Origin of the sequence: Micromonospora sp. WMMA1998 (assembly GCF_027497375.1) — a bacterium.
In the GTDB taxonomy this organism is placed as follows: domain Bacteria; phylum Actinomycetota; class Actinomycetes; order Mycobacteriales; family Micromonosporaceae; genus Micromonospora; species Micromonospora sediminicola.
The window spans coordinates 2,595,083-2,707,144 of record NZ_CP114911.1 but is presented as its reverse complement, the minus strand read 5'-3'; the positions used below and the strand labels follow the sequence as shown (position 1 = coordinate 2,707,144).

The window sequence follows — 112,062 nt, the reverse complement described above, 5'->3', positions numbered from 1 at the left end:
GCCAAGCAGGCCGGCTCCGCGGCGGTGCAGACGTACGTGTTCAAGCTGGCGGAGATGCTGCGCGCGGGCGGCACCGGGGACCGGAGCCGGGCGGACGCCGCCGAACGGGACGCGGAGGCCGCGCTGGCGGGTTGGCGGGACGTCCTGCGGGAGCAGTCGGGGCGGGCCACCGACGCGCGGCTGCGGACCCTGCTGGCGGACCTGGCCACCGAGGTGGGCGGGCTCGGCACGGACGTGCGGGCGATCGACGAGACGGAGTTCGACCGACTCCAGGGGCGCCTCGACCAGCTCTGCCCGGCCTGATCGGCGGGCCCGGTTTGGGCGGCGGGCCGGGTATGGCGTACCCTTGCCTGCGGCGCACTTTGGTGTGCCGAGTTCCCGCGTGCCCGCGCCGCCGGTGTCACGGCTCCCGGCGAGACGCCGTGGGAACGACCGGCCGGTGACGGTCGGTGAAGACGCCAGCAGCCTCAACGACAGGGAGTCCGCCTCCGATGTACGCGATCGTCAAGACCGGCGGCAAGCAGTACAAGGTCGCCGAGGGCGACGTGATCGAGGTCGAGAAGCTCGCCGGTGCCCCCGGCGACGCGGTGAAGCTCACCGCGGTGCTCCTCGTCGACGGTGACGACCTGGTGACCGACGCGGCAAAGCTCGCCAAGGTCGCGGTGTCCGGCGAGATCGCCGCGCACACCAAGGGCCCGAAGATCCGGATCCACAAGTTCAAGAACAAGACCGGCTACCACAAGCGTCAGGGTCACCGGCAGCCGCTGACCCAGATCAAGGTGACCGGCATCTCCAACAGCGGGAAGTAGGTCGTCCTCCAATGGCTCACAAAAAGGGTGCGTCCAGCTCGCGTAACGGCCGTGACTCCGCGGCCCAGCGGCTCGGCGTGAAGCGCTTCGGTGGTCAGGTCGTCAGCGCGGGTGAGATCCTCATCCGTCAGCGTGGCACCAAGTTCCACCCCGGTGACCTGGTCGGCCGTGGCGGCGACGACACGCTGTTCGCCCTCGCCGCAGGTTCCGTGCAGTTCGGCTCCAAGCGCGGTCGCAAGACCGTCAGCATCGTGCCGCAGCAGTAGTTCGAAGGCGAAGCGGGCCGCGGACCTCGGGTCCCGGCCCGCTTCGCTTTTCCACGTGCGGGGCGGACCCCGCTGGAAGGATTGGCGTCGTGACGACGTTCGTTGACCGGGTCGTCCTGCACATGCAGGCCGGCGACGGCGGGCACGGCTGTGTCTCGATCCACCGGGAGAAGTTCAAGCCCTTCGGCGGCCCGGACGGCGGCAACGGCGGCCACGGCGGCAGCGTGTCGCTGGTGGTCGACGCGCAGGTCACCACGCTGCTCGACTTCCACTTCCGGCCGCACCTGAAGGCCGACAACGGCAAGGGCGGTGCCGGCTCGAACCGGGACGGCGCCAACGGCCGCGACCTGGTCATCAAGGTGCCCAACGGCACCGTGGTGCAGAGCCTCGACGGCGAGGTGCTGGCCGACCTGGTCGGGGTGGGCACCACCTTCGAGGCGGCCCGCGGCGGTCGGGGCGGCCGGGGCAACGCCTCGCTGGCCAACGCCCGCCGCAAGGCCCCCGGCTTCGCCGAGCTGGGTGAGCCCGGCGACAAGCTCGACGTGGTGCTGGAGCTGAAGAGCGTCGCCGACGTCGGCCTGGTCGGCTTCCCGTCGGCCGGCAAGTCCTCGCTGATCTCGGTGATCTCGGCGGCCAAGCCGAAGATCGCCGACTACCCGTTCACCACGCTGGTGCCGAACCTGGGCGTGGTGCGGGTGGACAACCACACGTTCACCGTCGCCGACGTGCCCGGCCTGATCCCGGGCGCGGCCACCGGCAAGGGCCTGGGCCTGGAGTTCCTCCGCCACGTCGAGCGTTGCGCGGTGCTGGTGCACGTGGTCGACACCGCGACGCTGGAGCCGGGCCGCGACCCGCTCGCCGACATCGACGCCATCGAGTCGGAGCTGTCCCAGTACGGCGGGCTCGCCGACCGGCCCCGGCTGGTCGCGCTGAACAAGGTCGACGTGCCGGACGGCAAGGACCTCGCCGACATCGTCCGCCCCGACCTGGAGGCCCGCGGCTTCCGCGTCTTCGACGTCTCCACCGCGACCCGTGAGGGGCTGCGCGAGCTGACCTACGCGATGGCCGAGCTGGTGGAGGAGGGCCGCCGCGCCGCCCCGCCGGCCGAGCCGACCCGGATCGTGATCCGGCCGAAGGCGGTCGACGACGCCGGCTTCACCATCGAGGTCGAGGCGGACGGCTCCTACACCGTCCGGGGCAGCCGGCCGGAGCGCTGGGTCAAGCAGACCAACTTCGACAACGACGAGGCCGTGGGCTACCTGGCCGACCGGCTGGCCCGCCTCGGCGTGGAGGAGAAGCTGGCCAAGGCCGGCGCGCAGGCCGGTGACCTGGTGCGCATCGGCGAGCGCGAGTTCGACTGGCAGCCGACGCTCTACGCCGGCGTCGACTTCGTCCCCGGCAACCGGGGCACCGACGTGCGCCTGGAGGAGAAGTCGAACCGCCCCTCGGCCTCCGACCGGCTGGCCGCGCGCAAGGCCCGCCGGGTACGGCCGGAGGACGAGATCGAGGCGGCCCCCGCGCCGGCGGAACCGGACTCCGAGTAGCCGTTTCGGGGTCGGTGCCCGGAAACCTCAGCGAAATCCGGTCGCCCTACCGTGGCCGGATGCTGATCGAATCCCGACCCGCCACCGATCCGGAGATCGCCACGCTCGTCGTCGCCCAGCAGCGTGAGCTGCGCGATGCCGACGGCGGGCTGGACGGGCAGGTCACCGTCGTGCACGGCGACATCCGCTACCTCGCCGCGGTGGTGGGTGGCCGGGCGGTCGGCTGCGGCGGCCTGCAGGCGCTCGACGCGGACACCGGCGAGCTGAAGCGGATGTACGTGCGGCCGGCGTACCGGGGGCGGGGCATCGCCCGGCAGTTGCTGGGCGCGCTGGAGGAGTTGGCGTTCCGGCAGGGGCACCGCACGGTGTGCCTGGAGACGGGCACCTACCTGCCGGCCGCGATCGCGCTCTACCGCTCCAGCGGCTACCAGCCCGTGCCGGTCTACGGCGAGTACGTCGACAACCCGTACAGCGTCTGCTTCGCCAAGCAGCTTCCGGTCGCCGCCTGACCCGCGCGTTTCCACCGGGCGTGTCGCCCCTGGTCAGGGGCGGTCGATCGGGGTGTCCAACCGGCTCCCGGTGCCCATCTCGTTGTTCAGCAGCAGACCGGAGGCGAGCATGCCGAAGCCGAGGAACAGGTGCAGCCAGTTGTCGGCGTCGTTGAGCGGGATGACGTTCGCGGAGGTCTCCCGGTCGATGAGGAAGCCGTAGAGCCACAGCACCAGGTAGAGCGCGCCGCCGCCGGCCAGGAACACCCGCGCCCCGGCCAGCCGCCGCGCCATCACCAGGCCGACCAGCCCGAACAGCAGGTGCAGCAGGTTGTGCAGCACCGACACCTGGAACAGACCGAACAGTTTCGCCTCCGAGTGGTGCCCGGCGAACGCCAGGTCCCCGTAGTGGGTGGTGACGCCGGGCACGAAGCCGAGCACGCCGATCAGCGTGAAGACGGCCGCCGCCGCGAGCGCCACCTTCTGCACCGCCGGCCGGGCCGACGGACGTCCGCGCACGTCACGTGCCATCCCTGTCACCCCCGTGAGCCCACGCCGCCCGGGCGGGCAGGCACCCCATTCTGTGACGGGGGCGGGTCGGTTCCGCAGAGAAATGACGAATCAGGCATGGACCCGACGACCGGGGGTAGGGCCCTTGTCACGCGGAAAGCAATTCGCGTGACCCCCCGAAGACAACCGCGAGGAACGCACGAGCGGAAGGGACACCATGACTCACGATCTTTCCCCCACGTCCGCCACGTACGAGTCGACGAACGGCGGCGGCGTGCGCGACCAGGCCCGGCAGGTCGGCTCCGACGCCGCAGGCGCCGGTGGCGCGGTCGCCCAGACCGCCAAGCAGCAGGGCCAGGAGGTGGTGGGCGAGGCCAAGCGGCAGGCCCGCGACCTCTACGGCGAGGCCCGCAACCAGGTCACCTCCCAGGCCGGTCAGCAGCAGCAGCGCGCTGCCAGCGGCCTGCGGTCGTTGGCCGACGAGATGCGCTCGATGGCGCAGCAGGGCGGCGGCTCCGGCCCGGTCACCGAACTGGCCCACCAGGCGGCCGAGCGGGTGCACGGCGTCGCCGGCTGGCTGGAGCAGCGCGAGCCGGGCGACCTGCTCCACGAGGTGAAGAGCTACGCCCGCCGCAACCCGGGCACGTTCCTGGTCGGCGCCGCGCTGCTCGGCGTGGTCGCGGGCCGGCTCACCCGGAACATCGCCGCCGTGGGCGACGACGACGGTGGCGTGCGGCCGGCGTACGACCCGGAGCGCACCGCGGTCCTCCCGACCACGCCGACCGTGCCCGCCCAGACCCCGCCGGGCGGCTACCTCGACCCGACGCCGGGCAGCTACGCCGAGCCGGACCCCGGCTACTCGGCGCCCGGCGCGGCCTACCCGGGTGGCGGCGCCCCGAACACCTGGGCCGACCCGGCCGGCGGCACCGGCCAGCCGCTGCCGCCGCCGAGCCAGACCGACCCGCTGCCGGGCGTGCCGTCGACCGGCGCTCCCCGCCCGTGAGCGGCCGGACCGGCGGAAGGGAGACCACGGCATGACCGTGCCGACGCAGGACCCCGGCTACCAGGCGACGGGCGCGCCGCACCACGCCGACGAGGTGCGGAGCAGCTCGATCGGTGAGCTGATGAGCCAGGTCACCGGCGACCTCTCCACGCTGATGCGCCAGGAGGTCGAGCTGGCCAAGGCCGAGATCCGCCAGGAGGGCAAGAAGGCGGGCAAGGCCGCCGGCTTCTACGGCGGCGCCGGCTTCGGCGGCTACATGGTGGCGCTCTTCGTCTCCATCGCGGTGTGGCAGTTCCTCGACAACGTCATGGACTCCGGCCTGGCCGCGCTGATCGTGGCCGTGATCTGGGCCGTCGTCGCCGCCGTCCTCTACTCGAAGGCGAAGCGGAACGCCGAGCAGATCCGTGGCCTGAAGCAGACCAACGACAGCGTGCAGCGCATCCCCGACGCACTCAAGCCGCACCCGGAGGGAGTCACCCGATGAGCACCGATCCCGACCAGATCCGCCGGGAGATCGAAGCCACCCGCAACAACCTCAGCTCGGACGTGGACGCCCTGGCGTACAAGGTCAGCCCGGGCCGCATCGTCGACGACCGCAAGCAGCGCGTGCGCAGCGCGCTGACGAACGTGAAGGACAAGGTGATGGGAACCGCTTCCGACCTCGGCCACAGCACCGGCCACGCCGCCCACTCGGTGGGCAATCACGCCTCCTCGACGGCGTCGACGGTGGGCGACAAGGCCCACTCCGCCGCCTCCGCGGTGAGCGACGCCGCGCACCGCGCGCCCCACGTGGTGCGGCAGAAGTCCGAGGGCAACCCGATCGCCGCCGGCGTGATCGCCTTCGGTGTGGGCATGCTGGTCTCCTCGCTCATCCCGGCCACCCGGCGGGAGCAGCAGCTCGCCGCGCAGGTCAAGGAGAAGGCGACCGAGCACGGCGGCGTGGTCAAGGAGAAGCTCGGCGAGGTCGCCGGGGAGCTCAGGGAGGAGCTGCGCGAGCCGGCGCAGCACGCCGCCGAGTCGGTGCGGTCCACCGCGCAGGAGGCCGCCCAGGCGGTCAAGGACGACGGCCGCAGCGCCGCGCAGGACGTGCGGGAGAGCGCCCACCAGGCGCGCTCCTGACGGAAGCTTCCGCGTCAGGCGGGGCTCCTTCTTGTCGCCCAGGCGATTGGAAGGGGCCCCGCCTCACCCGGTCAGCCGGTCTCCACCCAGAGCACCAGGTCGTCCGGGCGCCGCCCCGCCGATCGCCGGCGCAGCGTCCGGGTGGAGTGGGCCGCCATCCGCACCCGGCCGCCCGCGTAGGGCAACCCACCGCTTAGCCGCCGGCCGACCGCGAGCCACGCGCACACGCCCCGTTCCAGCAGCCAGACCGGCGCGGCGAGCGTCGTGTGCGCCGGGAAGACCTGGGCGCCGCCGGCCCGGCGCCGGCCGACCTCCGCCACCGCCACGGTGACCAGCCCGGCCCGCAGCAGCAGCCCCGGCCGCCGGGCGGCGAGCGCGACCGCCGTCGCCGGCAGCACAGCCAGCGCGGCCAGCAGCCACGCCGGTCGGGCCATCTCGTCGTACGCCTGGCGCACGCGCTGCCCGAGGAAGTGCCCGGCGGCGGGCGGAAGTCGCCGCACGTACAGCCAGGCGGGCGCGGCCTCGCTGCCCCCGTACGCCCGGACCGTCCGGACCAGCTCCAGGTTCTCGAAGAGCACGTCCGGGTCGTAGCCGCCCATGGCCAGGAACGTGCTCCGGCGCACCGCCAGGGTGCCCGGCCAGTCCCCGCCGAAGGCCCGGGCCAGCAGCGTCCGGCCGGTGTCCCACCAGGCGTGCCAGGGCAGCGGGTCGAAGTGGTTCTGCGGCCGGACCAGGTCCACCTGGTCGAGCAGGTCGTGCACGGCGCGCAGCGCCGGCAGGTCGTAGCGGACGTCGTCGTCGGCGACCACCACGTGCTCGTGCCGGGCCAGCGCCACCCCGGTGAGCACCCCGAGCACCTTGCCGTTGCGCCCGCGCAGCGCCGGATCCGGCGGAACGTGCCGGACCAGGCCCCTCCAGGCGGCGGCGTGGCGGGCGAACAGCGCCGGCGCGGATCCGTCGACCACCACCACGTCGACGGACCGGCTCAGCTCGCGCAGGTAGCCGGTCAGCTCGTCGAGACCCCGGTCGTCGTGGGCGCGCACCGGCAGGACGTACGCCATCGGCAGCCGGACCGGCGCGGACCGCAACGCGGTCCGGTCCGGGCGGCGCGGGTGCGCAGCGGTGTCCGTCACGTCGTCTCCCGTCCGCTGGGGGATCAGCCGGGTGCCCGGAATGCGGCTCCTGAAACCGTTTCGGCCGCCCTGAGCCGGGTAGCGCAGCCGGATACGGGCGTGCGGGTCGTCCGAGGTGGAGGAGACGTGATGAGCAGCAACGGAACGAGGTGGGCGCTGGCCGGCGCCGCCGCGCTGACGGCGCTCGGGATCACCCGGACGGTGGCCCGGCGCCGGCACCGACACCAGCCCGACCGGGAGGACGGCTGGTACGTGGTGCGCCGGGGCGTCACCGTCGACCGGCCGGTCGACGCGGTGATCGGCTTCTGGACCGACCGGGAACGGCTCGACCGGGGCCTGGCCGAGTGGGCCACCCTGGAGCAGCTCGACGACAACCGGTGGCGCTGCGTGGCCGCGGACCCGGCCGGCGGCGGCACCGAGTGGCGGGCCGAGATCACCGTCGAGGGCCCGGGCCGGTTCAGCTGGCGGGTGACCGACGGGCCGGTGGCCCAGCGGGGCCGGGTCGAGCTGGTCGCCGCGCCGCAGGACCGGGGCACCGAGATCCGCGCCGAGCTGCGGTGGCGCTCCGGCCCGCTGCGCCGGGCCGTCGGCCTGGTCGGCGGGAACGAGCCGGACCTGGCGCTGCGCACCGCGCTGCGCCGGATCAAGTCGCTCGTCGAGACCGGTCAGGTGCTGGACACCCGGCACGACCCGTCGGGGCGCAGCCCGCGCCAGGAGCGGGCGACGGACAAGGTACGCGAGAAGCTGATCGTGGGAGGACGGCCGTGAGGGCGCTGTGCTGGGAGGGCGTCGGCAAGCTCGCCGTGCGCGACGTGCCGGAGCCGACCGTCCGGTCGGCCGGCGACATCATCGTCAAGGTCCGGGCCAGCAGCGTCTGCGGCTCCGACCTGCACCTGATCAACGGCTACCTGCCGGCGATGCGCGAGGGGGACGTGCTCGGCCACGAGTTCATGGGTGAGGTCGTGGAAACCGGCCCCGACGTCCGGCGGATCTCCGTCGGCGACCGGGTGGTGGTCGGCTCCGTGGTGGCCTGCGGCAGCTGCTGGTACTGCCGCACCGAGCAGTACTCGCTGTGCGACAACTCCAACCCCCAGCCGGTCTTCACCGAGAAGTTGTGGGGCCACTCGCCGGCCGGCATCCTCGGCTACTCGCACGCGGCCGGTGGCTACTCCGGCAGCCACGCCGAGTACATCCGGGTGCCGTTCGGCGACGTCGGCGCCTTCACCGTGCCGGACGGCGTGCCGGACGACTCGGTGGTGTTCGCCTCCGACGCCATGCCGACCGGCTGGATGGCGGCCGACTTCTGCGCCCTCAAGGGCGGCGAGGTGGTGGCGGTCTGGGGCGCCGGCGGCGTCGGCCAGATGGCCGCCCGGTCCGCGCAGATCCTCGGCGCCGAGCGGGTCGTGGTCATCGACCGGCTGCCGGAGCGGCTCGACACCGCGGCCCGGCGCCTCGGCGTGGAGACGATCAACTACGCGGAGACCGACGTGCTGGAGGCGCTGCGCGAGCTGACCGCCGGCCGCGGCCCGGACGCCTGCATCGAGGCGGTCGGCATGGAGTCGCACGACGTCGGCCCGGCCTACGCGTACGACAGGGCCAAGCAGACGGTACGGCTGCAGAGCGACCGTCCGACGTCGGTCCGGCAGGCGATCATGGCGTGCCGCAAGGGCGGCACGGTCAGCATCGTCGGGGTGTACGGCGGGCTGGTGGACAAGTTCCCGCTCGGCGCGGCCATGAACAAGGCGCTGGTGCTGCGGATGGGGCAGATGCACGCGCAGCGCTACATCCCGATGCTGCTGGACCGGGTCGCGGCCGGCGAGATCGACCCCGGCTACCTGGCCACCCACCCGATGTCGCTGGAGGAGGGGGCACGGGGCTACGAGATCTTCGAGAAGAAGGAGGACGGCTGCCTGCGCACCGTCCTGCACCCGCAGGCCGCCTGAGCGTGGACGAGGGTGCGGACGCGCCGCTCAAGCGGCCGGACGCACCCCGTCCACCAGCAGCCCGCTGGGCGGCAGCGTCGGCATCCGGCCGAGGTCGAGCGCGAGGTCCTGCGGCGGGACGCGGTAGCTCATCGTGCCGGTCAGCTGAGCCACCGCCCGCTTCATCAGCTCGATGGTGATCCACTCGCCGGCGCAGCGGTGCCCGGTGAGGTGGTCGCCGCCGCCCTGCGGGACCAGCCCGAACGGGTCGTCCCGCCAGCCGGCGAAGCGCTCCGGGCGGAACCGCTCCGGCTCCGGCCAGATCCGTGGGTGGTGGTTCGTGCCGTACAGGTCGAGCAGCACGCGGCGGCCCTGCGGGAACGCGTACCCCCGCCACTCGAAGGAGCGACGCACCCGGGCGGCGGCGAGCGGGAAGAACGGGTAGTAGCGGCGTACCTCCTGCACGAACTGCTCGGTCGCGGTGTCGTCACCGACCAACCGGTCCCGCCAGTGCGGGTGGTCGTGCAACGCCAGCGCGGCGAAGACCACGTACCGGTCCACGGCGACGGTGGGGCGCAGCACGTTGAGCAACTCCACCGCCGCGATCCGGCGGGGCAGCGGCGCGCCCCGCTCGTCCCGGTGCTCGGCGACGACCCGCAGCGCGCTGCCCTCGGGCGCCGGCAGCGCGCCGGCGCGGACCCGGTCGACCTGCTCGCCGGCCCAGCGTTCGGCCCGGCGCCGGCCGAGCAGCCCGCGCCAGTGCTGCGGACCCAGGACGGCGGGAGCCTCGATCATCGCGTGCATCTCGGCGGTCCGGCGGGCCACGTCGACCTCGGCCAGGGGCACGCCGGCCCAGGCCCAGACCGCCCGGGTGAGGATCCGGCCCACCTCGTCGTAGAGCACGACCGGGCCGTCCTGCGCCCAGGCCGGGATCCGGGCCCGCCACTCGTCGTCGAAGAGCTGCCCGAGCCGGCGGATCGCGGCCGGTGTCATGATCGACATGAACATCGCCTTGCGGGCCCGGTGCGCCTCGCCGTCGAGACCCTGGACGCCGCCCACACCGGTCAGCGTGCGTTGCGCGCGCATCGGCATGGCGCCGCGCCGGACGAACCGCTCCTCGTCGTAGAACAGCTCGGCAGCCTCCCGGCCGCGCAGGCAGATCGTCGGCTCCAGCAGCAGCCGGGTCTGGAAGACGTCGGTGCCGAACCGGTCGCAGCGGGCGCCCACGAAGCGGTAGCCCTCGCGGAGGAAGGCCAGCGTGCTGTCCGGGCTCCGGTCGCTCGGCATGGTGCTCATCTCGGCGGCTCCTGACCCGGCTCGGTGGCCCTGCTCGACGTTGCGCTACCTACCCGGGCCGACACGGCCGAATCCTCCATTACCGCAGGTCCGGCCGGTCGGGGGAGGGGCCGGCCACGCGACCGGCCGCTGGCCCCTCCCCGGGTGCGGAAAAGCTGGTTGGCTCGGAAAGCGGGTCGGCGGTCGCCGGTCCGGCGCCCGCCGGCACGGCGTCCGGTGGGCGGTCACCGACGACGGGGGAGGACCCGGATGCGCGACGAGAGGGCGGCGGAGCGGCGACGGCCGGGAGCCGTGGCCGGGCTGCGGGGCGGCGGTCGGGAGGAGCCGCTGATCGGCGGTCCCCGCCGGGCCGCGCCCCGCCCGCCGCGGTTCTTCACCGTGCACCTCGGATTCGCGGCCGCCGAGCCCGCCGTCGCGCGGGAGCTGGCCGTCGCGTACGCCGAGGCGCTAAGCCTGCTCCGCCCGGAGCTGGCACTCGGCGCGGCGGCGCTGTCCCCGGCCGACGCCTGGCACCGGGCCGAGCGGTTGTTCTGCGGGGCGGTCGGGCCCGACGGCGAGCGCTGCGCCGACGTGGCCGACCACCCCGGTTTCCACCACGCGCCCGGGCCGGGCGGGCTCGGCTGGGGTGACGGTGACTGACCGCGCGGGTTCAGTCCAGGTCGAACTCGCCGTCCTGGGCGCCCGCCACGAAGGCGTCCCACTCGGCCTGGGTGAAGACCAGGACGGGCCCCTCCGGCTCCGCCGAGTTGCGCATCCCGATCAGATCGTCGACGAAGGCCACCTCGACCGCACCCTCGGAGGTGTCTCCCTCCGCGCGCTGCCACACCGCCCGAGAGAGGTCGAAATCGCCCTTGGGGTGCTGACCCATCGTTGTTCCTCCATCGCGACGCGTAACGAGAAGGTCCGTGCGGACCTCATCGGGCAGGATAAGCGGATGCCGAGCCTCACCCGTGCAGAGGCGACCGCGCGCCGCGCGTCGATCACTGTCGAGTCCTACCAGGTGGACCTCGACCTGACCGGCGACGCCGAGCGGTTCCGCTCCGCCGTCACCATCCGGTTCCGGGCCAACCCCGGCGCCGAGACCTTCGTCGACGTCAAGCCTCGCCGACTCCTGCGGGCCCGTCTCAACGACCGCGACCTCGACCCGGCCCTGCTGTCCGACGAGCGGTTGCCGCTCACCGGCCTGGCCGCGAGCAACACGCTCACCGTCGAGGCCGAGATGGCCTACTCCAACACCGGCGAGGGGTTGCACCGCTTCGTCGACCCGGCCGACGGCGAGACCTACCTCTACGCCATGTCCTTCCTGGACGACGCGCCGCGCATCTTCGCGGCGTTCGACCAGCCCGACCTGAAGGCGCCGGTGACGCTCGCCGTCACCGCGCCGCCGGAGTGGACGGTGGCGGCCAACGGGCAGCTCGCCGACCGGCCCGCGCCGGGGCGTTGGGAGTTCGCCCCCACCGCGCCGCTGGCCACCTACTTCGTCACGCTGGTCGCCGGGCCCTGGCACGTGCTGCGGTCCGAGCACGACGGCATCCCGCTCGGCCTCTACTGCCGGCGCTCGCTCGCCGCGCACCTCGACGCCGACGCCGACGAGATCTTCACCGTCACCCGGCAGTGCCTCGACCGCTTCCACCAGCTCTTCGCCGAGCGCTACCCGTTCGGCAAGTACGACCAGGCGTTCGTGCCCGAGTTCAACGCCGGCGCCATGGAGAACCCGGGCCTGGTCACGTTGCGCGACGACTACGTCTTCCGGTCCGCCGTCACCGACACCCAGCGCGAGCTGCGTGCCACCACCATCGCCCACGAGATGGCGCACATGTGGTTCGGCGACCTGGTCACCATGCGCTGGTGGGACGACCTCTGGCTGAACGAGTCCTTCGCGGAGTACCTGGGCACCCGGGTCACCGCCGAGGCGACTCGGTTCGACCGGGCGTGGACCACGTTCGCGAGCCGTCGCAAGGCCTGGGGCTACACCGCCGACCAGCGTCCGTCCACCCACCCGGTGGCGCCGCAGGAGGTGGCCGACGCCGCCCAGGCGCTGCTCAACTTCGACGGCATCTCGTACGCCAAGGGCGCCAGCGTGCTGCGCCAGCTCGTCGCCTGGCTCGGCGACGACGCCTTCCTGGCCGGGCTGAACGCGCACTTCGCCGCGCACCGGTTCGGCAACGCCACGCTCGCCGACCTGCTGGCCGGCCTCGGCGCCGCGAGCGGACGCGACCTGACCGCCTGGGCCGAGCGCTGGCTGCGTCGCGCGCAGGTGAACACGCTGCGCATCGAGACCGCGGTGGACGGCGACGGCCGGTGGACCGAGGTGGCGGTGGTGCAGACCGCCCCGCCGAGCCACCCGGTGCTGCGGCCGCACCGCATCGGCGTGGCCCACCTGACCGCCGGCGCCCCGGCCGTCCGGTTCGAGGTCGACCTCGACCCGGACGCCGACGGCGGCCGTACGCCCGTGCCCGAACTGGTGGGACAGCCGGCCACCGGCCTGCTGCTGCCGAACGCCGGTGACCTGACCTTCGCCAAGATCCGACTGGACCCGGCCTCGTCGGACGCGGTGCCGATGCTGCTGCCCGGCCTCGACGACCCGCTGGCCCGGGCCCTGCTCTGGGGCGAGGCGCTGGACGCGGTCACGGACGGGGAGCGGCCCGCCGCCGCGCTGGTCGGTCTGATCGCCGCGGCGCTGCCGGCCGAGACCGAGGTGACCATCATCGAGGACGTGCTGCTGCTGACCCGGCGGCTCGTCGACCGCTACCTCGACCCGCTGGCCCGCGACGCCGCGTTGCTGCGGGTGTCCGGCGCCTGCGCGGCGTTGCTCGCCGCCGCGCCGGCGGGCGGCTCGCGTCAGCTCGCCGCGGCGCGAGGGCTGATCGCCGCCACCACCGACACCGCGCTCCTCGCCGACTGGTTGGCCGGCAAGGAGGTGCCGTCGGGGCTCGCCGTCGACACCGACCTGCGCTGGGCGGTGCTGCGCCGGCTGGTCGTGCTCGGCGCCGCGGGCACGGCAGAGATCGACGCCGAGGCGGCCGCCGACCGCAGCGCCACCGGCGCCGAGCAGGCCGCGGCCTGCCGGGCGGCGCTGCCGGACCCGGACGCGAAGCGGGCGACCTGGGAGATCGTCACGAGCAGCACTGAGCTGTCCAACCGGCTGGTCGAGGCGACCGCCGAGGGCTTCTGGCAGCCCGAACAGGCCGAGTTGACCGCCGGGTACGTCGAGCGCTACTTCACCGACATGCCGGCGGCGGCGCGCCTGCGTACCGCCTGGGTGGCCGACGCGGTCACGGTCGCCGCGTTCCCGCGCTACGCGGTGGCGCAACCCACCCGGGAGCTAGCCGCGGCGCTGCTGGCCCGGGACGACCTCACGCCGGGTCTGCGTCGCTGGGTCACCGACCTGGACGACGACCTGCGGCGGGCACTGGTGGCCCGCACGGCGGTGGCCGCCGCGTCCGCCTGACCGACGACCGTTCCGGGCGGGCCACCGGTGCCCGCCCGGCACGGGCCCCGGTGACCCCGCCCGGCGGTCGCCGTCGCGCGGCCTACGATCGCGGGGTGGAGGAAGACATCCGGCGGATCGGCATCATGGGCGGCACGTTCGACCCGATCCACCACGGTCACCTGGTGGCGGCGAGCGAGGTGGCCGACCGGTTCGGGTTGGACGAGGTCGTTTTCGTGCCGACCGGACAGCCGTGGCAGAAGGCGGACGAACCGGTCAGCCCGGCCGAGGACCGCTACCTGATGACGGTGATCGCCACCGCCTCCAACCCCCGCTTCCAGGTGAGCCGGGTCGACATCGACCGCGGTGGTCCCACCTACACCGTCGACACGCTGCGGGACCTGCACGCCGAGTACGGCCCGAAATCGCAGCTGTTCTTCATCACCGGCGCGGACGCCCTGGAGCGGATCCTGTCCTGGAAGGACCTCGACGACGTCCTCGAACTGGCCCACTTCATCGGGGTGACCCGCCCCGGTTTCGAGTTGTCCGACCAGCACCTCCCCGCCGACACGGTCAGCCTGGTGCAGGTGCCCGCCATGGCCATCTCCTCGACCGACTGCCGCGCCCGGGTGGGTCGGGGGGAGCCGGTCTGGTACCTGGTGCCCGACGGTGTGGTGCAGTACATCGCCAAACGGCGGCTCTATCAGCGGTAACCCCGCCCGTTATGCGCCCGTGTGCCCCGGTAACCGGCCAGAACTGCCAGGTCGCCGCGTCGACGGGTGTGAGAGGCTTGGAGGGTCGCACGGTTGATCGAAGGAGAACGGTGACAGTTTCCGAACGCGCGCACGAGCTGGCGATGGCCGCCGCCCAGGCGGCGGCCGACAAGAAGGCACAGGACATCGTCATCATCGACGTGGGCGACCAGCTCGCGATCACCGACGCGTTCCTGGTGGCCTCGGCGCCCAACGAGCGTCAGGTGCTCGCCATCGTCGACGCCGTCGAGGAGCGCCTGCTGGAGCTGCCGGAGAAGGCCAAGCCGATCCGCCGCGAGGGCGAGCGGGGCGGTCGTTGGGTGCTGCTCGACTACGTCGACATCGTGGTGCACGTGCAGCACACCGAGGAGCGCGAGTTCTACGCGCTCGACCGGCTCTGGAAGGACTGCCCGCAGATCCCGTTCGTGGATCGCGACCTGGCCGACTCGGCCGCCGGCACCGCCACCGCGGAATGACCCGCCTGATCATCTGGCGGCACGGCAACACGGACTGGAACGCCGCCGGCCGGGTCCAGGGCCAGACCGACGTGCCGCTCAACGACCTGGGCCGGGAGCAGGCCCGCGCCGCCGCACCCGTGCTGGCCGCGCTGCGCCCCGACGCCATCGTCGCCAGTGACCTGCGCCGGGCCGCCGACACCGCCGCCGCGCTGGCGGCGGTGACCGGGCTGCCGGTCCGCGCCGACGCCCGGCTGCGCGAGCGGCACTTCGGCCAGTGGCAGGGTCTGGCCCTCACCGAGGTCGCCGAGCGCTTCGGAGACGAGTACGCCCGCTGGCGGGCCGGCGATCCCGACCCCGGCGCCGGCATCGAGAACCTGGACGACCTCGGCAAGCGGCTCGGCGCCGCGTTCCGCGACGCGGCCGATGTGGCCGCCGGCGGCACCGTGGTGGTGACCACCCACGGTGGCGGGGCCCGGCAGGGCGTCGGTCACCTGCTCGGCTGGGACCACGCGGTGCTGCGCAGCGTCGGCTCGCTGGCCAACTGCCACTGGACCGAGCTGCGCCACGACGAGGTTAGGGGCTGGCACCTGCGGGCGCACAATGTCGGGCTGATCACCCAGCCGGCGCTCACCGACGCGGTCTGAGCCGTCCGGCCCCGGCGCGGCACCGCCACATCGGCTAGCGTGCCGGTCATGCCCGTAGCGGTCGTCACCGACTCCACCGCCTACCTGCCCCCCGAGCTGGTCCGCGCGCACCGGCTCACCGTCGTTCCGCTGACCGTCGTGCTCAACGGCGCCGAAGGGCTGGAGGGCGTCGAGACCTCGCCGGGCGACGCCACCCGCGCGCTGAGCGCCCGCCGGGTCTCGGTGAGCACCTCCCGCCCCGCCCCGGAGCAGTTCGCGCAGGTCTACCGCAGGCTGCTGGCCGAGGGCGCCGACGGCATCGTCTCGGTGCACCTCTCCGCCGAGCTCTCCGGCACCGTCGAGGCGGCCCGGCTGGCCGCCGCCGAGATCGGTGACCGCGTCGCCGTGGTCGACAGCCGCTCCACCGGCATGGGCCTCGGCTTCCCGGTGCTCGCCGCCGCCACGGCCGCCGCCGGGGGCGCCGACCTGACCGGGGTACGCGCGGCGGCGCTGGACGCGGTCGGCCGGACCACCATCTTCTTCTACGTCGACACGCTGGAGTTCCTGCGCCGGGGCGGCCGGATCAACGCGGCCGAGGCGCTGCTCGGTACCGCCCTCTCGGTCAAGCCGATCATGCACATGCCGGACGGCGCGATCGTGGTGAAGGACAAGGTCCGGACGGCCAGCCGGGGCGTCGCGCGCCTGGTCGACCTGGCGGTCGAGGCGGCGGGGGACGCCGAGGTCGACCTCGGGGTGCACCACCTCGCCGCCCCGCAGCGCGCCGACCAGTTGCTGGCCGCGTTGACCGAGCGGTTGGGCGACCGGCTGCACGACACGTACGTCAGCGAGGCCGGCGCGGTGGTCGCCGCGCACGCCGGACCCGGACTGGCCTGCGTGGTCGTCCATCGCCGCCGGTGAGCCGGTGTCCGGGCCTCGTGCCCGCGACCCGGTGCGTCTCATGAACGCCCGGTCGTACGTCGTCACCGGGGGCGGCCGGGGCGTGGGGCGGGCCGTCGTGGAACGGCTGGTCGACGACGGCGGCACGGTGGTCGTCGTCGAGCGGGACGCGGGCGCACTGGACTGGCTGGCCGGACACCCCGCCGCCGAGCGGTTGCACGCCGTGACCGGGGACGCCGCCGACGAGGCGGTCACCGAACGGGCCGCCGACCGGGCCGAGGCGGCGGCCCCGCTCGCCGGTTGGGTCAACAACGCCGCCGTCTTCCGCGACGCCGCGCTGCACACTGCCCCGGCGGGCGAGGTGTTCGACCTGATCGCGGTCAACCTGCGTCCCGCCGTGGTCGGCGCCGGCACGGCCGTACGCCGGTTCCTGGCCGCCGGCAGCGGCGGCGCGATCGTCAACGTCTCCTCCCACCAGGCCCGCCGGGCGGTCCCCGGCGCGTTGCCGTACGCCACCGCCAAGGCCGCGGTGGAGGGGCTGACCCGGGCGCTGGCGGTCGACTACGGCTCGCACGGCATCCGGGCCAACGCGGTCGCGCTCGGCTCGATCCACACCGAGCGGCACACGGCCTACCTCGCCGGGCTGGACCCGGCCGGGGTGGAGCACGTCGAGGCGGAGCTGGCCCGGCTGCACCCGGTGGGCCGGATGGGACGCACCGGGGAGGTGGCCGACGTGGTCGCGTTCCTGCTGTCGACGCGGGCCTCCTTCGTCAACGGCGCGACACTGCCGGTCGACGGGGGTCGGGCCGCGCTCGGCCTCGACCCGGAGGCACGCTGACCCGCACCCCGGCGGCCGGTAGCACATCGACGGCATGATCGGGTAGCTGTCCACAAGGCGCCGTTGTCCACAGACGAGGGTCCGTGGGCCGGCCCTCGGCGCGCCCTCGCCGCTAGCGTCCCGAGCCGTGTCAGACGACGAGGAGGCGACGGTGCGGCGGCGGCTCGCCCGGTTGTTCACGCCGGCGGGTCGCCCGACCGCCGTTCCGGCGCCCGCCGGCGGTGTGCCGCCCGCCGTCAGAGCGGCGGCCCCCGGTCCGCCGGCGGCGCACCCGATCCCGGCGCCGGAGCACGGCGGACCGCGAAGCGGCCGCCCGGAGCCCGGCCTGACGCCGCTGTCCGGGGTGGACCCGGCGTCGGGTGAGCCCGATCCCGACAGCTCCGAGGGAAGGTCCTCCGGCGAGCGCATGCGCGGTCCGGCGTCCCGGTTGCCGGGGCCGGGCGCGTTCGACCCGGGCCGTCGTGGTGTCCGCGCCCTCGCCGCCGTGGCCGCGCTCGTCGTCCTGGCGGCCGCCGTCTGGGCGTGGCGCTCTCGCCCGACCGCCGAACCGGTGGGTCCGGTCGCGCCGGCCGGTGTGGCGCCGGCCGGGGAGGCGACCCGGGAAGCGGCCGGCGCGACGACCGAGTCGGCGGCTCCGGCCGGCCCGTCCGGGCAGGTGGTCGTGGCGGTGGCCGGCAAGGTCCGCCGCCCGGGGCTGGTGCGGCTGCCGGCCGGCGCCCGGCTGGCCGACGCGGTGGAGGCGGCTGGCGGCGCGCTGCCCGGGGTGGACGTGGCGCTGCTCAACCCCGCCCGCAAGGTCACCGACGGCGAGCTGATCCTGGTCGGCGTCACCGCCGCGCCGGGGCAACCCGCACCCGGGCCGGCGGTCGGTGCCGGCCCACCCGCAGGTCCGGCCCCGGGTCCGGTCAACCTGAACACCGCCACCCTGGCCCAGCTCGACGCGCTCCCCGGCGTCGGCCCGGTGCTCGCCCAGCGGATCCTCGACCACCGGGAGCAGCACGGCGGGTTCCGGTCCGTCTCGGACCTGCGCCAGGTCGAGGGCATCGGGGACGCCCGCTACGAGCAGCTCAAGGACCTGGTGACGGTGTGAGCGTCGACGGTGCGGACGCGGCGCCGGACCTGCGGCTGGCCGGGTTCGCGGTGGCCGCGTGGCTCGCCGCGCTGGCCGGGCTGCACCTCGGCGTCCGGGCCCTCGCGGGGCTGGCCGCCGTCGCCGCGGCGCTCGCCCTCGTCGTGGCCCTGGGCCTGCGCGCCGGGCGGCGTCACCCCGTCCAGCCGCTCCGCCGGTACGGCTGGATCGCCGTCGCCGTGCTGCTGGGCGCGCTCTGCGGGGCGGCGGCCACCGGGGCCCGGCTCGCGGTCCGAGACGCCGCCCCGGTGCGGGCGCTGGTCGCCGAACGCGCCCTGGTCACCGCCGAGCTGGTGGTGCGGGACGACCCCCGACCGGTCCGCGGCGCACCCGGCCGCTCGACCATGCTGCTGGTCCGCGTCGACCTGCTGCGCCTCACCGGCCCCGACGGCGGTCGGCTCGTCGGTCCGGTACGCGGCCTGGTGCTCGCCACCGATCCGGGCTGGCGAGGGCTGCTGCCGGGGCAGCGGGTCACCACCCGGGGGCGGCTGGCCGAGCCGCGCGGCGGCGACCTCACCGCGGCGGTACTCTCGGTGACCGGGCCGCCGACCCGGCAGGGGCGCGCGTCGTGGCCGCAGCGGGCGGCGGGCACGTTGCGCTCCGGGCTGCAACGTGCCTGCGAACCGCTGCCGGACGCGCCGGGCGGACTGCTTCCCGGCCTGGTGGTGGGTGACACCAGCCGGCTGCCACCCGAGGTGGAGGAGGACTTCCGGGCCACCGGGATGACCCATCTCAACGCGGTCTCGGGGTCCAACGTGGCCATCGTCGTCGGCGCGGTGCTGCTGCTGGCCCGCTGGGCGCGCGCCGGCCCGCGTACCGCCGCCGGGTTCTGCGTGCTCGCGCTCGTCGGTTTCGTCATCCTGGTGCGGCCCTCGCCGAGCGTCGTGCGGGCCGCGGCCATGGGCGCGATCGGGCTCGCCGCGCTGGCCGCCGGGCGGTCCCGGGCGGCGTTGCCCGCGCTGGCCGCCGCGATCGCCGCGCTGGTGCTGCTCGACCCGGAGCTGGCCGGGGACCCGGGCTTCGCGTTGTCGGTCTGCGCCACCGGCGGGCTGCTGCTGCTCGCCCCCGGCTGGCGGGACGCGCTGCGTCGCCGAGGCGTGCCGGTGGGGCTGGCCGAGGCGCTGGCGGTGCCGGCGGCCGCGCAGCTCGCCTGCGGTCCGGTGATCGCCGGGATGTCCGCGACGGTCAGCCTGGTGGCGGTGCCGGCGAACCTGCTGGCGGTGCCGGCCGTCGCGCCGGCCACGGTGCTCGGCGTGCTCGCCGCGGTGCTGTCGCCGGTGTGGCCCGGCGGCGCCGAGTTCCTCGCCTGGCTGGCGAGTTGGCCGGCCCGCTGGCTGGTGACCGTGGCCGCCCACGGGGCGGTGCTGCCGGCCGGGACCCTGCCGTGGGTGGGCGGGGTGGTCGGTGCGCTGCTGCTGGCGGTCGTGAGCGTGGCGCTGCTGCTCGCCGCCCGCAGGCGTCGGGCCCGGCGGCTGGTCGCGGCCGTCGTGGTGGCGGTGGTGCTGGGCGCGCTGCCGGTCCGACTGCTCGCCTCCGGATGGCCGCCGCGCGGCTGGGTGGTGGTCGCGTGCGCGGTGGGGCAGGGTGACGCGCTGGTGCTGCCGGTGGCGACCGGTCGGGCAGTGGTGGTCGACGCGGGCCCGGAACCGTCCGGCGTGGACGCCTGCCTGCGTCGTCTCGGCATCCGTGAGGTGTCGTTGCTGGTGGTCAGTCACTTCCACGTGGATCACGTGGGCGGGGTGGCCGGCGTGTTCCGGGGCCGGCGGGTGGACGCGGTGGTGAGCCCACCCTGGCCCGAGCCGGCCTACGGCGTCGCCCAGGTGCGCGAGGCGGCCCGCCGGGGCGGCGCCTCGCTGGCCCCGGCGCCGGCGGGATGGCGATGGGGGCAGGGCGCGGTGCGGCTGGTCGCGGTCGGGCCGCCGTACCCGCTGCGCGGGAGCCGCTCCGACCCGAACAACAACTCCCTGGTCCTGACCGCCACCGTGGCCGGGGTGCGGATCCTGCTGGCCGGGGACGCCGAGACCGAGGAGCAGCGGGCGGTGCGGGAGACGTTGCCGGCCGACGCGATCCGCGCCGACGTGCTGAAGGTGGCGCATCACGGTTCGGCGTGATGTCTCATGTTACCTTACTTCGTCCCCTCGGTCGACCTACCGGAGAGCACCATGAGAGCGGCACTCTACCTGCGGATATCCAAGGACAAGACGGGTGAGGCCGAGGGGGTAGAGCGCCAAGCGGAGGACTGCCGGGCCCTGATCGATGCCAAGGGCTGGACGCTCGTTGAGACGTTCACCGACAACGACACGTCTGCCACCTCTGGTCGTCGCCGCCCAGGGTTCGAGGCGTTGATGGCTGCCGTCGACCGGCGAGCCGTTGACGTGATCGTGCCGTGGAACGCCGACCGGCTGTATCGCACTCCCGCCGACCGGCTGCGGGTGGTCGAGGCATGCCGTCAGAACGGCGTGTCGCTGCATCCCGTGCGCGGAACCGGCATCGACATGACTACCCCGAACGGTCGCATGGTGGCCGGGATGCTCGGTGAGATGGCGTGGGCAGAGGTCGAGAACAAGAGCGAGCGTCAGAGGCGAGCCAACCGACAGGCGGCGGAGAAGGGGAAGCCGTGGCTGACCGGGCCGCGCCCGTTCGGATACGACCGAACTAGCGGCACGTTGGTCGAGCACCCAACCGAAGGGGAGTTGGTGCGCCAGGCGTTCAGCCTCATCACCTCAGGTGCATCGCTGAAGTCGGTAACCCGCATGCTCAACGAAGCGGGTGCCCACACCAGCCTCGGCAACGAGTGGCGGCACAACAACGTGCGAGTCATGCTGCTCAACCCTCTCTATGCCGGACTCCGGGCGTACGCGGAGATGCCCCCGCTCGGATCGAAGGAGACCGCTCGCTCTCGTCCGCCGGCTGAGGAGCGGCAGTTGGTGCCGGGTAGATGGAAGGGGCTGGTTCCCGAAGACGTCTGGCGAGCATCGGTAGCCATACTGCGCGACCCTTCCAGGGCAACCAACGTCGGCAACTTCTCAGCCGTCCGGCACCTCGGCAGTAACTTGTTCCGATGTGGCCGCTGCGCCGACATGGCGGCGGCGGAGAAGCGGAGCGGCGAGCCGGTGATGGGGGTCAACTACACCAACCCGCGGCGGTCCGGCGAGCGAGGTCATCGGATCTACAAGTGCAAGCGTTGCCACATGAGCAGGCGTGCGGATCCGGTCGATGCCTTCGTCTCAACCGTGATCGCAGCCAGGCTCGACCGAGACGATGTCGCCGACTTGGTCCCGACCAACCGAATCAGCAGTACCGAGGTTGCCGCCCTTACTCACGAGGCCGAGGAGTTGCGTGGGCGAATCAGCGTGCTTCCCGACATGCTCGCCGACGGAGACATGACGCGAGACCAGTTCACCCGGGCTAACCGGCGTGCCCTTGATCGCCTCACCGAAGTAGAGGCCGCACTAACTCGGGCCGGCGGCAGTCACGTGCTGGCAGGGATGGGCGGTCCGGGTACCGGGGAGCGATGGCTTACATCGGAAGACTTGGGATGGAGGCGTGCTGTGCTCGCTGCACTGGCTGAGGTAGTCCTGCACCCGGTTTCGACCGGTCGGCCGAAGAAGGGAGAAGGGATCAACCCCGACTCCATCTCGTTCCGCTGGCGCGGCGATAGTTGATCAGGGAAGTGGGCTGCACCACGGTCTGTTGACCGAGCAGAAGTTGATCATCATAGTTGGTGGTCCGTCCGCACCTCGCGGCGGACCACACAGCGCCATCGACCAGCCGAGAGGCGATGGCAGACGACAGCAGAGGGGAGCACTTGAGGAGCCCGACCGGCGGGCTCAGCCGCAGAGAGGGGATCACTCCCCGTGTACTACAGCACCACCCTTAACGCCTCGGCTGATGCCGGGGTTTCTGTGTCTTCGCTTGACGAGATCGCACAGCGAATCGCCAACGCTGCACCCCCGCTCACTCCTCTACAGCGCGCCAAGCTGCGCGGCCTGCTGTCGGGCCAGCGGTGATGGCGCCGATGTGCCGCAGCTTGTACCCGGCCGACATGGTGTGCCTTCCGCCCGCGCAGGATCACCTACAGGATCGCTACGCCTGGCGGACCAACCTGGTACGCCGGCTGTGGGTCGATGACCTTGACGGGACGGCCGGCAGCCTCGCTGACCTTCGCTCGCATCGGGGCTCGCACTGGTTCTGGCTCGGTGCCCACAACTCCGATGGGCGAGCCATCGTGCGATTGATGGGCAAGCGCCAAGGCGTCACGCGCGTGCTCTGGAGCCTGCTCCGGGGCGGTAGCCCGGACACCCGCCGAGTGGCCAAGCGAGTCTGCGAGCACGCCGAGTGCGTCAACCCGTTCCATCACGAGCTGATGAAGCGCGGCGCGTGGCAGTCGGCAGCCGCATAACCGCAGATCAGGCGTTCGTGAACACATACGTATATGGAGGGTGCTTCGGCCCGGTTGCCGTGGCGCTTCTTCTTGGCCCTGAGTAGTGACGCTCGGGCATCGCTTACGAGATCAGCAGGGCAGCGTGGCTGCCCCTTCAGTATGCCCAGACTGGGCGGGATGCGGAGGCATCAACCAGTGGAGACGATCGACGGTCGGACGTACCTGACCGCTACCGAGGCGGCGGAACGCCTTGGTGTGAGTGTCGGGACGCTGCGGAACCAGCGCAGCGACAGGCGCTCTCCGATGCGCTACATCAAGTACCTCGGTCGGGTGCTGTACCCGCTGACCGAGGTGGAGGCATACGCCCGGACGGCATGCCGGTGAGTGACGCCAGGATCAACCGGGCCGTTGCCCTCGCTGAGGCGCTGGAGGCGGAGCGGGGCGAGCATGCGGAGGCCGTACGGGTCGCACGCGAATCACAGCGCACCGAGCGCAACCGGCAGCCTATCGCGCCGCTTGACCTGTCAGGAGGGCTCGACCCGTTGGGCATCGGCGACGACGGACCGTCAGAGCTTGCCGCTTGGTACCGCAGCATCAGCGACGCAGCGAGCAGGCCAACGAGAGCAGCGGGCATCGCCTACTTCCCATCATCGAAGCGAGACCAGGAGGTGACCAACGAGTGAGGTCCAGGCGTAAGCGGAGCCGGCAGCCAGCGACGGCAAGGGTCAGCGCACCCTTCCGCATGACGCTGGGAAGGTGGGCGCAGGCCACGGGCATGACCGTGGACCAGGTGCGCGAGGACGTAGACGCGCTCATGAGCAAGGGTTGGCTGATCCCGGTCGCTCCTGACGTGTGGATCATGAAGACTCCCGAGGGGGTGAAGGCACCCTGAGCAAGCAGGCAGGAGAACACCGCTTCCGTCCCCTGGACTTCATCCGTGACGTCATGGCTGACGGCAGCCTTGACACTCGGGAGAAGGCGGTGTTGGTCGCGGCGGCGGTCGGGGCCGACAACGCAACCTTCAAGGTGAGGCGCAGCCTCTCGCGGCTCGCTGAGTCCGCCGGGTGTGATCGCGGCAGCATATCGAAGATGGTCGAGAGCGCGCAGGTCGTTCGGTACTTCGCCAAGGTCGACCGACCGAACCGGCGACGAGTAGACATCTGGCTACGGCAAGAGCCGGCCGAGCATGTCGACCCCGTCGACACTCAGCATGTCGATCCGGTCGACATGTCGGGACTGCGGTTGTCGATGCCGTCGCCTCGACATGTCGACCCCATCGACATCACATGTCGACCGGATCGACAAGGCATGTCGACCCCGTCGACACCATCTGCTCTCTATCTGCCCCCATCTGCTTCTACTCTGCCCATCGGCATCCTTACCAAGCCAAGCCAGTTCCCCGATAACGTCGAGGACTTCTCCCCCGCCGAGGATGAAGATCCTTGGGCGCTGGCTCGTCAGATGATGCCGTAGGCCCTCACCGCCCGGCACCCGCTTCGCGCTGCGCCACTGCGGTGCGTACCGCTGCGCAGGCTTGCCCGGCAGCGGCGAGGAGATGAGGCCCCGGAGGGGCCATCACCAGCAGAGCCAGTAGACGCCGGTCAAGGCCGGCACTCACAGCACCCCAACACCGAAGGACGCCGGCCGGAGGCCGGCACCTCTCGCATGCCCTCAGGGCTTGCAACTCCCTCATGGGCGGCCGACTGGCCGCTCTTCATCGCACGGAAGAAGGTCCACCAACCGTGGCTACTACTGCCAAGAACAAGAACACCATCCCCACCCTCGCCGACGCTCTCGCCGACGCCCGAACCCGCCTCGCCGAAGCCCGGGAGCTGCTTGCCCGGCGGGAGGGAGAGCACGCCCAGGCCGAAGAAGCGGCGGAGGAACTTCGCGACCGACTCGACATCGGCGACGAGACCGTCTCTGTCTCCGACATGGCGACCGCTGATCTCGCCGCCGACCGAGCGAAGCGCCTGATCCCTTCCGCCCGCAAGGCCCTTGCCGAAGCTGAGCGCGCCGTCGACCTCGCCGACGCGCAGGCCAACCCGACGTTGGCGGAGTGGCTGCGGGAGATCATCGAGAAGAACGTCTTCGACTTCGGTCTGTATGGGTTCCCGATCTCCGTTGTGCCGCAGCCGCCCGTAGAGCCGGAGGTGCCGGCCGTCTACCTCTGGCAGTCCGAGCCGACGCGGGCGGACCGCTCGACGGGCATCCTCGCCGGAACCGTCCACATGTCCATCGTCGTGCCGATGGGTGCGCCGTTCACCGGTGACCAGGTGCGTAAGGCGCTCGCCGAACTCATCGACCAGAAGGGCATGGCCGACGTAACGGTCATGTTCAACAACCGCCCCGATGGCTGCGGCATCCGACTCATGCTCAGCGATGTCCGGCCGCAGCTCCCCACCATCACGCCGGAGGAGCCGAGCACCAGCACGGTCGCCGAGGTGGCGTTCAACGTCGCGAAGGCGATGGTGCGAGCCGGCGGCCAGCGCACGATCCGCGACAAGTGGGTTGGCGACATGATCACGGGGATGAACCCGGGTACGGGGACGGCTGTCAACAGCGTCAACGTCTATGTCGCCTCGCACGATCTGGCCAGCCAGACCCGTGACGGTGACCTGATCACGCGCACCGTGCAGGCAACCTTCGAGGTGAGCGGACACGACGGTCTCGACGCGCTCGCGGACCGCACCCGGGAAACGGTCGCCAACCAGGTCGACGCCTTCGTTCCCGGCGTGGGCCGCGTGAAGAGCGCGGAGGTTACCGGTGTCGAGCTGGCTCCGGGAGACAGGGCCAAGCGGATCGCGCCGCACGCCAAGGTCAAGGCGACCTTCGTCCTGATCAGCAAGGCCGCTGCCTGATCTTCGCAACCGCCGAAGGCCCACCGCGTACGGCGTGAGCCTTCCGCCCGCTCAGCCACGCTCAGGCGAGCGCCCAGAGCGACACCGACCAAGGACATGGGCACGGATCTCGGTCCCTCTCAGAGCTTCTGAGCGGGTGAATCGAGCCCGTGCCCATGTCCCTCTATCAACCAACCGAACACACGCGAGGTGACCACCGTGCGCGTACGCACGACCGAGACGAACACAACCGCCGTCTTCATCGGGGTGGCGTGATGGACAGCCACGACTACAGCCGAGAGCGCGACCAGATCAGAGCAGAGCGGAACGCCGCACCCATGGTCATCCTCCGGGGTGAGACGCAGGTACTCATCCCGCCGGCCGATCCCGAGTGGCACTCGACGGCGGGGGAGATGTGGGCGGCGCTGATGACGTCGCCGCAGGCCGGCATCATGACCGGCGTTGACTGGGCCTACGCCAAGTTCTGCTTCGGCGAGTTGAGCGCCTACCTGAACGGCGACTACGCGAGCCGAGGTCGGACCAAGGGCAAGAGCGCTGTAGCCCTGGACACGGTAGATCGGCTACTGCGCGGCGTGATCATCCCGCCGGCTGACCGGCTGCGCTTGCGCGTGGCCATCGAGCCGCCGCCCCCGCCGGCACCGCGTGAGCTGACCCTTGATGAGCTTGACGCCGCCATCGCCGAGGCGCAGCGGGAGACGATGCAGTGACCCCGGTCGACCGGTGCAAGGTGCTCCGCGACCACGCGGAAGGCTGGTTCAAGGCAGCACGGCAGCCGAACATCAGCGCCGAGCTGAGAGCCGGGTATCTGGACATGGCTCGGAGGTTCCTGGACTGGGCCCGGCAAGAGCAGAGACAGCGGAGCTGACGCGGCCTCTCGGCGGGCCCCTGAGCGGATGTCGTCCAGGGCCCGCCCAACGGGGTTGAGTTCTAAAGTTCCCTGGGGCTGCGCGCGATCTCGGCTGCTATCACTGGGCGGTGGGGGAGATCCGGTCGAGAGGGTCATGCCCCCACCCACCCCCCGCGCTCGACGCCCACGACTCGACCTCCTGAGCAACGAGCGGGCGCGCACCTGCCCGATCCGCGCGGTACGTTGACGCGCGTCGACCGGCGGGAGGCGTGGGCATGACCGAGCACAGCGAGCCGTATCCGGTGATCTCGCAGCGAGCCAACGGCGACAAGCTGATCGGGATCGCTGGCCCGTTGGCTCAGGACTTGTACGACGCAGGCACGCCACCGGTACATGGTCTCGCCGCGAAGCCTCACCGGTCGCCTCGGGTCGGCGATGTGCGGATCGGTGACCGGCTACGTGTCGAGCGGATCGGCGACCGGTGGACGGTGAGCAACGGTCAGGAACAGCTCGGCGTGCTGCGATGGGGGCCGAAGGACGACGGCAAGCGGCACGCGGTAACCGGCAAGGTGATCCGGCTACCTCGCTCGGGAACGCTGCATGTGCAACGGCTGGTCATCGACCAGCGAGGCACGGTCAAGGATGTCGGCGGCTACGTCGAGCCGGACCGGTAGCCGCGCTCGGGCGAGGTGAGCGAGTGGGCGGCTCGCTTCTTCGACAACTTCATCGCCGACTGCATCTTCAGTACGTGTTGCTGCGAGCGGCATCCCCTTGCATGCACCCATCGCCAGTGGTCATCCATCCACTCATATCGCCGACTTCAAGCACGCGCCGCTGCTTGTTGGCACCCGAGGCCAGCAGGGGAGCCCAACGTCGGTGACCTGCCGATTCCGACGTCAGCGGCACTTCGGTCGGACAGCTTGTGTGCCCCGAGGAGACCCGCTGCCCTCTACTTGGGCTACTGCAAGCAGCCAGTGAGCTGGGGATATCGACCGGGGCGAGCGGCGTGATCTGTGTGGAACACCTGTGCGAAGAAGTAGCGCGACACGCAGGTTGCCCGTATCGGTCGCTATGGTGTTCCAAGCGCTACGGAAGCTGCGGCACCTTCAAGTTGGTTGAGCTTGGGTTGAAGCGGGATCGGGTCGTCCCGACGGCCGGGGGACGACCGTCCTCCTCTTCAACTACAACCCGGAGGACGCAGTTGACCACGCGCCGCAAGGGGCCGCCTCGGCCCAGTAGGAACCGGCGAACCAACGCCAACCGGTGGCGGGACGTCGGGGAGTGGGTGGCACTGATACTCAAGGTGCTTGCCTACGCCGCAGGGCTGGCGGTCACGCTGGCCGGAAACGGATGCGGGCCCAACTGACTGACCGTCAGTTGAGCCCACATCGGTGGGGAAGGGCCTCCGCCTTGGGCCTGCGAAGCTGGGGCGGGGGTCTTCCTGCTGGTGCTGGAACATAAAATTCCAGCACACTAACAGGCCGAACCTTACAACCCTAAGCTTGGTGCGCGACAGCCTGCCGGCGATTCGGGTCCACGCAAGCGCCCTCACCACGCTGCGCGAAGCGCTCCCCGCCAAGGCCGGAGCCAGGTATGTGACAGTCGATCACGATGGGTTGCGTCCTGTGCGAGCTGTGCGGCACCCTGGCTGCTACGGATAGCAACCGCCCGATATCGCCGGGCGATCGACGGGGGAACAGTGGAGCAACCTTCGCTCGCGCGCAGACAGCAGACGGGCCGGACCCTCTTGCTGCTCTGGGCCGCAGGTCCAGTCTTCGAGTTGCCCGTTGTGGCGCTTGTGATCTCGTCCTTCCCTGAGGTGGCGTCTGCGGCCGTGTTCGGCTCGGCGGGTTCGCAGGCCGTGGCGTTCATCGCGTTGCTGCTTGTGCTTGTGGGCGTTGTGCTCGCCTGGGTGGGATTCTCTAGGGCCGGCGTTCGGCGGTCTCTCGCGGTCCTGCTGTGGATCGCTGCTGGCCTCCTGGCCGTGCTTATGCTCGGCTTCTTGGTGGACGGCTCATGGGCTGGCGCGGCCGTCCTGGTCGCGCACTCTGCCGTCGCGACGGCGGCTATCGGGTGGCTCCTGCTGCGGCGGCCGGCGCGATGACAGAGAACATGCTTGCTCGCTTGGCTGCTATACAGCGGCAGGCCGCGGAGCTTCAGTCTGCGGTGAGTGCGGTCCAGTCGCAGCCGCAGCCTCAGGAGGGGCGCGGTACCGACCCCGGTGGTTGGGTCTCGGTCACCGTGGATGCCCGCGGTCTGCCGTCCCGCATCGAGGTGCGGACTGGCTGGCAACGGCGGGTGGCGCCGGAGGAGCTTGGGGCGTTGGTGATGGTCGCTTCTGCCGAAGCGCTCTCCGATCTGACGCGCGCTTGGTCCGAGTCGGTCGACGTTGACCCTCTGCGCTCGGATGTCGGGGCCGCGTACCCGGATGGGCAGGAGCCGCCCGCGTCGACGTTGCAGCGAGCCGAGGTCTACGGCCACGCACGTGATCCGCTCACCTTGACCGAGGAAGTGCTGGTTGCGCTGAAGGCTGCCCAGACCTCACCTGAGGATGCTGCGCCGACCGGTCGGGGCTCAGCGGGCAACGGCGCTGTCACCGTCGCTCTCGGGCCGGGCGGCCTCAGCTCTTGCGCCATCGATGCGCGTTGGGCTGCTCAGCATGGTGCCTCTGGCTTGAACCGTGCCCTGGTCGAGGCGTTGAGCGATGCGCGCCAGGCGCTCGACGAACGGGCGGAACGGCGGAGAGCGGACGCGCAGAATCTCACCGACTTGATGAACGATGCTCTGGCCACCCTCGTCCGGCTTGAAGACCGTCAGCCGAAGGAGCGATGACATGCCGCCCCCTAGCCGTCAGCAAGTGACCGTTGCGACCGGTGCCCTGCGCACCGAAGCGGTCGAGTGGGAGCACCAGAGCACGGCTATCGCCGTGGTTGCCAACAAGGTTGCCGGCATGCAACTGGGCCGCGTCGAGGCGGGACTCTTCCAACTCATCGTCAGTCCGTATAACGACATCGTCGAGCACGTGAGTCAGCGCTGTCGTGAGGGCCAGGCGGCGATGAACGAAGTAGCCGCGACGCTGAGGAAGGTCGCGGACACCTACGACGAGGAAGACCGCGCCAACGAGCACAAGATCCGCAACATCTACTGATTAGGGCTTGTCGTGGAATTCAGCAAGGCGCAGTACGAGGGCTTGTTGGCCGACATCAGCTCTGGCCTGAACACCTTGACCGTCCGCCTGGACCAGATCCCGCAAGCGGCGGCCATCGGAGCCGGCCGCTGGTTCGTCACACCCGCCGTGGCGGACGCCATCCTGAACCTCGGGAGGCAGATCGTCGACATCGGTAAGAAGGTGCTCGACTTCCTCGTTGACCTCTTGAAGGGTGCGACTGCTCCCATCTTCATGTTCCTGGATGCCTGGGACTGGATGGACATGCGAGGCTCCGCCTCCGGCGTGGCGAGCGCTCTCACGCAGCAGCATCTTGTCGTCGACAACTCCGACTGGTCGGGCAAGGCTCGCGACGCCTACGTAAGCAGCGTCGCCGCGCACTCGGTTGCGGCTACCCGCATCAGCTCGATCGCCTCCAGCACGTCCGGGCATCTCCTCTTCTGCGCAGGCGCGGGGACTGCCTTCTACGTCACCCTCGCGGTCGTTCTGGCGAAACTCATCGCTGCGGCCACCGTGGCGATCCCGGCGATGGGGTCGGGCGTCTTCTCCGCGCCAGGGGCGGCGCTGTTCCTCGAAGAGGCAGGGTTCACCGCTGCCGTGGTTGGTACTGCCATCGTCACGTTGACGGCCTTCCTTACCTCACAGGCCACGGCGATGGTGAACCTGCACGGCGAGGCGGTGGATAACAGCTCCTTCCCTGCCGGGAAGTGGCCGTCACCCAACACCTCGACGTACAGCGATGCGACGGTCAGGGACGGGGACGCTGACTGGTCGCTCGCTCCCGACTAACCCTTGCCTGCCCAGGCGTCGAGATCGCGCCGCGCGTACAGGTCGGCGTTCCCTTCCTTGCCGCGCGCCGTGGGCACCTCGCCCACGCGCCGCTGTAGCCGCTTCTTGGCGGCCTCGTAGGACCAGGGGAGGACCCTGGCGTCTACCGCTTGGCGCAGTGTCAGGAAGTCCCCGGCAGGGCTTGATGGGGCGTTGACCTGGGATGTCTCCGGGGACCGGGGACATGCAAGCTGTCGAGCCTCGGTCGCGTTGAGGTAGGCAACCTGAGTCTCGGTGGCCTGGCCGCCGATGACGATCTGCCAGCGGCCGAGGGTGCGGGATGCCCGGGGCATGGCCGCTTCGGGGACGAGCATCTTCCAGTTGTTGGCGGTGTAGCGGGCGAGGCAGCGGATGCCGAAGTTCTCCCGTGCCTCGGGTCCGCCGATGGCGCGGGCGGTGAGCATCTGCGCGATGGCCAGTACGTTGACCTTGGCGGACCGGCCCATGAAGAGCAGGTCAGCCAGGGCGGAGACGGCGGGGGAGCGCTTGGGGTCTCCCTTGCCGCGTGCCTCGGTCCAGAAGTTGACGAGCTGCCCGATGGTGGCGTTCAACTCCTCGCAGATGACCAGCACCCGGGGGCCAGGGTCCCAGTCTTCGGCCTCGTGCATGGCCAGGGTGTTCCGCTCGTCGGCGAGCGCGGCCAGGCGCACGAGCGCGTCATGCATCTGCGCTGGGCGGGTGCAGTAGTCGACGCCGGCTAGGCCGAGGGCCCAGCGGTGCGAGCCCTTGCGGTCGAGGATGACCACCCGTCCGCCTCGGTTGAGCACCTGCACGGCGACCAGCTCGGCGAGCACGCTCTTGCCCGCGCCCGTGCCGGCAGACACGGCGATGTGCGGGGAGTCGTCGCGCAGCGAGAGCGTGACGGGTCGGTCGCCTGCACCCTGCCCGATGTAGAACTCCCACTCCGCCAGCCGGGGCAGGTGCGCGGCCACCTGGTCGATGCCGACGCGGGCCGGCGGACGCTTACGCACGGTCCACGTGGCAGTGACCCGCGGACCGACCTGGCGCCAGGTCTCGACCAGGTCCGCAACGGGGATCTTGCTGCCGATGATGGAGGAGACGAGCTGTCGTTGCTCCTTGGTCAAGTAGGGGGTGTCCGCCTCTAGCTCGATACGCGGGCCCTGGTCGCCGTCGACCGGCCGGCGGAACACGGCCAGCCGGGACGTGACCGGTTCCGCCTTGCGCTGCACCGCCCATGCGGCTCGCTGTGCCCGCTCGGGGAGCCACCGGATGACCGGCTCGACGTGTTCGCCGTACCAGGCGCGTGCTGCCTTCTCTGCCGGGCTCAGGGGCTTGGCGAGCCGGGGCGTGAGGTTGCCCAACGTCGGGTCGACGTGCAGGCGCACGCCGGTCTGCAAGCCCATCGCCGGGGCGAGCGCGGCCAGGGTCGGGGCGATGTATTCGCGGTGGAAGCGGCGGCGCACCAGCCGTTGCCGGCCGCGCCACGCCGCTGCCAGTGCCGCGCCGCTGGCCGCAGTGAGCGAGGGATCGGGGAAGGCCACGGCCAGGCCGGCGGCGGCCGGCACGCCGAGGCGGTACGCCTGACGCTGCCAGCCGGCCAGCCGGCCCGGACCCCGGTGGCGGTACGGGTAGCCGGGCTTGCCGCTGAGCGGCCTGCCGGAGACGTACCGGTAGGCCACCCGCGAGACCGTGTGGTTGCGCCGCAGCTTGCGGATAGCGCGCTCCAGCTCGGTCACTGGTCGCTCCCCTCGTGCATCAGGTGAGCCAGTGCGGCGGCCATGCCGAGCACCGCCACCGGCAGGCAGGCAACGGCGGTGGTGATCTGCCACGGAGCCGACGTGATGCCGGCGGCGACCAGGAGGTGATAGGCCACCTGGCCGAGCGCGCCGATGATCAGCGACCCGATGCCGGACCACTTAGCGAACCGGCGAGCCCGAGGCGGAACCTGCCCGGAGAGCCAGGCTCGCAGCGAGTACGCGGCGTATACCTCCACCCCGATCGGCAACGTGATGGCGGTGTTGATGCTGAACCCGTCCGCGATGCCGGGCAGCGGGTGCACCACCCCGAACCCGGTGAGTCCGCCGAGCCCGACCCACCCGGACCAGATGGCGACGAACGCGGGCAGCGCGATCAGCACCACCGGCCACGCGGACAGCCGGCGGACCGGCGCAGCCTGAGCCTTGGCCGGAGCGGGCTCGGTCGGGGCCGGCGGGTGTCCGGCCGGCTCGACCAGCGGCGACGGCTCGGCGACCTTGGTAGTCGGCAGGATGAGCGGAACCGGGGTGGTGTCGACCGGCGCGGGCGGCGGGACCGGTGCGGGCTCGGCGTACTCCCACGGGTCCGAGGTGAGCTCGGTCTCGGTCTCGTCGGGCAGAGTGATGGGCTCGGCGACCAGGGCCAGGCGTGCGGCCTGAGCCTTGGGCGCACCCACCTTGAACTCACGCATAATCCGGTTGCGCGACGGGATCTCACCGAGCCGGTCGGCCAGGTCCCGCACAGCGGGGAGCAGGTCAGCGACGGCGCGCGGGTAGGCGCTGGGAGCGGTGGCGGTGCTCATCGGGCGATCCCCCCAACCCACTGCGCGATCTCGTCGGTGCTGGCCTGCGGCAGCGTGGCCCGGATCAGCCGGGCGGCAGCCTCGCGGGTGAGGTCAGGGTCAACGACGATGACGCGACGGCTCGGGACGACCGTGCACGGCGCTCCGGTACGCGCCTGGATGATCTGCACTGCTTCTCCTGCGGCGAGGGTGGAGGGGACGTCAGGGGTGGGAACGGCGGCGCGGTCGGCGTGCCGCTCGACCAGCCGGCGGGCGATGGCGAACGGGGCGAGCATCGAGGCCGGTCCGCCGATGAGGACCAGGCCGAGCGCGTAGGCGGCGGTGGTGTTCATCGGTCACCCGCCAGCGCCTCAGAGCGGCAGGGGATGCACCCGCCGGCAGGCTGGCCAACGTGCCCCGGCTTGCCGCATCGGTCGCCACCGGCAGTCATCGGAAGGGCAGCGCCTCGCCGCTCGGGGTACGGGTAGCCGTTGGTGCCGGGGTTGTTGCTCTTGTTCTTGGGAAGGAATCGACGCCAGTCACGGGCGCTTGCGCCCGTCTTCAACTTCCCTTGGTCTTCAACACTTCGGGTGTCACCCTGGCTGTCACCCCCGGCGGCGCGATTCGTCACCCCCTTCGGCCGATCCGTCACCCCCGGACCGTTGTTCGTCACCCCCTGGCCGGTCACCAGGCGGTAGACGCGGGTGGCGATGCCGGCAACCTTGGTGACGACCAGGCGGCCGAGCTGAACCAGCTTGGCGAGCGCCCGCTGTACGGTCCGCTCGGAGCAACCGGCGTAGTCGGCGAGGGTGGCGACAGACGGCCAGGCGTTGCCCTCGTTGTTGGCGTGAGCAGCGATGGCGATAGCCACGGCACGCTCGTTCTTGCCGAGATCCTTCGTCGCAAGCAGGGCTTGCTTCACAGCTACACTCATGGCCGGGCGGACCTCCGGTGTCCGTCAAGGGCCCGGAGATCAGGTGTTCCAGCACCTGCCGGGCCCGCTTGCTATGTCGGTATCCGCCGCGCTCATGCGTCGGCATACCAGGATCCGGAGTTCCTCGCCGCGGTCCGCCCGGCGGTCGCGCTGGTCTGCGTGGGTGTCGACAACGACTACGGGCACCCCCACCCGGCTCTGCTGGGCCGGTTGAGCCGGGCGGGTGCGCGGGTGGTGCGGACCGACACCGACGGGGACGTGGCGGCGGTCCGGACCGCGGCCGGCCTGGCGGTGGCGGTTCGCGGCGCCGCCCCCGGACGGCCCCGCTGACCCGATGACGGACAGGAGGGAATCTTGGTGGGATAGGCGAGGATCAAGGCAAATGTCTGGATTTGCGTTGAGTGCGGGCTGCGCCGTCACAGTCCCCGATGAGCAGGCACGATCGGGTCGGAGGGCGTGCGAGTATGGGCGACGTGACCCCCGCCAGCCTGCCTCCTATTCTGCTCGTCCTCGGCGACGAGGAGCTGCTCGCCACGCGAGCGGTCACCGAAGCCGTGGCGCGGGCCCGCGAGGTGGACGCCGACGTGGACGTCCGGGAATACCAGGCCGGCTCGCTGACGGTCGGCGAGATCGACGAGATGTTGAGCCCGTCGCTGTTCGGCGGCCGGCGCGTGCTGGTGCTCCGCTCCGGCCAGGACGCCCGCAAGGACCTGTCGGCCGCGCTGCTGGCGTACGCGAAGAATCCCGACCCGGACGTGCAGCTGGTGGTGCTGCACCTCGGTGGGGCCAAGGGCCGGGCGTTCGCCGACGGGCTGCGGTCCGCGGGCGCCACCGTGGTGCCGGCGGCCAAGCTCAAGGGGCACCGTGACCGGGTGGCCTTCGTGCGGGAGGAGATCCGCCGCAACGGTGGCACGTGCACCGAGGACGCCGCCGAGGCCCTGATCGCGGCGGTCGGCGCCGATCTGCGCGAGCTGGCCGCCGCCTGCTCGCAGCTCGTCGCCGACACCGACGGGCGGATCGGGGCCGACACGGTCTCCCGCTACTACCGGGGTCGGGTCGAGGTGACCGGCTTCACCGTGGCCGACGCGACGATGGTCGGCGACGTTCCCGGCGCACTGGAGGCGCTGCGGTGGGCGCTGCACGTCGGGGTGGACCCGGTGCCGATCGCCGACGCGCTCGCCGACGGCGTACGGACCGTGGCCCGGGTCGCCTCGGCCGGCCGGGGCAGCGCCTACCAGCTCGCCAGCAGCCTCGGCATGCCGGCGTGGAAGATCGAGCGGGCTCAGCGCCAGGGTCGGGGCTGGACGCCGGAGGGCCTGGTCGAGGCGATGCGCGCGGCCGCCGAGTGCAACGCGGCGGTCAAGGGCGGCGCCGACGACCGGGCGTACGCGCTGGAACGGGCCGTCTTCTCGGTGGCCGCGGCCCGGCGGGGCGGCGCCCGGTGACCCGAGCGTGGTCGACCGTGCCGACGGACGAGGAGCGGTTCCGGCCGCTCTACGCCCGGGTGCTCGGCCTGCGCTTCGTCAACCCGGGCGGAGTGCTCTGCTTCCTCTTCTTCGAGGGGGCGGCGGCGCTGGCCGTGCTGCTCGCCCTCGCCGAGCTGGTGAGCTGGTGGGCGGTGCTGGTCCTGCCGACCGCGGTGGCGGTGATGGTCAAACTCAACGACGTCGTGGCCGAGATGGTCGTCCGCACCGCCGCCCAGGTCCCCGAACAGGAGCGGGACCGGTTCCGCCGGCAGATGGAGCCCGCCGTCGGGCGGGCCCCGGTGCCGAGCACGGCCCGGGCGCTGCCCGGCGGCCCGAGCCTGGCCGAACCGGGGGCGCCGCGCCCGGCCGTTCCCTACCACCAGCCGGGACGATCCACACTGCCGTTCGACCGGGCCGGCGAGCGGAGACGCGGGACCGAGCCCGGCGTGACCTGGCCGGACTCCTTCCGTTGAGGACGGCCCGTGGCCCGTGGCCGGTGCCGGATGCTCAGATGATCGGCTGCCGGTAGCGGTAGGACAGGAGGCGAAGATCGGGCTCGCCGAACCTCTCCACCAGCGCCGCGAACCGGGCCACCTTGTCCGCACCGAACCGCCGCACCCCGACGGCGTAGGACGCCGCGGTCACGAACGTGGGCGGTGCCGTCTTGCTGTGGAACTTGTCCGCGTACAGCACCAGCTGCTCTTCCGGCGTGTCGGCCGTGTAGTCGGCCACCGGCAGCGGCAGGCACTGCCGCAGCACGTCCTCGCGAGTGAGACCGACCCCGGTGTGGTGGGAACAGAACCTGCTCACTCGCTCGGAGAACCCGAGGTCACGCAGGAGCGCGTGCCCGAGCACCCCATGGCGGACGTAGTTCTCGTGATCGAGTTCTCCGGTCGCCCCGTACAGGCGGTAGACACCGATGTCGTGCAGGAGGCTGCCCGCCCGGACCAGCTCGACGTTCAGATCCGGGGGACACCTGTCGAGCAGTTGCTCGGCCACGGCGCACACGATCCGGCAGTGGGTGTAGACGAGCGTGAAGGCTTCCTCGTGCGGTGCGATCCGTTCGTGCAGCGCCCGAATCTGCTCGTCCGTCGGGACGGCCAGCGCATGATCGACGGTCACGTGTCGACACCTTCCTCGCAGGGCCACTCTCCTGGCAGCCGTCGATGCCCGGCCCAGGCCGCCAACTCCAACGGCAGTGCGCCGTGTCGACGGTCCCGCCCGGTCCGTCCCGGGCGGAGGACTCCGTGGAACGCCGACAGCCGGAAGCCCCGGGGCGTTGCCCCGGGGCTTCCGGTCGGGTCTACGGCGTTGGTCAGGCCGAGAACGACGCGACGCGCTTGGCGATCGCCGACTTCCGGTTGGCCGCCTGGTTGGCGTGGATGACGCCCTTGCTGGCGGCCTTGTCCAGCTTCCGGGTGGCCTCGCGCATGAGAACGCTGGCCTTCTCGGTGTCGCCGGCCTCGGCAGCCTCGTTGAACTTCCGGATGGCGGTCTTCAGCGACGACTTGACCGACTTGTTACGCAGCCGGCGCTTCTCGTTCTGCCGGTTGCGCTTGATCTGGGACTTGATGTTCGCCACGCGACAGCCTCGTCTTGATAGCTCGGGTTGGTCTGCATTCGCGCACGACGAGCATGCGTCATCGCCGCGCGAATGGCCAGGCTACCAGGTCGGTCCCGGACGAGCCAAAACGCCTCCGGCGGCCCGCCTCACGCGCGGGCCCAGCCCTGGCGGGCCGCCAGCCAGCCGAGCGCCTGCTCGCCGCTCCACAGCTGGTGGACCCGCAGGTGGGGGGAGGCCGTCGACGGTCCGGCGGCGGCGCCGGTGAGGAAGTAGCCGGCGAGCGCGGCGAGGCTCACGTCCAGCGCGTCGACGGGAGCGCCGGCGGTGGCCGGGTGGCGGGCGAAGGCGGCGTCCGCGTCGAGGCCGCTGGCGTACGCGGTGAGCAGCAGGCCGGCCAGGTCGAACCAGGCGGGCCCGTGGCAGAGCCAGGTCCAGTCGCACAGCCAGGCGCGGCCGGCGGGGTCGAGCAGGAGGTTGTCCACCCGCACGTCACCGTGGGCCAGCCCGGGGGCGGCGTCGGCGTAGCCGGGCAGGCGGGACTCCAGCGCGACCAGCTCGGCCAGCGGGGCCCCGGCCGCCCCGTCGGGCAGCGGTTCGCGGCCGGCGGCCACCTCGCCCCACCAGAGGATGTCGTCCCGGGCCAGGTCGGCGAGGCGGGGCAGCCCGAGCGCGGCGAGGTCCCCGGGCGGGTCGGCGAGCGCGGCGGCCACCTCGGCGTACGTGGTGAGGGCGGCGTCCAGCTCGGCCGGGTCCCAGGGCAGCCGGGGGACGCGCCCGTCGATCGCGTCGAGGGCCAGGGCGTACCAGCCGGCCGCGGTCAGCGCCCAGCGTGGCCGGGGCACCGGCAGGCCGGCGGGGAGCCGGGCCAGGACCGCGGCCTCGTGGGCGTACCAGTCGACCAGGTGCCGCTGCCCGTCCAGCGCCGCCGCCTTGACGAACACCGGGTCGCCGCCGGGGCCGGTCAGCACGGCGGCGAAGCCGCGGGTGAAGCCGCCGCCGGCCACCCGGACCGCCGCCGGCGGGCCGCCGAGCCGGGCGGCCAACGCGTCGCGCAGCCCCGGCGGCAGGTCGACCCAGTCGGGCCGCTCGGCCGTGGCCCCGTAGGCGACGGGGGGTAGCGAGATCGCACGCACCGCACCATGCTGCCGCACCGACGGCGCCCGGTGTGGGCCGCGGCGTCGGTGGGCTCTGCCAGACTGCCTGACCATGAGGACCGACGAGTTCTGGCAGTTGATCGACGACGCCCGGAGCGGGGCCGGGGGAGAGCCCGACGCGGTCGCCGCCCGGGCGGTCGCGCTGCTGGCCGAGCGCGACCCGGAGGAGATCGTCGGGTACGCCCACCACCAGCGGCGGGTGCTGGCCGCCTCCTACCGGGTCGACCTCTGGGGCGCGGCCTACCTGATCAACGGCGGCGCGTCGGACGACGGCTTCGAACACTTCCGGGGCTGGTTGATGACCCAGGGCCGGGCGGTCTTCGCCCGGGCGGTCGCCGAACCGGATTCGCTGGCCGAGTTGCCCCGGGTGCGGTCGGCCGCGCTCAGCGGCGAGGAGTTCGAGTGCGAGCCGATGCTGGCGGTGCCGTGGGAGGCCCACCGGAAGGCCACGGCGAGCGAGTTGCCGGCCGACCGCGACCCGGTGCCGGAGCCCGACCTGAACGACTTTTGGGACTTCGACGACGAGGAGGAGGCCCGACGTCGGTTGCCGAGGCTCGCCGCGCTCTTCGTCGAGCCGCCCCAGGAGTGACGGGGGAGCCCGGGCGAGCGCCGGGCGACGTGGGAGCATAGAGGGGGCCGGCGACGCGCCGGCCCGCTCACGTCAGCCGACCAGAACGGACCGCTGTGCCACCGACGCTCGATCCCGGCGCGAACGCTCCTGGTGCCACCGACCCGGCGCGCATCCGGAACTTCTGCATCATCGCCCACATCGACCACGGGAAGTCGACCCTGGCCGACCGGATGCTGCAGCTCACCGGCGTGGTCGATCCCCGGCAGATGCGCGCGCAGTACCTGGACCGGATGGACATCGAGCGCGAGCGCGGCATCACCATCAAGAGCCAGGCCGTCCGGATGCCGTGGACGATCCGGGAGGGCGACCGGACCGGCGAGACCGCCGTGCTCAACATGATCGACACCCCCGGCCACGTCGACTTCACCTACGAGGTGTCCCGCTCGCTGGCCGCCTGCGAGGGCGCGATCCTGCTGGTCGACGCCGCGCAGGGCATCGAGGCGCAGACGCTGGCCAACCTCTACCTGGCGCTCGAGAACGACCTGCGCATCATCCCCGTGCTCAACAAGATCGACCTGCCGGCCGCCCAGCCGGAGAAGTACGCCGAGGAGTTGGCCCACCTGATCGGCGGAGACCCGGCGGACTGCATCCGGGTCTCCGGCAAGACCGGTGAGGGCGTGCCCTACCTGCTCGACGAGATCGTCCGGCAGTTCGTGCCGCCGGTCGGCGCGGCCGAGGCCCCGGCCCGCGCGATGATCTTCGACTCGGTGTACGACGTCTACCGCGGCGTGGTCACCTACGTCCGGGTGGTCGACGGCCGGATCTCGGCGCGGGACCGGATCAAGATGATGTCCACCGGCGCCGTCCACGAGCTGCTGGAGATCGGCGTCATCTCGCCGGAGATGGTGAAGGCCGACGCGCTCGGCGTCGGCGAGGTGGGCTACCTGATCACCGGTGTGAAGGACGTCCGCCAGTCCCGGGTCGGTGACACGGTCACCATCAACGGCAACCCGGCCAAGGAGGCACTCGGGGGCTACAAGGACCCGAAGCCGATGGTCTACTCGGGTCTCTATCCGATCGACGGCTCCGACTACCCGAACCTGCGGGAGGCGTTGGACAAGCTCAAGCTCAACGACGCCGCGTTGGTCTACGAGCCGGAGACGTCCGGGGCGCTCGGCTTCGGTTTCCGCTGCGGCTTCCTCGGCCTGCTCCACCTGGAGATCATCCGGGAGCGGCTGGAGCGGGAGTTCAACCTGGATCTGATCTCCACCGCGCCGAACGTGGTCTACCGGGCCCTCACCGAGGACGGCCAGGAGATCGTGGTGACCAACCCGAGCGAGTACCCGACCGGGAAGATCGCCGAGGTGTACGAGCCGACGGTGCGGGCCACCGTGCTGACGCCCAACGACTACGTCGGCGCCGTGATGGAGCTGTGCCAGGGCCGGCGGGGCAACCTGCTCGGCATGGACTACCTCTCCGCCGACCGGGTGGAGCTGCGCTACACCCTGCCGCTGGCCGAGATCATCTACGACTTCTTCGACCAGCTCAAGAGCCGCACCAAGGGCTACGCCTCGCTCGACTACGAGACCTCCGGCGAGCAGGCCTCCGACCTGGTCAAGGTCGACATCCTGCTGCACGGCGAGCCGGTGGACGCGTTCAGCGCGATCGTGCACAAGGACAAGGCGTACAACTACGGCACCACGATCGCGGCGAAGCTGCGTTCGCTGATCCCGCGCCAGCAGTTCGAGGTGCCGATCCAGGCGGCCATCGGCAGTCGGGTGATCGCCCGGGAGACGATCCGCGCGATCCGCAAGGACGTGCTCGCCAAGTGCTACGGCGGTGACATCAGCCGTAAGCGCAAGCTGCTGGAGAAGCAGAAGGAGGGCAAGAAGCGGATGAAGATGGTGGGCCGGGTGGAGGTCCCCCAGGAGGCGTTCATCGCCGCGCTCTCGTCCGACTCCGGTGACGCCAAGCCCGCCGGCAAGAAGTAGCCGCAGAGCCGTACCGCCGGCCGGTGTCCTCGTCCGAGGGCACCGGCCGGTGCGCGTACTCAGGAAATTTTCAGCTGCGGACGGCGCTCCTACCTGCGGTTTCGGGTCTCGGTGGCGGTCGGAGGGGCTCGGACGGCGCGGAGGTCGGTTTCGGTTTTCGGCGGGTCGGGAACTTAGCGGTCACGACAGGAACCGCACAGAACGTGCGAAACCGCTTATAGGAGGACCGACCGTGGAGTTCACCGTCTGGGGCATCATCACCGCGCTGATCGTCGGCCTGATCGTCGGCGCGCTGGGCCGACTGGTCGTGCCGGGTCGTCAGAACATGCCGATGTGGCTGCACATGCTGATCGGCGTCGGCGCCGCGCTGCTGGGCACGATCGTCGCCCGGGCCTCCGGCTTCGCCGAGACCGCCGGCATCGACTGGCGCGAGCTGCTGCTGCAGGTGCTCTTCGCCGCCATCGCGGTCGCGCTGGTGGCCGGCGTCGGTCGTCGGCGGGGCGTCACCCACCACTGATCGCGCACCCCTGCGCCTCGACGGGCGCCCGGCCTCACCGGCCGGGCGCCCGTCGGCGTTTGCGCATCGAGTCCCGTCGGTTCCCTGGCGCTGTCTCCGGGAGCCGTCGGGCTGGGGTTTTGGGGGAGAAACCCCAGCTCAGTGTCCGTCCGAACAATTCGTCACCGAAGTCGGTTTGGATTTTTGGCGGGTCGGGAACCTATCGATCACGACAGTGAACACACGACATCGTGTGACTTGATCCGAAGGAGGAGGGCGACCATGGAGCTCACCGTTTGGGGCATCATCACCGCGCTGGTCGTTGGTCTGATCGTCGGCGCGCTGGGCCGGCTGGTCGTGCCGGGCCGGCAGAACATGCCGATGTGGCTGCACATGCTGATCGGCGTCGGCGCCGCGCTGCTGGGCACGATCGTCGCCCGCGCCTCCGGCTTCGCCGAGACCGCCGGCATCGACTGGCGCGAGCTGATGCTGCAGGTGCTCTTCGCCGCCATCGCCGTGGCCCTGGTGGCCGGCGTCGGCCGTCGGCGTGGCGTCTCGCGCTACTGACCCCGCACCACAGCGCCTCGACGGGCGCCCGGCCTCACCGGCCGGGCGCCCGTCCGCGTACGCCCCCTCTGAGCTGCCCGGACGGCACCCCTGCCGGCCGGGCCTCCGGCTGCGATACGGTCGCCTCGGCCGCCCGCCGCGAACACCCCCTGTTGTAAAGGAAATTTTCCTACTAAGGTGCGGCGGAGAAGGTTAGTGCCAAACGGCCCTGAGGGAGATATGGCGTGAACAGGTGGAAGCGGCTGGCTCCGGTCACCGCCATCGTGGCGTCGGCCGCGCTGGTGCTGACCGGTTGCGGTGGCTCCGGCGACGACGACAAGGCCGCCGACAACAGCAAACTGACGGTCTGGATGATGGGTGAGGGCGGGGACGCCCAGACCGCGTTCCTCGACACGGTCGAGACGGAGTTCAAGAAGAAGCACCCCGAGACCGACGTGGTGGTGCAGTACATCCCCTGGCTCGAGGCGCCGAAGAAGTTCCAGGCCGCGCTCGCCGGTGGCGAGGGCCCCGACGTCACCGAGTTGGGTAACACCGAGACCCAGGGTTGGGCGGCGCAGGAGGCGCTCGCCGACGTCACGGACAAGTTCAACGGCTGGTCCGAGGGCAAGGACATCCTGCCCGACCTGGTGAAGAACGCCCAGCTCGACGGCAAGCAGTACGGCGTCCCGTGGTACGCCGGCGTGCGCGCCGTCTACTACCGCACCGACTGGTTCGCCGAGGCCGGCGTGAAGCCGCCGACGAACTGGGACGAGATGGTCGCCGCCGCCAAGGCCGTCCAGGCCAAGAAGCCCGGCACCTACGGCATCGCCCTGCCGGGCAACTCCGAGCTGCCGTTCTACTCCTTCCTGTGGGGCGCCGGCGGCGAGATCGCCACCAAGGAGGGCGACACCTGGAAGTCCGGCTACAACACCCCCGAGGCGCAGAAGGCGGTCAAGTTCTGGACCGACCTGGTGACCGTGCACAAGGTCGCCCCGCCGGCCGCCGCCGGCTGGAACGAGGTCGACGCCCGGACCCAGTTCGCCACCGGCAAGGCCGCCATGGCGTTCGCCGGTAGCTGGCAGGGCGGCGCGATGAAGAAGGACAACCCCGACATCGAGAAGGTGTGGGGCACGTTCCCGATCCCCGGCCCGGACGGCAAGGCCGCCCCGGCGTTCGCCGGCGGATCCGACATCGCGGTCTGGAAGGACAGCGAGCGGCAGGCGCTGGCCTGGGACTACATGACCGTGCTGCTGAGCAAGCAGAAGGACCAGGAGTTCGCCAGCAGCCTCGGCTTCTTCCCGGTCTACAAGGACCTGGTCAGCGGCGGCAACTACGCCGACGACAAGGTGATGGCCGCGTTCGCCACCGCCATCCAGAACACCAAGCTGACCCCGCTCACCCCCAAGTGGGTCGAGGTCAGCCGGACCAAGACGGTGACCCAGGCGATGAACAGCTCGGTCATCAAGGGCCAGAAGACGGTCGAGAAGGCAACCGCCGACGCGGCCACCGAGATGGAAAGCATCCTCAACGCCAAGTGACCACGCTGACCGAGGCCACCGACGAGGCCGCCGCGCGGGAGACCCCCGCGCGGCGGCCCCGCCGAAAGGTGGACCGCCTCCCGTACCTGCTGCTCCTGCCCTGCCTGGCGATCATCGCCGTGCTCCTGCTCTGGCCGCTCGGCCAGGTCGTGATGATGTCCTTCTACAAGTTGGACAGCGTCCGGCAGCTCCGGGGGGACCGCGAGTGGCCGTGGGTCGGCCTGGCCAACTACGCGCAGATCCTCGGCGACCCGTTCTTCCGCACGGTGTTGCGCAACACCGTGCTGTTCGCGGTCGCCAACGTGGCCCTGACCATGGTGCTGGGCACCCTGGTCGGGCTGCTGCTCAACCGGCTGGGCAAGAAGATGGCCACGTTCGTGGCGAGCTGCGTGATGCTCGCCTGGGCCACCCCGGCGCTCACCGGCACGATCGTCTGGAAGTGGATCTTCGACGACACGAGCGGCCTGGTCACCTGGCTGTTCAACAAGCTCCCGGACGGGCTCTCCACGACGCTGTTCGGGCGCAGCGACTGGACCGGCTACGGCTGGTTCAACGACCCGCTGATGTTCTTCGGCATCCTGACGCTGGTGGTGGTCTGGCACTCGTTCCCGTTCATCGCGGTGAGCGTGCTGGCCGGGCTCAAGAGCGTGCCGACCGAGTTGCAGGAGGCGGCCCGGGTCGACGGCGCGGGACCGTGGAAGGTCTTCTGGTCGGTCACGTTCCCGATGTTGCGGCCGGTCTTCGGCATCCTCGTGGTGCTCTCCACGATCTGGGACTTCAAGGTCTTCACCCAGCAGTTCGTGCTGGCCGGCGGCACGCAGGACCGGTCGACGTTCATGCTGTCGATCTACTCGTACGCGGAGGCGTTCTCGCCGCCGCCCAAGTACGGCCTCGGCTCGGCCATCGCCGTCATCCTCACCGTGATCCTGCTCGTGGTGACCGCCCTGTACGTCCGCATGGTGCTCAAGCAGGAGGACGAGTCGTGAAGAAGATCGCCCTCAACGGGGCCGGCCTGCTGGTCGCGCTCTTCGCCGCGTTCCCGGTCTACTGGATGGTGGCGACCTCGCTGAAGCCCAACCGGGAGATCTTCTCGTCCACGCCGCGCCCGGTGCCGGCGGAGCCGACGCTGGAGCACTACCGGGAGATCCTCACCGGCAACCTCATCCCCGGCGTGACGTTCGTCGACTTCTTCCTCAACAGCGTGCTGGTCGCGGTGGCCACCGTGTTGCTGAGCGGGCTGGTCGCGCTGCTCGCCGCGACCGCGGTGGCCCGGTTCCGGTTCAAGCTGCGCACCAGCTTCCTGATCCTGCTCCTGGTGGTGCAGATGATCCCGCTGGAGGCGTTGGTCATCCCGCTGTTCCTGATGATCCAGCGGCTCGGCCTCTACAACACGCTGCCCAGCCTGATCCTCACCTACCTCGGCTTCTCGCTGCCGTTCGCGGTCTGGATGCTGCGCGGCTTCGTCGCCGCGGTGCCCAAGGAACTGGAGGAGGCCGCCGCGATCGACGGGGCCAGCCGGGCCCAGACGTTCCGCAAGGTGCTCTTCCCGCTGGTCGCACCCGGCCTGGTGGCGACCAGCATCTTCTCCTTCATCACCGCGTGGAACGAGCTGATCTTCGCGCTGACCTTCATCAACGACCAGGAGAAGTACACCCTGCCGGTGGCGATGACGTTCTTCTTCGGCCGGGACGACACGGCCTGGGGCTCGGTCATGGCCGCGTCCACGCTGTTCACCCTGCCGGTGATCGTCTTCTTCCTGCTGGTCCAGCGTCGGATGGTCTCCGGCCTGGTCGCGGGTGCGGTCAAGGGCTGAGCCTAGGCTGATCACCATGACGGGCAGGCTGGTTGCGGTGAACCTCGGCACGGTCACCGAGGCGGAGTGGGCGGGCGACGCGAGCGGTCGCAGCGGCATCGACAAGCGTCCGGTCGAGGGCCGGGTGCCGGTCACGTTCGCCGGGCTGACCGGCGACTTCATCGGCGAGCCGGCCCACCACGGCGGCCCCGACCAGGCGGTCTACGCGTACGCCGAGGAGGACGCCGCCTGGTGGGCCGCGGAGTTGGGGCGGCAGCCCCGCCCGGGCGTTTTCGGGGAGAACCTCAGCACCTGGGCGGTGGACGTGACCGGCGCGGTCGTCGGCGAGTGTTGGGCGGTCGGCTCCGCGCTGCTCCAGGTGACCAAGCCGCGCACGCCGTGCCGGACGTTCGCCGGCTTCTGGGGCGTACCGGACCTGATCAAGCGGTTCACCCTGCGGGGCGCGCCCGGCGCCTACCTGCGGGTGCTGCGCGAGGGCGAGATCGGCGCCGGCGACCCGGTCGAGGTGGTCGACCGGCCGGCACACGGGGTGACCGTCGGCGAGGTGTTTCGCGCGACCACGCTGGAGCCGGAGCTGCTGCCCCGCCTGCTCGACGCGCCGGAACTGCCCGAGCCGCTGCGGGAGAAGGTCCGCCGCCGGCTCGCCGGCTGACCGGCGCCGACCGGATCAGGTCGCGGCGAAGACCTCGGCCAGCACCTGCGTGGCCGGGTCACCCTTCACCCGGTCCCAGGTGCCCTGCTCGGCCGTCCACTCCAGGTTCGCGAAGCGGACCCGCTTCACGCCGTGGTCGTCGGCGTGCGACACCAGCCAGTGCGCGTAGCGCCAGCCGTCGCGGTCGTCGCCGGCCGGCACCGTCAGCCCGGTGAGGTCGGTCCCCGCGGTCAGCCGGGGCAACCCCCAGTCGAGCGTGAGCCCCTCCAGCAGCGCGCTGGCGGCGGCCGGGCCGCGCATGGTGGGCGTCGAACCGACGGTGCAGGCCACCGCGCCGGTCGCCTCACCCAGCAGGGCGCGGGTCAGGACCTGCGACTCGTCCGCCCACTTCTGGTAGGCCTCGGGGTAGGCCGACCGCTGCACCCGCTGGGCGGCCTCGGTGACCCGCATCCGCTCCCAGCCCTTGACCTTCTTCAACGCGGCGTAGAACTTGTTCGCCGCGTAGCGCGGGTCCTGGATCTCCTCCGGCGTGCCCCAACCCTGGCTCGGGCGCTGCTGGAACAGGCCCAGGGAGTCCCGGTCGCCGTGCGCGATGTTGCGCAGGTGCGACTCCTGGTAGGCGGTGGCCAGCGCCACCACCACCGCCCGCTCGGGCATCCGGCGCTGCGCGCCGATGGCCGCGATGGTGGCCGCGTTCGCCATCTGGTCGGCGCCGAGCACCACCTCGCCGTCGGCCCGCACCGTGCAGGTCCGGCTGGCCACCGGCAGACGCAGGTGGTGACCGAACTGCTTGGTGACGAACCAGATCGCGAGCAGGGCCAGCACACACACCGCCACACCAGATGCCACGATCGCCGCTCGCGTCCGCACCCGCACCCCCTGTCCCGACAGTCCGACCAGCGTACGTCGGCCACCTCACATCCCGGCTCGGCCGACCGGCTGTCTCACCCCGGCGTCACCGGGTCGCCACGTACCGCGTCGGGCCCCGCCGGTGAGCCGGGCCCCCGCCCGTCAGTCTCCGGCCGGCACCCACGACGCGGGGCGCTTCTCCCGGAACGCCAGGACCCCCTCGCGCCCCTCGTCGGAGAGGAAGTACCCGGTGGAGAGCGCCGCCAACTCGGCGATCTCGGCCCGCAGATCGGTGGCGGCCGGGCGGCGCAGCAGCTCCTTCGCCCCGGCCAGGGCACGAGGCGCCCCCCTGACCAGCGAGGCACAGTACCGCTCCACGGCGGCGTCCAGCCCGTCCGCCGGCACCGCGGCGGTGACCAGGCCGACCTCGGCGGCCCGCCGGCCGTCGAAGGTGTCCCCGGTCAGGTACAACTCGGCCGCGGCCCGGGGGCTCAGCCGGGGCAGCACGGTCGCCGAGATCACCGCCGGGATCACCCCGATCCGCACCTCGGTGAACGCGAACGTCGCCTCCTGCGCGCAGACCGCCAGGTCGGCGGCCGCGATCAGGCCCAGCCCGCCGGCCCGGGCCGGCCCGGCGACCCTGGCCAGCACCGGCTTCGGGCACTCCCGCACGGCGACCAGCACGTCGCCGAGCATCCCGGCGGGCACGGTCCCGCTCGCGTACGCGGCGGCGGTCTCCTTCAGGTCGGCGCCGGAGCAGAAGACCGGACCGGTGTGGTCCAGCACGATCGCCCGGACCGTGTCGTCGGCGACCGCGGCGGCCAGCCCGGCCAGCAGCTCGGTCATCAGCGCCGTGGAGAGCGCGTTGCGGTTGTGCGGGCTGTCCAGGGTGAGGGTGGTCACCCCACGGGCCGTGGCGACCCGCACGAGAGCGTCCGGAGAGGTCATGCCGGGCACACTAGTGGCCATGCCCGGCGTCCTTCCAGAAGGCGAACCCGTCCCGCGCGACGGCTCGCTGCCCGCCACCGCCACTCGCGCCGTCGGCGCGCGCGGCTTCGGCGTGTACGTGCACGTCCCGTTCTGCGCCAGCCGGTGCGGCTACTGCGACTTCAACACGTACACCGCGTCGGAGCTGGGCGGCGGGGCGAGCCGGGAGACGTACGCCGACAGCGTGCTGGCCGAGCTGGCGCTCGCCGCCCGGGTGCTCGGCGACACGCCGCCGCCGCGGGTCGACACCGTCTTCGTCGGCGGCGGCACGCCCACCCTGCTGCCCGCCGACGACCTGGCCCGGATCCTCGACGGCATCGACCGCACCTGGGGGCTGGCCGCCGACGCCGAGGTGACCACCGAGGCCAACCCCGAGTCGGTCACTCCGGAGTCGCTCACGACGCTGCGGGCCGCCGGTTACACCCGCATCTCGCTGGGCATGCAGTCCGCCGCGCCGGGGGTGCTGGCGGTGCTCGACCGCCGGCACAGCGCCGGCCGGGCCACCGCCGCCGCCCGGGAGGCGCGCGACGCCGGATTCGACCACGTCAACCTGGACCTGATCTACGGCACGCCGGGGGAGACGGCCGAGGACTTCGCCGCCTCGCTGGCGCAGGTGGTCGAGGCGGGGGTGGACCACGTCAGCGCGTACGCCCTGATCGTGGAGGACGGCACCCGGCTGGCCGCGCGGATGCGCCGGGGCGAGCTGCCGTACCCCTCCGACGACGTGGCGGCGGACCGCTACCTGGCCGCGGAGGAGGCGCTCGGCGCGGCCGGCTTCTCCTGGTACGAGGTGTCCAACTGGGCCCGCTCGGCGGCGGCGGCGTGCCGGCACAACCTGCTCTACTGGACCGGCGCCGACTGGTGGGGCCTCGGCCCGGGGGCGCACAGCCACGTCGGCGGGGTGCGCTGGTGGAACGTCAAGCACCCGAGCGCGTACGCGGCGCGGCTGGCCGAGGGCGCGTCACCGGCGCTGGCCCGGGAACGGCTGACGTCCGACGAGCAGCACATGGAGGACGTGATGCTGCGGGTGCGGCTCGCCTCCGGGCTGCCGCTGGACGTGCTCGACGAGGCCGGCCGGGCCGGCGCCGAACAGGCCCGGGACGCGGGGCTGCTGGACGCCGGGGCGTACGCGCGGGGCCTGGCGGTGCTGACCCTGCGCGGCCGGCTGCTGGCCGACGCGGTGGTCCGCGACCTGCTGCCCTGACCGGCGCCGGCCGGCCCCGTCACCCGGGACCGGCCGGAGCGGGTCACTTGATCAGGCTGGCCGACATCGGGTAGCGGTAGAGCTGGCCCTCGTTGGCCTTCACCCCGGCCAGGATGCCGAAGACGATGCCGACGATCATGGCGCCGAAGCCGATCACCAGGCCGATCAGGATGCAGGTCAGGATCCAGCCGATCAGCGCGATGACCGACCAGATGAGCTGGAAGTTGAGCGCGGCGATCGCGTGCGCCCGGACGGTGGGGGACTGGTTGCCCCGGGCCAGCAGCGCCACCAGCGGCGCGATCCAGCCCAGCACGCCGCCACCGATCAGCATCCCGGCGGCGCCGCCGAAGTGCGCGACCAGGGCCCAGGTCTTGTCGTCGTTGTTGGCGTAGCCGGCCGGTGGGCCGTACCCGCCGCCACCGGGGTAGCCGGCGCCGTAGCCCGGCGTGCCGCCGCCCGGCGGGGGATAGCCGTCCGGCGGGGGATAGCCACCCGGCGGCGGGTAGCCGCCGCCCGACGGGGGTTGGCCGCCCGGGGGCGGATAGTCACCGGGCGGGGGATAGCCGCCCGCCGCCGGTGCCCCGGACAGTGGTGCGGTGGGCGGCTCACCGGCGGGCGAGGAGCCGTAGGGCGCGGTCGGGTCGGGCTGGGGGCCGGGGTCCCCCGCTCCGGGAGGGCGAGGAGGTTCAGTCATGCACGTCACGGTAGGTCCCGCCGGCAAGTGGCACCAGGGCTGTTCGGCCCCGGCGCGCCGACGGAGCGTGGTGGGGCGCACCGGAGGTCCGTCGCTGATCATCGCGTCGGCGGGGGTGCCGACGTAGACTGGCACTCGCTACAGTCGAGTGCCAGCCGCGTCAGGAGGTGGGGGACATGGGTCTCGACGACCGCAAGCTCGCCGTGCTGCGCGCGATCGTCGAGGACTACGTCGCCACGCAGGAGCCGGTGGGCAGCAAGGCCCTGGTCGAGCGGCACCAGCTCGGCGTCTCGCCGGCGACCGTGCGCAACGACATGGCGGTGCTGGAGGAGGAGGGCTACATCCGGCAGCCGCACACCAGCGCCGGCCGGGTGCCCACCGACCGTGGCTACCGTCTCTTCGTCGACCGGCTGTCCCGGGTCAAGCCGCTCAGCCCGGCCGAGCGCCGGGCGATCGAGCGCTTCCTGGTCGGCGCCGTCGACCTCGACGACGTGGTGCACCGCACGGTCCGGCTGCTCGCGCAGCTGACCCGGCAGGTCGCCGTGGTGCAGTACCCGAGCCTGGCCCGCTCCAAGGTGCGCCACCTGGAGCTGGTGCCGATCTCCACCACCCGGCTGATGGTCGTCATGATCGCCGACACCGGGCGGGTCGAGCAGCGGTTGGTCGAGCTGCCCGCCCCGGTGCCCGCCGACGACGTCACCGCCTTGCGCCGGCTGGTCAACGAGAAGCTGGTCGGCTGCCAACTGGCCGAGACGCCGCCGCTGGTGCAGGCGCTGGTCGAGGAGTCCGCGCCCCAGCTGCGCCCGGCCATGACCACGCTCTCCACCGTGCTGCTGGAGACGCTCGTGGAACGGCACGAGGAGCGCATCGCGCTGGCCGGCACGGCCAACCTCACCCGGGGTGGCCTGCTCGACTTCCAGGGCTCGCTGCGCCCCATCCTGGAGGCGCTCGAGGAGGAGGTCGTGCTGCTCAAGCTGATCGGCGAGACGGAGCCGAGCACCACCCGGGTGCTCATCGGCGACGAGAACGAGATCGACAACCTGCGGGCCGCCTCGGTGGTCAGCACCGGCTACGGCCCGGGTGCCACGATCGTGGGTGGGCTCGGCGTGCTCGGGCCGACCCGGATGGACTACCCCGGCACCATCGCCACGGTGAGGGCCGTGGCACGCTACGTGGGCGAACTGCTGGCCCAGAACTGACCAGTCAGGGCCGACGGCCGGCCTCGGCCGACGACCGGCGTGACGCGAGACGAACATGAGGACACCGAACGCAGTGGCCAGGGACTACTACGGCATTCTCGGCGTGAGCCGGGACGCCTCCGACGACGAGATCAAGCGCGCCTACCGCAAGCTGGCGCGGCAGTACCACCCGGACGTGAATCCGGACCCGGAGGCACAGGAGAAGTTCAAGGACATCAACGCCGCGTACGAGGTCCTCTCGGACGACCGGAAACGGCAGATCGTCGACCTGGGTGGCGACCCGCTCGCCCCGGGCGGCGGGGGCGCCGGCGGTCCGGGTGGTCCCGGTGGCGCCGGCCCGTTCGTCGGCTTCCAGGACATCATGGACGCGTTCTTCGGCGGCGCGGCGGGCGGCAGCCGGGGTCCCCGGCCGCGCACCCGTCCGGGCGCGGACGCGATCCTGCGGCTGGAGCTCGACCTCAACGAGACCGCGTTCGGCGTCGAGGCGCCGATCACCGTCGACACCGCCGTGCTCTGCACCACCTGCTCGGGCGCCGGCACCGCCGCCGGCACCCACCTGGCCACCTGCGAGGCGTGCGGCGGTCGGGGCGAGGTCCAGTCGGTGCAGCGCACGTTCCTCGGCCAGGTGGTCTCCGCCCGGCCGTGCACCGTCTGCCAGGGCTACGGCACCACGATCCCGCACCCCTGCCCGACCTGCGCCGGCGACGGCCGGGTTCGCACCCGCCGCTCGCTGACCGTCAAGATCCCGGCCGGCGTCGAGGACGGCATGCGGATCCGCCTGGCCCAGCAGGGCGAGGTCGGTCCGGGCGGCGGCACCGCCGGCGACCTCTACGTCGAGATCCACGAGCGGCCGCACGACGTCTACTCCCGCAAGGGCGACGACCTGCACTGCCGGGTCACCGTGCCGATGACCGCCGCCGCGCTCGGCACCCGGTTGACCATCAAGACGCTCGACAGCGAGGAGACCGTCGACGTCAAGGCGGGCACCCAGCCCGGCAGCACCCTGCGCCTGCGCGCCCGGGGCGTGCCGCACCTGCGCGGCACCGGTCGTGGCGACCTCTACGTCCACCTGGACGTGCGGACCCCGACCAAGCTCGACGCCGACCAGGAGCGGATGCTGCGCGACTTCGCCAAGACCCGGGGCGAGGAGGTCGCCGAGCTGACCAAGCAGGGCGGCTTCTTCTCCCGGATGCGCGACGCCTTCAACGGGCACGCCTGAGGTGTCCGCCCCGCTGTTCCTGGTCGAGGCGCTGCCCACCGGTGACACGCTGACGCTGGACGGCCCGGAGGGGCACCACGCGGCCACCGTGCAACGGCTGCGCGTCGGCGAGGAACTGCTGCTCGCCGACGGCCGGGGCGGCACCGCCGCCGCGGTGGTCACCGCCGTCGGTCGGGGCACGCTCGACCTGCGGGTCACCACCCGGGGGTACGCGGACGCGTGCGTCCCCCGGCTGGTCGTGGTGCAGGGCATCGCCAAGGGCGACCGGGGCGAGCTGGCCGTGCAGGCGATGACCGAGGTGGGCGTGGACGAGATCGTGCCGTGGGCGGCGTCCCGCTCGGTGGTCCAGTGGCGCGGCGACCGGGGCGTACGGGCCCGGGAGAAGTGGGCGGCCACCGCCCGCGAGGCCGCCAAGCAGGCCCGTCGACCGTGGCTGCCGGTGGTGGCGGGATCACCTGACGAGTCCACCGGCACGGTCACCCGACGGATCGCCGGCGCGGCGGCCGCCTTCGTGCTGCACGAGGAGGCCGAGGAGCGGCTGACCACCGCCGAGCTGCCGTCGACCGGCGAGATCGTGCTGGTGGTCGGCCCCGAGGGCGGCATCGCCGAGGCCGAGTTGACCGCGTTCACCGACGCCGGCGCCCACCCCGTCCGCCTGGGCCCCTCGGTGCTCCGCACCTCCACGGCCGGCGTGGCCGCCCTCTCCGTCCTCTCCACCCGCCTCTCCCGCTGGTAACCCCCACCCCACCCCACCCCGCCGATCTTGCGGTTCGTGCCCCGGCAAAGGCGGCGAAACGCCCAGGACGAGGGCCGCAAGTGCAAGATCGGCGGGAAGGGGGTGGGTCAGGTGCGGAGGTAGGAGGCGCCGTTGAGGTCGATGATGGTGCCGGCGGCCCACTCCGCCTCCGGGCTGGCCAGCCAGTGGACGGCGGCGGCGATCTCCTCGGGGCGGGCCACCCGGTGGAACGGGGACTGGGCCCGGACCGCGTCGCCGCGCTCGCTCTTGAGGTGCTCGTTCGTCATGTCCGTCTCGACGAAGCCGGGAGCCACGCAGGCCACCCCGATGCCGTACGGGGCCAGCGCCACCGCCAGCGACTGCGCCATCGCGTTCATCCCCGCCTTGCTCGCCCCGTACGCCGGGTTCGCCGGCTCACCGCGGAACGCGCCCCGGGAGGAGACGTTCACGATCCGGCCGCCCCGCTCCCGCATGTGCTGGGCGGCGCACCAGGCCGCGTTCGCGGCGCCGACCAGGTTGGTGTCGAGCACCTCCCGCCACCGCGCCCGCCACTGCTCGTAGCTGGTGCCGAAGACGGGGTGCGGCGGGTCCGCCGGGCCGAAGACGCCGGCGTTGTTGACCAGCACGTCGAGGCCCCCGAGCAGTCGGGCCGCCTCGTCCACCATGACCCGGACCGCGTCCGGGTCGGCCAGGTCGGCGCGGACCACCACGTGCCCGTCGCCGGGCAGCTCGCCGCGCAGCGCCTCGGCCAGCTCGGCGGAGTCGCGGTGGTGGATCGCCACCCGGTCCCCGCCGGCCGCGAACGCCCGCGCGACCGCCCGTCCGATGCCCCGCGAGGCCCCCGTCACCAGCACCGCCCGTCCCGCCATGCCGGCCATCCTGCCGCACCGCGCCGAGGGACCGGCCGGGGCCCCGTCGGTCACCGCCCCTCCCTAGACTGCGGCGATGGGAGTCGACTGCCTGTTCTGCCGGATCGTCGCCGGGGAGATCCCGGCCACCATCGTCCGTGAGACCGCCACCACCCTCGCCTTCCGCGACATCGACCCGAAGGCGCCCACCCACGTGCTGGTGATCCCCAAGGAGCACTACGCGGACGTGGCCACGCTCGCCCAGGGCGACCCCGGGCTCGCCGGCGAGGTGCTCCTCACCGCGGCCGTGGTGGCCGAGGAGGAGGGCCTCACGGTGGACGGCTTCCGGCTCATGTTCAACACCGGCCCGTACGGCGGCCAGGAGGTCTTCCACGTGCACGCCCACCTGCTCGGTGGCGCGCCGCTCGGCCCGATGCTCTGCCGGTGACCATGACCGGGATCTCCGACCGGCTCGACCGGATGGTGCGGCAGGCGCAGGCGAAGGGCCGGATCCCGGCGGTCTCGGCGGCCCTGCACCGGGCCGACCGGCCGCTCTGGACCTGCGCGGTGGGCGGCACCGGCAACGACACCCCGCTCGACGCCGAGACGGTCTTCCGGATCGGCTCGGTCACCAAGACCTTCACCGCGACGCTGGTCCTGCAGTGCCGCGACGACGGGTTGCTCGACCTGGACGACCCGATCGGGCGGCACCTCGACCTCACCGCGCACGGCGAGCTGACCGTGCGCCGGCTGCTGTCGCACACCGCCGGCCTGCAACGCGAGCCGCACGGCGACGTGTGGGACAGCCTGCGCGCGCCCGCCGTCGACGAGCTGCTGGCGGACCTGACCCGGGTCGAGCGGGTGCTGCCCACCGGCCGGCGGTTCCACTACTCCAACCTCGGCATGGCGCTGCTCGGCGAGCTGGTCGCCCGGCTGCGGGGTGGCTCCTGGGCCGAGGTGCTCGCCGAGCGGGTGCTCGACCCGCTCGGGTTGACCGCCACCGGCGCCCGGCCGGGGGAGCGGGCGGCGACCGGTTTCCTGGTCGACGAATACTCCGACGAGGCGCACCCGGAACCGCCCACCGACTTCGGCGCGGTGGCGCCCGCCGCCCAGCTGTGGAGCACCGCGCCGGACATGGCGCGCTGGGCGGCGTTCCTGGCCGACCCGCGGGCGCTGGACCCGGCCGGCGCGGTCCTCGCCCCGGCCACGGTCGAGGAGATGCGCTGGCCGCTGACCACGACCGACGAGTCGCTCTGGGCGGCCGGTTTCGGGCTGGGGCTGATCCTGGTGCCGCAGCCGGCCCGGGTGACCCACGTGGGGCACGACGGCGCGATGCCCGGCTTCCTGGCCGCCGTCTACGGCCGGCGCGGCGGGGACGGCACCCCGGGCGCGATGGGCGCTGCGGTGCTCGGCTCGTCCGGCGCCGGGGTGGAGGTGTTCGACCTGGTGCACGACCTGCTCGCCGCCGCGGCCGAGCACGACCCGGCGCAGATCGAGCCGTGGCGCCCCGGTCCACCCGCGCCCGACCACCTGCGCGGGATGCTGGGCCGCTGGTGGGGCGAGGGCTTCGAGTACGTCTTCTCCTGGCACGACGGCGCGCTGCGGGCCCGCGGCGCGGGCGACCCGGCCGGTAAGCCCCCGGCGGTGTTCGCGCCGCTGCCGGACCGGCCGGACGTGTTCCGCACGGTCTCCGGCCGGGAGGTGGGCGAGCTGCTCCGGCTGACCCGGGACGAGAAGGGCGTGGTGGTCCGGATGCACTGGGCGACCTACCGGTTCACCCGCCGCCAGGAGACCTTCGACGGCTACGACTTCCGGGCCGGCGGCTGAGCGCCGGAGCACCGGAAATGGACGCGGTGCGTACGGTGCCGACCCGATACGATGGGAGCAACCGTACGCCGCGCCAGCAGGGCCCGGCGCCGAGATCGGAGAGCAGGTGGCGCAGGGCCCGACGGCCCGACCTATGACCGGCACCCCACCTCCCGGCCCGCCCCGCGTGCAGACCAGGATCACGGTCCCCGACCAGAAGATCATGGTTAACCTGCTCGGCGCGGGTGACGAGATCCTGCGACTCGTCGAACGCTCGGTCAACAGCGACGTCCACGTGCGCGGTAACGAGATCACCATCACCGGCGCGCCCGCCGACAACGCCCTCGCCGAGCGCCTCTTCAGTGAGCTGCTCGAACTGATCGAGAAAGGCGAGACCCTGACCACAGACGCCGTCCGGCGTACCGTCGGCATGCTCGAGCAGGGCAGCGCCGAGCGGCCCGCCGAGGTCCTGACGCTCAACATCCTCTCCCGGCGCGGCCGCACCATCCGTCCCAAGACGCTCGGGCAGAAGAAGTACGTCGACGCGATCGACGCGCACACCATCGTCTTCGGCATCGGTCCGGCCGGCACGGGCAAGACCTACCTGGCCATGGCGAAGGCGGTCCAGGCGCTCCAGGCCAAGCAGGTCAACCGGATCATCCTGACCCGACCGGCCGTCGAGGCGGGCGAGCGGCTCGGCTTCCTGCCCGGCACCCTGAACGAGAAGATCGACCCCTACCTGCGCCCGCTCTACGACGCGCTGCACGACATGCTCGACCCGGAGACCATCCCCAAGCTGATGGCCGCCGGCACGATCGAGGTCGCCCCGCTGGCATACATGCGCGGGCGGGCGCAGCCGTACGACGCGCGGGTCCTGACCCCGGAGGGATTCCGGAAATTCGGGTCGCTCCAGGTCGGTGACCTGGTCATCGGCTCCGACGGCACGCCCACGCCGGTGATCGGGATCTATCCGCAGGGCCCGAAGCAGGTCTACCGGGTCACCACGCAGGACGGGGCGTCCACGCTCTGCTGCGGGGAGCACCTGTGGACCGTCGCCACGCCGGACGACAAGCGTCGCGGGCGCCGGCGGACGATCGAGACGCAGGAGATGATCGGCAAGGAGTGGCGGGGCCACACCCGCCGTTACGAGCTGCCGCTCGTCGCCCCGGTGCAGATGGAGCCGCGGGCCGTTCCGCTCGACCCGTACGCGCTCGGGCTGCTGCTCGGTGACGGCTCGATCTCGTGCCGCACCACGCCGTCCTTCTCCACGGCGGATCCGGAGCTGGCCGTCGCGCTGGAGGAGGCGCTGGTCGATGTCGAACTCGTCCGCAAGGGCGATTACGACTACGTCCTGCGCCACGTCAACGGGCGTCGCGGTGGTGTGATCGTGGCCAACCCGGTCACGGCCGCCATCCGCGAGCTGGGGCTGGCCGGGGCCACCTCGGGGACGAAGTTCGTCCCGGAGGTCTACCAGAACAACAGCGTCGGTGTCCGGCTGGCGGTCCTGCAGGGGCTGCTGGACACCGACGGCGGTCCGGTCGTCCAGGCCGGGCGTACCTGTCGGGTGCAGTACACGACCACCTCCGCGCGGTTGGCGGACGACGTCGTGCACCTGGTCGAGTCGCTCGGCGGGGTGGCGACGGCCCGGGTCCGTGAGGCCGAGGGTCGTAAGCCCGGTCTGGCGAAGGGCCGGCCGGTTCCGTACCGTGCCGACGCCTACGTCGTCGAGATCAGGCTGCCCGCCGGTGTCGCGCCGTTCCGGCTGTCGCGCAAGCGCCGGATGTACGACGAGCGCGGCGGTGGCCGGCCGATGCGGTTCATCGACTCGATCATCCCGGCCGGGGTGCAGGAGACGATGTGCATCCAGGTCGCGGCGGCCGACTCGCTCTACGTCACCGACGACTTCCTGGTCACCCACAACACCTTGAACGACGCCTTCATCATCCTGGACGAGGCGCAGAACACCACGCCCGAGCAGATGAAGATGTTCCTCACCCGGCTCGGCTTCGGTTCCAAGATCGTGGTCACCGGTGACGTCACCCAGGTGGACCTTCCGGGCGGGACGACCAGCGGCCTGCGCGTGGTCCGGGAGATCCTGAACAACGTCGAGGACGTGCACTTCGCCCAGCTCTCCAGCTCCGACGTGGTCCGCCACAAGCTGGTCGGCGACATCGTCGACGCGTACGCCCGCTGGGACGCCGAGCGGGAGAACCAGCAGGCGCAGAGCGTGCACGCCGTGCCGGGGCGGACCGCCCAGGGCGGCCGGGCCGGCCGGCGCCGCTAACCACCAGAGGAAGACAGAGTTGTCCATCGAGATCGCCAACGAGTCCGGTGTCGAGGTCGACACCGACGCCGTGCTCGCCGTGGCCCGGCACGCCCTCGACGAGATGGGGGTCAACCCCCTCGCCGAGCTGTCCGTGCTGCTGGTCGACATCGAATACATGTCGGAGCTGAACCACCGCTGGATGGGTGGCGACGGTCCGACCGACGTGCTCGCGTTCCCCATGGACGAGGGCAGCGTCGACCACGGGCCGGGGGAGAGCGCCCCGGCCGGCGGCGAGCCGGCCCTGCTCGGCGACATCGTGCTCTGCCCGGAGGTGGCGGCCAAGCAGGCCGCCGCCGCCGGGCACTCCGCCGCCGACGAGCTGCACCTGCTCACCGTGCACGGCGTGCTGCACCTGCTCGGCTACGACCACGCCGAGCCCGAGGAGGAGCGGGAGATGTTCGGTCTCCAGGCCCGGCTGCTGGCCAGCTGGCGGTCGACCCGGTCGCGGTGATGGTCACCCTGGCGGCGGTCGGCGCTCCGGCCGGCCTGCCCGATCTTCAACTCCTGGTCTTCGCGGCCGGGCTGGTGGTGCTCGCCGGCCTGATCGCGATGACCGAGGCGGCGCTGGCCGCGGTCTCCCCGGCGCGCGCCGCCGAGTCGGCCCGGGACGGCGCGCGCGGCGCGCGCGCCCTCCAGGCGGTCGCCGGTGACGTGGTACGCCACCTCAACCTGCTGCTCCTGCTGCGCCTGCTGGCCGAGCTGACCGCCACCACCCTGGTCGCCTTGGTGGCGGTGGACACGTTCGGCGCCGGCTGGCGGGCCGCGCTGGTGACCGCCGGCGCGATGACGGTGGTGAGCTTCGTGGTGGTGGGGGTGGCTCCACGCACGCTGGGCCGGCAGCACGCGTACGCGGTGGGCCGGGCGGTGGCGCCGCTGGTGCGCTGGCTGGGCCGGGCGTTGAACCCGCTGGCGTCGCTGCTGATCCTGATCGGCAACGCGGTCACCCCGGGCAAGGGCTTCCGGGAGGGGCCGTTCGCCACCCAGGTGGAGTTGCGTGAGCTGGTCGACCTGGCCGAGCAGCGCGGCGTGGTGGAGCACGGCGAACGCCAGATGATCCATTCGGTGTTCGCGCTCGGCGACACCATCGCCCGGGAGGTCATGGTCCCGCGCACCGAGATGGTGTGGATAGAGGAGAGCAAGACGCTGGCGCAGGCGCTGGCGCTCTTCCTGCGCTCGGGGTTCTCCCGCATCCCGGTGATCGGGGAGAACGTCGACGACGTGCTCGGCGTGCTCTACCTGAAGGACCTGATCCGGCGTATCCAGGGTGATCGGGGCGCGCGGGAGATGCCGGTGGCCGAGCTGATGCGCCCGGCGACGTTCGTGCCGGAGTCCAAGCCGGTGGACGACCTGCTCTCCGAGATGCAGGCGGCCCGCAACCACCTGGTGATCGTCGTCGACGAGTACGGCGGCACCGGCGGTCTGGTCACCATCGAGGACATCCTGGAGGAGATCGTCGGCGAGATCACCGACGAGTACGATGTCGAGCGCCCGCCGGTCGAGCACCTGGCGGACGGGGCCGTGCGGGTGACCGCCCGGCTGCCGGTGGAGAATCTGGGCGAGCTGTTCGACACCGAGCTGCCCACCGACGAGGTGGAGACGGTCGGTGGCCTGCTCGCCCAGGCGCTCGGTCGGGTGCCCATCCCGGGCGCCGAGGCCGAGGTGTCCGGCCTGCGGCTGATCGCCGAGGGCACCACCGGCCGACGCAACCGGATAGACACCGTGCTGGTGAGCCGGGCCGAGCCGGGCGCCGCGCCGGAGGGCGCGGGGCGCGGTGAGCAGTCCGAGTCGCGTGGCGACAACAACCGTTCCGAGGAGAGGCAACCCGCCGATGCCTGAGTCAGCCGCCGTGCCGGCCGCACTGCCCACCCCCGCCGATCCGGCCGAGCTGAGCGCCGAGGACGGCAAGCTCGTCGTCCTGGCCCGGGGCGCACGGGGCCGGGTGGGGGCCGTGGAGGGCGCGGCGGTCCGCGACCAGGACGGCCGGACGTACGCGGCGGCCAGCGTGGCGCTGCCGTCGCTGACCTTGACCGCGCTCCAGCTGGCGGTGGCGTCGGCGGTGGCGGCCGGTGCGAGCCGGCTGGAGGCGGCGGTGGTGGTGACCGAGGCGTCGACGCTGGACGGGGCCGGGCACGCGGCGGTGCGTGACCTCTCCGCCGACGCGCCGATCCACGTGGCGGCGCCGGACGGTGCGGTCCTCGGCACGGTGGTCGAGTGACCACGGCCCAGGAGCGTCCCTACCGGGCTGGTTTCGCCTGTTTCGTCGGCCGGCCGAACGCCGGCAAGTCGACGTTGACCAACGCGATCATCGGCACCAAGATCGCGATCACCTCGAACAAGCCGCAGACCACCCGGCACATCATCCGGGCCGTGCTGCACCGGCCGGAGTCCCAGCTCGTGCTGGTCGACACGCCCGGCCTGCACCGTCCCCGCACGCTGCTCGGCGAGCGCCTCAACGACCTGGTCCGGGAGACCTGGAGCGAGGTCGACGTGATCGGGCTCTGCGTCCCGGCGAACGAGCCGGTCGGTCGGGGTGACCGGTTCATCACCGGCGAGCTGGCCAGCCTGAAGGCCACGGTGCTGGCGGTGGTGACCAAGACCGACCTGGTCGACAAGAAGCGGCTGGCGGAGCAGTTGCTGGCGGTCAGCGAGCTGGGCGAGTTCGCCGCCGTGGTGCCGGTGAGCGCGGTCTCCGGGCACCAGGTGGACACGCTGGTGGACGTGATGACCGGCTACCTGCCGGAGTCGCCGCAGCTCTACCCGGACGACATGCTCACCGACGACCCGGAGCAGGTGCTGGTCGCGGAGCTGGTCCGGGAGGCGGCGCTGGAGGGGGTCCGGGACGAGCTGCCGCACTCCATCGCCGTGGTGGTCGAGGAGATGATCGCCGAGGGCAACCTCACGAAGATCTACGCCGACCTCTACGTGGAGCGGTCGAGCCAGAAGGCCATCGTCATCGGGCACCGGGGCAGTCGGCTCAAGCACGTCGGCACCACCGCCCGGCGGCAGATCGAGGAGCTGCTCGGCACCCGCGTCTACCTGGACCTGCACGTCCGGGTGGCGAAGGACTGGCAGCGCGACCCGAAGCAGCTGCGCAAGCTCGGCTTCTGACCGGGGCCGGGGCGCGCCCCGGTCCCGGATGATCCGGATCAGTCAGTCCTATGGGGCATCTCACGTTCCACGGACGTCGGTGGCTGTTTCGCGGCTCGCCGGAGCAGGGTAGGGAACCATGTCCCTGCCCCCGGACACGGCTGCGAGCTGATGCGAAACCGCTACCTCGACCTGCTCCGTTTCCTGGCCATCGTGCGTGTCGTCACCTACCACGTCACCGGCTACGCCACGCTCACGCTGGTGTTCCCGGCGATGGCGGTGATGTTCGCGCTGGCCGGGTCGCTGATGGCCGCCTCGCTGGACCGCACCGGGGTGCCCGCCGTCGGGCGCCGCCTGCGCCGTCTGCTGCCTTCGCTCTGGGTGCTCGCCGCGGTCTTCGTGCCGGCCATGCTGCTCACCGGGTTGCCGCTCACGCCCAAGGTGCTCCTCTGGCTCTTCCCGATCAGCGACCCGCCGGCCAACTACTGGGGCGGGCTGGCGCTGAGCCCGATCTGGTACCTGCGGGACTACCTGTGGTTCGTGCTCGCCTCGCCGCTGGTGCTGTGGCTGTTCCGCCGGGCGCCGCTGCCCACGCTGGCCGCCCCGTACGCGCTGCTGGCGGCGATCGAGTTCGGCGTGCTGGCGAACCCGCCGACCGTGCTGCGCGAGTTCGGCCTCTACTTCGGCGCGTGGCTGCTCGGCTTCGCCCACCACGACGGTCTGCTGCGGCGCATGCGCAACCGGGTGCTGCTGCCGGTCGCCGGGGTCCTCGGCGCCGCCGGCCTGGCCTGGATCGCCACCCACCCGGGTCCGCGCGGCTTTGACATCAACGACATCCACCTCGGCAACGCGCTCTGGTCGGCCGCGTTCATCCTGGTGGCGATCGGCCGCGCGCCCACCGGCGCCGACTGGGTCGACCGGGTTCCGGTGCTCGGCCGCGCGGTGACGGTGGTCAACCGGCGGGCGCTGACCGTCTACCTCTGGCACATGCCGTTCGTGGTGGCGCTCACCCCGCTGGTCGGGCTGGTCGGCTGGTCGCCGCGCGACCCGGTCGGCCTGTGGCTGCGGGTGGGACTGGTGTTCGTGCTGGTCGGTGTGGTGACGCTGCTGGTCGGGTGGGTCGAGGACCTGGCCGCCCGGCGTACCCCGGAACTGGTTCCCGGCGGGACCCGGCGGACCGTGGCCGACCGGGCGGCGGCCGCCCCGGCCAGCCCGGCCCCCGCGGGCGCGGAGGGCGGACTGGTGGGCGTCGGGGTCCGGGTGCCGGCGCCCCGCGACGGCGAGCGCGTCGCGGAGGGCGCCCGCTGGCTCAGCGCGCGGTGACGGTGACGTTGCCGCTGGTGGCGGAGACGTCGAGCAGCACCGACGCGCCCGGGTCGTTGGTCACGGTGATCTCCGTGTCACCGGACTTCGCGTCCGCCCGCACCCGGTAGCGGCCGTTCGGTACGACCAGGTCGACGTCCCCGCTGGTGGCGTGCAGTCGGGCCGGTGCCGGCTGGTCCAGCTCGACGGTGAGGTTGCCCGAGGTGGCCTCCGCGTCGATCGCGGAGGTCAGCCGGCGGGCCTCGATGTCGCCGGAGCGCGCCCGCAGCCGCACCGGGTGGGTCGCCTCCACGAGCCGGATGTTGCCGGAGGTGGTCGCGGCGCGAACCTCGCCGGTCGCCCCGTTGACGGTCAGGTCCCCGGAGCTGAGCGTGAACTCCACCGCGCCGACCCCGCTGAGGTCGACGTTGCCGGAGCCGGTGCCGCCGCGGACCGCCACGCCCGGTGGTGCGGTCACCTCCCAGGAGATGCTGCACCTCTGGCCGCAGTCGGTGGGCAGCACCAGCTCGTCGCCCCTGATCTCGTACCGACTGTTCGGCTCGCCGCCCTGGTAGCGCACCACCCGCTTGATCCGTACCTGGTCGGCGGGGCCGTTGGCGCGGACCATCACGTCCCCCGACCCGCCGTCGTCGACGGTGATGCGGGCGATCTTCGTCCGCTCGGTCTGGTCGTAGTCGAGCCGGCGGAACGACAGCGTGTCACACCCGGCGAGGACGATCAGCGTGGTGGCCGCCGTCGCGGCCACCACCCCACGCGGCGATCGGAGAGCGGTGCGCGGCCGGAACGCCGTTCGGAGCGAAGCCATGGCCAGCACACTAGGGCCGGCCGGGCGGCCGACACATCGGGGATCGCCCGCCGGCGCACCCCGAGCCGACCCTGAGATCGGACCCCGAGGGAGAATGGCCTGATGGCCGGGTACCGCCGACAGCTCTACCGCGACGACGCGGTGGTGCTGCGCGTGCAGAAGCTGGGCGAGTCCGACCGGATCATCACGCTGTTCACCCGCCGGCACGGCCGGCTGCGCGCGGTGGCCCGCGGCGTCCGGCGCACCTCCAGCCGGTTCGGCGCCCGGCTGGAGCCGTTCGGGCACGTCGACCTCCAGCTCGCCGGCGACCCCAAGGGCAACCAGGGCAGCTCGCTGCACACGGTCAGCCAGGTCGAGGCGATCGAGCTGTACGGCAAGCGGTTCCTCGGCGACTACCCCCGCTACACGGCGGCCAGCGCGATCGCCGAGACCGCCGAGCGGCTGACCCCGGTGGAGCGGGAACCCTCGCTGCGGCTGTTCCAGCTCACCCTCGGCGCGATGAAGTCCCTCGCCCGGGGCGACCACGCCACCACGCTGGTGCTGGACGCCTACCTGCTGCGGGGCATGGCGTTCGCCGGCTGGGCGCCCGCGCTGAGCGCGTGCGCGGTCTGCGGCGAGCCGGGCCGGCACCGCGCGTTCTCGGTGCCGGCCGGCGGCGCGGTCTGCCCGGACTGCCGACCCCCCGGCGCCGCCCACCCCGCGCCGACCACGCTGGCGCTGATGTCCGCGCTGACCACCGGCGACTGGGCGTACGCCGACGCCGCCGACAACGGCGTCCGCCGGGAGTGCAGCGGGCTGGTCGCGGCGCACCTCCAGTGGCATCTGGAACGCGCGCTACGCTCGCTGCCGCTGGTCGACCGGGGTGGCCCGGCGACCGGCGCGGTCCCGCCGCCGGACGGGGCGGGGCCGGGTGTGGTCCCGCCGCGCGCCGGCTCCGGGCCCGCAGCCGCCGGTGTGAACAGGGAGATGACCGAGTGATCCGATCGACGAGGGCGCGCCGCCGCGAGCCGGTGCCGCCGACCCCGCACCCGTCCGGCGCGCGCCCGCCGGCGTTGCCCGCGGGCGCGCTTCCCCGGCACATCGCCATCGTGATGGACGGCAACGGCCGCTGGGCGAAGGAGCGCGGGCTGCCCCGCACCAAGGGGCACGAGCAGGGCGAGCACAGCCTCTTCGACACCATCGAGGGCGCGATCGAGCTGGGCATCCCCTACCTGTCGGCGTACGCGTTCTCGACCGAGAACTGGCGGCGCTCGCCGGACGAGGTCCGCTTCCTGATGGGCTTCAACCGCGACGTCATCCGCCGCCGCCGCGATCAGCTCGTCGACCTGGGCGTGCGGGTGGTCTGGTCGGGGCGGGCCGGGCGGCTCTGGAAGAGCGTGATCTCCGAGCTGCAGACCGCCGAGGAGATGTCGCGCGACAACTCGACGCTGACGCTGCAGTTCTGCGTCAACTACGGCGGCCAGGCGGAGATCGCCGACGCCGCCGCCGCGATCGCCCGTGACGTGGCCGCCGGCAAGCTGCACCCGGACAAGGTCACCGAGAAGACGGTGGCCCGCTACCTCTACCACCCCGAGGTGCCCGAGGTCGACCTGTTCCTGCGTCCCTCCGGTGAGCAGCGGATCTCCAACTTCCTGCTCTGGCAGACCGCGTACGCCGAACTGGTCTACCTGGACACGCTCTGGCCCGACTTCGACCGCCGTCACCTCTGGTACGCCTGCGAGCTGTACGCCCAGCGCGACCGACGCTTCGGCGGGGCGCTGCCCAACCCGGTGGCCCCCGGAGCCTGAGGTCACGCTTAGCGACGCCCCGCGCTGGGTACGAGTATCCACAGCAGCCAACGCGGAGGTGAACCACATGATTCAGAAGCGGATCGCGCAGTGGGCGGTCATGGCGGTCGCCGTGCCGCTGGCGGCGGCCGGCGCGCGCCGGCTCAGCCACTCCCTGGAGGCCCGTCGTGGCCCGACCGGGGTGAGCCGCCTGCTGACCAAGGGCGCCGACATGATCCGGCCGCAGAAGGCCAAGCGGCGCCGGTTCTTCTGACCCCGACGGTCGGCCCCGTGCCGGCCGTCCCGCGGACGCCCCGCATCCGGCTTTCCGGCCGGATCGCGGGGCGTTCCGCTTACGATCGGCGCAGGGCGCGCCGCCGGGACGCGCCGCCACGGGGGTGGAGAATGCGCGATCTCCGGTACGAGATGACGGCCGCCCTGGCCGGCGCCGACCTGGTGGAGCCGAGCCGCCGCGAGGCGGTCGCCGAGCTGTGCGCCGGGGTGGCCGAGCGCTGGTGCGCCGACGTCGGGCACACCCCGGCGGTCCGCTCCGGCGAGATCGGTGAGCTGGCCGCCGGTGAGCCGGCCGCCGACTGGGCCCCCGAAACCGGGTCGGCCCCGGCCCACCGCCGTCCGTCGCCCGAGCGGGCGTGGTGAGGCTCAGGCCTCCACTTCGGAGCGGTCGCCCGCCCAGCGGGTGTGGAACGAGCCGTCCCGGTCCACCCGGTGGTAGGTGTGCGCGCCGAAGTTGTCCCGCAGCCCCTGGATCAGGGCGGCCGGCAGCCGCTCGGCGCGCAGCGCGTCGAAGTAGGCCAGCGACGACGCGAAGGCCGGGGCCGGCACACCCGCGCGGGCCGCGTCGGCCACCACCCGTCGCCAGGCCGGGACCCCGGCGCTGACCCGGTCGGCGAACCAGGGGGCGACCAGCAGCGTCGACAGGTCCGGCTCGGCGTCGTACGCCTCCCGGATCCGGTCCAGGAAGCGGGCCCGGATGATGCAGCCGCCGCGCCAGATGGTGGCCGTGCCACCCAGGTCGATGTCCCAGTCGTACTCCCGGCTGCCGGCCCGGATGTGGTCGAAGCCCTGCGCGTACGCGACGATCTTGCTGGCGAGCAGCGCCCGGCGGACGTCCTCGACGAATGCGTCCCGGTCGTCGACCTGCCACTTGTCGCCGGCGTCCGCGAACACCCGGCGGGCGGCCGCACGCTGGTCGGCGTGCCCGGACAGCGACCGGGCGAACGTGGCCTCGGCGATGCCGGTGATCGGGATGCCGAGGTCCAGCGCGCTCTGCACGGTCCAGCGGCCGGTGCCCTTCTGCTCGGCCTGGTCGAGCACCACGTCCACGAACGCCCGGCCGGTGGCGGCGTCGGTGTGGCCGAGCACGTCGGCGGTGATCTCGATGAGGAAGGACTCCAGCTCGCCGCCGTTCCACTCCCGGAAGATCTCCGCGATCTCCGCCGGGCTCGCCGACAGGCCGGCCCGCAACAGGTCGTACGCCTCCGCGATGAGCTGCATGTCGGCGTACTCGATGCCGTTGTGCACCATCTTCACGAAGTGCCCGGCGCCGTCGGGGCCGATGTGCCGGCAGCAGGGCGTCCCCTCGACCTGCGCGGCGATCTTCTCGAAGATCGGGCCCAGCTTGCGGTAGGACTCCGCCGAGCCGCCGGGCATGATGCTCGGGCCACGCAGCGCGCCCTCCTCGCCGCCGGAGACGCCGGTGCCGACGAAGTGCAGCCCGTGCGCGCGCAGCGCCTCCTCCCGACGGCGGGTGTCGGCGAAGTGCGCGTTGCCGCAGTCGACGACGATGTCCCCCTCCTCCAGCAGCGGGACCAGTTCGTCGATCACGGCGTCGGTCGGCGCGCCGGCCTTCACCATCACGATCACCGCACGCGGCCGCTCCAGCGAGCCGACGAAGTCGGCCAGCGACTCGGACGGCACGAAGGTGCCCTCGTCGCCGTGCTCGGCGACCAGGCTGCGGGTGCGTTCCGGCGAGCGGTTGTGCACCGCCACGGCGAAACCGTTGCGGGCCAGGTTCCGGGCCAGGTTGCGACCCATCACCGCCAGACCGGTGACCCCGATCTGCGCCGTCGCCTGTTGTGCCATGCGTACCGCCACCTCTCGTCCTCGCTGCCGTGCTGCGACCGTATCGCGGTCGCCGGGGGAGTGGGCCGGGACGTCGACGCCGGGTGAGTGGCCGGTGGCGGTGCGTTCCGCGGTAATTCGGATGCGCGATCGGCTCGGGGCGGGTTAGCCTTCGGGCATGCGTAACTGACGCCCTTCTTCCGAGCCCGGTCCACCGCCCTACGTGCCGGTGGACCCGTCCTGCTCCGGGCGTCCGCATCCCCTCCCGCCGCCGTGGTTCGCGGTGTCTGTCGCGGTCGGATCGCACCCGGGGCGCACCCGCTCGGCGCGTCCGTGGTCGGCGCGCCCGCCAGACAGGAGGACCGCGGATGCCCGCGAAGCGCAGCCCGAAGAAGTCCCGCAAGCCGTCGCCGTCGCTGCGGGAGGTGACCCCGAGGGATCTCGACGCGCTCACCGTGGCGCCGTCGACGCCGGTGTCCCTGCCGACGGAGCAGGCCCCGGCGCCGCCCACCGCCGGCCCGCCCGCCGGAGGCCGGTCGGGCGTCACCGGGCGCAGCCAGCGCGCCGGCCAGACCCGCTTCTACGCCTTCCGCCGCAGCTGACCGACAGAGCCCCGGACGCGCCGCGCCCGGGGCTCCACCCTTCCCCACGGCGTCGACCATGAAGTTGGCGGCGACAATTCGGGCGCCGAGTGCCGCCAACTTCATGATCGACGCACCGGAGGCTGGGTCAGCCGATGAGGGGGCGGAAGGTGCCGAGGAGGATGCTCGTGGTCAGGGCGGCGCCGGCCAGGAGCGCGGCGGTGACCACCAGCAGGGCGTCGGCCCGGGTGAAGTGCTGACGCCGGGCCACCGTACGCGGCGTGCCGGCGTCGAAGCCCCGCGCGTCCATCGCCACGGCCAGCCGGGTGCCCCGCCGGATCGCGCCGACCAGCAGCGCGAACGCGGTCGAGCCGAACAGCCGCAGCTTGGCCAGCGGGTTCCGGCCGGCGTCCACGCCCCGGGCCCGCCGGGCCATGCTGATCATCCGCCACTCCTGTTCCAGCAGCGGCACCATCCGGAACGCGGCCAGCGCGCCGATGGCGAACCGGGCCGGCGCCTTCGCGTTCTGGATCAGCGCGTCGGCCAGCTCGGTCGGATCGGTGGTGGCGAAGACGACGATCCCGGGCAGCGCCACGGCGAGCATGCGCAGCACCAGGCCGAGGGCGGTGACCAGCACACCCTGGGTGACCAGCACCGGGCCGGCGTCGAGCAGCACCGGACCGGACCGGTCGGCGGCGAAGAGCACCAGCGTGACCAGGATGCCCACGGCTCCGGCCAGCAGCGGCCAGGCCCGTCGGGCCAGCACCCGGTAGCGGACGCCGAACAGTGGCAGCACCGCGAGTTCGATGGCGATGGCGATGGCCGGCGCGACCGGGTCCAGCGTCGCCACCAGCACGAGCGTGAAGACCAGCGCGGCGGCCACCTTCGCCACCGGGTTGCGCCGGGCCAGCGGGGCGTCGGGCGCGGCGACCGGTTCGAGATCGATCACGGTGCGCCCGCCCCTCGCGGCGGGGTCGACGGTGGCCCGTCCGCGCCGTGACGGCCGGGCGGGGACGGTGACTCGTCCGCGCCGAGACCGCCTGACGACGAGCCGACGGACCCAGGCAGGGCGGCGAGCACGGGACCCGGCTGGCCGGCGAGCCCGGCCGGGCGCGTCCGGTCGAGGTCGGCGGGCGGGCGGTCCAGGGTGAGCGTCCGGTCGGCCAGCGCGGCGACGAAGTCCGCGTCGTGCGTCACCGCGACCACGCCGTGGCCGGCGTCGCGCAGCTCGGCGAGCAGGTCGACCAGTTCCAGCCAGGTCCGCCGGTCCTGGCCGAACGTGGGTTCGTCGCAGATCAGCAGGCGGGGCGCGGTGGCCAGGGCGGTCGCCACGCTCAGCCGCCGCGCCTCGCCGCCGGAGAGGGTGTACGGATTGGCGCCGGCCAACCGGTCCAGTCGCAGCCGGTGCAGCAGCGCGTCCACGGTGTCGGTCACGTCCGACTCGGACCGGCCGGTACGGCGCGGGCCGAGCGCCAACTCGTCCCGCACCGTGCCGGTGACGAACTGGTGCTCCGGGTCCTGGAACACCGAACCGATCCGGCGCGCCAGCGCGGGCGCCCGCCAGCGGTGCGGGGGAGTGCGCGCGTCCCGGCCGGCCAGCTCGGCGGAGGCGGTGAGCGCACCGGCACCGGGGCGCAGCAGGCCGCCGAGGAGCAGCGCCAGCGTGGACTTGCCGGCGCCGTTGGGGCCGAGGACGGCGAGTGCCTCGCCGGCGCGTACCCGAAGGTCGGTGGGGGTCAGCCGGGGCGGCAGGCCGAGCCGGTCGGCGGCGAGCAGGGTCTCCCCGGGCGGCGCGGTGGCGTGCCGCGGCGGGATGGTGTGTCCGGGCACCCAGACCCCGGCGGCGGCCAGCGCTTCGCCGTGCGCGGCGAAGACCGCCTCGGGCGGCCCGTCGGCCCGCACCCCGCCACCGGGTTCCAGCACCACCACGCGGTCGACCAGCGGCAGCGCCTCGGCCACCCGGTGCTCGACCAGGATCAGCGTGGTGTCCGGGTCGAGCGCGTCCGCGACGGCCCGGCGGATCAGAGTGGCGCCGGTCGGGTCGAGGTTGGCGGTGGGCTCGTCCAGCAGCAGCAGCCCGGGGCGCAGCGCGAGCGTCCCGGCCAGGGCGAGGCGCTGCTGCTCGCCCCCGCTGAGCGCGGCGGTGGGGCGGTCCCGGGGGTAGGGGAAGCCGACCCGGCGCAGCGCCTCGTCCACCCGGGGCCAGATCTCCTCGGCCGGTACGCCCCGGTTCTCCAGCCCGAACGCGACGTCGTCGCCGGAGCGGGCCATCACCAGCTGGGTCTCCGGGTCCTGGAAGACCACGCCGACGCGTTCGCGGGCCTTGCGCGGGTCCAGCCCGTCGATCTCGACGGTGCCCTCCTGCTCGCCGGAGTCCTCCGGAAGCAGCCCGGCCAGCGCTGCCAGCAGCGTGCTCTTGCCGGCCCCGGAGGCCCCGAGCAGCAGGACCCGTTCCCCGCTCTCGACGCGCAGGTCGACGCCACGCACCGCCCAGGCCCGACGTCCCCCGTGCCGCCACCCGAACCCCCGGAGAACCACCCCGCTCACCGTTCCACACCTCCTCCCGTTCCGACCTCAGCCTCGTCGATCAAGGAGTTCGCGTCAGGGACATCGCCCGCCGCCGACGCGAACTCCTTGATCAACAGGCGGCGGACCGGTCAGACCAGGGCGCGGTCGCGGCCGGCGGGGAAGCGGTCCAGGACGCCGGTGTTCGCCAGGGCCCGGGTGAGCAGGTGCGCGCCGACGCCGGCCACGACGGTGGCGCTGACGATCGTGATCAGGGCGTACGGGATCCGGTAGGAGGTCAGCTCGTAGGCCTTGTTCCAGTAGACGAAGTCGAAGATCGCCGCGCCCAGGCCGGTCAGCGCGCCGGCCAGCACCGCCACCGGCAGCCGGAACGAGCGGTAGCGGAACGCGGCGAACGCCAGTTCGGCGCCGATGCCCTGCATCAGGCCCTGGAGGATCACGATGCTCGCCCACTGGCTGCCCAGCAGCGCGGAGACGATCGCGGCGACGGTCTCGCAGTAGAGCGCCGCGCCCGGCTTGCGGATGATCAGGCCGGCGAGCACCGCCGGGATCAGCCAGACGCCGTAGAGCAGCGCCTGCGCCGGCGGGAAGAACGCGAACGCCGCGTCGGTGGCGCTCCAGAGCAGGCCCCAGGCCCAGAAGACGACGCCGAAGGCGACGGCGATCACCGAGGCGACGACGATGTCGACCGTACGCCAGCGGTTGCTGTCGGTGTGGCTCATGACGGACTCCCAGTTCAGGTGAGGAACCAGGAGAAGACGCACGCCGCGCCCGGAACGCCCGGACGGCGGCGCGGCTGGAGGTCGACCGAACTCCCTGCGCTGGCATTACCCAGATCAGGTTCGAGGGTCTGCGGGCCTCGGCCCGCACTCTCAGCGCTGTGCGCTCCCCTGTCGGATGTGAAGTTGTCTCGTCGCAGACGCTAGCACCGTCGCCTGCCCCGGGCCCAGCAGGGCAACTGTCGGCTACGGTGGTGATCATGCGGGTCGAGGCGCGGGGACTGACGTTCGAGGTACGCACCGGCGGCCCCGAGGACGGCGACCCGGTCCTGCTGCTGCACGGCTTCCCGCAGCACTCCGGCGAGTGGGACGCGGTCACGCCCGCGCTGCACGCCGCCGGGCTGCGCACGTACGCGCTGGACCAGCGCGGCTACTCGCCCGGCGCGCGGCCGGCCGCCGTCGAGGCGTACCGGATCCCGGAGCTGGTGGCCGACGCGGCCGGCGTGCTGGACGCGCTCGGGGTGACCCGCGCGCACCTGGTCGGTCACGACTGGGGCGCGATCGTGGCCTGGGGGCTGGCGGCGGCGCACCCGGAGCGGGTGCGGACGCTGACCGCGGTGTCGGTGCCGCACCCGGCGGCGATGGGCCACGCGCTCGCCACCGACCCCCGGCAGAAGGCGAAGTCCGCCTACATCGCGCTGTTCCGGATGCCCGGCAAGGCGGAGAAGGTGCTGCTGGCGCTGCGCGGCGCCGCGCTGCGGCGGCTGCTCGGCGGGGTGGGGGACGCCGACGCGGTGGCCCGCTACGCCGAGCCGATGCGCGAGCCGGAGGCGCTCACCGCGGCGCTCAACTGGTACCGGGCGATGAGCGGGACGGACATGAAGGCCGTCGGACCGGTGGGCGTGCCGACCACGTACGTCTGGAGCGACCGGGACGTGGCGATCGGTCGGACGGCCGCGCAGGCGTGCGCGGCGCACGTCACCGGGGACTACCGCTTCCTGGTGCTCGACGGCGTCAGCCACTGGATCCCCGACGAGGCGCCCGGCCCGCTGGCCGCCGCGATCCTCGCCCGGTGCACAGGAGCGGAGGAAGCATGACGGTGAGCGCCGAGGACTACCTGGCGGTGGTGACCGAGACGATGGGCCGGGTGGCCGCCGAGCAACGGCGGAACGTGGCCGCGGCGGCCGACCTGATCGCCACGGCGCTGCGCGCCGACGCGGTGGTGCACGCCTTCGGCACCGGACACTCCGAGGCACTCGCCATGGAGATCGCCGGAAGGGCCGGTGGGCTGGTCCCCACCAACCGGATCGCGCTGCGTGACCTGGTGCTGCGGGGCGGGGAGCCGGCCGACGTGCTCGGCCCGAAGCTGGAACGCGAGCCGGCCGTGGCGCACCGCCTCTACGAGCTGGCCCCGATCCGGCCGCAGGACGTGTTCGTGCTGGCCTCCAACTCGGGCGTGAACGGGGCGATGGTGGAGTTCGCCGCCATCGTGAAGGAGCGCGGGCACGGGCTGGTGGCGATCACCTCGGCCCAGCACTCGGCCCGGATGGCGTCCCGGCACCCGTCCGGCCGCAAGCTCGCCGACTTCGCCGACGTGGTGCTGGACAACGGCGCCCCGTACGGCGACGCGACGCTGCCGCTGCCCGGCGGCGGCGCGGTCGGCGCGGTCTCCTCGATCACCGCGGCGCTGCTGGCCCAGCAGATCGTCGCCGAGGTGGTGGCCCGGCTGCTGGCCACCGGCGAACGGCCGCCGGTCTACCTCTCCGCCAACATCACCGGCGGCGACGAGCACAACGCCGAGTTGGAGGCGCGGTACGAGGGCCGCATCCGCCGCGGAGCCTGAGGGCGTTTCGCGATCACTCGGACGGGGCACTGGCGGTCCTGCCGGCGGGCGTTCACCCGCCGGCCGTGCCGTCTTCACCGGAGGTTCGTGAGTTGTCCAAGGAATCCGAGAAGCAGCGCTGGCAGCGCAACTTCGCCGACCTGCTGCAGGAGTTGCGCGTCGCGCAGACCGGCGTGCAGATCCTGTTCGCCTTCCTGCTGACGATGCCGTTCAGCAACGCCTTCAACCGGACCACCGACTTCCAGCGCGACGTCTACATCGTGGCGCTGCTGGCGGCCGCCGCGGCCGCCGCGATGATCATCTCGCCGGTGGCGTTCCACCGGGCGCTGTTCCGCCAGGGCCGCAAGCCGGAGCTGGTCCGGTTCGCCCACCGGATGGCCACCGGCGGCCTGTTCTTCATGCTGATCGCGATGGTCAGCGCGGTCCTGCTGGTCACCGACTTCGTGCTGCCCCGGCCGATCGCGTTCGTGCTCAGCGCGGTCACCGGGATCTGGTTCCTGACCTTCTGGGCGATCCTGCCGTTCGCCCGGCGCAACTGGGGTGAGGACGACATCGACGACGAGGACGACGACCCGCAGACGCTGTCCGGCGACTGACGGTCCGCCAAATCGGGCGTGCACGCGACGCTACCCCTGGGTAACACCCGGGGGTAGCGTCGTTTTCGTCGAGCGCGTCGACCGCAGCCGGACCGACCATCCAGGAGGCAGCCGTGACCACGACACAGAACAGCCGGCCCGAGTCCGCCGACGGCGCGGGGGCGCTGCCCGCCGAGGCGGGCCAGGTCTCCGAGAAGGAGGCCCGCCAGGTCGCCGAGGCGGCCCGCGAGGCGGCCTGGGACCGGCCCAGTTTCGGCAAGGAGCTGTTCCTCGGCCGGTTCCGGCTCGACCTGATCAATCCCTGGCCCCGGTCCGATCCGGACGACGTGGCCCGCGCCGACGAGTTCCTCGGCGCATTCGGGGCCTACCTCAGGTCTGAGGTGGACGGCGCGGCGATCGAGCGCGACGCGCGCATCCCCGACGAGGTGTTCCACGGGATGGCCCGGCTCGGCGCGTTCGGCATGAAGATCGACCGGAGGTACGGCGGGCTCGGGCTGAGCAACCTGCACTACTGCCGGGCGCTGATGCTCGCCGGTTCGGTGAGCCCGGCGATCGGCGCGCTGCTGTCCGCGCACCAGTCGATCGGTGTGCCGCAGCCGTTGAAGATGTTCGGCACGCCCGAGCAGAAGGAGCGCTTCCTGCCCCGGCTGGCCGCCGGCGAGGTCTCCGCGTTCCTGCTCACCGAGCCGGACGTCGGCTCCGACCCGGCCCGGTTGGCCACCACCGCCGAGCCCACCTCCGACGGCACCGGCTACCGGCTCAACGGGGTCAAGCTCTGGGCCACCAACGGCACGGTCGCCACCCTGCTGGTGGTGATGGCCCGGGTGCCGGCGGCGGAGGGGCGGCGGGGCGGCATCACCGCGTTCGTGGTGGAGGGCGACAGCGACGGCATCACCGTGGAACGGCGCAACGCCTTCGTCGGGCTTCGCGGCCTGGAGAACAGCCTCACCCGGTTCCACGACGTCTTCGTGCCGAAGGAGAACGTGATCGGCGGCGAGGGCAAGGGGCTGAAGATCGCCCTGACCACGCTGAACACCGGGCGGCTCTCGCTGCCGGCGATGTGCGTCGGCGCCGGCAAGTGGGCGCTCAACGTGGCCCGGGAGTGGGCCGCCGACCGGGTCCAGTGGGGCCGGCCGGTGGCTGAGCACGAGGCGGTGGCGAAGAAGCTGTCCTTCATCGCCGCCACCACGTACGGCATGGAGTCGATGCTCGACCTGTCCTGCCTGCTCGCCGACGACGACCGCAACGACATCCGGATCGAGGCGGCGCTGGTCAAGCTCTACGCCAGCGAGATGGCCTGGCGGATCGCCGACGAGCTGATCCAGATCCGGGGCGGGCGCGGCTACGAGACGGCCGACTCGCTGGCCGCCCGGGGCGAACGGCCGGCCGCGGTCGAGCAGCTCATGCGCGACCTGCGGATCAACCGGATCTTCGAGGGCTCCACCGAGATCATGCACCTGCTGATCGCCCGGGAGGCGGTCGACGCGCACCTCTCGGTCGCCGGCGACATCATCGACCCGGACGCGGGGCTGGGCCGCAAGGCGAAGGCCGGCGCACGGGCCGGCGCCTTCTACGCGAAGTGGCTGCCCACGCTGGCCGTCGGCCGGGGCCAGGCGCCGGGGGCGTACCAGGAGTTCGGGCCGCTGGCCGGGCACCTGCGGCACGTCGAGCGGACCTCGCGCAAGCTGGCCCGCTCCACCTTCTACGCGATGTCCCGCTGGCAGGGGAAGATGGAGCGCAAGCAGGCGTTCCTCGGCCGGGTGGTGGACATCGGCGCCGAGCTGTTCGCGATGTCCGCGGTCTGCGTCCGGGCCTACGCCGAGCTGGCCGAACACCCGGAGAACGTCGAGCTGGCCGACCTGTTCTGCCGCCAGGCCCGGCTGCGCGTCGACGAGCTGTTCACCGGCCTCTGGTCGAACACCGACTCGGTCGACGTGGCCGCCGCGAAGCGGATCGTCGCCGGCCGGTACGCCTCGCTGGAGACCGGGGTGGTCACCCCGCCCGCCGACCTGCCCTGGGTGGCCAGATGGCAGCCCGGCCCGTCCACCGCCGAGGACGTCCGCCGCCGCCTGTAAGGAAGGGCCCCCTGTTAACGCATCCGGTAGAGGAGGGGGCCCCTTTTAACAGCCGCTCAGCCGCGGGCGATCGCCCACGCGATCACCGCCGCCAGGATCAGGCCGTTGAGGGCGGCCAACACCAGGTACGCCGAAGGCGGGATCTTGCGACCCTTACGGACGAAACTCACCAGCACGCCCGCGTAGCCCAGCAGCAGCACGGCGACGACGATCAGGAAGTACAGCACCGGCACACCCTACCGGCCGGCCCGCAGCCCCAGCCTGCGCAGCTCCAGCGCGGCGAGCGCGTCGACGGTCTCGTCGTCGCCGCGCCGCCACGCCTCGGCCACGTCCGGCGCGATCCGGGTGAGCTTCGACAGCGGCTGACCGGCGAGCGCGCGCAGCGCCAGCAGGTCCCGGCCGGCGGGCGCGGTGGCCATCGCCTTCGCCGCGCCGGCGCGGCGCATCCAGCGGACCCGCAGCGGCAGCCAGCCGAACAGCACCAGGCCGAGCGGGAACACCAGCACCGCGATGGTCAGCGCGAGCGCCAGCTGCCCGACCAGCTCCTGCTGGTCGCGGCCGGCCTCGGCCATCGCCCGGGCGGCGTCCGCGGCGCGGTTGAAGGGGGCGGTCAGCTCGTCGCCGACCAGCGGCACCCGGCCGACCTTGCCGCCGGCGTCGGCCAGGTTGTCGGCGAGTCCGCCGCCGGCCCCCTCCAGCTTCTGCCCGGGTACGGCGAGCTTCTCGACCAGGTCGTGCAGCCACAGCGCGAAGCGGATCGCCGCGTACACCCAGGCGACCACGAGCAGATCGGTGAGGAACTGACGGACGGCGGTCGGAAAACGGTCGGCGTAGATCTTCACGCCGGACAGCCTGCCACGGGGGGTGGGCATCGGCACAGGGCCGATCCGCGACTCAGGACGACCCTTCGCCGGCGTGGCTCACCGCGTCCGCCACGATGTGCGCGACGTGCTCGTCGACCAACGCGTACGCGATCTCCCGGCCGCGCCGCGAGCCGCGCACCACGCCGGCGCCGCGCAGCACCCGCAGGTGCTGGGAGACCAGCGGCTGGGGGGCGCCGAGCTTCTCCACCAGCTCGTGCACGCACCGCTCGCCCTCGGCCAGCTCGCTCACGATCGCCAGCCGGATGGGGGCCGAGAGCGCGCGCAGCAGGTCGCCCGCGCCCTCGAAGGCGTCGTACCCGTTCGTGCCGGTCACCCCGTAACGGTAACCAATGCCAGCTGCGCCGGCCGGCGCGGCCTCACCTGAGCACCACCTCGTGCTCGGCCGGCTCGGCAACCGGCGCGTGCCCGGTCGACCGACCCCGACGCCGCACCGCCCGGACGCCGGCCGCGCCTAGCGCCACCAGCAGGAACGAGCCGATCGCCACCAGCACCACCGAGGCGCCGGGCGCGGTGTCGGCGGTGGCCGCCACGAAGACCCCGGCGCCCGCGGCGAACAGGCCCAGCGCCATGGCCGCCGTCATGGTGGACCGGAAGCCCCGGGTCACCTGCTGGGCGGTGGCCACCGGCACCACCATCAGGGCGCTGATCAGCAACACCCCGACCGCCCGCATGGCGATGGTCACCGTGACCGCGGTGCCCACCGCGATGAGCAGGTTCAGCGCCCGCACCGGCAGGCCGGAGACCCGGGCGTACTCCTCGTCGTGGCAGACCGCGAACAGCGCCGGGCGCAGCACCAGCATGGTCACCAGCAGCACCGCGCCGAGCACGCCGATGGTGACCAGGTCGGCCTGCGACGTCGTGGTCAGCGACCCGAACAGGTACGCGTTGAGCGACCCGCTGCTGGCGTCGGAGAGCCCGACCAGCATCACACCGCCGGCGATGCCCCCGTAGAAGAGCAGCGCCAGCGCGAGGTCCCCGGAGGTGCGCCCGTACGCGCGGACCAGCTCGATGACGACCGCGCCGAGCGTGGCCGCGAGCACCGCCACCAGCACGGGGGAGCGGTTCAGCAGCAGCCCCGCGCCGACGCCGGTGAGCGCCACGTGCCCGATGCCGTCGCCGATCAGCGCCAGCCGGCGCTGCACCAGGTAGATGCCGAGCGCCGGCGCGGCCAGCCCGATGACCAGCGCGCCGACCAGGGCGCGGAGCATGAAGTCGTACTGGAAGAGGTCCATCTCAGATGCCTGTCCAGAGCCCGGCGGGCTCCTCGTCGCAGTGCGGGTGCACGTGCTCGTGGTCCGGGTCCGCGTGGTGGCCGGCCGGCTCGGGCACCGCGCCGTCGTGGGCGATCCCGCCCTGGTGCACCACCACGGCCCGGCTGATCAGCGGGCGCAGCGGGCCCAGCTCGTGGGCGACCAGCAGCACCGTGCCCCCGCCGTCGCGGAACGCGCGAAGCGCCCCGGCGAACGCCTCCTGGCTGGCCGCGTCGACCCCGGCCGTCGGCTCGTCGAGCACCAGCAGCTCCGGCCCCCCGGCCAACGCGCGGGCGATCAGGGCGCGTTGCTGCTGGCCGCCGGAGAGCGTGGCCACCGGGTCGCCGGCCCGGTCGGCCAGCCCGACCGCGTCCAGCGCCGCCGCCACCGCCTCCCGGTCCGCCCGCCCGGCGGGCCGCAGTACGCCCCGGCGGGCCAGCCGCCCGGACGCCACCACCTCGCCCACCGTGGCCGGCACGCCGCCGCCCGCGCCGAGCCGCTGCGGGACGTACCCGATGCGGTGCCAGTGCCGGAAGCGGCGCTGCGGCGTGCCGAAGAGGGCGACCGACCCGGCGCCGAGCGGCACCAGGCCGAGCGCGGCGCGGACCAGCGTCGACTTGCCGGAGCCGTTGGCGCCGAGCACGGCGACCACTTCGCCGGCGGTCACGGTCAGGGAGACGTCACGCAGCACCGGCCGGCCGTCGTAGCCGACGGTGGCGTGCGCGATCTCGATCACGGGTGGGGTCATGAGCAGTCCAGGGCGGTTCGCAGGGTCTGCAGGTTGGCCCGCATGGCGGAGAGGTAGTCGCCCTCGGCGGGCGGGCCCTCGATCGGGTCCAGGACCGCGGTCTTCGCCCCGACCTCCCGGGCGATCGTCTCGGCGACCTTCGGGCTGACCAGCGTCTCGAAGAAGATCGTACCGGCCTGGTGCTCCCGGGCCTCCTTCGCGACCTCGGCGAGCCGCTGCGGGGAGGGCTCCGACTCCGGGGTGAGGCCGCTGATGCCGATCTGCTCCAGCTGGTAGTGCTCGGCCAGGTAGCCGAAGGCCGTGTGGCTGGTCACGATCTCCCGGCGCTGGCAGGTGCGCAGGCCCTCGGCGTACGCGGTGTCCAGCGCCGTCAGCTCGGTGCGCAGCGCGCCGGCCCGCGCGGTGTAGTCCGCGGCATGGTCCGGGTCGGCCCGGCCGAGGCGCTCGGCGAGCTTGTCGCCCACCGTGGCCAGCCGGGTCGGGTCGAGCCAGAGGTGCGGGTCCTTGCCGCCGCCCTCCTCCTCGTGACCGGCCTCACCCTCGTGCTCGTGCCCGCCCGCGGCGGCGTCGAGCAGCGGGGCCACCCCGGCCACGTCGAAGGCCCGGTCGCCGCCGTTCTGCTCGACCGCCTCGTCCACCGCCGGCTGGAAGCCGGTGAGGTAGACGATCAGCTCGGCGTCGACCACCTGGCCCACCTGGCGCGGGTTCAGCTCCAGGTCGTGCGGCTCCGCGCCGGGCTTGGTCAGGTTGCTCACCGCGACCCGGTCGCCGCCGATCCGCTCGGCCAGGAACTGCAGCGGGTAGAACGCGGCCACCACGTCGACCTTGTCCGGGTCCTTCCCACCACCGTCGCCGGTCGAGCAGGCGGCGAGACCGCCGACGGTGAGCAGGGCGGCGGTGGCGGCGGCGAGGGCGCGGGGAGTGGCACGAACGGTCATGGGATCAACTGTCCGTGACAACGAAAATTATTGTCAAAAACGCATGATTGCATGTCAGCCCAGGTCAGGCCGCACGGATCAGCCGACCATCAGCTTGGCCAGCGCGACCGCGATCAGCAGGGTCAGCATCAGCAGCCGGAGCACCCGGGTCGCCGGCGCCTGCACCGGCCAGGTCACCGTCATCAGCCAGACCAGGCCGGCGGCCAGCACCAGCAGCAGGACACCGCCGGCCGGCCCGGGCGCGAACAGGCCGACCAGCACCAGGACCAGCGCGGCGAGGAACACCGTCGTCGGGTTGAGCCGGGCCAACCGGGACAGCACGGGACTCTGCGTACGCTGCATGCCACAAACTCTACGAGGAGGAACGCCGTGCTGGTCACCAACCGGTTCGTGGTGGACGCCGAAACGGCGGACGAGTTCACCCGGGAGGCGCACGCGGCGCTCGCCGCACTCGCCGCCCGGCCCGGTTACCTGCGCGGTGACCTGCTGCGGGCGCTCGACGACCCGGCCCACTGGTGCCTGCTCACCGAGTGGGAGTCGGTCGGGGCGTACCGGCGCGCGCTGGGCGGGTTCGACGTCAAGGTCAGCGCCGTGCCGCTGCTCGCCCGATCGGTGGACGAGCCGTCGGCGTACGAGACGCTCGCCAGCGCCGCCCCGCAGGGCGAGATCGTCGTCGTCGCCAGTGATCGTGCCGCAGGTCCTTACCGCTGAGTCCCGGGGCACTACCCTGGCGCGTATGACCGCTCCCGGACCGGCCGCACCACCCCCGTCGCCCGTGCCGCCCGGCGCCCCGCCGGCGGACCCGGGCGTGCCCGCGCCGCCGCCCGGTCCCGGCGTCGCCCCGCCGTTCGCCGCCCCGCCCACCGAGGGCGGGCGGTCCCGGCTCTGGCTCGGCCTCGGGGTCGGCGCGCTGGCCGTGCTGCTCTGCTGCGGCGGAGGCGGCGCGGCCGTAGTCGGGCTGGCCGTGAGCAACGTGCAGGCGGTCGGGGAGCAGGGCCGGGCCGTCACCGACGACTACTACCAGGCGCTGGTCGCGCGGGAGTGGTCCAAGGCGTACGACCAGCTATGCGACGACGCCCGGCGGCGCGAGTCCCGGCCGGAGTTCGAGCAGCGGGTCGCCACCGAGCCGCAGATCTCCGGCTACCGGGTGGGCGACGTCGACACCGCCTCGCTGACCGTGCCGGTGGACGTGACGCTGGCCGGCGGCCGGCGGGAGGCGCAGACCGTCACTCTGGCGCCCGACCGGCAGACCGGTGGCATGGAGGTCTGCGGGGTGAGCTGAGGCGCTCCCCGGTATTCTGCTGGGCCCGGGACCGACGCGGTCGTACCGTTGTCCCGAACAGCCCGGTTCCATCCATCTCAACCGCGCCGACCGCCAGCCGGCGTAGGAGGAAACATGCCAGCCGACCGTATCGACGCCGTCGTCAGCCTCGCCAAGCGCCGGGGCTTCGTCTTCCCCTCCAGCGAGATCTACGGGGGCACCCGGTCGGCCTGGGACTACGGTCCGCTCGGCGTCGAGCTGAAGGAGAACGTCCGCCGGCAGTGGTGGCGGACCATGGTCCAGCAGCGCGACGACGTCGTCGGCCTCGACTCGGCGGTCATCCTGGCCCGCAAGGTCTGGGAGGCCAGCGGCCACATCGCCGAGTTCGTCGACCCGCTCACCGAGTGCCAGTCCTGCCACAAGCGGTTCCGGGCCGACCACCTGGAAGAGGCGTACGAGGCCAAGCACGGCAAGCCGCTGACCTCGCTGACGGAGCTGAACTGCCCCAACTGCGGCAACAAGGGCACCTTCACCGAGCCGAAGATGTTCAACGGCCTGATGAAGACCTACCTGGGCCCGGTGGAGAGCGACGAGGGCCTGCACTACCTGCGCCCGGAGACCGCCCAGGGCATCTTCGTCAACTACAAGAACGTGGAGACGGTCGCCCGTAAGAAGCCGCCGTTCGGCATCGCCCAGACCGGCAAGTCGTTCCGCAACGAGATCACCCCGGGCAACTTCATCTTCCGGACCCGCGAGTTCGAGCAGATGGAGATGGAGTTCTTCGTCGAGCCGGGCACCGACGAGCAGTGGCACGAGTACTGGCTCTCCGAGCGCTGGAACTGGTACCTCGACCTGGGCCTGTCCGAGGAGAACCTGCGCTTCTACGAGCACCCCAAGGAGAAGCTCTCCCACTACTCGAAGCGCACCGTCGACATCGAGTACAAGTTCCGGTTCGGCGGCACCGAGTTCGCCGAGCTGGAGGGCATCGCCAACCGCACCGACTTCGACCTGTCCACGCACAGCAAGCACTCCGGCGTCGACCTGTCGTACTTCGACCAGGGCAAGGGCGAGCGCTGGATGCCGTACGTGATCGAGCCGGCCGCCGGCCTCACCCGCGCGGTGCTGGCGTTCCTGCTGGAGGCGTACGACGAGGACGAGGCGCCGAACACCAAGGGCGGCGTGGACAAGCGCACCGTGATGCGCTTCGACCCGCGGCTGGCCCCGGTCAAGGTCGCGGTGCTGCCGCTGTCGCGCAACGAGGCGCTCTCGCCCAAGGCCAAGCAGCTCGCCACCGACCTGCGCAAGCGCTGGGTGGTCGAGTTCGACGACTCGCAGGCGATCGGCCGCCGCTACCGCCGGCAGGACGAGATCGGCACGCCGTTCTGCGTGACCGTCGACTTCGACACGCTCGACGACAACGCCGTCACGGTGCGGAACCGGGACACCATGGCCCAGGAGCGCGTCGCGCTGGACCAGGTCGAGCGCTACCTGATCGAGCGCCTCCCCGGCTGCTGAGCTGTGTAAGGAAGGGCCCCTTCTTAACGCCTGGCGTAGAGAAGGGGCCCCTTCTTAACACCCGTCATCCGGGGGAGATCGGCTCCGCCCGTACGCCGGTCACGGTCCCCAGCCCGCGCCGTGCCGCGTACGCGTCCTCCACCATGCGCCGCACGCGGCCCGGCTCCCTGCGGATCTGCGCCGGGGTGAAGTGCAGGATGAGCACCCCGTGCCGGCTCAGCTCGTTGTGCCGGTCCAGCGTCCGCGTCCAGTCGTTCGGGCTGAGGTGGTACTCCCGCGAGTCGACCTCCAACGCCAGCGCGCAGTCGGCGAGGTAGCCGTCCGGCGTCGGCAGCCGGGTCCCGTCGGCCGCCGACAGTCGCGGGTTCCACAGGATCTCGGTGAGCACGCCGCTGCTGCTCAGGCACTCCCGCAGCTCGGTCTCCGGCGCCGAGCGGACCCCGTCGGTGATCTCTGCGAACGCCTTTCGGATCAGGGCGGTTCGGCTCCGCCTGGCTCGCCGGATCTCCCGGTCCAGGCTGGCCAGGTCGGTGAAGCCGCGCTGGACGGCTTCGGCCACGGTCGCCCGTACCGGCCGCAGCTGGCGCAGGTCGCGGGCCGCGTCCACCACCGCGCGCCGGCGAGCAGACCGGATACAGCGCGGTCCGCCGGGCCTGTGGATCAAGCTCCAGGGCACGCGCGATCACCGCGTGACCGGCCGAGCGGCGCCGCACGTGGTGCGGCAGGATCAGGTGTACGTCAGTGGTGCGCGGGCTGTGCCGGAAGCCGTACCAGATCAGGGCCGCCAGGCTGGTGAGCTGTGCGTCGGCGCCCGCGTAGAGTGCCGCCGAGATGCGTCGTTGCTCGTCGGTGAGGGTGCCGGTGACGAGCGCGTACGTGGCCGGCAGGACGCGCTGCCACAGGCCGCGCCGGGTCTGCCGGTACAGGTACATGTCGTCGAATCCGACGCCGAGAAGCTGCGTCCGCGTGACGATCTGCTGCTGGCGTTCCGCCAGGTCGCTGAGTTCGGGTGGCTGGTCGGGCATACCCGGCAGCGTGCGGGTCCGCCCGATCCGTGTCCTGCCGGTGCGCCCGACCTGTGGACAGCCGACGTCGTTGTGGAGGACCGTCTGCTGGCGGGCCGACTGTGATATGGGCCCTGTTAAGAAGGGGCCCCTGCTCTACCGGAGACGTTAAGAAGGGGCCCCTCCTTACACTTGTCCGGTGGATGCGCTGAAGATCGGGCCGCACGAGGTGTGGCCACCGGTGGTGCTCGCGCCGATGGCCGGCATCACCAACGTCGGCTTCCGCCGGCTCTGCCGGGAGCAGGGCGGCGGCATCTACGTCTGCGAGATGATCACCACCCGGGCGCTGGTCGAGCGGAACCCGAAGACGCTGCGGATGATCGCGTTCGGCGCCGAGGAGCGGCCGCGCAGCCTCCAGCTCTACGGCACCGACCCGGAGATCACCGCCGCCGCCGTGCGGATCGTGGTCGAGCGCGACCTGGCCGACCACATCGACCTCAACTTCGGCTGCCCGGTCCCCAAGGTCACCCGCCGGGGCGGTGGATCCGCCCTGCCGTGGCGGCGCCGGCTCTTCGCCCGGCTGGTCAGGGCCGCGGTCGACGCCGCGTCGCCCGCCGGGGTGCCGGTCACGGTCAAGATGCGCAAGGGCATCGACGACGACCACCTGACGTACGTCGAGGCCGGGCTGGCGGCCCAGGACGCGGGCGTCGCGGCGGTCGCCCTGCACGGGCGTACGGCCGCGCAGCGCTACTCCGGCACCGCGGACTGGGACGCCATCGGCACGCTCAAGCAGGCGCTCGACGTGCCGGTGCTCGGCAACGGCGACATCTGGGAAGCCGACGACGCGCTGCGGATGGTCGCCCACACCGGCGTGGACGGCGTGGTGGTCGGGCGCGGCTGCCTGGGCCGGCCGTGGCTCTTCGCCGACCTGGAGGCCGCCTTCGACGGCCGCGCCGAGCGGCGGCTGCCCTCGCTGGGCGAGGTGGCGCTGACCATGCGGCGGCACGCCGAGCTGCTGGTGGACCAGTTCGTCGCCGGCGCCCGGAACCCGGCCCGGGGCGAGCGGGACGGCTGCACCGACTTCCGCAAGCACGTGGCCTGGTATCTGAAGGGCTTTCCGATCGGCAGCGAGCTGCGTCGGTCGCTCGCCATGATCGAGAGCCTGGCGCAGCTCGACGACCTGCTCGGCAAGCTCGACCCGGCGGTGCCGTTCCCGGTGGAGAACCTCGGCCAGCCGCGCGGCCGTACCAACTCCCCGGGCAAGGTGTTCCTGCCCGACGGTTGGCTGGCCAGCCGCGACGACGACACCCCGCCGGACGGCGCCGAGCTGGACGACTCCGGCGGCTGACCCCGGACACGCCGAAGGGCCCGACCCCACGGGGTCGGGCCCTTCGTCATGCGGTCAGGAGCTGTAGCCGCGGCTGGCGATCCAGTGCGCCAGGGCGTCCACGTCCATGCGGTAGGAGGCCTGGTCCGGGTTCGCCGAGTCGGCGATCGTCACGACCTTCCCGCCGTCGCGGTAGCCCACCACGCTGATGTAGTGGCCACCCTCGAAGGAGTGGGTGGTGCCGTCGGTGTCGGTCGCGGTGCCGGCGATGTTCGCCACCACGGCCCGGCCGTCGTCCACCGCGCGCACGATGTCGGCGCGCAGCTTGTCGGTCTTCTCGCCGGCCTTGTCCACGGGGATCTCGGTGGACTTGTAAACGTCCTTGCCGGTCTCCTTGTTCAGCACCGGGGTGATGTCATTGATGGAGTTGGTGCCGTTCTCGGTGGTGCCCATCTCCTTGGCCATCGCATCCACGTCGATGTTCTTGCCCTGCACGCTGAGCGCGTTGCGGGCGGCGGCGGGGCCGCAGAAGTAGAAGTTGGGCTGGGCCTCGTAGCGCACGCCCAGCTCCCGCTCGCCGTGACCGTGGCGGTCGGTCTGCACCTGCGCGGCGCGCTCGGCCGGGGTGGCCTGCGCGGCGATCGCGGGGCCGGCGATGCCACCGGCGGTGGCGGCGATGCCGGCGACGGTCAGGGCGGTCTTGCGCAGCAGAGTGGTAGCCATGATCAGTCGCCTCTCTGTCGGGGGTACGCGGCGAAAGGGGGGTGCCGCGAAGAAAGATCAGGTGGCCCGGTACGTGCGTCGGGCCGGTGGCTCGCTCGGGCGGCGGGGTGGCCTGCTCCGGCGGCTCGGGGATGTAACGACCGGGGGCCCGGGGTCATTCCCGGGGGTGCTGCCCGGCGGTGGGCCGACTCGACAGGCGCTGTCGGCCTGCTCGGCGGCTCCGGGGATGTAACGACCGGCGTCCCGGCCTGATTCCCGGCCCGCGGGGCGGGCGGTCGGCGGGTGCGGCGCGGTCTGCCATGTACAACGCCGCACCCCCACCCCCGATTCCACCCCACCGGTGACCCCGACCACCCGGAAACCGGATACCGCCCCCACCCGGGCCGCCCCCGGACCCCCGCCCCTCGCGACCCCGTTGATCAAGGAGTTCGTGTCCGCCTGAGGCCGCGCACCCGACACGAACTCCTTGATCGCCGATCCGACGGAGGAAGAGTGCGTGTACCCGGCGCCCGCCCCGCGCCCCGCCCGCTCCGGCGCCGCGTCGATCTTGGAGTTGTGGTTCGTGTTTTCGGGTGATCCGCACCGTTTGTCAGGTGCCACAACTCCAAGATCGGCGGAAACGGCCGCCAATGCTTCCTCGCCGCCCGTCACCCGCCTTGTCCCCCCGCCTCGGGCTCGGGACGGACGGGGCTCCTGCCGGGCAGGCGCACCCCACCACGTCGATCATGAAGTTGACGGCGACAAACCGGACATGAGTCGCCGCCAACTTCATGATCGCCGCATGCGTCCCGGCGGCGATGTGGTCGGGCTTGGTCAGGGGGTGGGCGCGGTGTGGGGGGTGGGTTGGGTGGGGATCCGGGGCTGGGTGGGGGGCCAGGGGATCTCGGGTGAGCGGTGGAAGGTGATGCCGGCGGTGGCCCAGCGCGGGCCGTGGGCGGCGAGCCGACCGCGGAACCGGGACCAGTCGTGCGTCTCGCGCGGAGACCAGCCCAGCTCGGCGACGGCGGGCAGACGTGGGAAGGCCATGTACTCGATCTCGGCCAGCGTGGTGACCGACTCGGTCCAGAGCGGGGCCTCCACCCCCAGCACCGCCTCGGCCGGCACGCCGTGCACGTGGGTGCCCGGATCCCAGTCGTACGCGCGTCGCACGTCGATGAGGCCGGCCCAGTCGTGCCCGATCGGGGTGTCCGGGGCGTACTTCATGTCCAGGTAGGCGTGGTTGCCGGGGGACAGGATGAGCCGGGCGCCCCGGCGTACCGCCGCCGCCGTCTCCGGGTCGTCGCCGTTCGTGCCCCACCACTGCAGGACGCGCCCGTCGACGTGCTCCACCGGGGCGAGCTGGTGCCAGCCGACGACCGTCTTCCCGGTGGCCGCGACCAGTTCCTGCGCCCGTGCGACGAAGGCGCGGTAGCTCTCCGCGGGCACCTTGAACGCCTCGTCACCGCCGAGGTGCAACCAGGGCCCGGGGGTCAGCGCGGCCACCTCGCCGACCACGTCGGCGACGAAGGCGTACGTCCGCTCGTCGGCCGGGTCGACGTAGCTGAACCCGACCTCGGTGCCGGTGTACGGCGGCGGCGCGGTCTTGTCGGGGGCCAGCTCGGGGTACGCGACCAGCGCCGCGTTGGTGTGGCCCGGCAGGTCGATCTCGGGCACCACGGTCACGTGGCGGCGGGCCGCGTACGCGACGATCCGCCGGTAGTCGTCCCGGGTGTACCAGCCGCCCGGGCCGCCGCCGACCTCGGTGGCGCCACCGACCGCGGCGAGCCGGGGCCACGAGTCGACGGCGATCCGCCAGCCCTGGTCGTCGGTGAGGTGCAGGTGCAGGTGGTTGAGCTTGTACCGGGCCAGGTGGTCGATCACCCGCAGCACGTCCTGGACGCCGAAGAAGTGCCGGGCGACGTCGAGCATCACGCCCCGGTAGGGGAAGCGCGGCCGGTCGACGATCGTGCCGCCGGGCACCATCCAGCGCTCGGTGACCGGGGTGGCGCTCTCCACCGCCGCGGGCAGGAGCTGCCGCAGCGTCTGCGCGCCGTGGAACAGGCCGGCCGGACCGGCGCCGGTGATCCGGACGCCGGTGGCGGTGACGTCGAGGCGGTACCCCTCGGGGCCGAGGTCCCCGACCGGCGGGTCGTCGGCCCGAGCGGCGCCGACCAGGGCGGCGTCGGCCGGGGACAGGGTGAGCGTCAACCGGCCCTCGGTCGCCTCGGCCGTGTCGGTCACCGGCAGCGGGAAGCCGGTGGCCGGGCGCAGCCAGCCGGCGAGCTGGTCGGCCACGTCGCGGCCGGCGGGGTCGACGCGCAGTGCCGCGTCCGGGGTCAGGGCGAAGTCGCCGGCCGGGTCGGGGAGCACCCGCTCGGGGGCGGGCACCACCGCGTCCAGGCGGACCGGCGCGGGCGGGGCGAGCAGGCCGGCGGCCCGGTCGGCGGCGACGCGGGCCAGCTCGGCGGCGGTCGGCGACAGCTCGGAGAGGTGGTCGGCCGGCGGACGGGCGACGGGCGGGAGTGCGGTCGGCTGCGGCCCGTTCTCGGGGGCGGCGGGGATGGTCGGCACGGCGACGGCTCCGAGGGTGTATTTGCGCGGGATATGGCAAAGGTCAGGTTCGGCGATATCCAGTGCCGTCAAGAGTACGAGGGGAATCGGAATTGCGTGTTCCTGCGCGTGGAAGCGTTCCCAAAAACCGGTACGGACGCGGGCAGTGGTGACCGTTGTGCCGATTGTCACCGAACGGTCCCAGGCCTCGCGAAGTTCGCTTAACCTTCGCCCACCGATCGCTGACGAGCCGGGATTACCGGTGGTCGCTCCCGGGGTATGTCCGAACTGAACCTTCGTTAAGTGTCAATGGCGCGCGTGGGAGGCTCTGGTGGCAGCGCAAGAGACGGTCGAGCACAAGTACGTCTACGACTTCGCCGAGGGCAACAAGGACCTCAAGGACCTGCTCGGTGGCAAGGGCGCCAACCTGGCCGAGATGACCAACCTCGGCCTGCCGGTCCCGCCCGGCTTCACCATCACCACCGAGGCCTGCAAGGCGTACCTGACGACCGGCCGTGAGCCGGACGGCCTGGCCGGTCAGATCGAGGCCCACCTGGAGTCGCTGGAGCGCGCGATGGACCGCCGCCTGGGCGACCCGGACGACCCGCTGCTGGTCTCCGTACGCTCCGGCGCCAAGTTCTCCATGCCCGGCATGATGGAGACCGTCCTCAACGTCGGCCTCAACGACCGCAGCGTGGTCGGCCTGAGCGCCCAGGCGGGTGGGAACGACCGGTTCGCCTGGGACTCCTACCGCCGGCTGATCCAGATGTTCGGCAAGACCGTCTGCGAGGTGCCGGGCGAGGAGTTCGAGCACGCGCTCGACGAGGCCAAGCGCGCCAAGGGGACCAAGAACGACCTCGACCTGGACGCCGACGACCTGCGCGGGCTGGTCGACGCGTACAAGCAGATCTTCGCCAAGCACACCGGTCGCGAGTTCCCGCAGGAGCCGCGGGAGCAGCTCGACCTGGCCATCCGCGCGGTCTTCGACTCGTGGAACGCGGAGCGGGCGATCCTCTACCGCCGCCAGGAGCGCATCCCGGCCGACCTGGGCACCGCGGTCAACGTGGTGAGCATGGTCTTCGGCAACCTCGGGCCCGACTCCGGCACCGGCGTCGCGTTCACCCGCGACCCGGGCAGCGGCGCGCAGGGCATCTACGGCGACTACCTGGCCAACGCCCAGGGCGAGGACGTGGTGGCCGGCATCCGCAACACCGTGCCGTTGCAGGAGCTGGAGCGGCTCGACAAGACCTCCTACGACCAGCTGCTCGGCATCATGGCCCGGCTGGAGGAGCACTACAAGGACCTCTGCGACATCGAGTTCACCATCGAGCGCGGCAAGCTCTGGATGCTGCAGACCCGGGTCGGCAAGCGCACCGCCGCCGCCGCGTTCGTCATCGCCGGCCAGCTCGTCGACGAGGGCCTGATCGACCTGGACGAGGCGCTGCACCGGGTCAACGGCGCCCAGCTCGCCCAGCTGATGTTCCCGCGCTTCCAGCTCGACCACGACTTCCAGCCGGTGGCCACGGGCATCGGCGCGTCCCCGGGCGCCGCGTCCGGCAAGGTGGTCTTCACCTCGGCCCGCGCCGTCGAGCTGGCCGCCGAGGGGGAGGCGGTGATCCTGGTCCGCCGGGAGACCAACCCGGACGACCTCAACGGCATGATCGCCGCCAAGGGCATCCTCACCTCGCGCGGCGGCAAGACCAGCCACGCCGCGGTGGTGGCCCGGGGCATGGGCAAGACCTGCGTCTCCGGTGCCGACGAGATCGAGGTGAACGTCCCGGCGAAGACGTTCACCGTCGGCGGGCACACCGTCGGCGAGGGCGACGTCGTCTCCATCGACGGCACCACCGGCAAGGTCTACCTCGGCGAGGTGCCGGTCATGCCGTCCGAGGTGGTCCAGTACTTTGAGGGCAGCCTCGACCCGGAGCACATCGACAACCCGCTGGTCCGGGCCGTACACCGGATCATGACGCACGCCGACGCGGCGCGGCGGCTGCGGGTCCGCACGAACGCCGACACCGGGGCGGACGCGGCGCGGGCCCGGCGCTTCGGCGCCGAGGGCATCGGCCTGTGCCGCACCGAGCACATGTTCCTCGGCGACCGTCGGGAGCTGGTCGAGCGCCTCATCCTCGCCTCCGGCGAACGCGAGCGGGAGGACGCGCTCGCCGCGCTGCTGCCGTTGCAGCGGGCCGACTTCGTCGAGATCTTCCGGGAGATGGACGGCCTGCCCGTCACCGTGCGGCTGATCGACCCGCCGCTGCACGAGTTCCTGCCCCCGCTGGAGCAGCTCGCGGTCAACGTCGCGGTCGCGCAGGAACGCGGCGAGGACGTGGCGAAGGAGGAGGCGCTGCTCTCCGCCGTTCGGCGGATGCACGAGGAGAACCCGATGCTGGGCCTGCGCGGCGTGCGGCTCGGCCTGGTCATCCCGGGCCTGTTCGCCATGCAGGTGCGCGCGATCGCCGAGGCCGCCGTCGCGGTCGTCCGGGACGGCGGCAGGGCCTGCCCGGAGATCATGGTGCCGCTGGTCGGCGCGGTGCAGGAACTGGAGACGGTACGCGCCGAGGCCGAGAAGATCATCGCCGAGGTGGTCGGGGACAGCGGCGTCGAGGTGCTGATCGGCACGATGATCGAGGTGCCCCGGGCCGCGTTGACCGCCGGCCAGATCGCCGAGGCGGCCGAGTTCTTCTCCTTCGGCACCAACGACCTGACCCAGATGGGTTGGGGCTTCTCCCGCGACGACGTGGAGGGCGCGTTCTTCTGGCGCTACCTGGAGCTGGGCATCTTCGGCATCTCGCCGTTCGAGTCGATCGACGCCGACGGCGTCGGCCGGCTGGTCCGGATCGCCGCCGAGGAGGGCCGGGCGGCGCGGCCGGGGCTGAAGCTGGGCGTCTGCGGCGAGCACGGCGGCGACCCGGACTCGGTGCACTTCTTCCACGAGGTGGGCCTGGACTACGTCTCCTGCTCGCCGTTCCGGGTGCCGGTGGCCCGGCTGGAGGCCGGTCGCGCGGCCATCAGCACCACCGGCTCCGACTCCCGCTGAACGCCGCCGGGCGGGGCCGTCGCCGACCTGCGGCGGCCCCGCCTGGCGCGCCATCGCGGCCACCCCGGCGTAACCTGAGCTTCCGCCACGTGTCGATCAGGAGGGGTGTCCGCATGACCGCCGTCTGGGAGAACCTGACCATCGACGCCCGGGACCCGTCCCGGCTCGCCCGCTGGTGGGCGGAGGCGCTCGGCTACCAGGTGACCGTCGACAAGCCGGACGAGGTGCAGATTCGGCGGACCCCCGACTCGCTGCCCGGGATCGTCTTCGTCCCGGTGGCCGGGCCGAGGGCGGGGAAGAACCGGCTGCACATCGACCTGCGCCCGGCCGACCAGGAGGCCGAGGTGGAGCGGCTGGTCGACATGGGCGCGCGGCACGTCGACATCGGGCAGGGCGAGGTGGAGTGGACGGTGCTGGCCGACCCGGAGGGCAACGAGTTCTGCGTGTTGCGTCAACGCGGTGACCGGGGCTGACGACGCGGAGCGGCTGGTCGTCGAGGCGCCGAAGGACACCGGCTACGGGCGTTCGCCGTTCGAGCGGGACCGGGCCCGGGTGCTGCACTCGGCGGCGTTCCGTCGGCTCGCCGCGAAGACCCAGGTGCACGCCGCCGGCACCGACGACTTCCTGCGGACCCGGCTGACCCACTCGCTGGAGGTCGCGCAGATCGCCCGGGAGATGGGCGCCCGGCTCGGCTGCGACCCGGACGTGGTGGACACCGCCGGATTGGCGCACGACCTGGGGCACCCGCCGTTCGGGCACAACGGCGAGTACGCGCTGGACGAACTGGCCGCCGCCTGCGGCGGCTTCGAGGGCAACGCGCAGACGCTGCGGGTGCTGACCCGGCTGGAGGCGAAGGTGCTCGCCCCGGACGGGCGCTCGGTCGGGCTGAACCTGACCCGGGCCGCGCTGGACGCGGTCGGTAAGTACCCGTGGCCGCGCCGGCCCGGCGAGCGCAAGTTCGGCGTGTACGCCGACGACCGGCCGGTCTTCGACTGGCTGCGCGCGGGCTCCCCGCCCGGCGACCGTCGCTGCCTGGAGGCCCAGGTGATGGACTGGGCCGACGACGTGGCGTACTCGGTGCACGACGTCGAGGATGGCATCCACGGCGGGTACGTCGACCTGCGCCCGCTGCTGGCCGACCCGGACGAGCGGCGGGCGCTCTGCGCCGACGTGGCGGCCGCGTACTCCGGGGAGGCGCCGGAGGACCTGGGCGAGGTGCTGGGCGGCCTGCTCGCCGATCCGGTGCTCGCCCCGCTCGCCGCGTACGACGGCAGTCACCGGGCCCTCGCGGCGCTGAAGGCCACCACCAGCGTGCTCACCGGCCGCTTCGTGTCGACCGTGGTGGCCGCCACCGAGGAACGCCACGGTCCCGGCCCGCACCGCCGCTATGCCGCGGACCTGGTGGTGCCGCGCCGCATCCGGGCGCAGTGTGCGCTGCTCAAGGGCATCGCGTTGCGCTACGTGATGCGTCGTCCCGGCGCCCGGGGTCGCTACACCCGGCAGCGGGAGCTGCTCGCCGAGCTGGTCGCCGTGCTGCTCGACCGGGCTCCGGACGCGCTCGACCCGGTCTTCGCCCCGCTCTGGCGCGAGGCCCCGGACGACGCGGCGCGGCTGCGGGTGGTGGTCGACCAGGTCGCCTCGCTCACCGATCCGGCCGCGCTGGCCTGGCACGCCCGGCTGGTGTCGGCGGGCTGACCGCACCGCCCCCGGGCGCGGACGAGAAGTTAGGGTAGCCTAAGCGGCATGACGGAACGCCCGAAGACGCTCACCGCCGCCACGGTCGTCCGGACCTCGCGGCCCACCCCGCACCTGATCCGCCTCGTGCTGGGCGGGGGCGAGCTGACCGGCCTGCCGGTGGGGGCGTACACCGACCACTACGTGAAGTTCGTCTTCCCGCCGGCCGGGGTGACCTACCCGCACCCGGTCGACATGGCCACCATCCGGCGCGAGTTCCCGGTCGAGCAGTGGCCGCGGCTGCGCGCGTACACGGTGCGGGCCTGGGACGCGGCCGCCGGCGAGCTGACCGTGGACGTGGTCCACCACGGCGACGAGGGGCTCGCCGGCCCGTGGGCGGCCGCGCTGCGCCCCGGTGACCGGGTGCTCTTCGCCGGGCCCGGCGGCGCGTACGCGCCGGACCCGGCGGCCGACTGGCACCTGCTGGCCGGCGACGAGAGCGCGCTCCCGGCGATCGCCGCCGCCCTGGAGCGGCTGCCCGCCGGCGCGCCGGCAAAGGTGTACGTCGAGGTGGACGGCCCGGCCGACGAGCTGCCCCTGGTCAGCGCCGGGGCGGTCGAGCTGCGGTGGCTGCACCGCGCCGGCCGCCCGTTCGGCGCGCCGCTGGTCGAGGCGCTGCGCGCGCTGGAGTTCCCGCCCGGCCGGGTGCACGCGTTCGTGCACGGAGAGGCCGGCGCGGTCAAGGAACTGCGCCGGCTGCTGCGGGTCGAGCGGGGCGTGCCCCGGGGGGACCTGTCCATCTCCGGCTACTGGCGGCGCGGCATGGACGACGAGGGCTGGCGCTCCACCAAGCCGGCCTGGAACGCCGAGGTCGAGGCCGAGGAGGCCGCCGCCGTCTGACCCCGGCGGCGGACCTGGGGTTTTCGGCCCGGCCGGGGCGCCGGTCCGCCGAGGATGGGGCCATGGCGGAACAGGTGGGGGAGCGGCCCGCGACGCGACCGGCCGACCGGGTGGTGCTCGGGCTCGGGGTGGCCGGCGTGCTGGCCGTGGTGCTCTGGGGCGTGTTCGCCCGTGGCTCGTTGGCCCGCTTCGGCGAGGCCGGGCTGAACTGGACGATCGACACCTTCGGCTGGTTCTTCGTGGTCGCCGCCGACGCGTTCCTGGTGCTGGCCGTGGTCGTCGCCGCCTCCCGGTTCGGCCGGATCCGCCTCGGGGCCGACGACGAGGAGCCGGAGTTCACCGGGCTGGCCTGGATCGCCATGATGTTCAGCGCCGGCATGGGCATCGGCCTGGTCTTCTTCGCCGTCGCCGAGCCGATCCAGCACTACGCGGCGCCGCCGCCCTCCTCCGGCGTCGAGCCGCAGACCGGCGCCGCCGCGGCCACGGCCATGCAGTACACGCTGTTCCACTGGACGCTGCACCCGTGGGGCATCTACGCGATCGCGGCGCTCGCGCTGGCGTACTCGACGTTCCGCAAGGGGCGGGGCAACCGGATCTCGTCGGCGTTCGCGCCGCTGCTGGGGGCCCGCACGGACGGCGTGCTCGGCCGGGCGATCGACCTGCTGGCGGTCTTCGCCACGGTGTTCGGCTCGGCGACCAGCCTCGGGCTGGGCGCGCTCCAGGTGGCGGCCGGTCTGGACCTGGTGGCCGGCGTGCCGGACAGCCGGGCCGTCGAGTTGGTGATCATCGGCGCCCTGACGCTGGCGTTCGTGATCTCCGCGTTCTCCGGACTGCACCGTGGGGTGAAGTGGCTGTCCACGACCAACGTGCTGATCGCGGTCCTGCTGATGCTGTTCGTCTTCGTGGTCGGCCCGACCGTCTACACCCTGGAGGTGCTGCCGGCCGCGGTCGGCGACTACCTGAGCGGGCTGGTGCGGATGTCGACCCGCACCGGCGCGTTCTCCGACCCGGCCTGGCTGGGCTCGTGGACGATCTTCTACTGGGCGTGGTGGATCTCCTGGGCGCCCTTCGTCGGCACCTTCATCGCCCGCATCTCGCGCGGGCGTACGGTCCGGCAGTTTCTGATCGGGGTGCTGCTGGTGCCCAGCGGCGCGAGCGCGGTGTGGTTCGCCGTGCTGGGCGGGACCGCGCTGCGGACCCAGGCGACCGGTACCCGGGACCTGGTGGCCGACGTGGGCGCCGGCTCCGAGCAGGCGCTGTTCGGGCTGCTGGACGCGTTGCCGCTGGCGACGCTGACCAGCGTGCTCGCCATGCTGCTGATCGCGCTCTACTTCGTCACCAGCGCCGACTCCGCCTCCCTGGTGCTCGGGTCGTTGAGTTCGCGGGGCGCGCTGCGGCCGCACCGTGCCGTGGTGGTGCTCTGGGGCGTCCTCATCGGCGCGGTCGCCGCCGCGTTGCTGCTGGCCGGCGGTCTGGCCGCGTTGCAGCAGGCCACCATCCTGGTCGCGTTGCCGTTCGTGGTGGTGATGCTCGGCCTGGCGGTGTCCATGGTCCGGGAGATGGCCGCTGATCCGGCGCTGCGCGGCGGGGCCCGGCCCCGGCGCTCCGGACTGGCCGCCGCGGTCCGGGCCGCCCGGTCGTACGAGGAGGAGGACCCGCCGCCGGTCACCCGGTGGTTGCACCGTCCGCGCCGCTGAGTGGGTGTACCTCAAGCTGTAGTAGAGGTGCTACATTCCGGGGCATGACTGCGGTCGAACTCCCGGGGGCTGTCGCGGCTCCCCGACCTCACGACGAGCACCTCGTCCTCGACGTCCGCGACCTGCGCATGCGCTACGGCGCCGTCGACGTGCTGCACGGCGTCGACCTCACCGCCCGGCGGGGCGAGGTGGTCGCCCTGCTCGGGCCGAACGGCGCCGGCAAGACCACCACCATCGAGATCCTCGAAGGCTTCCGACTGCCCTCGGCCGGCACGGTCCGGGTGCTCGGTGTCGACCCGGCCCGCGGTGACGAGCGGTGGCGCGCCCGGCTCGGCGTGGTGCTCCAGTCCTGGCGTGACCACGGCAAGTGGCGGGTGCGGGACCTGCTGGCCCACCTCGGCGACTTCTACGCGCCGTACGCCACCGACCGGATCCCGCGTCCGTGGCCGGTCGACGACCTGCTGGCGACCGTGGGGCTGACCGTGCACGCCGGCAGCCGGGTGGCCCGGCTCTCCGGCGGGCAACGCCGCCGGCTCGACGTGGCGGTCGGCATCGTGGGCCGGCCGGAGCTGCTGTTCCTGGACGAGCCGACGGTCGGCTTCGACCCGGCCGCCCGACGCGAGTTCCACGAGCTGGTGCACCGCCTCGCCGACCTGGACGAGACCACCATCGTGCTGACCACCCACGATCTGGCCGAGGCGGAGAAGCTGGCCGACCGGATCCTCATCCTGGCCGGTGGCCGGATCATCGCCGACGGCTCGCCGGACCAACTGGCCCGGCGCGTCGCCGGGGACGCCGAGGTCCGCTGGACCCGCGACGGCGAGCGCTACGTGCACGCCACCGCCGACGCCACCGCCTTCCTGCGCGACCTGCTCCGCGAGCACGGCGACCGGGTGCGGGAGCTGGAGGTGCGCCGGGCCAGCCTGGAGGACGCGTACCTGACGCTGGTGCACGAGGAGGAGACCGGGATCCGCACCGGCCGGGCCGAGCGGGTGTGGCAGCAGGAGGAGAACCGATGAACCCGACCACCGCCGCGCTGCGCGCCGGACTGCGGCGCGGCCTGATCGAGCTGCGCACCACGTTCACCAACGGCCAGGACCTGTGGAACTACTTCTTCCCCACCGCGGTCCTGCTGGTCGCCATGTTCTTCATGCGCGGCTCGACCGTGCCCGGCACCGACTTCTCGCTCGGCGCCCGGACACTGCCCAGCGCCCTGGGCATGGGCCTGCTCTTCGGCGGCCTGCTCGGGCTGGCCCAGCAGCTCATCGTCGACCGGGAGGACGGCACGCTGCTGCGGGCCAAGGCGATCCCGAACGGGATGCTCGGCTACCTGGTCGGCAAGCTCGTGCTGATCTCGGCGATCTCGCTGATCGGCCTCGTCATCCAGCTCGTACCCGGACTGTTCTTCCTGGACGGGCTGCGGCTCGGCGACCCGGGCGCGTGGCTGACCCTGGCCTGGGTGGTGCCGCTCGGGCTGGTGGCCACGCTGCCGCTCGGCGCGGTGATCGGCTCGCTGATCGAGAACCCGCGCAACATGGGTCTGGTGGTCCTGCCGATCTTCGGTCTCATCGCCCTGTCGGGCATCTTCTACCCGATCAACGGCCTGCCCGGCTGGCTCCAGGGCGTCGCCCAGGTCTTCCCGCTCTACTGGCTAGGCTTGGGCATGCGCTCGGCGCTGCTCCCGGCCGACCTGGCGGCGGTCGAGCTGGGCGGCTCCTGGCGCCACCTGGAGACGCTCGGCGTGCTCGGCGCCTGGGCGCTGCTCGGGCTCGTGCTGGCCCCGGTGGTGCTGCGCCGGATGGCCCGCCGGGAGTCCGGCTCGCGGGTCGCGGCCCGGCGGGAGCGGGCCATGCAGCGGGTCGGATGAGAGGGCGTCGATGAGCGAGACCGTGCACAACCGGATCGCGGTGCTGCGCGCCGAGCGGGGCATCTCCCGGCGGCAGTTGGCCGACGCGCTCGGTGTGCACTACCAGACGGTCGGTTACCTGGAGCGCGGCGAGTTCCGGCCCAGCCTGCACCTGGCGCTGCGCATCGCCGCCCACTTCGAGGTGCCGGTCGAGGTGGTCTTCTCCATCGAGCCGTTCCCGCGCATCGGCGACCCCGCCGCGGCCCGCTCGGCCTGAGCCGGCGGGGGCGGGCGGCGTCCGCCACACGCCCGTCCCCCCGGCCACCGGATCGTCGGTCCGGCAGGGCAGGATGTACGCCGAGGAGGTGGCGGCCATGGCGGGGCGGATCCGGGACGAGGACATCGCGCTGGTCCGCGAGCGCGCCGCCATCGCGGACGTCATCTCCGAGGTGGTGACGCTCAAGTCGGCCGGCGGCGGCAACCTCAAAGGGCTCTGCCCGTTCCACGACGAGAAGAGTCCCTCGTTCAACGTCTCGCCCGCCCGCAACGTGTTCTACTGCTTCGGCTGCGGGGTCGGCGGCGACGCGATCAAGTTCCTGATGGACGCCGAGCACCTGAGCTTCGTCGAGTCCGTCGAGCGGCTCGCCGCCCGGGCCGGCATCCAGCTGCGTTACGTCGAGGACGACCGGTCCGCCCCGCGCCCCCGCCCGCAGCAGGGGCAGCGGCAGCGGCTGGTGGCCGCGCACGCCGCCGCCGTCGAGTTCTACCGCGCCCAGCTCACCACCGCCGGCGCCCGTCCGGCCCGGGAGTTCCTCGCCGGGCGCGGCTTCGACCGGGCCGCCGCCGAGCGCTACGGCTGCGGTTTCGCCCCCGACGGGTGGGATCTGCTCACCAAGCACCTGCGCCAGCAGGGCTTCAGCCACGACGAGCTGGTCACCGCCGGTCTGTCCCGCCCGGCCCGCTCCGGCTCGCTGATCGACCGGTTCCGCCGCCGGCTGATGTGGCCGATCCGGGACATCACCGGCGACGTGATCGGCTTCGGCGCCCGCAAGCTCTTCGACGACGACGACGGCCCGAAATACCTCAACACCCCCGAGACGCCGATCTACAAGAAGTCGCACGTGCTCTACGGCATCGACCAGGCGAAGCGGGAGATCGCCAAGCAGGGCAAGGTGGTGGTGGTCGAGGGCTACACCGACGTGATGGCCTGCCACCTCGCCGACGTGCCGACCGCGGTGGCGACCTGCGGCACCGCCTTCGGCGGCGACCACATCTCGGTGCTGCGCCGGGTGCTCTTCGACAGCGACGAGCGGGCCGGGGAGATCATCTTCACGTTCGACGGCGACGCCGCCGGGCAGAAGGCCGCGCTGCGCGCCTTCGAGGACGACCAGCGCTTCGTCGGGCGCACGTTCATCGCGGTCAGCCCCGACAACATGGACCCGTGCGAGCTGCGCCTGGCCAAGGGCGACCTGGCCGTCCGGGACCTGGTGGCGCGTCGCGAGCCGCTCGTCGACTTCGCGCTCCGGCACGTCATCAACCGGTTCGACCTCGACACCGTCGACGGCCGGGTGGAGGCGATGCGCCGGGCCGCGCCGCTGGTCGCGAAGATCAAGGACCGGGAGAAGCGCCCGGAATACATCCGCAAGCTCGCCGGTGACCTCGGCATGGAGATCGAGCCGGTTCAGCGTGCTGTGCTGGCCGCCGCGCACGGGCAGCCCGCCGCCGGCACACCCGCGTCCGCGCCGACGCGGCGGGGGCCGGCCGTCCCGAGCGTGGACAGCCCTCGCTCCATGGTGGAGCGGGAGGCGCTGAAGCTGGCGCTGCAGGAGCCGGTGCTGGCCGGTCCGATGTTCGACGCCGTCGAGGCCGGCGACTACCAGCACCCGGTGCACGTGGCGGTGCGCGCCGCCGTCGCCGCCGCCGGCGGGGCGTCCGGCGCCACCGGCGGGGCGGTCTGGATCGAGCAGGTCCGCGACGCCTGCGACGACCTGGCCGCCCAGGCGCTCGTCGGCGAGCTGGCGGTCGAGCCGCTGCGCATCGACGGCGAGCCCGACCCGAGGTACGTGTCGGTCACCATGGCCCGGCTCCAGTGGAGTTCGGTCACCGGCCGGATCCGTGATCTGAAGTCGAAGATCCAGCGGATCAACCCGGTCAGCAACAAGGACGAATACTTCGCCCTGTTCGGGGAGTTGCTCTCGCTCGAACAGCACGCGCGGGCGCTGCGCGAGCAGGCCGCCGGAGGACTGTGATGGGTCTGTTCAACCGCCGCCCGAAGCTCCCGCCGGCCGACCGGCCGCCGCTGGCCGCCGACGAGCGGGTGCTGGCCTGGGCCGCCGCCGGCAACGGCGAGGGCGACGGGGTGCTCGTCGCCAGCAATCGCGGGCTCTGGCTGCCCGGCCGCGCGGAGCGGCTCGGCTGGCACGACATCCTCAAGGTGGTCTGGTCCGGCCGCGAGCTGACCGTCACCCCGGCCGAGACGGTCGGCGAGCGCGACGGCGGCTACCTGGTCGTCGCCGACCTCCCGGCCGAGACCTACCTGTTGGTCGACCCGGGGGACCTGCCGCACCAGGTGCGGACCCGGGTCACCGGCTCGGTCGCGTACACCGCGCACCACCCGGTGCCCGGCGGCGCCGGCCGGGTCGCCGCAAGGAGGGTGCCGGGCGTCGACGGGCTGACCTGGACGGTCCGTTACGACCCGGGGACGCCGGCCGACGACGAGGCGGTGGTCGCCGAGACGGACCGCCTGGTCGCCGCGGCCCGGGCCACCACCACGCCCGCCGACGTCTGAGTCCACAGTGTTCTGGATCCGCTCATCCGCCGCACTTACCACAGCGGAACTCGTGACGGAAAGTAGTCCAGAGATGTCTCCTCTGTGAATATGGCCATGCCGATCGGGTCTACGACCACTGCGATTCCTGCCTAGCCTGACCGAGGAACGTCAGTCGGCTGTGGACGGAACGGGGGATCGGATGTGAATGTGAAGGTGCGACAAGGGCGCAGGGTACGTACGTCGATCGGGACGGCCGTGGTGACGCTCGCCATGGTGGCCCTCACGGGCGTCAACGCGGTGGCTGCGCCGACTGCTGCCGAGGCGCAGACGTTGCAGTGGATCTCCGCCGAGGAGTACGCGGCGGCGACGGGCGTCTCACGGGAGAGCGCGGCGTCGATCCCCGCCTCCGGTCTGCCGGACCGGTTCCGGGTGCGAACCGTCGACGGGTCTGTCTCCGAGGTGTTGTCGGAAGAGGAGTTCACCGGCGAGGACCTGACCGGTTCCGGGCCGGACCTGGACCCGGGTGGTGGCAACGACGGCAAGTGGTGGAGCGTCGTGTGGGGCGGCCGGGACTGGAACAACACCTATGTTCCCCTGCGCCTGGGTGACGGCAACCTCGGCTACCGGCACTACAGCGTGCGGCACAACCTGCTCGCCATCGATCCGTTCAAGGCCGCCTTGAAGTCCCGTGGCCCCGATGCGAAGAGCAATTACACCGCCCTGCTGGTCGACAGCAACCTCGGCATCCGGGAGACCGTCGTCTTCGGGGTGCAGATGGCCACCCGCACCTCGGACGGCCGTTACGTCAGCCCGGACGGCGCCTACATCGGAGTGATCACCGGCTACTGTAAGGGCAAGACCAAGTGCCCGAACGCGGTGAACCGCGTCCGAGTTCCCTGAGGACGGCATGGTGAGGAACCTGGAGGATCTGGACCACACGCACGCCCTGCTGCTCAGCTCGGTGCTGCCGCTGCTGGTGGCGGCTCCTCCGGGTTCCACCTCCGTCGTCCCACCTCGACTGAGAGGTGTCGTGCGGGTCGATGAGGACCACTCCCGAGTGGCCCTGACCGCCGACCCCGCGATGCGATCGGGCGTGGCGTTCGACGTACCGCTCGCGGCGTTGCGCGGCGACGACGACACCATCGAAGTCGACGTGGTGCTTCCGCGCCTGCGGTGCGTCACCGGCGACACCCTCGATCGGTATGCCCGCGACACGACCACACCGTGCGACTCCCACGGCAATCGGCTGCCCGACCCGTCAGGTGGAGGGCTCACCGCCGCGTCTGCCGAGGTCGCGCCCGAGCAGGAACTGCTCACCGTGTTCCAGCTCATGCAGCGAGGCCCGCTTCTGACCTCGGTGCGCGACGTGTTCCTGTTCACCGGCTTCATGCTCGGCGGCGACGAAATGTGCCGCATCTACGTGAGACTGGTCAGCAACGGCGTCTCGTACGGACTCGACGTGCCGCTGCGTACGGTCCGTGGCATGTCTGCGAGCTTCGAGACCGAGCTGACGATGAAACTGGACAACGACGGCGAGCTGTACGAGCCCGTCACCGACCGGAGCGACGACTACTGCACCCTCGCCTACGACCTGTCGAGCTGGATGAACTCCGCACCGGGCTGAACGCTGCGGATGCCGCTGCCGGGACTCGGGGACGCCGCAGCGATGAGAGCACCGCGGCGGTCTCCATCCGCAAGGTGCAGGGGCGGCACCGGTCGCCCTCAGCCGGGCCGGATCAACAGCAGGACCACGGTGGCCAGGTAGATGAAGGGAATGGCGACGCCCTCGAAACCGATTCCCCGCCGTTCCCGGATGATCAGCCCGGCCGCCAGCGTCGCGGTCATCAGGGTCGTCATACCGGTGAACAGCAGTCCCGACAGGTTCGCCTCGGAGTAGATCGATCCGGACCGGTAGGTGCCGTCGGCGAGCAGGATCATCAGGGAGTCGAAGGCGTTGCCGCCGAGGATGTTGCCGATGCCGAGGGTCAGCGCCCCGATGCGGATCGCCGCGATGAGGGTGATCAGCTCCGGTAGGGAGGTGATCGCCGTGGTGAGCGTGAAGCCGACGAAACCGCTGGGCAGGCCCGAGGCGGCGACCACGCCGAGCCCGCCCTGGCCGATCAGGTAGCCGGTGGCGGCCACCACGGCGGCCAGCGCGGCCAGCCGGAACCACAACCGGCGGAGGCTCACACCCGACGGTGTCGCGGCCGGCACGTCCTGACGGGTGTCGGCGGTGCGACGGGCGAACCACATCGGTTCCCGGCGGAGGCGGCGGAGCAGCACCAGGCCGTACAGATAGACGACGGGGATCAACAGGCTCGCCGGATGCACCCAGAGGACCGTGAGGTCGGGCGTCGCGTACGCCACCACGGGCAGGCAGAGCAACGCCACCAGGACGAGCGACTGCAGGACGTTCTCCAGCGATGCGGCCGCGTGTTCGATGTTGGAGCGGCGGTAGAGCAGATCGGCGATGGCCAGCCACACCGTCTGCACCGCGATGCCACCGATCGGGTTCGCGAGGGCGAACTCGGCGTCCTGCCGAACCGAACCGATGATCGTGGTGGCGATGCCGGGCAGCGAGGTAACCGCGCCGAGCAACAGCGCGCCCGCCACCGCCTCGCCCATGCCGGTCCGGTCCGCCAGCTCGTCCGCCGTCCGGGCCAGCGCGCCGCCGGCGAACAGGATCGCCACCAGCGCCACGATCAGCGCGATCACGCTCGGCACGAGCGGCCAGGTGGCGGCGGTCACGAGGCGCGGCCTGCGGGCAGTCCCTTCACACAGAGCATGTCTCCCCCCATACCCGACCGACGGGCCCTAAGCATGACGATCCGATGACGAGCCGGGCTCCGATGGGCGCGACCGTCGCCACGTGGGACCGCTGACGGACGGCTCGCCAGGGCCGGCGGTGTCCGCCAGCGAGATCCAGCTGCTCGCGGCGTCCCGGCGTGCCGCCCGTCGGGTGGTGGTCGGCGCGCTGCCTCAGCCGGCCGGGGCGAGGCGGACCGGTACCTGCATCTCGGTGACCCACCGCTCCGGGGCGTCCATCGGGCAGTTCAGGTAGACCTCGCGGGCGAAGCCCGGTTCGATCGCCCGGTGGCCGTTGTCGTCGATCCAGTTGGCGATCTTCTGGCCGGTCTGGAACGCCTCCGACATCGGGCCGTGGTGCAGCGCGGTCGCCGCGTCGGCGACGGGCGGGAGCGTGACCACCTCGAAGCCGTCGGCCGGGTCCACCTCGGCGTCCCCGATCGGGAACGCCGCGTGCACCCGGATCGTCTCGTCGCCCGGCCCGGACGGCGCCGGCTCGTACCAGGCGATCGGCGCGGCCGTGACCGGCACCCCGTGCCGCTCCAGCAACTCCATCAGTCGCGGATAGAGCGGAGAGAGATTCTCCGTGATCGACGTCGGATGGTCGTAACCGGCGGCGGTGGCGGACAGCTGCGCCACCCGGATCGCCGGGATGTTCTTCAGGACGACGTCTCCGGTGTCCATGTGTCCCTCGCTCTCGATCATCCGGAGGCGCGCGTCGACCTGGGCCAGGCGGGCGGTGTCCTGCCGCATGCGCGCGGCCAGTTCGGCCCGACGCAGGCGCAGCATGCCGCGCAGCTCGGCGGCGTCCACCTTCTCGTCGATCAGCGCCTGCACCTGCTGGAGGCTGAAGCCCAGGTCCTTGAGGGCGGTCACCCGGTTGAGCAGGCGCAGCTGCGCGGCGGTGTAGAAGCGGTAGCCGCTGTGCGGATCGACGTGGGCGGGACGCAACAGGCCGATGGCGTCGTAGTGGCGCAGCATGCGCACCGACACCCGGCCCAGGCCGGCGAACTCTCCGATACTGAACATGGTCCTCCCAGCTTCGGCCCTGACACCGTGTGAGGGTCAAGCACGCCGGTCCCCGGTAATCACGCTTGACAGGCTCCGGCCGGCTGCGGCACTGTCGCGGTCGACCCCGCGTTCGGCGTGGGCGCTACGTATGAGGGACTGACGCCTGTGATCCGGGTAGGCCGAGCGGCCGCCTGACGACGACGCACGCGACCGGTGCAGGTCGCGTGACGCGGTGCGTGGTCGGGTGGTCCCACGCTGCTTCCGTCCACCGCAGCACCACTCCCTCAGCGAGGCCCACAGTGAACATGGATGCCCGCATCCAAAAGTCCGTCGTCGCCAACCTGCGCAACCGACCCGCGCCCATCGAGGTGGGGCCGTTCGTGATCGGGACGGATCCTACGACGTCCAGCCCCAGCATCAACTACGCGACGCCGTGCCCCGGTGCCGCCGTCACGGCGGCCGACGTCGCCGCCCTGGTCGCGGCCTTCCGCGCGGCCGGTCGCAAACCCCGACTGGAGTACGTCACCAGTTGCGCCCCCGGCCTGGAGGCGCTCCTGACCGGTGCCGGTTTCGTGATGGAGGCCCGGCACACCTACCTGGTCTGTGTGCCCGGCACCCTACGGACACCGCAGGCGCTCGACCACGTCCGGCTGCACGAGCCGGCCACCGACACCGAGCGCGCCGCGCTGGTCGGCGCGCAGAACGAAGCGTTCGGCGGGGACCCGGTGGCCTCCGGGGCCGACGTGGCTCGGCTCCTTCGTCAGCAGCGCGCCGGCGGTGTGGCCGTGATGGCCGTGACCGACGACGGCACCTGCGCGGGAGGTGGCGGGGCGGCGCCGCCCGCCGGCGGGGTGAGCGAGGTCGCCGGCATCGCCGTCCGTACGCCGTACCGCCGCCAGGGGCTGGCGGGTGCGATCACGGCGGACCTCACCCGGCGGCTGTTCGACGTCGGCGTCGAGGTCGCCTGGCTGGAAGCGTCCGGAGAGGACTCGTGGCGGGTGTACGAGCGCGCCGGCTACCGACCCGCGGGCCGGCGGCTCTACATCGGTCTGGACTGAGGTGCGCGGACCCGGGCCGAGGTCGCCGACCACGGCCCGGGTCGTCGACCGGTGGGCGCGCCGCAGCGGTCGCACGTTCAGCCGTCGTCGCGGTAGAACCGCGCAGCGCCCGGGTGCAGCGGGATCGGGTCGGTCAGCGCCGCGCTGGACCGGGTGAAGTTCGCCGCCTCCGGGTGCACCCGGACCAGCTCGCCCTGCCAGGTGAAGAGCACCCGGGTCAGGTCGTACGCGAGTTGGTCCGGCATGTCCGCGGCCACCAGGATCACGTTCGCCACCGTGATGGTCGGCGTCGGCTCCGGCGTGCCGTAGACCCCCTTCGGCAGCGTGGCGGTGGTGTAGACCGAGCCGTAGCGGGCCCCCAACGGCTCGATGAGTTCGGTCAGCGGCAGCAGTCGGAACGCGCCGGGGGCGGCGGAGAGCAGGTCCTTCACGCCGGGCGTGGGCAGCCCGCCGGAGAAGAACATGGCGTCCAGCGCGTTGGCCCGCATCTGTTTCACGGTCTCCGGCAGTGACAGGTTGACCCGCCGGATGTCCCGGTCCGGGTTGATGCCGCCGGCGGTGAGCAGGCGACCGGCGATGATGTCGGTGCCGGACCTCGGCGAGCCGGTGGAGATCCGCTTGCCGCGCAGGTCCGCGAAACTGCGGATCTTGCCGTCGGCCCGGACGATCACGTGGGTGTAGTTGCTGTAGACGCGGGCCAGCGCCCGCACCGGCTGCGGTTGCTTGTCGAACGCGCCCCGCCCGTTGACCGCGTCCGCGGCGGTGTCCGCCAGGCTGAACGCGATCTCCATGTCGCCACCGGCCACCCGGGTGATGTTCTCCACCGACGCCCCGGTCGGCTCCGCCCGTGCCTCGTAGCCGGGCAGGTGGCGGCTGATCAGGTCGGCGTACCCGCCGCCGAGCTGGTAGTAGACGCCGGTGGTGTTGCCGGTGGCCAGAAAGATCCGCCCGCCGTGCCACGCCGGCGCCCCGGCGTCCCCGCCGCCGCAGCCGGCCAGCAGCGCGACCACCGACAGGGCGGCCACCAACCACCGCGGGCGGCCGGTCACCGGCGGGCCGCCGGTTCCAGCGCCTCCGCCACCCGCTGCACCAGCGTCGCCGTCTCGTAGCCGATCTGGCCCAGGTCGCAGCCGGGCGCGGCGAGCACGCCGAGCAGTGCCCGCTCACCGACCGCCATCACCAGCATCACGCCGCCGTCCATGTCCACGATCTGCTGGCGTACCCGGCCGGCGGACATCAGTCGGGCCGCCCCGACGGTCAGGCTCGCCAGGCCGCTGATCACGGCGGCGAGCTGGTCGACCTGGTCGGCGGAGAGGTCGGGGGAGGCGGCGAGCCGCAGCCCGTCCTCGGACACCGCGAGCGCGTGCGAGACGTCCGGCACCTGCTCGGCGAAGTTCGCCAGCAGCCAGTCGAGTCCGGCGGTAACGGGGGTGGTCATGGCGTTCTCCCGGTGGGTGTGGTGTTCGGGGCACGGCGCGTCGCGCTGGCCACCCCCTCGGCGAGGGCGGACAGCCGGGCGCGTACCACCTCGGGGTCGAGCAGGTCCGTCGCGGGCGGTGACGCGGGGGTGTCGGGCATCGGCGCGGGCAGGTGCCCGCCCCGGGTCCGGCGCGGTAGGCCGGCGGCGGTGGAGGACACGGGCGCCGGCGGCGCGCTGGCCGGGCGGATCCGCGCCACGCTGGGCGCCAGCAGGGCGCTGCCCGGGGGGCGTACCGCGGCGACGCCGCGCACGACGCCCGCCGACGGCGCGGCCTCGGCCGTCACCGGCGCGGCGGCGGCCGGGCCCCGGGTGATGGCCGGGCGGGTCGCGGCCGCGCCCGCGGTGAACCAGGGCGCGGCGGGCCGTCGGTCGGCGACCGGCCGGCGGCTCACCGACTCGACCCGGGTCAGCACCGACTCGGGCACCTCCACCTGGGCCACCGTCCCGGCGGCCGCGTGGTGCAACTGCACCCGGATGCCGTGCCGGGCGGCCAGGTGCGCCACCACGTGCAGGCCCATGCTGCCGGCGGCGGCGCTGGACAGCGTGGCCGGCACGGCGAGCCGCTCGTTGATCTCGGCCAGCCGGCCGTCGCTGATGCCGATGCCCTGGTCGTGCACCCGCAGGACGAGGCCGTCGACGGTGCGCCGCCCGTCGACCAGCACCCGGGCGTCCGGCGGCGAGTAGACGGTGGCGTTCTCCAGCAGCTCGGCCAGCAGGTGCACCAGGTTGCCGGCGGCGGCGCCGTGCACCGCGGCGGTCGGCACGTCGATCTCCACCCGGAGGTAGTCCTCGATCTCGGAGGCCGCCGCGCGCACCACGTCGTCGAGGAGCAACGCGCCCTCGTGCCCCCGCCCGGGCTCACCGCCGGCGAGGACCAGCAGGTTCTCGCCGTTGCGCCGCAGCCGGGCGGCCAGGTGGTCCAGCGCGAAGAGCCGGGCCAGCGCGTCCGGGTCGGTCTCCTCGCGCTCGAAGTCGTCGAGCAGCCGGAGCTGCCGGGTGATCAGCGTGCGGATCCGGCGGGCCAGCGCCTCGGCCATCCGGGTCACGTCCAGCCGCAGCTCCGCCTGCTGGCCGGCGAGGCGCAGCGCGGCCCGGTTGACGGTGTCGAACGCCTCGGCGACCTGGGCCACCTCGTCCCGGCCCCGACGGATCCCGTCGGTCATCCGGGTCGCCGGACCCTCCGCCGGCGCGCCCTCGCCCGCCGCGATCGCGGTGATCCGGTCCGGCAGCTCCCGGTTGGCCATGGTGAGCGCGGCGACCCGCAGCCGGCGCAGCCGGCGGCTGGTGCGTACCGCCAGCAGCACGGCGGTGACCAGCGATCCGAGCGCGACGGTGCTGGTCGCGCCGGCGGTCAGCACCGCCCGCCACCGGGCGGTGCCGGCCAGGTCGGCGGCGTCGCGGTCCAGCCCGTCGGAGAGTTCCCGGCCGAGCAGGTTGTACCGCCGGATGGCACCGCTCTGCGCCACGTACCAGGCGTCGCCGTCGGTCTCCAGCGCCTCGGGCGCGCCGTCGGTGTCGAGCACGGTGTCGCGCATGCGCCGGGCGGTCGTCACGTCCGTGCCGTCGACCAGCCGGTACCAGGCGGCGTTCGCCGGTGCCGAGGCGATCCGGAGGAACTCGGCCTGCCGTTGCTCCCGGGCGCCCCGGAGCCGGCCGAGCCGGGCCAGCTCGCCCCGCTCCAGCGCACCCCGGACGAACACCGCGCGGAGCAGGTCGCGCTCCAGCGCGGACAGGTGCTCCTGGGCGGCCACCGACGCCACCTCACGCGCCTCGTTGGCCAGGCCGGCGTCGCGGAGCTGGCTGGGCAGCGCGTCCGCCACCGCGAGCAGCGACTCGACGAGCGTCCCGTACGCCGGGTCGCCGCGTTCCCCGGCCAGCGCCAGTTCCCGGACCGGGCCGAGCCGGTCGAGGTGGCCGTTCGCGTCGTCGAGCACGGCGGCCAGGTCGGGAGCGGCCCGCCGGGCGTCGCCACCGGCCGAACGGTATCGGTCGATGGCGGCGTCCACCCGACGTCGCTGCGCGTCCACCAGCGGCCGACCGGAGGCGCCGCCCCGCTGGCGCAGCGCCGCCGTCTCGCCGAGTTCCCGTTCCAGCTCGTGCACCAGCCGTACCGTCGCGGTGGCGGTGCCGGCGAGCACGCGAGCCCGGTCGGCGTCGGCGGACGCGTCCAGCGCGGCGCCGGTCTGGGCCGCGCCCAGCACCACCAGACCGGCGGTCGCCACCAGGATCGGGGCGAGCAGCTGGACGCGGACCGACCGGAGACGCCCGGCGCGGTCCGCGGAACGGTGGTGGCGGCGTACGCGGGTGGGGTGGGGCAGCGGCACGGGGGTCTCCCGGTCGATGTCGGTGGGCCGGGCCCGGACCCGGTCTGGGCCCGGCCGGTCGGGTCAGCTCGCGCCGAGGTCGGTGAGCGCCCGTTCCGCGCCCCGGTGCAGCGGCACCGGGTCGGTCTTGCGGGCGTTGCCCAGCTCGATGCCCTTGGCGGCCGGGTTGGCCTGGGCGAGGACGTCCTTGCGGTCGAAGACGGTCCGGGTGATCGCGCAGGCCACGTCCGCGTCGAGGTTGTCCCGCACGAGCAGCACGTTGGGCACGACGATGGTGGGCACGTCGGCCGGCGTCTTGTAGATGTCCTTGCCGATGGTGCCGGCCTGGTAGGCCGGGTTCAGCCCGGACATCGTCGGCAGCAGCGGGCTGATGTCGACGAACCTCACCTTGTCGCCGGCGGTGGTGAACAGGTCGGTGAGCCCGCCGGTCGGGATGCCGCCGGACCAGAAGAACCCGTCGATGCTGCCGTCCTTCATGCCGTCAACGGTCTTCGTCAGGTCGAGCCGCTGCGCCTGGACGTCCTTGGCCGGGTCCAGCCCGGCGGCGGTGAGCAGGCGGTTGGCGATGACCTCGGTGCCGGACTTGGGCGAGCCGGTGGAGATCTTCTTGCCCTTCATGTCCGCGACCGAGGTGATGCCCGCGTCGGCGCGCACGACCACCTGGGTGTAGTTGTCATAGATCCGGGACAGCGCCTTGACCGGCTGCGGCGAGCTGAAGCTGCCCTTGCCCTGCACCGCGTTGACCGCGGTGTCGAACAGGGAGAACGCCACGTCGTACTGGCCGGCGACGAGCTGCTCGACGTTCTGCACCGAGGCGCCCGTCTCGGCGGCCGTCCCGGTGAGCTTGCCGTCGGTCGTCTTGCTCAGCTCACCGGCGAGCGCGTTGCCGACCACGTAGTAGACCCCGGTGGCGTTGCCGGTGGCGATGCCGACCCGGGTGTCCTTGGTGACCTTGCAGGTGACGTCGCGGGCGGCGTCGTCCGTCGCCGCGCCGTCCTGTCGGCCCCCGCAGCCGGCGGCGCCGGCGGCGACCAGGGCCAACGCCCCGACGCCCGCCGCTATTCGCGTGTCGATCCGTCTCATCCTCTGTCCTCCCCATGGTCCACGGACTTCAAGGCCGACGGGCGGCCGGCGCCACGTCGGACGTACACGCCCGCGACGGTCAGCGCGGCGAGCGCCGCACCGACCGCCATGGGCAGCGGTTCCAGCCAGAGCAGCACCAGCCCGGCGACCGCGCCGAGCAGCCGTTCCGGCGTCCCGGCCGGGCCGACGCCGGGCAGCCACCCGCCGGCCGCCACGGCCAGCACGGCGACGCCGAGCGCGGAGACCGCGCCGGCCAGCACGATCCGCCCCACCCCGCCGATGCCGAGCAGGCCGAGGCCGGTCGGGGTGATCACGAAGGCGAGCGGGATGAGGTACGCCGGCAGCGCGTACCGCAGGGTCTGCCACATGGTCGGCACCAGCCGGCCGCCGGTGACCGCGGCGGCGGCGACCGCGGCCAGCGCGGTCGGTGGCGACACCTCGGACAGCACCGCGAAGTAGAAGACGAACATGGCGGCGGCGGGGGCGGCGACGCCCAGGTGCAGCAACGCCGGACCGATGATCACCCAGCCGATCACGAAGGAGGCGGTGACCGGCACGGCGAGGCCGAGCAGGCTGAGCGCGACCGCGGCGAGCACGGCGGTGAGCGCCAGCACCACGGCCGGCTCCGAGCTGACCGACTGCGCGCCGGAGACCAGCAGCGCGGCCGCCTGCGGGCCGAGACCGGTCTTCGTGGTGGTGGCGGTGATGATGCCCGCCGCGGCGCACACCGCGCTCACCGCGAGCACCCCGCGGACGCCGTCACGCAGCGCCGCGACCAGCCGGGCCGGGGTGAGCCGGTGCCGACGGTCCAGGAAGGACAGCACGGCGGCGAGCGCGGTGGCGATCACCACGGCCCGCATCGCCGAGGCGCCCAGCGCCAGCACCACCACGATCACGAGCAGGGAGAGGAAGTGGTAGCCGAAGCGGGCCAGCAGCCGCCAGGCCGAGCCGGTGTCGATGACCACCGGCCGCACGCCGGAGCGCCGGGCGTCGATCTCGACCGAGAGCAGGATGCCCAGGTAGTAGAGGACGGTCGGCACGGTGGCCCAGCCGAGCACCTGGAGGTAGGACACGCCCAGGTACTCGGCGATGATGAAGGCCGCCGCGCCGAGCGTCGGCGGCGACAGGATCGCGCCGACCCCGGCCGCGGCGAGCATGCCGCCGGCCCGCTCGGCGGGGTAGCCGGCGCGGCGCAGGATCGGCCAGGTCACCGCTCCGATGCTGACCGTGGTGGCGGCGCCGGAGCCGGAGACGGTGCCGAGCAGGAAGCCGGAGGCGACGGCGGTCCGCCCCGCGGCGGTGCGGGAGCGGCGGAACGCGGCGGCGGAGAGCTCCACGAAGAACCGACCCGCCCCGGAGAGGTCGAGCACCGCGCCGTAGATGGTGAACAGCACGATGTACGACGCGGCCACGTCGAGCGGGGTGCCGTAGAAGCCGCTGTCGGAGTTGTAGAACGCGTCGACCAGCTGCCCGAAGTCCAGCCCCGCGTGGGCCACCGGCCAGGACTGGGGGAGCAGCCCGCCGTAGTAGCCGTAGCCGAGGAACATCACGCACACCGCGGGCAGGATCCATCCCGTGGTGCGGCGGCACGCCTCCAGCAGCAGAAGCAGCAGCCCGGTGCCGAACGCCACGTCGAGCGGGTCGAGCAGACCCTGCCGGTCGAGGAACGCGTCGTAACCGCCGCCGGCCGCGCCGAGCGTCACCGGCAGCACCGGGTAGAGGCAGACCAGCAGCGCGGCGAGCGCGAGGGCCCAGTCGACCGCCGTCGGCCCGGGCCGCCCGGTCGCCGTCCGCCGGGGTGGAACCCCCGACGGGTACGCCAGGAAAACCATCGGGAGTACGCCGGCGAGAAAGATGATGAGGTAGTACTTGCTCCCCTGGGGCAGCGGGAAGAACACCTGCCATAGCGTCAGCAGCGCGACCGCGACGGTGACCGCGGTGAAGAGCCGGCCGACCGGCCCGGAGAGCGTCCGCCCCGGTTTCTCCTCCTCGAACCGCGCGGCCAGTCCGCGGGTGTCCGGGTGGTCCGGGTCCCGGATGTGGTGGTGCGTCTCGCCCGGCCCGTCGTCGGCCCACGCCGGGTCGCCCACCCCGCCGTCGTCGGGCGGGAGCGGCACCGCGACGGAGTCCACTTCGGACCCCGCAGGCCCGCCGGTGGGCGTGCGGGGTGACGGGGGAGTGGAGTCGGAGGGGCGAACGGGTGGCACGAGGGGGCACGATACGCGAATGGCGTACATGATGGGAACATTGCCGATCGTGATTGCATGGAGTGACGGAATGAGCCTTTGCTCACTCACCGCACACCCTTTTCGAAGCGATTTCACAATTGTTCCGCCATAAAGACGAACCGGCCTTCGGGGGTCGCTCCACTATGGTGAGTTAGGCCCGCTTCCAACGATGAAATGAGTCCATCACGGAGCGTAGTGGCGGTCACGCAACGTGCGGGCACGCGGGTTGTCGGACCGGGCGGTTAGGGTCGGCCGGTGACCATCGGGCAACCACTCATCCAGGCGCGGGGGCTGGTGAAGCGGTTCGGCGACTTCACCGCCGTCGACGGCATCGACGTCGAGGTCCGTCGCGGCGAGGCGTTCGGCTTCCTCGGTCCCAACGGCGCGGGCAAGTCCTCCACCATGCGCATGATCGGTTGCATCTCCCCGCCGTCCGGAGGCGAGTTACGCATCCTCGGGCTCGACCCGGTGCGCGACGGCCCGGCCATCCGGGCCCGGCTCGGGGTCTGCCCGCAGCTCGACAGCCTCGACCCCGAGCTGACCGTCCGGGAGAACCTCACCACCTACGCGCGCTACTTCGGCATTCCGCGCCGGGTGGCCCGCGAGCGCGCCGCCGAGCTGCTCGACTTCGTCCAGCTCGCCGAGCGGGCCGAGAGTCGGGTCGACCCGCTGTCCGGCGGCATGAAGCGACGGCTGACGATCGCCCGCGCGCTGGTCAACGACCCGGAGATCGTGCTGCTCGACGAGCCCACCACCGGCCTCGACCCGCAGGCCCGGCACCTGGTCTGGGAGCGGCTGTTCCGGCTCAAGCAGCAGGGCGTGACGTTGGTCCTCACCACCCACTACATGGACGAGGCGGAGCAGCTCTGCGACCGCCTGGTGGTGATGGACGGCGGCCGGATCGTCGCCGAGGGGTCACCCCGCGCCCTGATCGAGCGGCACGCCACCCGCGAGGTGGTCGAGCTGCGCTTCGCGGGCGACTCGCAGGAGGCGTTCGCCGGCAAGCTCGACGGGCTGGGCGAGCGCGTCGAGGTGCTGCCCGACCGCATCCTGCTCTATGTCTCCGACGGCGACGCCGCGGTGGCCGAGGTGTCCGCGCGCGGCCTGGACCCGGCCGGCGTGCTGGTGCGGCGCGGCAGCCTGGAGGACGTCTTCCTCCACCTCACCGGCC

General features: G+C 72.7%; 118 protein-coding genes, 4 pseudogenes and 1 riboswitch (2 of these 123 only partly in view). Of the genes and pseudogenes, 84 read left to right on the top strand and 38 right to left on the bottom strand.

Annotation, left to right across the window (positions count from 1 at the left end):
- From O7600_RS11975 to O7600_RS11955, 5 genes are all read left to right on the top strand, one after another.
- A protein-coding gene (locus O7600_RS11975) for a hypothetical protein (RefSeq protein WP_281593661.1) crosses the window boundary here: on the top strand, positions 1-303 show its 3' portion. Its footprint begins 171 nt before the window's first position; the window shows 303 of its 474 coding nt (coding positions 172-474); the start codon falls outside the window, past its left edge; its stop codon occupies positions 301-303.
- Positions 304-491: 188 nt separating this feature from the next.
- Positions 492-809 carry a 50S ribosomal protein L21 gene (gene rplU, locus O7600_RS11970; RefSeq protein WP_099164006.1) on the top strand — a complete coding sequence of 106 codons (318 nt, stop codon included), beginning with the start codon at positions 492-494 and terminating at the stop codon, positions 807-809.
- 11 nt (positions 810-820) lie between these two features.
- Positions 821-1,075: a 50S ribosomal protein L27 gene (rpmA, locus tag O7600_RS11965; protein ID WP_281593660.1), complete on the top strand. Its 255-nt coding sequence runs from the start codon at positions 821-823 to the stop codon at positions 1,073-1,075.
- Positions 1,076-1,164: 89 nt separating this feature from the next.
- The gene (gene obgE, locus O7600_RS11960) at positions 1,165-2,619 is read left to right on the top strand and encodes a GTPase ObgE (protein ID WP_281593659.1); all 1,455 of its coding nucleotides are present in this window, start codon (positions 1,165-1,167) and stop codon (positions 2,617-2,619) included.
- A gap of 59 nt (positions 2,620-2,678) precedes the next feature.
- Positions 2,679-3,128, top strand: a complete 450-nt coding sequence (locus tag O7600_RS11955) for a GNAT family N-acetyltransferase (protein ID WP_281593658.1) — start codon at positions 2,679-2,681, stop codon at positions 3,126-3,128.
- A gap of 33 nt (positions 3,129-3,161) precedes the next feature.
- Here O7600_RS11955 and O7600_RS11950 read toward each other — a convergent pair whose 3' ends face one another.
- Positions 3,162-3,638: a DUF4383 domain-containing protein gene (locus O7600_RS11950; RefSeq protein WP_281593657.1), complete on the bottom strand. Its 477-nt coding sequence runs from the start codon at positions 3,636-3,638 to the stop codon at positions 3,162-3,164.
- Positions 3,639-3,834: 196 nt separating this feature from the next.
- On the opposite strand from O7600_RS11950, the gene O7600_RS11945 reads away from it, so the two are divergent.
- From O7600_RS11945 to O7600_RS11935, 3 genes are read left to right on the top strand one after another with little or no spacing between them, the layout of a single operon-like run.
- Positions 3,835-4,620, top strand: coding sequence for a hypothetical protein (locus tag O7600_RS11945; protein WP_281593656.1), 786 nt, complete (start codon positions 3,835-3,837; stop codon positions 4,618-4,620).
- Between the two features lie 31 nt (positions 4,621-4,651).
- On the top strand, positions 4,652-5,104 hold the full coding sequence (locus O7600_RS11940; RefSeq protein WP_099164010.1) for a phage holin family protein: 453 nt from the start codon (positions 4,652-4,654) through the stop codon (positions 5,102-5,104).
- The gene (locus O7600_RS11935) at positions 5,101-5,739 is read left to right on the top strand and encodes a DUF3618 domain-containing protein (RefSeq protein ID WP_281593655.1); all 639 of its coding nucleotides are present in this window, start codon (positions 5,101-5,103) and stop codon (positions 5,737-5,739) included. Before O7600_RS11940 ends, O7600_RS11935 begins: the two co-directional genes overlap by 4 nt.
- Positions 5,740-5,810: 71 nt before the next feature.
- Here the strand turns inward: O7600_RS11935 and O7600_RS11930 are convergent, their stop codons facing one another.
- Positions 5,811-6,872, bottom strand: a complete 1,062-nt coding sequence (locus O7600_RS11930) for a glycosyltransferase family 2 protein (protein WP_281593654.1) — start codon at positions 6,870-6,872, stop codon at positions 5,811-5,813.
- 129 nt (positions 6,873-7,001) lie between these two features.
- Here O7600_RS11930 and O7600_RS11925 point away from each other — a divergent pair, with 129 nt between their 5' ends.
- Together O7600_RS11925 and O7600_RS11920 are read left to right on the top strand one after the other, a co-directional pair.
- A complete protein-coding gene (locus tag O7600_RS11925) occupies positions 7,002-7,640 on the top strand; it encodes a cyclase (protein ID WP_281593653.1) in 639 nt (212 codons plus the stop codon).
- Entirely contained in the window at positions 7,637-8,815 is a 1,179-nt protein-coding gene (locus O7600_RS11920; RefSeq protein WP_281593652.1) for a zinc-dependent alcohol dehydrogenase, read from the top strand. Before O7600_RS11925 ends, O7600_RS11920 begins: the two co-directional genes overlap by 4 nt.
- A gap of 27 nt (positions 8,816-8,842) precedes the next feature.
- On the opposite strand, the gene O7600_RS11915 is transcribed toward O7600_RS11920, so the two are convergent.
- Positions 8,843-10,090 carry a cytochrome P450 gene (locus O7600_RS11915; protein ID WP_281593651.1) on the bottom strand — a complete coding sequence of 416 codons (1,248 nt, stop codon included), beginning with the start codon at positions 10,088-10,090 and terminating at the stop codon, positions 8,843-8,845.
- A gap of 249 nt (positions 10,091-10,339) precedes the next feature.
- Between O7600_RS11915 and O7600_RS11910 the strand changes: the two genes are divergently transcribed.
- Positions 10,340-10,729: a hypothetical protein gene (locus O7600_RS11910; RefSeq protein ID WP_281593650.1), complete on the top strand. Its 390-nt coding sequence runs from the start codon at positions 10,340-10,342 to the stop codon at positions 10,727-10,729.
- 10 nt (positions 10,730-10,739) lie between these two features.
- Here the strand turns inward: O7600_RS11910 and O7600_RS11905 are convergent, their stop codons facing one another.
- Positions 10,740-10,958, bottom strand: a complete 219-nt coding sequence (locus O7600_RS11905; protein ID WP_089158060.1) for a DUF397 domain-containing protein — start codon at positions 10,956-10,958, stop codon at positions 10,740-10,742.
- 66 nt (positions 10,959-11,024) lie between these two features.
- Between O7600_RS11905 and pepN the strand changes: the two genes are divergently transcribed.
- From pepN to O7600_RS11800, 21 genes are all read left to right on the top strand, one after another.
- Positions 11,025-13,541, top strand: a complete 2,517-nt coding sequence (gene pepN, locus O7600_RS11900) for an aminopeptidase N (RefSeq protein WP_281593649.1) — start codon at positions 11,025-11,027, stop codon at positions 13,539-13,541.
- A gap of 95 nt (positions 13,542-13,636) precedes the next feature.
- Positions 13,637-14,233: a nicotinate-nucleotide adenylyltransferase gene (gene nadD / locus O7600_RS11895; protein ID WP_091571955.1), complete on the top strand. Its 597-nt coding sequence runs from the start codon at positions 13,637-13,639 to the stop codon at positions 14,231-14,233.
- Positions 14,234-14,343: 110 nt separating this feature from the next.
- Entirely contained in the window at positions 14,344-14,748 is a 405-nt protein-coding gene (rsfS, locus tag O7600_RS11890; protein ID WP_091571960.1) for a ribosome silencing factor, read from the top strand.
- On the top strand, positions 14,745-15,374 hold the full coding sequence (locus tag O7600_RS11885; RefSeq protein WP_281593646.1) for a histidine phosphatase family protein: 630 nt from the start codon (positions 14,745-14,747) through the stop codon (positions 15,372-15,374). Before rsfS ends, O7600_RS11885 begins: the two co-directional genes overlap by 4 nt.
- A 48-nt stretch (positions 15,375-15,422) precedes the next feature.
- Positions 15,423-16,271: a DegV family protein gene (locus O7600_RS11880; RefSeq protein ID WP_281593645.1), complete on the top strand. Its 849-nt coding sequence runs from the start codon at positions 15,423-15,425 to the stop codon at positions 16,269-16,271.
- A 40-nt stretch (positions 16,272-16,311) separates the two neighbouring features.
- Positions 16,312-17,088: an SDR family oxidoreductase gene (locus O7600_RS11875; protein WP_281593644.1), complete on the top strand. Its 777-nt coding sequence runs from the start codon at positions 16,312-16,314 to the stop codon at positions 17,086-17,088.
- 127 nt (positions 17,089-17,215) lie between these two features.
- Positions 17,216-18,178 carry a helix-hairpin-helix domain-containing protein gene (locus O7600_RS11870; protein ID WP_281593643.1) on the top strand — a complete coding sequence of 321 codons (963 nt, stop codon included), beginning with the start codon at positions 17,216-17,218 and terminating at the stop codon, positions 18,176-18,178.
- The gene (locus O7600_RS11865) at positions 18,175-20,328 is read left to right on the top strand and encodes a ComEC/Rec2 family competence protein (protein ID WP_281593642.1); all 2,154 of its coding nucleotides are present in this window, start codon (positions 18,175-18,177) and stop codon (positions 20,326-20,328) included. Before O7600_RS11870 ends, O7600_RS11865 begins: the two co-directional genes overlap by 4 nt.
- Before the next feature lie 51 nt (positions 20,329-20,379).
- Positions 20,380-21,882, top strand: a complete 1,503-nt coding sequence (locus tag O7600_RS11860) for a recombinase family protein (RefSeq protein WP_281593641.1) — start codon at positions 20,380-20,382, stop codon at positions 21,880-21,882.
- Positions 21,883-22,074: 192 nt separating this feature from the next.
- Entirely contained in the window at positions 22,075-22,227 is a 153-nt protein-coding gene (locus O7600_RS11855) for a hypothetical protein (protein WP_281593640.1), read from the top strand.
- Between the two features lie 8 nt (positions 22,228-22,235).
- Entirely contained in the window at positions 22,236-22,619 is a 384-nt protein-coding gene (locus tag O7600_RS11850) for a hypothetical protein (RefSeq protein WP_281593639.1), read from the top strand.
- A gap of 177 nt (positions 22,620-22,796) precedes the next feature.
- Positions 22,797-22,985, top strand: coding sequence for a helix-turn-helix domain-containing protein (locus O7600_RS11845; protein WP_281593638.1), 189 nt, complete (start codon positions 22,797-22,799; stop codon positions 22,983-22,985).
- A gap of 358 nt (positions 22,986-23,343) precedes the next feature.
- Positions 23,344-23,493: a hypothetical protein gene (locus O7600_RS11840; protein ID WP_281593637.1), complete on the top strand. Its 150-nt coding sequence runs from the start codon at positions 23,344-23,346 to the stop codon at positions 23,491-23,493.
- A 53-nt stretch (positions 23,494-23,546) separates the two neighbouring features.
- Entirely contained in the window at positions 23,547-24,074 is a 528-nt protein-coding gene (locus tag O7600_RS11835; protein WP_281593636.1) for a hypothetical protein, read from the top strand.
- A 269-nt stretch (positions 24,075-24,343) separates the two neighbouring features.
- On the top strand, positions 24,344-25,462 hold the full coding sequence (locus O7600_RS11830) for a hypothetical protein (RefSeq protein WP_281593635.1): 1,119 nt from the start codon (positions 24,344-24,346) through the stop codon (positions 25,460-25,462).
- Between the two features lie 254 nt (positions 25,463-25,716).
- Entirely contained in the window at positions 25,717-26,169 is a 453-nt protein-coding gene (locus O7600_RS11825) for a hypothetical protein (protein ID WP_281593634.1), read from the top strand.
- Between the two features lie 415 nt (positions 26,170-26,584).
- The gene (locus O7600_RS11820; protein WP_281593633.1) at positions 26,585-26,983 is read left to right on the top strand and encodes a hypothetical protein; all 399 of its coding nucleotides are present in this window, start codon (positions 26,585-26,587) and stop codon (positions 26,981-26,983) included.
- A gap of 1,115 nt (positions 26,984-28,098) precedes the next feature.
- Positions 28,099-28,413: a hypothetical protein gene (locus O7600_RS11815; protein ID WP_281593632.1), complete on the top strand. Its 315-nt coding sequence runs from the start codon at positions 28,099-28,101 to the stop codon at positions 28,411-28,413.
- Complete coding sequence (locus O7600_RS11810) at positions 28,326-29,141, top strand: YbaB/EbfC family nucleoid-associated protein (protein ID WP_348651372.1); 816 nt, start codon at positions 28,326-28,328, stop codon at positions 29,139-29,141. The genes O7600_RS11815 and O7600_RS11810 overlap by 88 nt, the downstream gene beginning before the upstream one ends.
- Positions 29,142-29,166: 25 nt before the next feature.
- On the top strand, positions 29,167-29,457 hold the full coding sequence (locus O7600_RS11805) for a hypothetical protein (protein WP_281593631.1): 291 nt from the start codon (positions 29,167-29,169) through the stop codon (positions 29,455-29,457).
- Between the two features lie 12 nt (positions 29,458-29,469).
- Positions 29,470-30,264: a hypothetical protein gene (locus O7600_RS11800; RefSeq protein ID WP_281593630.1), complete on the top strand. Its 795-nt coding sequence runs from the start codon at positions 29,470-29,472 to the stop codon at positions 30,262-30,264.
- Here O7600_RS11800 and O7600_RS11795 read toward each other — a convergent pair.
- From O7600_RS11795 to O7600_RS11780, 4 genes are read right to left on the bottom strand one after another with little or no spacing between them, the layout of a single operon-like run.
- A complete protein-coding gene (locus tag O7600_RS11795) occupies positions 30,261-32,000 on the bottom strand; it encodes a type IV secretory system conjugative DNA transfer family protein (protein WP_281593629.1) in 1,740 nt (579 codons plus the stop codon). The genes O7600_RS11800 and O7600_RS11795 overlap by 4 nt on opposite strands.
- Positions 31,997-32,821 carry an ABC transporter permease gene (locus O7600_RS11790; protein ID WP_281593628.1) on the bottom strand — a complete coding sequence of 275 codons (825 nt, stop codon included), beginning with the start codon at positions 32,819-32,821 and terminating at the stop codon, positions 31,997-31,999. The genes O7600_RS11795 and O7600_RS11790 overlap by 4 nt, the downstream gene beginning before the upstream one ends.
- Positions 32,818-33,153, bottom strand: coding sequence for a hypothetical protein (locus O7600_RS11785; protein ID WP_281593626.1), 336 nt, complete (start codon positions 33,151-33,153; stop codon positions 32,818-32,820). Before O7600_RS11785 ends, O7600_RS11790 begins: the two co-directional genes overlap by 4 nt.
- The gene (locus O7600_RS11780; RefSeq protein WP_281593625.1) at positions 33,150-33,722 is read right to left on the bottom strand and encodes a helix-turn-helix domain-containing protein; all 573 of its coding nucleotides are present in this window, start codon (positions 33,720-33,722) and stop codon (positions 33,150-33,152) included. The genes O7600_RS11785 and O7600_RS11780 overlap by 4 nt, the downstream gene beginning before the upstream one ends.
- Before the next feature lie 171 nt (positions 33,723-33,893).
- Between O7600_RS11780 and O7600_RS11775 the strand changes: the two genes are divergently transcribed.
- The 3 genes from O7600_RS11775 to O7600_RS11765 all read left to right on the top strand — a co-directional run bounded on the left by O7600_RS11775 (position 33,894) and on the right by O7600_RS11765 (position 35,673).
- Positions 33,894-34,064 (top strand): hypothetical protein, encoded by a 171-nt coding sequence (locus tag O7600_RS11775; protein WP_281593624.1) that lies wholly within the window; start codon positions 33,894-33,896, stop codon positions 34,062-34,064.
- A gap of 134 nt (positions 34,065-34,198) precedes the next feature.
- The gene (holA, locus tag O7600_RS11770; RefSeq protein ID WP_281593623.1) at positions 34,199-35,179 is read left to right on the top strand and encodes a DNA polymerase III subunit delta; all 981 of its coding nucleotides are present in this window, start codon (positions 34,199-34,201) and stop codon (positions 35,177-35,179) included.
- Positions 35,176-35,673 carry a hypothetical protein gene (locus O7600_RS11765; RefSeq protein WP_281593622.1) on the top strand — a complete coding sequence of 166 codons (498 nt, stop codon included), beginning with the start codon at positions 35,176-35,178 and terminating at the stop codon, positions 35,671-35,673. The genes holA and O7600_RS11765 overlap by 4 nt, the downstream gene beginning before the upstream one ends.
- Positions 35,674-35,707: 34 nt before the next feature.
- On the opposite strand, the gene O7600_RS11760 is transcribed toward O7600_RS11765, so the two are convergent.
- The 3 genes from O7600_RS11760 to O7600_RS11750 form a co-directional block, all read right to left on the bottom strand.
- Complete coding sequence (locus O7600_RS11760; RefSeq protein ID WP_281593621.1) at positions 35,708-36,322, bottom strand: HD domain-containing protein; 615 nt, start codon at positions 36,320-36,322, stop codon at positions 35,708-35,710.
- A gap of 193 nt (positions 36,323-36,515) precedes the next feature.
- Complete coding sequence (rpsT, locus tag O7600_RS11755) at positions 36,516-36,782, bottom strand: 30S ribosomal protein S20 (RefSeq protein WP_091571988.1); 267 nt, start codon at positions 36,780-36,782, stop codon at positions 36,516-36,518.
- 128 nt (positions 36,783-36,910) lie between these two features.
- Positions 36,911-37,897, bottom strand: a complete 987-nt coding sequence (locus O7600_RS11750; protein ID WP_281593620.1) for a phosphotransferase — start codon at positions 37,895-37,897, stop codon at positions 36,911-36,913.
- Between the two features lie 73 nt (positions 37,898-37,970).
- Between O7600_RS11750 and O7600_RS11745 the strand changes: the two genes are divergently transcribed.
- From O7600_RS11745 to O7600_RS11710, 8 genes are all read left to right on the top strand, one after another.
- Positions 37,971-38,507 (top strand): DUF4240 domain-containing protein, encoded by a 537-nt coding sequence (locus O7600_RS11745; protein WP_281593619.1) that lies wholly within the window; start codon positions 37,971-37,973, stop codon positions 38,505-38,507.
- Between the two features lie 95 nt (positions 38,508-38,602).
- Entirely contained in the window at positions 38,603-40,480 is a 1,878-nt protein-coding gene (gene lepA / locus O7600_RS11740; protein WP_281593617.1) for a translation elongation factor 4, read from the top strand.
- A 232-nt stretch (positions 40,481-40,712) separates the two neighbouring features.
- The gene (locus O7600_RS11735; protein WP_091572003.1) at positions 40,713-40,997 is read left to right on the top strand and encodes a GlsB/YeaQ/YmgE family stress response membrane protein; all 285 of its coding nucleotides are present in this window, start codon (positions 40,713-40,715) and stop codon (positions 40,995-40,997) included.
- A 261-nt stretch (positions 40,998-41,258) separates the two neighbouring features.
- Positions 41,259-41,543 carry a GlsB/YeaQ/YmgE family stress response membrane protein gene (locus O7600_RS11730; RefSeq protein ID WP_281593616.1) on the top strand — a complete coding sequence of 95 codons (285 nt, stop codon included), beginning with the start codon at positions 41,259-41,261 and terminating at the stop codon, positions 41,541-41,543.
- Between the two features lie 224 nt (positions 41,544-41,767).
- Positions 41,768-43,060, top strand: coding sequence for a sugar ABC transporter substrate-binding protein (locus O7600_RS11725; protein ID WP_281593615.1), 1,293 nt, complete (start codon positions 41,768-41,770; stop codon positions 43,058-43,060).
- Positions 43,057-44,046 (top strand): sugar ABC transporter permease, encoded by a 990-nt coding sequence (locus tag O7600_RS11720; RefSeq protein ID WP_281593614.1) that lies wholly within the window; start codon positions 43,057-43,059, stop codon positions 44,044-44,046. Before O7600_RS11725 ends, O7600_RS11720 begins: the two co-directional genes overlap by 4 nt.
- A complete protein-coding gene (locus tag O7600_RS11715; RefSeq protein WP_091572020.1) occupies positions 44,043-44,873 on the top strand; it encodes a carbohydrate ABC transporter permease in 831 nt (276 codons plus the stop codon). Before O7600_RS11720 ends, O7600_RS11715 begins: the two co-directional genes overlap by 4 nt.
- A 16-nt stretch (positions 44,874-44,889) precedes the next feature.
- Positions 44,890-45,525: an MOSC domain-containing protein gene (locus O7600_RS11710; protein WP_281593613.1), complete on the top strand. Its 636-nt coding sequence runs from the start codon at positions 44,890-44,892 to the stop codon at positions 45,523-45,525.
- A 15-nt stretch (positions 45,526-45,540) separates the two neighbouring features.
- On the opposite strand, the gene O7600_RS11705 is transcribed toward O7600_RS11710, so the two are convergent.
- Positions 45,541-46,401: a hypothetical protein gene (locus tag O7600_RS11705; protein ID WP_281593612.1), complete on the bottom strand. Its 861-nt coding sequence runs from the start codon at positions 46,399-46,401 to the stop codon at positions 45,541-45,543.
- A 135-nt stretch (positions 46,402-46,536) separates the two neighbouring features.
- Positions 46,537-47,322 (bottom strand): enoyl-CoA hydratase-related protein, encoded by a 786-nt coding sequence (locus O7600_RS11700; RefSeq protein ID WP_281593611.1) that lies wholly within the window; start codon positions 47,320-47,322, stop codon positions 46,537-46,539.
- Positions 47,323-47,341: 19 nt separating this feature from the next.
- Here O7600_RS11700 and hemW point away from each other — a divergent pair, with 19 nt between their 5' ends.
- Entirely contained in the window at positions 47,342-48,565 is a 1,224-nt protein-coding gene (hemW, locus tag O7600_RS11695) for a radical SAM family heme chaperone HemW (protein WP_281593610.1), read from the top strand.
- A gap of 43 nt (positions 48,566-48,608) precedes the next feature.
- Here the strand turns inward: hemW and O7600_RS11690 are convergent, their stop codons facing one another.
- On the bottom strand, positions 48,609-49,259 hold the full coding sequence (locus O7600_RS11690; protein ID WP_281593609.1) for a DUF4870 domain-containing protein: 651 nt from the start codon (positions 49,257-49,259) through the stop codon (positions 48,609-48,611).
- A gap of 176 nt (positions 49,260-49,435) precedes the next feature.
- On the opposite strand from O7600_RS11690, the gene hrcA reads away from it, so the two are divergent.
- From hrcA to O7600_RS11675, 3 genes are all read left to right on the top strand, one after another.
- Positions 49,436-50,458, top strand: coding sequence for a heat-inducible transcriptional repressor HrcA (gene hrcA, locus O7600_RS11685; protein ID WP_098746941.1), 1,023 nt, complete (start codon positions 49,436-49,438; stop codon positions 50,456-50,458).
- Between the two features lie 73 nt (positions 50,459-50,531).
- Positions 50,532-51,677 carry a molecular chaperone DnaJ gene (dnaJ, locus tag O7600_RS11680; RefSeq protein WP_172968077.1) on the top strand — a complete coding sequence of 382 codons (1,146 nt, stop codon included), beginning with the start codon at positions 50,532-50,534 and terminating at the stop codon, positions 51,675-51,677.
- A 1-nt stretch (position 51,678) separates the two neighbouring features.
- Positions 51,679-52,413, top strand: a complete 735-nt coding sequence (locus O7600_RS11675) for a 16S rRNA (uracil(1498)-N(3))-methyltransferase (protein ID WP_281593608.1) — start codon at positions 51,679-51,681, stop codon at positions 52,411-52,413.
- 107 nt (positions 52,414-52,520) lie between these two features.
- Here O7600_RS11675 and O7600_RS11670 read toward each other — a convergent pair whose 3' ends face one another.
- Positions 52,521-53,282: an SDR family oxidoreductase gene (locus O7600_RS11670; protein WP_281593607.1), complete on the bottom strand. Its 762-nt coding sequence runs from the start codon at positions 53,280-53,282 to the stop codon at positions 52,521-52,523.
- A 76-nt stretch (positions 53,283-53,358) separates the two neighbouring features.
- Here O7600_RS11670 and O7600_RS11665 point away from each other — a divergent pair, with 76 nt between their 5' ends.
- The 10 genes and pseudogenes from O7600_RS11665 to O7600_RS11620 all read left to right on the top strand — a co-directional run bounded on the left by O7600_RS11665 (position 53,359) and on the right by O7600_RS11620 (position 61,803).
- A complete protein-coding gene (locus tag O7600_RS11665; RefSeq protein WP_281593606.1) occupies positions 53,359-53,709 on the top strand; it encodes a histidine triad nucleotide-binding protein in 351 nt (116 codons plus the stop codon).
- Between the two features lie 2 nt (positions 53,710-53,711).
- Positions 53,712-55,088, top strand: a complete 1,377-nt coding sequence (locus tag O7600_RS11660) for a serine hydrolase domain-containing protein (protein WP_281594130.1) — start codon at positions 53,712-53,714, stop codon at positions 55,086-55,088.
- Positions 55,089-55,221: 133 nt separating this feature from the next.
- A pseudogene (locus O7600_RS11655) lies at positions 55,222-55,917 on the top strand (PhoH family protein); the annotation flags it as partial.
- A pseudogene (locus tag O7600_RS30125) lies at positions 55,906-56,724 on the top strand (LAGLIDADG family homing endonuclease); the annotation flags it as partial. The pseudogenes O7600_RS11655 and O7600_RS30125, both read left to right, overlap by 12 nt.
- 264 nt (positions 56,725-56,988) lie before the next feature.
- Positions 56,989-57,351: pseudogene (locus tag O7600_RS11645) on the top strand (PhoH family protein); the annotation flags it as partial.
- A 19-nt stretch (positions 57,352-57,370) separates the two neighbouring features.
- A complete protein-coding gene (gene ybeY, locus O7600_RS11640; RefSeq protein ID WP_091572065.1) occupies positions 57,371-57,844 on the top strand; it encodes an rRNA maturation RNase YbeY in 474 nt (157 codons plus the stop codon).
- Complete coding sequence (locus tag O7600_RS11635; RefSeq protein WP_281594129.1) at positions 57,820-59,229, top strand: hemolysin family protein; 1,410 nt, start codon at positions 57,820-57,822, stop codon at positions 59,227-59,229. Before ybeY ends, O7600_RS11635 begins: the two co-directional genes overlap by 25 nt.
- On the top strand, positions 59,222-59,608 hold the full coding sequence (locus tag O7600_RS11630; RefSeq protein ID WP_091071324.1) for a cytidine deaminase: 387 nt from the start codon (positions 59,222-59,224) through the stop codon (positions 59,606-59,608). The genes O7600_RS11635 and O7600_RS11630 overlap by 8 nt, the downstream gene beginning before the upstream one ends.
- On the top strand, positions 59,605-60,501 hold the full coding sequence (gene era, locus O7600_RS11625; RefSeq protein WP_099164029.1) for a GTPase Era: 897 nt from the start codon (positions 59,605-59,607) through the stop codon (positions 60,499-60,501). The genes O7600_RS11630 and era overlap by 4 nt, the downstream gene beginning before the upstream one ends.
- Before the next feature lie 150 nt (positions 60,502-60,651).
- A complete protein-coding gene (locus O7600_RS11620; RefSeq protein ID WP_281593605.1) occupies positions 60,652-61,803 on the top strand; it encodes an acyltransferase in 1,152 nt (383 codons plus the stop codon).
- Here the strand turns inward: O7600_RS11620 and O7600_RS11615 are convergent.
- Entirely contained in the window at positions 61,790-62,608 is an 819-nt protein-coding gene (locus O7600_RS11615; protein WP_281593604.1) for a DUF4097 family beta strand repeat-containing protein, read from the bottom strand. The genes O7600_RS11620 and O7600_RS11615 overlap by 14 nt on opposite strands.
- Before the next feature lie 102 nt (positions 62,609-62,710).
- Here O7600_RS11615 and recO point away from each other — a divergent pair, with 102 nt between their 5' ends.
- The 4 genes from recO to O7600_RS11595 all read left to right on the top strand — a co-directional run bounded on the left by recO (position 62,711) and on the right by O7600_RS11595 (position 65,031).
- On the top strand, positions 62,711-63,586 hold the full coding sequence (gene recO, locus O7600_RS11610; protein ID WP_281593603.1) for a DNA repair protein RecO: 876 nt from the start codon (positions 62,711-62,713) through the stop codon (positions 63,584-63,586).
- Positions 63,583-64,395 (top strand): isoprenyl transferase, encoded by an 813-nt coding sequence (locus O7600_RS11605; protein ID WP_281593602.1) that lies wholly within the window; start codon positions 63,583-63,585, stop codon positions 64,393-64,395. The genes recO and O7600_RS11605 overlap by 4 nt, the downstream gene beginning before the upstream one ends.
- A 67-nt stretch (positions 64,396-64,462) precedes the next feature.
- Positions 64,463-64,648 (top strand): hypothetical protein, encoded by a 186-nt coding sequence (locus tag O7600_RS11600; protein ID WP_098746930.1) that lies wholly within the window; start codon positions 64,463-64,465, stop codon positions 64,646-64,648.
- 131 nt (positions 64,649-64,779) lie between these two features.
- Positions 64,780-65,031, top strand: coding sequence for a thioredoxin reductase (locus tag O7600_RS11595; protein ID WP_281593601.1), 252 nt, complete (start codon positions 64,780-64,782; stop codon positions 65,029-65,031).
- Positions 65,032-65,034: 3 nt separating this feature from the next.
- Here O7600_RS11595 and gndA read toward each other — a convergent pair whose 3' ends face one another.
- A complete protein-coding gene (gene gndA / locus O7600_RS11590; protein WP_281594128.1) occupies positions 65,035-66,477 on the bottom strand; it encodes an NADP-dependent phosphogluconate dehydrogenase in 1,443 nt (480 codons plus the stop codon).
- Between the two features lie 347 nt (positions 66,478-66,824).
- On the opposite strand from gndA, the gene O7600_RS11585 reads away from it, so the two are divergent.
- Positions 66,825-67,058, top strand: coding sequence for a hypothetical protein (locus O7600_RS11585; RefSeq protein WP_281593600.1), 234 nt, complete (start codon positions 66,825-66,827; stop codon positions 67,056-67,058).
- A gap of 127 nt (positions 67,059-67,185) precedes the next feature.
- On the opposite strand, the gene O7600_RS11580 is transcribed toward O7600_RS11585, so the two are convergent.
- The 3 genes from O7600_RS11580 to O7600_RS11570 all read right to left on the bottom strand — a co-directional run bounded on the left by O7600_RS11580 (position 67,186) and on the right by O7600_RS11570 (position 70,285).
- Entirely contained in the window at positions 67,186-67,986 is an 801-nt protein-coding gene (locus tag O7600_RS11580) for an energy-coupling factor transporter transmembrane component T (RefSeq protein ID WP_281593599.1), read from the bottom strand.
- Positions 67,983-69,584, bottom strand: a complete 1,602-nt coding sequence (locus O7600_RS11575) for an ABC transporter ATP-binding protein (protein ID WP_281593598.1) — start codon at positions 69,582-69,584, stop codon at positions 67,983-67,985. The genes O7600_RS11580 and O7600_RS11575 overlap by 4 nt, the downstream gene beginning before the upstream one ends.
- A 110-nt stretch (positions 69,585-69,694) precedes the next feature.
- Positions 69,695-70,285 (bottom strand): ECF transporter S component, encoded by a 591-nt coding sequence (locus O7600_RS11570; RefSeq protein WP_281593597.1) that lies wholly within the window; start codon positions 70,283-70,285, stop codon positions 69,695-69,697.
- A 73-nt stretch (positions 70,286-70,358) separates the two neighbouring features.
- Positions 70,359-70,465, bottom strand: a riboswitch (TPP riboswitch).
- A gap of 77 nt (positions 70,466-70,542) precedes the next feature.
- On the opposite strand from O7600_RS11570, the gene O7600_RS11565 reads away from it, so the two are divergent.
- The 4 genes from O7600_RS11565 (at position 70,543) to O7600_RS11550 (ending at position 74,796) form a co-directional block, all read left to right on the top strand.
- Complete coding sequence (locus tag O7600_RS11565) at positions 70,543-71,379, top strand: alpha/beta hydrolase (protein WP_281593596.1); 837 nt, start codon at positions 70,543-70,545, stop codon at positions 71,377-71,379.
- Positions 71,376-72,125, top strand: a complete 750-nt coding sequence (locus O7600_RS11560; RefSeq protein WP_281593595.1) for an SIS domain-containing protein — start codon at positions 71,376-71,378, stop codon at positions 72,123-72,125. The genes O7600_RS11565 and O7600_RS11560 overlap by 4 nt, the downstream gene beginning before the upstream one ends.
- Positions 72,126-72,217: 92 nt before the next feature.
- Positions 72,218-72,721, top strand: a complete 504-nt coding sequence (locus tag O7600_RS11555) for a DUF6328 family protein (protein ID WP_281593594.1) — start codon at positions 72,218-72,220, stop codon at positions 72,719-72,721.
- A gap of 113 nt (positions 72,722-72,834) precedes the next feature.
- Positions 72,835-74,796 carry an acyl-CoA dehydrogenase family protein gene (locus O7600_RS11550; RefSeq protein WP_281593593.1) on the top strand — a complete coding sequence of 654 codons (1,962 nt, stop codon included), beginning with the start codon at positions 72,835-72,837 and terminating at the stop codon, positions 74,794-74,796.
- Positions 74,797-74,852: 56 nt separating this feature from the next.
- Here O7600_RS11550 and O7600_RS11545 read toward each other — a convergent pair whose 3' ends face one another.
- The 7 genes from O7600_RS11545 to O7600_RS11515 form a co-directional block, all read right to left on the bottom strand.
- On the bottom strand, positions 74,853-75,023 hold the full coding sequence (locus O7600_RS11545; RefSeq protein WP_172967943.1) for a hypothetical protein: 171 nt from the start codon (positions 75,021-75,023) through the stop codon (positions 74,853-74,855).
- A 9-nt stretch (positions 75,024-75,032) separates the two neighbouring features.
- Positions 75,033-75,638, bottom strand: coding sequence for a hypothetical protein (locus O7600_RS11540; RefSeq protein WP_099164039.1), 606 nt, complete (start codon positions 75,636-75,638; stop codon positions 75,033-75,035).
- Positions 75,639-75,690: 52 nt separating this feature from the next.
- Positions 75,691-75,993, bottom strand: a complete 303-nt coding sequence (locus tag O7600_RS11535) for a metalloregulator ArsR/SmtB family transcription factor (protein ID WP_091572124.1) — start codon at positions 75,991-75,993, stop codon at positions 75,691-75,693.
- 43 nt (positions 75,994-76,036) lie between these two features.
- On the bottom strand, positions 76,037-76,912 hold the full coding sequence (locus O7600_RS11530; protein ID WP_281593592.1) for a metal ABC transporter permease: 876 nt from the start codon (positions 76,910-76,912) through the stop codon (positions 76,037-76,039).
- 1 nt (position 76,913) lies between these two features.
- Positions 76,914-77,678, bottom strand: coding sequence for a metal ABC transporter ATP-binding protein (locus tag O7600_RS11525; protein WP_281593591.1), 765 nt, complete (start codon positions 77,676-77,678; stop codon positions 76,914-76,916).
- Positions 77,675-78,616, bottom strand: coding sequence for a metal ABC transporter substrate-binding protein (locus tag O7600_RS11520; RefSeq protein ID WP_281593589.1), 942 nt, complete (start codon positions 78,614-78,616; stop codon positions 77,675-77,677). The genes O7600_RS11525 and O7600_RS11520 overlap by 4 nt, the downstream gene beginning before the upstream one ends.
- Before the next feature lie 78 nt (positions 78,617-78,694).
- Entirely contained in the window at positions 78,695-78,958 is a 264-nt protein-coding gene (locus O7600_RS11515; protein ID WP_091572141.1) for a DUF6703 family protein, read from the bottom strand.
- Positions 78,959-78,985: 27 nt separating this feature from the next.
- On the opposite strand from O7600_RS11515, the gene O7600_RS11510 reads away from it, so the two are divergent.
- The 3 genes from O7600_RS11510 to O7600_RS11500 all read left to right on the top strand — a co-directional run bounded on the left by O7600_RS11510 (position 78,986) and on the right by O7600_RS11500 (position 81,392).
- Positions 78,986-79,327, top strand: a complete 342-nt coding sequence (locus O7600_RS11510; protein ID WP_091572145.1) for an antibiotic biosynthesis monooxygenase family protein — start codon at positions 78,986-78,988, stop codon at positions 79,325-79,327.
- A 97-nt stretch (positions 79,328-79,424) separates the two neighbouring features.
- On the top strand, positions 79,425-79,898 hold the full coding sequence (locus O7600_RS11505; protein WP_091577089.1) for a hypothetical protein: 474 nt from the start codon (positions 79,425-79,427) through the stop codon (positions 79,896-79,898).
- A gap of 114 nt (positions 79,899-80,012) precedes the next feature.
- Positions 80,013-81,392, top strand: coding sequence for a glycine--tRNA ligase (locus O7600_RS11500; protein ID WP_281593588.1), 1,380 nt, complete (start codon positions 80,013-80,015; stop codon positions 81,390-81,392).
- Positions 81,393-81,456: 64 nt separating this feature from the next.
- On the opposite strand, the gene O7600_RS11495 is transcribed toward O7600_RS11500, so the two are convergent.
- The gene (locus O7600_RS11495) at positions 81,457-82,002 is read right to left on the bottom strand and encodes a hypothetical protein (RefSeq protein ID WP_281593587.1); all 546 of its coding nucleotides are present in this window, start codon (positions 82,000-82,002) and stop codon (positions 81,457-81,459) included.
- Positions 82,003-82,318: 316 nt separating this feature from the next.
- Positions 82,319-82,417, bottom strand: a pseudogene (locus O7600_RS30120) (hypothetical protein); the annotation flags it as partial.
- A gap of 178 nt (positions 82,418-82,595) precedes the next feature.
- Between O7600_RS30120 and dusB the strand changes: the two are divergent.
- Positions 82,596-83,744 (top strand): tRNA dihydrouridine synthase DusB, encoded by a 1,149-nt coding sequence (gene dusB / locus O7600_RS11485; protein WP_281593585.1) that lies wholly within the window; start codon positions 82,596-82,598, stop codon positions 83,742-83,744.
- Positions 83,745-83,798: 54 nt separating this feature from the next.
- Here dusB and O7600_RS11480 read toward each other — a convergent pair whose 3' ends face one another.
- Positions 83,799-84,446, bottom strand: a complete 648-nt coding sequence (locus O7600_RS11480) for a C39 family peptidase (protein ID WP_091572157.1) — start codon at positions 84,444-84,446, stop codon at positions 83,799-83,801.
- Positions 84,447-85,259: 813 nt separating this feature from the next.
- Complete coding sequence (locus tag O7600_RS11475; RefSeq protein ID WP_281593584.1) at positions 85,260-86,996, bottom strand: beta-N-acetylhexosaminidase; 1,737 nt, start codon at positions 86,994-86,996, stop codon at positions 85,260-85,262.
- Positions 86,997-87,306: 310 nt separating this feature from the next.
- Between O7600_RS11475 and ppdK the strand changes: the two genes are divergently transcribed.
- The 12 genes from ppdK (at position 87,307) to O7600_RS11415 (ending at position 100,526) form a co-directional block, all read left to right on the top strand.
- Entirely contained in the window at positions 87,307-90,015 is a 2,709-nt protein-coding gene (gene ppdK / locus O7600_RS11470) for a pyruvate, phosphate dikinase (RefSeq protein WP_281593583.1), read from the top strand.
- Positions 90,016-90,128: 113 nt separating this feature from the next.
- Positions 90,129-90,488, top strand: a complete 360-nt coding sequence (locus tag O7600_RS11465) for a VOC family protein (RefSeq protein ID WP_281593582.1) — start codon at positions 90,129-90,131, stop codon at positions 90,486-90,488.
- Positions 90,475-91,710 (top strand): deoxyguanosinetriphosphate triphosphohydrolase, encoded by a 1,236-nt coding sequence (locus O7600_RS11460; protein WP_281593581.1) that lies wholly within the window; start codon positions 90,475-90,477, stop codon positions 91,708-91,710. The genes O7600_RS11465 and O7600_RS11460 overlap by 14 nt, the downstream gene beginning before the upstream one ends.
- Positions 91,711-91,758: 48 nt before the next feature.
- Positions 91,759-92,589 carry a siderophore-interacting protein gene (locus O7600_RS11455; protein WP_281593580.1) on the top strand — a complete coding sequence of 277 codons (831 nt, stop codon included), beginning with the start codon at positions 91,759-91,761 and terminating at the stop codon, positions 92,587-92,589.
- Positions 92,590-92,651: 62 nt separating this feature from the next.
- The gene (locus O7600_RS11450) at positions 92,652-94,286 is read left to right on the top strand and encodes a BCCT family transporter (RefSeq protein WP_281593579.1); all 1,635 of its coding nucleotides are present in this window, start codon (positions 92,652-92,654) and stop codon (positions 94,284-94,286) included.
- 44 nt (positions 94,287-94,330) lie between these two features.
- Positions 94,331-95,305, top strand: a complete 975-nt coding sequence (locus tag O7600_RS11445) for an ABC transporter ATP-binding protein (RefSeq protein ID WP_281593578.1) — start codon at positions 94,331-94,333, stop codon at positions 95,303-95,305.
- On the top strand, positions 95,302-96,153 hold the full coding sequence (locus O7600_RS11440) for an ABC transporter permease (protein ID WP_281593577.1): 852 nt from the start codon (positions 95,302-95,304) through the stop codon (positions 96,151-96,153). The genes O7600_RS11445 and O7600_RS11440 overlap by 4 nt, the downstream gene beginning before the upstream one ends.
- 10 nt (positions 96,154-96,163) lie before the next feature.
- Positions 96,164-96,409, top strand: coding sequence for a helix-turn-helix transcriptional regulator (locus O7600_RS11435; RefSeq protein WP_091572196.1), 246 nt, complete (start codon positions 96,164-96,166; stop codon positions 96,407-96,409).
- A gap of 73 nt (positions 96,410-96,482) precedes the next feature.
- Positions 96,483-98,381, top strand: coding sequence for a DNA primase (dnaG, locus tag O7600_RS11430; protein ID WP_281593576.1), 1,899 nt, complete (start codon positions 96,483-96,485; stop codon positions 98,379-98,381).
- Complete coding sequence (locus O7600_RS11425; protein ID WP_281593575.1) at positions 98,381-98,920, top strand: hypothetical protein; 540 nt, start codon at positions 98,381-98,383, stop codon at positions 98,918-98,920. Before dnaG ends, O7600_RS11425 begins: the two co-directional genes overlap by 1 nt.
- A gap of 252 nt (positions 98,921-99,172) precedes the next feature.
- Positions 99,173-99,802 (top strand): hypothetical protein, encoded by a 630-nt coding sequence (locus O7600_RS11420; protein WP_281593574.1) that lies wholly within the window; start codon positions 99,173-99,175, stop codon positions 99,800-99,802.
- Between the two features lie 130 nt (positions 99,803-99,932).
- On the top strand, positions 99,933-100,526 hold the full coding sequence (locus O7600_RS11415) for a hypothetical protein (RefSeq protein WP_281593573.1): 594 nt from the start codon (positions 99,933-99,935) through the stop codon (positions 100,524-100,526).
- 98 nt (positions 100,527-100,624) lie between these two features.
- On the opposite strand, the gene O7600_RS11410 is transcribed toward O7600_RS11415, so the two are convergent.
- Together O7600_RS11410 and O7600_RS11405 are read right to left on the bottom strand one after the other, a co-directional pair.
- The gene (locus tag O7600_RS11410; RefSeq protein WP_281593572.1) at positions 100,625-101,650 is read right to left on the bottom strand and encodes a sodium:calcium symporter; all 1,026 of its coding nucleotides are present in this window, start codon (positions 101,648-101,650) and stop codon (positions 100,625-100,627) included.
- 231 nt (positions 101,651-101,881) lie between these two features.
- Positions 101,882-102,736 carry a MerR family transcriptional regulator gene (locus O7600_RS11405; RefSeq protein WP_281593571.1) on the bottom strand — a complete coding sequence of 285 codons (855 nt, stop codon included), beginning with the start codon at positions 102,734-102,736 and terminating at the stop codon, positions 101,882-101,884.
- A 287-nt stretch (positions 102,737-103,023) separates the two neighbouring features.
- Between O7600_RS11405 and O7600_RS11400 the strand changes: the two genes are divergently transcribed.
- Positions 103,024-103,776: a GNAT family N-acetyltransferase gene (locus O7600_RS11400; RefSeq protein WP_281593570.1), complete on the top strand. Its 753-nt coding sequence runs from the start codon at positions 103,024-103,026 to the stop codon at positions 103,774-103,776.
- Between the two features lie 77 nt (positions 103,777-103,853).
- On the opposite strand, the gene O7600_RS11395 is transcribed toward O7600_RS11400, so the two are convergent.
- From O7600_RS11395 to O7600_RS11375, 5 genes are all read right to left on the bottom strand, one after another.
- A complete protein-coding gene (locus O7600_RS11395; RefSeq protein ID WP_281593569.1) occupies positions 103,854-104,801 on the bottom strand; it encodes a TAXI family TRAP transporter solute-binding subunit in 948 nt (315 codons plus the stop codon).
- Positions 104,802-104,821: 20 nt separating this feature from the next.
- Positions 104,822-105,214: a roadblock/LC7 domain-containing protein gene (locus O7600_RS11390; RefSeq protein WP_091572222.1), complete on the bottom strand. Its 393-nt coding sequence runs from the start codon at positions 105,212-105,214 to the stop codon at positions 104,822-104,824.
- The gene (locus O7600_RS11385) at positions 105,211-107,580 is read right to left on the bottom strand and encodes a nitrate- and nitrite sensing domain-containing protein (protein ID WP_281593568.1); all 2,370 of its coding nucleotides are present in this window, start codon (positions 107,578-107,580) and stop codon (positions 105,211-105,213) included. The genes O7600_RS11390 and O7600_RS11385 overlap by 4 nt, the downstream gene beginning before the upstream one ends.
- Before the next feature lie 63 nt (positions 107,581-107,643).
- Entirely contained in the window at positions 107,644-108,663 is a 1,020-nt protein-coding gene (locus tag O7600_RS11380; RefSeq protein WP_281593567.1) for a TAXI family TRAP transporter solute-binding subunit, read from the bottom strand.
- Entirely contained in the window at positions 108,660-110,795 is a 2,136-nt protein-coding gene (locus O7600_RS11375; RefSeq protein ID WP_281593566.1) for a TRAP transporter fused permease subunit, read from the bottom strand. The genes O7600_RS11380 and O7600_RS11375 overlap by 4 nt, the downstream gene beginning before the upstream one ends.
- 351 nt (positions 110,796-111,146) lie before the next feature.
- Here O7600_RS11375 and O7600_RS11370 point away from each other — a divergent pair, with 351 nt between their 5' ends.
- Positions 111,147-112,062, top strand: partial view of an ABC transporter ATP-binding protein gene (locus tag O7600_RS11370; RefSeq protein WP_281593565.1) — the 5' portion only. It continues 17 nt past the right edge of the window; 916 of the gene's 933 nt are visible here — the first part of the coding sequence; its start codon is at positions 111,147-111,149; the stop codon falls past the right edge of the window.

What these genes read in the sequence shown, in the direction of transcription:
- O7600_RS11745 (WP_281593619.1), top strand. Translation starts at nt 37,971, where the DNA reads ATGAGGACCGACGAGTTCTGGCAGTTGATCGACGACGCCCGGAGCGGG.
- O7600_RS11935 (WP_281593655.1), top strand. Translation starts at nt 5,101, where the DNA reads ATGAGCACCGATCCCGACCAGATCCGCCGGGAGATCGAAGCCACCCGC.
- O7600_RS11400 (WP_281593570.1), top strand. Translation starts at nt 103,024, where the DNA reads ATGGATGCCCGCATCCAAAAGTCCGTCGTCGCCAACCTGCGCAACCGA.
- rplU (WP_099164006.1), top strand. Translation starts at nt 492, where the DNA reads ATGTACGCGATCGTCAAGACCGGCGGCAAGCAGTACAAGGTCGCCGAG.
- O7600_RS11880 (WP_281593645.1), top strand. Translation starts at nt 15,423, where the DNA reads ATGCCCGTAGCGGTCGTCACCGACTCCACCGCCTACCTGCCCCCCGAG.
- O7600_RS11825 (WP_281593634.1), top strand. Translation starts at nt 25,717, where the DNA reads ATGGACAGCCACGACTACAGCCGAGAGCGCGACCAGATCAGAGCAGAG.
- recO (WP_281593603.1), top strand. Translation starts at nt 62,711, where the DNA reads ATGGCCGGGTACCGCCGACAGCTCTACCGCGACGACGCGGTGGTGCTG.
- O7600_RS11620 (WP_281593605.1), top strand. Translation starts at nt 60,652, where the DNA reads ATGCGAAACCGCTACCTCGACCTGCTCCGTTTCCTGGCCATCGTGCGT.
- O7600_RS11915 (WP_281593651.1), bottom strand. Translation starts at nt 10,090, where the DNA reads ATGAGCACCATGCCGAGCGACCGGAGCCCGGACAGCACGCTGGCCTTC.
- O7600_RS11565 (WP_281593596.1), top strand. Translation starts at nt 70,543, where the DNA reads ATGCGGGTCGAGGCGCGGGGACTGACGTTCGAGGTACGCACCGGCGGC.
- O7600_RS11945 (WP_281593656.1), top strand. Translation starts at nt 3,835, where the DNA reads ATGACTCACGATCTTTCCCCCACGTCCGCCACGTACGAGTCGACGAAC.
- O7600_RS11660 (WP_281594130.1), top strand. Translation starts at nt 53,712, where the DNA reads ATGACCGGGATCTCCGACCGGCTCGACCGGATGGTGCGGCAGGCGCAG.
- O7600_RS11465 (WP_281593582.1), top strand. Translation starts at nt 90,129, where the DNA reads ATGACCGCCGTCTGGGAGAACCTGACCATCGACGCCCGGGACCCGTCC.
- O7600_RS11670 (WP_281593607.1), bottom strand. Translation starts at nt 53,282, where the DNA reads ATGGCGGGACGGGCGGTGCTGGTGACGGGGGCCTCGCGGGGCATCGGA.
- O7600_RS11820 (WP_281593633.1), top strand. Translation starts at nt 26,585, where the DNA reads ATGACCGAGCACAGCGAGCCGTATCCGGTGATCTCGCAGCGAGCCAAC.
- dnaG (WP_281593576.1), top strand. Translation starts at nt 96,483, where the DNA reads ATGTACGCCGAGGAGGTGGCGGCCATGGCGGGGCGGATCCGGGACGAG.
- O7600_RS11380 (WP_281593567.1), bottom strand. Translation starts at nt 108,663, where the DNA reads ATGAGACGGATCGACACGCGAATAGCGGCGGGCGTCGGGGCGTTGGCC.
- O7600_RS11850 (WP_281593639.1), top strand. Translation starts at nt 22,236, where the DNA reads ATGTGCCGCAGCTTGTACCCGGCCGACATGGTGTGCCTTCCGCCCGCG.
- O7600_RS11885 (WP_281593646.1), top strand. Translation starts at nt 14,745, where the DNA reads ATGACCCGCCTGATCATCTGGCGGCACGGCAACACGGACTGGAACGCC.
- O7600_RS11520 (WP_281593589.1), bottom strand. Translation starts at nt 78,616, where the DNA reads ATGACCGTTCGTGCCACTCCCCGCGCCCTCGCCGCCGCCACCGCCGCC.
- O7600_RS11595 (WP_281593601.1), top strand. Translation starts at nt 64,780, where the DNA reads ATGCGCGATCTCCGGTACGAGATGACGGCCGCCCTGGCCGGCGCCGAC.
- O7600_RS11630 (WP_091071324.1), top strand. Translation starts at nt 59,222, where the DNA reads ATGCCTGAGTCAGCCGCCGTGCCGGCCGCACTGCCCACCCCCGCCGAT.
- rpmA (WP_281593660.1), top strand. Translation starts at nt 821, where the DNA reads ATGGCTCACAAAAAGGGTGCGTCCAGCTCGCGTAACGGCCGTGACTCC.
- holA (WP_281593623.1), top strand. Translation starts at nt 34,199, where the DNA reads ATGGGCGACGTGACCCCCGCCAGCCTGCCTCCTATTCTGCTCGTCCTC.
- gndA (WP_281594128.1), bottom strand. Translation starts at nt 66,477, where the DNA reads ATGGCACAACAGGCGACGGCGCAGATCGGGGTCACCGGTCTGGCGGTG.
- O7600_RS11585 (WP_281593600.1), top strand. Translation starts at nt 66,825, where the DNA reads ATGCCCGCGAAGCGCAGCCCGAAGAAGTCCCGCAAGCCGTCGCCGTCG.
- O7600_RS11600 (WP_098746930.1), top strand. Translation starts at nt 64,463, where the DNA reads ATGATTCAGAAGCGGATCGCGCAGTGGGCGGTCATGGCGGTCGCCGTG.
- O7600_RS11525 (WP_281593591.1), bottom strand. Translation starts at nt 77,678, where the DNA reads ATGACCCCACCCGTGATCGAGATCGCGCACGCCACCGTCGGCTACGAC.
- O7600_RS11730 (WP_281593616.1), top strand. Translation starts at nt 41,259, where the DNA reads ATGGAGCTCACCGTTTGGGGCATCATCACCGCGCTGGTCGTTGGTCTG.
- O7600_RS11690 (WP_281593609.1), bottom strand. Translation starts at nt 49,259, where the DNA reads ATGACTGAACCTCCTCGCCCTCCCGGAGCGGGGGACCCCGGCCCCCAG.
- O7600_RS11665 (WP_281593606.1), top strand. Translation starts at nt 53,359, where the DNA reads ATGGGAGTCGACTGCCTGTTCTGCCGGATCGTCGCCGGGGAGATCCCG.
- O7600_RS11570 (WP_281593597.1), bottom strand. Translation starts at nt 70,285, where the DNA reads ATGAGCCACACCGACAGCAACCGCTGGCGTACGGTCGACATCGTCGTC.
- O7600_RS11940 (WP_099164010.1), top strand. Translation starts at nt 4,652, where the DNA reads ATGACCGTGCCGACGCAGGACCCCGGCTACCAGGCGACGGGCGCGCCG.
- O7600_RS11500 (WP_281593588.1), top strand. Translation starts at nt 80,013, where the DNA reads ATGCCAGCCGACCGTATCGACGCCGTCGTCAGCCTCGCCAAGCGCCGG.
- O7600_RS11445 (WP_281593578.1), top strand. Translation starts at nt 94,331, where the DNA reads ATGACTGCGGTCGAACTCCCGGGGGCTGTCGCGGCTCCCCGACCTCAC.
- O7600_RS11840 (WP_281593637.1), top strand. Translation starts at nt 23,344, where the DNA reads ATGACGCTGGGAAGGTGGGCGCAGGCCACGGGCATGACCGTGGACCAG.
- O7600_RS11440 (WP_281593577.1), top strand. Translation starts at nt 95,302, where the DNA reads ATGAACCCGACCACCGCCGCGCTGCGCGCCGGACTGCGGCGCGGCCTG.
- O7600_RS11860 (WP_281593641.1), top strand. Translation starts at nt 20,380, where the DNA reads ATGAGAGCGGCACTCTACCTGCGGATATCCAAGGACAAGACGGGTGAG.
- O7600_RS11950 (WP_281593657.1), bottom strand. Translation starts at nt 3,638, where the DNA reads ATGGCACGTGACGTGCGCGGACGTCCGTCGGCCCGGCCGGCGGTGCAG.
- O7600_RS11955 (WP_281593658.1), top strand. Translation starts at nt 2,679, where the DNA reads ATGCTGATCGAATCCCGACCCGCCACCGATCCGGAGATCGCCACGCTC.
- hemW (WP_281593610.1), top strand. Translation starts at nt 47,342, where the DNA reads ATGCCCGGCGTCCTTCCAGAAGGCGAACCCGTCCCGCGCGACGGCTCG.
- O7600_RS11435 (WP_091572196.1), top strand. Translation starts at nt 96,164, where the DNA reads ATGAGCGAGACCGTGCACAACCGGATCGCGGTGCTGCGCGCCGAGCGG.
- O7600_RS11925 (WP_281593653.1), top strand. Translation starts at nt 7,002, where the DNA reads ATGAGCAGCAACGGAACGAGGTGGGCGCTGGCCGGCGCCGCCGCGCTG.
- O7600_RS11810 (WP_348651372.1), top strand. Translation starts at nt 28,326, where the DNA reads ATGGGCTGGCGCGGCCGTCCTGGTCGCGCACTCTGCCGTCGCGACGGC.
- O7600_RS11835 (WP_281593636.1), top strand. Translation starts at nt 23,547, where the DNA reads ATGGCTGACGGCAGCCTTGACACTCGGGAGAAGGCGGTGTTGGTCGCG.
- O7600_RS11785 (WP_281593626.1), bottom strand. Translation starts at nt 33,153, where the DNA reads ATGAACACCACCGCCGCCTACGCGCTCGGCCTGGTCCTCATCGGCGGA.
- O7600_RS11790 (WP_281593628.1), bottom strand. Translation starts at nt 32,821, where the DNA reads ATGAGCACCGCCACCGCTCCCAGCGCCTACCCGCGCGCCGTCGCTGAC.
- O7600_RS11530 (WP_281593592.1), bottom strand. Translation starts at nt 76,912, where the DNA reads ATGGACCTCTTCCAGTACGACTTCATGCTCCGCGCCCTGGTCGGCGCG.
- O7600_RS11875 (WP_281593644.1), top strand. Translation starts at nt 16,312, where the DNA reads ATGAACGCCCGGTCGTACGTCGTCACCGGGGGCGGCCGGGGCGTGGGG.
- O7600_RS11560 (WP_281593595.1), top strand. Translation starts at nt 71,376, where the DNA reads ATGACGGTGAGCGCCGAGGACTACCTGGCGGTGGTGACCGAGACGATG.
- pepN (WP_281593649.1), top strand. Translation starts at nt 11,025, where the DNA reads ATGCCGAGCCTCACCCGTGCAGAGGCGACCGCGCGCCGCGCGTCGATC.
- O7600_RS11390 (WP_091572222.1), bottom strand. Translation starts at nt 105,214, where the DNA reads ATGACCACCCCCGTTACCGCCGGACTCGACTGGCTGCTGGCGAACTTC.
- O7600_RS11450 (WP_281593579.1), top strand. Translation starts at nt 92,652, where the DNA reads ATGGCGGAACAGGTGGGGGAGCGGCCCGCGACGCGACCGGCCGACCGG.
- O7600_RS11405 (WP_281593571.1), bottom strand. Translation starts at nt 102,736, where the DNA reads ATGTTCAGTATCGGAGAGTTCGCCGGCCTGGGCCGGGTGTCGGTGCGC.
- O7600_RS11910 (WP_281593650.1), top strand. Translation starts at nt 10,340, where the DNA reads ATGCGCGACGAGAGGGCGGCGGAGCGGCGACGGCCGGGAGCCGTGGCC.
- O7600_RS11420 (WP_281593574.1), top strand. Translation starts at nt 99,173, where the DNA reads ATGGTGGCCCTCACGGGCGTCAACGCGGTGGCTGCGCCGACTGCTGCC.
- hrcA (WP_098746941.1), top strand. Translation starts at nt 49,436, where the DNA reads ATGGGTCTCGACGACCGCAAGCTCGCCGTGCTGCGCGCGATCGTCGAG.
- O7600_RS11615 (WP_281593604.1), bottom strand. Translation starts at nt 62,608, where the DNA reads ATGGCTTCGCTCCGAACGGCGTTCCGGCCGCGCACCGCTCTCCGATCG.
- O7600_RS11425 (WP_281593575.1), top strand. Translation starts at nt 98,381, where the DNA reads ATGGGTCTGTTCAACCGCCGCCCGAAGCTCCCGCCGGCCGACCGGCCG.
- O7600_RS11700 (WP_281593611.1), bottom strand. Translation starts at nt 47,322, where the DNA reads ATGACCTCTCCGGACGCTCTCGTGCGGGTCGCCACGGCCCGTGGGGTG.
- O7600_RS11480 (WP_091572157.1), bottom strand. Translation starts at nt 84,446, where the DNA reads ATGGCTACCACTCTGCTGCGCAAGACCGCCCTGACCGTCGCCGGCATC.
- O7600_RS11455 (WP_281593580.1), top strand. Translation starts at nt 91,759, where the DNA reads ATGACGGAACGCCCGAAGACGCTCACCGCCGCCACGGTCGTCCGGACC.
- O7600_RS11710 (WP_281593613.1), top strand. Translation starts at nt 44,890, where the DNA reads ATGACGGGCAGGCTGGTTGCGGTGAACCTCGGCACGGTCACCGAGGCG.
- O7600_RS11515 (WP_091572141.1), bottom strand. Translation starts at nt 78,958, where the DNA reads ATGCAGCGTACGCAGAGTCCCGTGCTGTCCCGGTTGGCCCGGCTCAAC.
- O7600_RS11905 (WP_089158060.1), bottom strand. Translation starts at nt 10,958, where the DNA reads ATGGGTCAGCACCCCAAGGGCGATTTCGACCTCTCTCGGGCGGTGTGG.